We start from the raw sequence: 113,169 nt of genomic DNA, 5'->3' as shown, positions 1-113,169 counted from the left end.
CCCCGCGGCGACCTGCGATTTTAGTTTGATTGCAAATTGCGTGTCGTTTCACTAAAAACGAGGGGCATTTGTTTCGGCCCCGCACGTAGGCGCGGCCGTGCGGCGCTGAATGCGCACAAGCACCAGGCATTGATGGTCGCAAACGCCCTCTCGGCGTCCGTCGACGCACATGCCTGATCGATGGCCTCCTCTCGCGACATCGGCAGCCGCCGCTCCGTGAACAGGGGCTGGCGCTTGCACTGTTACCCGCGGCCTTCTGTTCGGGCCGCCTGTCGCGAGTACGGACTTGAAGATACCGCCCGAGACGGCATTCGCGTTGGATGCCGCCACCCTGTTCGAGCTCGCGCCTGTTTCGCTCTGGCTTGAAGACTGCAAGGGCGTTCACGCGCTCTTCGCCGAATGGTGCCGTAGCGGCGTCACGGATCTCGAGGCCGTCCTTGCGGAGGATGCCGGTCGCGCCCGGGAGGCTGCGGCGCGGATCCGCTTCCTCGGGGTCAACCGGCGGACGCTGGAGCTGTTCGAGGCGCCCGATTTCGACGCCCTTTCCGCCCATCTCGACCGCATCGTCGGCACGGACCGGCTCGTCACCCACGTCGGCGAACTCGCGCGAATGTGGAACGGCGCGGCGGGGTTCTCGGCTTCTGTGGTGAACCACACTCTGGCCGGCCGCCGGCTCGACCTCAGCCTGCGCGGAGTGGTGCTGCCGGGCGCGGAAGCGGACTGGTCGCGGATCCTGATCGCCATCGAGGATGTGAGCGCGCGTGAGCAGGCGCGGCGGGAGGCGGAGTTCAGTGCCGCCTATGCCAACGGCCTGTTCCAGCACTCGCCAGTGTCGCTGTGGGTGGAGGACTTCAGCGCCATCAAGGCCCTGACGGATGACCTGCGGATGCGCGGCATCGAGGATTTCCGCTCGTTCCTGAACGTCCATCCCGAGTTCGTCGAGCGCTGCCTCAGTGAAATCCGGCTGATCGACATCAACCGCCACACGCTTGAGCTGTTCGGTGCACCGAGCCGCGAGGCACTGCTGCACCGCTTCGGCGACATCTTCGGCGAGAACAGCCTCGATTCCTTCCGCGAGCAATTGATCGATCTGTGGGAGGGCAAGCTGTTCCACACCCGCGAGGTGGTGAACTACACCCTCGGCGGCGACAAGCTCTACCTGCACCTCCAGTTCTCGGTGCTGCCGGGTTTCGAGGACGACTGGTCGCAGGTCCAGATCGCGCTCACCAACATCACCGCGCGCAAGAAGGCCGAGGCCTATCTCGAATATCTCGGAAAGCACGATGTGCTGACGCGGCTTCACAACCGCTCTTTCTATGCCGACGAACTCAACCGGCTCCAGCGCAAGGGGCAGTTCCCGATCACGATCCTCGTCATGGACCTCGACGGGCTGAAGGCCGCGAACGATCTCCTCGGCCATGCCGCGGGCGACGCGCTGCTGCGGCGGGCGGGCGAGGTGCTGGCGAATGCCGTCGCGCGGCCCGCCGTGGCGGCACGGATCGGCGGTGACGAGTTCGCCGTGCTGATGCCCGGGGGCGACGAGCACGACGGCGAGGCGCTGATCGAGCACATCGGCAAGCTGACCGAACTGAACAATCAGTTCCATTCCGAGCGGCGGATGAGCCTGTCCATCGGCATGGCGACGAGCCGCGGCGAGCCGCTCGAAGAAACGGTGCGTCGGGCGGACGCGGCGATGTACGAGCAGAAGCGTCGCCGTCAGGGTGAGATCAGCCTCGGCGGCTGACGCGCCGGAGACCGCAGCCCCTCGCGGTGCTTGACGGAACGGCCCCGATCAGTCAGAGCATGTGCCATGGTAACGGCGGCGCAGGCGCGCTTCGGTCATTTTCCGTCGATTATTTGCGGCTAGCGCCTCTGCTGGCTGCGGCTGCCTCCTTTTTCCTTGACGATCCGAAGGAAGCGGATGCCCCGGGCCAGCGAGGCTGAGGGAGCGTTCGTGACGATGTCGGCTGCGGTCGGAACCGGCGAAGACCGGGATCTGAAGCTTTACAACACGCTGTCCCGGGTGAAGGAAGTCTTCCGCCCGATCGATCGCGCGCGCGTGCGGATGTATGTCTGCGGCCCGACGGTCTACGACTACGCCCACATCGGCAATGCCCGGCCGGTCATCGTGTTCGACCTCCTGTTCCGCCTGCTGCGGCAGGTCTACGGCGCCGATCACGTCGTCTATGTCCGCAACGTCACCGACGTCGACGACAAGATCAATGCGCGGGCAGCCGAGCGCGGCATCTCGATCCGCACCCTGACCGACGAGACGCTGGCCCAGTTCCACGCCGATATCGACGCGCTCGGCGTGCTCAGGCCGACCCATGAGCCACGGGCGACGGACTATATCCGCCGCACCGATGGCGCCACCGACATGATCGGGCTGATCGAGGCGCTGATCGCGCGTGGCCACGCCTACGCGGCGGAGGGGCACGTGCTGTTCCACGTGCCGTCGATGCCCGATTACGGCAGCCTGTCGCGCCGTTCGCTCGACGACATGATGGCGGGCGCCCGCGTCGAGGTGGCCCCCTACAAGCGCGATCCGATGGATTTCGTTTTGTGGAAGCCGTCCCGGTCCGGCGAGCCCGGGTGGGAAAGCCCCTGGGGCGTTGGCCGGCCCGGCTGGCACATCGAATGCTCGGCGATGTCGGGCGCGCTGCTCGGCGGGACCTTCGACATCCACGGCGGCGGCATCGATCTCGTTTTCCCGCATCATGAGAACGAGATCGCCCAGTCGCGCTGCGCCCACGGCACGGCGGCGATGGCGAATGTCTGGATGCACAACGGCTTCCTGATGGTGGAAGGCGAGAAGATGTCGAAGTCGCTCGGCAACTTCGTCACCATCCGCGACGTCCTTCAGGACTGGCCGGGCGATGTCGTGCGCCTCAACATGCTGAAGACCCATTATCGCCAGCCGATCGACTGGACGGTGAAGGGCCTTGAGGAGACCGCGCGGGTGCTCGCCAGGTGGCGGGCCGCCGCGGCTGGCGTCGAGGCGCCGGCGGCGTTTGCCGACGGCGTGTTCGAGGCCCTCGCCGACGATCTCAACATGCCGCGGGCGATGGCCGAGGTTCATCGCCTGGAGGGTGGCGAGCTCGCCGGCACGCTCGCGGCCTTCGGCTTCCCGCTCGAAGCCGGCGAACGTGAAGCGCTGTCCGGTATCGATGAGGCGTTCGTTGAGGAGCGCATCGCCGCCCGCCTCGCGGCACGCAAGGCGCGCGATTTCGCAGAGGCCGACCGGATCCGCGACGAACTCGCGGGTCTCGGCATCGCCTTGAAGGATTCCCGGGACGGTACGACCTGGGAAAGGGCTCATTCGGGGATGGAACGGACATGACGGCACAGGAATCCGCAGTTAGCCAATCCGAGGCGCCCCCCGTCGTCCACACCGGCGGCTGCCAGTGCGGCGCGGTGCGCTACGCTCTCCATGCCGAGATGATCAAGCCGTCGATCTGTCATTGCCGCATGTGCCAGAAGGCGTTCGGCAGCTATTTCGCCCCGCTCGGCTCCGTGAAGCGGCAGGATCTGACGTGGACGCGCGGCGAGCCCACCCTGTTCCGCTCCTCCTCGCTGGTGATGCGCGGCTTCTGCGCGGCCTGCGGCACACCGCTCACCTACGACTATCTGGAAAGCGACGAGATCGCGGTGTCTCTCGGCAGCCTCGACGATCCCGCCGCCGCGCCTCCGGTCATCCAGTACGGCACCGAAGGCCGGATGCCGTGGTTCGAGAGCCTCGACGGCCTGCCGGGCCGCATCACCGAGGACGACATGCCGGACGGCGCGATGGAACGGCTCGTCTCGTTCCAGCACCCGGATCACGACACGGCCGCCTGGCCGCCGGAGGAAACCAGCGGCGCGCCGCATGTGAGGGAGTTGCCGTGATGGCGGTTCGCTCCTTGTCCGGCCGGCTGATCGGCGGCCTTGCGGGCGCGATGCTCGCGGGCGCCTCGCTTCTGGCGATGCCGGGGCCGGCGGCCATGGCCGCCGACGATATCGATTGCGACAATGCCGCCACCCAGATGGAAATGGACGTCTGCGCGAGCAATGCCTTCAAGGCGGCCGATCGCACCCTCAACGCCACCTATCGCAAGCTGATGGCGGAACTCGATGCGGACGGCCAGGGCTATCTGCGCGACGCGCAGCGCGCCTGGGTCAGCTTCCGCGACAAGGAATGCGTGTCGCGCACCGGCGGCGGGCCCGACCGCGAGGGCTCGGTCTGGCCGATGATCTATACCGACTGCCAGACGGAACTGACCAACGAGCGTATCAAGGCGCTCGAGGCACAAGTCGCCTGTCCCGGCGGCGACCTGTCGTGTTCGCAGCAATAACCAGCACCAGGGCCCATCCGATGACCAGGGAACGCCTGTATCTGTTCGACACCACGCTGCGCGACGGCGCCCAGACCAACGGCATCGACTTCTCGTTCGAGGACAAGATCGCGGTGGTTGCGCTGCTGGAACGCCTTGGCGTCGATTACATCGAGGGCGGATACCCGGGCGCCAACCCGCTCGACACCGCCTTCTTCGCGGAGCCGCGCACCCGCAATGCCACTTTCACCGCCTTCGGCATGACCAAGCGCGCCGGCCGGTCGGTTTCGAACGATCCGGGCCTGAGAGACGTGCTCGCCTCGGCGGCGAGCGCGGCGTGCTTCGTCGCCAAGTCGTGGGATTATCACGTCCGCGTCGCCCTCGGCGTATCCGAGGCGGAAAATCTCGATTCGATCCGCGAGACCGTCGAGGCCGCCCTTGCCGCGGGCAAGGAGCCGATGATCGACTGCGAGCACTTCTTCGACGGCTACAAGGCGAACCCGGTCTACGCGCTGAGCTGCGCCGTCACGGCCTACGAGGCCGGCGCGCGTTGGGTCGTGCTGTGCGACACCAACGGCGGCACGCTGCCGGAAGAGGTCGAGCGTATCGTCGGCGAGGTGGTGAAGCATGTGCCGGGCAGCCGGCTCGGCATCCACGCCCATGACGACACCGGGCAGGCGGTTGCCAACTCGCTGGCTGCGGTGCGCGGCGGCGTGCGGCAGATCCAGGGCACGCTGAACGGCATCGGCGAGCGCTGCGGCAATGCCAACCTGATCTCGCTGATCCCGACCCTGAAGCTGAAGCGCGACTACAGCGAGCGGCTCCAGATTTCCGTCGGCTCGGCCGCGCTGGCGGAGATCACCCAGATCAGCCGCGCCTTCGACGAGATCCTGAACCGCTCGCCGGACCGCCATGCGCCCTATGTCGGCGAGGCGGCGTTCGCCACGAAGGCCGGCATCCACGCCTCGGCCATCATGAAGGAACCGGCGACCTACGAGCACATTCCGCCGGAATGGGTCGGCAACCGTCGCCGCGTTCTCGTCTCCGACCAGGCCGGCAAGTCGAACCTGATTGCCGAACTCGACCGCGTTGGCATCACCCTCGCCAAGGACGATCCGCGGCTCGACGCCCTCCTGCGGGAGGTGAAGGCGCGCGAGGCCGAGGGCTATTCCTACGAGGGCGCCGATGCCTCGTTCGCGCTGCTCGCCCATCACATGCTCGGCACGCTGCCCCGCTTCTTCGACGTGCGCAGTTTCCGGGTGATGGTCGAGCGTCGCTTCAATGCGGCGGGCGAACTCGTCACCGTGTCCGAGGCGGTGGTGAAGCTCGACGTGGACGGCGAGGAGCGCATGTCGGTCGCGGAAGGCAATGGTCCTGTCAATGCGCTCGACATCGCGCTGCGCAAGGACCTCGGCCGCTATCAGTCCGCGATCGCCGATCTCGAACTGGTGGACTACAAGGTGCGTATCCTCAACGGTGGCACCGGCGCGACGACGCGCGTTCTGATCGAAAGCCGCGATGCCGCCGGCGCCCGCTGGTACACGATCGGGGTGTCGCCCAACATCGTCGACGCCTCGTTCCGGGCGCTGGTGGATTCCATGACCTACAAGCTGATGCGCGCGGGCGCTGTCCCCGCGGGCGAGGGCGCCGCTCCCGCCGGCTTCCGGCTCGCCGCTGCCGTCTGATCGCGCGCTCATCGCTGCGAACCCAGAGCCGACCGGCGGGCCTGCCGGTCGGCTTTTTTGTGCCTGCTGCCGACAGTCCCGGTTCACGCGGGCACGCGAGCGTCCCCCGCGCGGACAAGCGTCGCCTTTTTCAACACGGTTAAGGAACCCTTTCCCGGAAGGTACGTTTTATTTGCAAGACCGGGCGGAAGTCAAAGTTGTTGATAAGCTGACTGACTGCCGGTTAGACCCTTCTTTATGAGGAGACGAGGAATGAATCGTGCTCTGATTGCTGGTGTTGCCGCCGCCGCCGCTGCAAGTCTTCCGCTTTTGTCTTCGCCCGTTCTGGCGAACGACGTTCATGTTCCGCCGTCGCATGTCGCGAAGATTGTTCTTCCGTTCGACACGACGGTGATGCCCCTGCCGAAACCTTCGCAGCGCGTCGCGATGCTCGACAGCAGCGATACCGGCACCGTTCGCTCCGCGTCCGGCAGCGTGGCCACGAGCCAGTAATCGCTGCCAGCCGCACAACCGCCGCGTGGCTCGCTGAGCCGTCACCGCGCGGCATTCCCTCAAGTGAAACCAGGAAGGAAGATCCAAATGGGTTCGACGATGGACAAGGTGAAGGGCGAGGCCAACAAGGCCGTGGGTAAGACCAAGCAGGCCCTGGGCGAGGCGACCGGCAGCGACAAGATGCGCGCCGAGGGTGAGGTCCAGGAGGCCAAGGGGCACGTCCAGAAGGGCGTCGGCGAGGCGAAGGACGCGGTGAAGAAGGGCGTCGACAAGGTCTGAGCGGGCTCGCACAGGTCGGGGTTCGCCCGACCATGTCTGAGGTCGGCTGAGACGCTGATCTGACGAAAAAAGACCGGCCGGGTGCGATGCGCCCGGCCGGTCTTTGTATGTGCGCAAGGGCTTTGGATCCGCAAGGGAGCTGGATCCGCAACGGTATTGTGCACGAACGGTATTGTGCACGCCGGCGGGTGCCCCGGCCGCTGTCGCCGCGCTCACCCGCGCGGGCTACATCTGCTTGATGACGCTCGCGTCGCCGCCCTCGGGCGAGGTGCCGGATGCGACGAGCCGCTCCAACACCGCCGCGGCGGTCGGCTCGACATGAAAATCGATCTCGTTCTGGGGGCGGATGAACGCCTGCTTCCGCATGTGGTCGATCAGGTCGACGAGCGGCGACCAGAACCCGGCGATATCCACCAGGATGATCGGCTTGTCGTGCTGGCCGAGCTGCGACCAGGTCATCATCTCGACGACCTCCTCCAGCGTTCCGACACCGCCCGGCAGCGCGACGAACGCGTCGGAATGCTCGAACATCAGCCGCTTGCGCTCGTGCATGTCGGCGGTGACGATCAGTTCGTCGACCTCGGTCAGCATCACCTCGCGATCCTTCAGGAAGCGGGGAATGATGCCAGTGACGCGGCCGCCATTCTCCATCGTCGCGCGGGCGATGGTTCCCATGAGGCCGACCGAGCCGCCGCCATAGACCAGCCGAATACTCGCCTTCGCGAACGCGCGGCCGAGTTCCTCGGCGGCCTCGGCGTAGGCGGGTGAAACGCCCATGCTCGAGCCGCAATAGACGCACACGGACCGGACGGCACGCCGTTCATCGGCGGAGGGCTTCGGGGAAGACAACGTGGATGCGGGCATCTCGACTGCTTGTGACCTGAAACGGAATGAGCTGACCTGAAAACGGGATGAGCCTGGACCGGCGGTTCTGGAGGGGGCCGCCCGTCCGCGGCCGGCAGGGCCGTCGAGCGGGAAATCTCCACCCGGCCGCCTCCGGCGCCTTGTCCTGATGTCGCATCGGCAGGGCAGGGGGTCAAGTCCGCGCTGCACCGCACACGCGCATGGTCGCGGCGCCGCATGCCGGCTTGCCGCGCGCGGGGATGCCATATAACGATGATGGTTGAGGATTTCCGCACGGTCCGCGCGCAACCCAACGTCTGCTGGGCACACCCGCTTCTAGAACCGACGATACCCTCACGCAGGCGCGAACATAAGGGGCGGCCGTTCACGGGCGAAGCGCTTCGAACGGACCGGGGATAAGTGGTGATGACTCAAACGACACGCAAGGGCGTAATCGTCTTTCTGGTGCTCTTGGCTGCGGTCGGCGGGTACGGGGCCTATCGCCACTTCACGGCAGCGCCCGAAAGCACGACCACCGTTTCTCCGTCCACGCCCCCGGCCGCACCGGCCGCGCCCGCCTCGCAGCCGGTGGCCTCGGCACCGGCCTCCGGCACGCCGGCCGCATCGAGCGGGGCCGCGCCGGCCTCCGCCCCCGCGTCGTCCGCGCCCGCCCCGGCGGAACAGACGACGACGGTCGCCCAGACGACGCCGTCCCAGACGCCCGCCCAGCCGGCGGCGCAGGGAGACAATGGCAAGCCCAGCTTCGACGTCGTCCGGGTCGAGCCGTCGGGCGATGCGACCATCGCCGGGCGCGCGAGCCCCCATGCGGCGATCGCGATCTATGCCAACGGCGCCGTCGTCGGCCGTGCCACGGCGAACGAGAACGGCGAGTGGGCCATCGTGCTCGACCGTCCGCTGGCGCCCGGCGAATATGAGCTGACGGTCACGAGCGTCGCCGACGGCGGCAAGAGCGAGGTCGAGGCGGCCGAGCGCGTCGCGGTTTCGGTGCCGCGCAACAAGACCGAGCAGCCGCTCGTCGCCATCGTTTCGCCCGACCAGCCGACCCGCGTGGTGCAGCAGCCTGCAAGCGCCGCGGCGCCGAGCGTGGTCATCACCACCATCCAGCTGACGGACGGCACATTGTCGATCTCCGGCGCTGCCGCTCCCGGCGCGCTGCTCAAGGTCTATATCGACGATGCCGCGGTGGGTGACGCCACGGCAGGCGCCGAAGGCGGCTTCAGCCTGTCGCTTCCCGCCAATGTCGCGGCCGGAACCCATCAGGTCCGCGTCGACCAGATCGAGAAATCGACCGGCAAGGTGCTTGCCCGCGCCGAGGTGCCGTTCGACAACGAGGTCTCGCCATCCGGCCAGACCGCCGTCGTGGCCGAAACGCCGGCCGCGGAAGAGGCCAAGCCCATGACCGTCGAGGTCCGCCGGGGCGACAATCTGTGGCGGATCGCCGAGCGCGTGTTCGGCAAGGGCGCGCGCTATACCGCGATCTATCGCGCCAACGAGTCCCAGATCCGCGATCCGGATCTGATCTATCCGGGCCAGGTTCTCACGATTCCGCGGTGACCGCTGCGGGCGTGCGGTCGGCACCGCGTTTCGGCTCCGGACGCGATCCGGAGCCGGGTGATCGCGCGGATGATCAGGGGGCGAGCACCGGCTCGGGCGAGGCGCGCGGGAAGTCTTCGCCCGCGGCCGCCGCCGCTTGCTCCGCCTCCGCGGCCTCGCGCTGGCGCTCCCACATCTCGGCATAGAGCCCGCCAAGCGCGATCAGTTCGCCATGGCTACCGCGCTCTACGATGCGTCCGGCTTCCAGCACCAGGATCTGGTCGGCATCCACGATGGTGGACAGCCGGTGCGCGATGACGAGCGTGGTGCGATCGCGCGCCACGCGGTCGATGGCCGACTGAATGTCCTGTTCAGTCCGCGTGTCGAGCGCCGAGGTCGCCTCGTCGAGGATCAGCACCGGCGGCGACTTGAGGATGGTGCGGGCGATGGCGACGCGCTGCTTCTCGCCGCCGGAGAGCTTCAGCCCGCGTTCGCCGACCTCGGTGGCGTAGCCCTGCGGCAGGCTTGCGACGAAGTCCGCGATCTGCGCGCTCGCCGCCGCCTCCGCCACCTCCGCGTCGCCGGCCGACGGGCGGCCGTAGCGGATATTGTAGGCGATGGTGTCGTTGAACAGCACCGTGTCCTGCGGGACGATACCGATCGCCGCGCGCAGCGACGCCTGGGTGACGTCGCGCACGTCCTGCCCATCGATCAGGATCCGGCCGCCGGTGACGTCGTAGAACCGGAAGATCAGCCGCGAGATCGTGGACTTTCCCGCACCGGACGGGCCGACCAGCGCCACCGTGTGCCCCGCGGGCACGGTGAAGGACAGGTTCTTGAGGATCGGCCGGTCGGGATCGTAGTGGAACGAGACGTCGTCGAAGGTCACGGCGCCGGAACTCACCGCCAGCGGCCGCGCGTCGGCGCGATCGGTCACTTCCGGGGCGACGTCGAGCAGGTCGAACATCGCCTCGATGTCGGCAAGGCCCTGGCGGATCTCGCGGTAGATGAAGCCGATGAAGTTCAGCGGCACCGAAAGCTGCATCAAGAGCGAGTTGATCAGCACGAAGTCGCCGACCGATTGCTCGCCGCGCACCACCGCATAGGCCGACAGCACCATGCAAACCACGGTGCCGACGGTGAAGATCACCGTCTGGCCCTGGTTGAGCCAGGCGAGCGACGTCCACGTCTGGATGGCAGCCTTCTCATAGACGGCGACCGAGCGGTCGAAGCGCTCGGACTCCATCCTCTCGTTGTTGAAATATTTGACGGTTTCGTAGTTCAGCAGCGAGTCGATGGCCTTGGCGTTGGCCTCGGTATCCGAGCTGTTCATCACCCGGACGATGCCGATGCGCCAGTTCGACATCTTCACCGTGAACCAGACATAGAGGCACACGGTGATGGCGATCACGACCACATAGACGAAGCCGAACTGGTACCAGATCACCGCCGCCGTCAGCGCGAATTCCAGCGCGGTCGGCAGCGAGTTGAGGATCGTGTAGCGCACGATCGACTCGATGCCGTTGGTGCCGCGCTCGATCACCCGCGACAGCCCGCCGGTGCGCCGCTGCAGGTGAAAGCGCAGCGACAGCTCGTGCAGGTGAATGAACGTGCGGTTGGCGAGGGTGCGCACCGCGTGCTGGCCGACGCGGGCGAACAGTGCGTCGCGCAACTGGTTGAAGCCGGTCGCCATGATGCGGCCGACGCCGTAGGCGATCACGAGCAGGATCGGCACCGTCGCCAGCGCCACCATCTTGCGATGGTCGCTGTCGCCGACGAGCGCGTCGGTCACCCACTTGTAGGTATAGGGCACCAGCACGGTGAGGATTTTGGCGACCACCAGCGCAAGCACCGCGATCACCACGCGCAGCTTCAGGTCCGGCCGGTCCGGCGGCCACATATAGGGCCAGAGATCGGTCAGCGCCGAGAGTTCCGAGCGGTCGCGGCCCGGCTTCCTGCCATCCGGTGCTGGGTTCATGTCGTTATTGTCCGTCTTCCGCCGCGAGGAGCGTCCGCTCCTGGCACGCACCCGCTGCGCCCGCCGGCGGCATCAGTCCCGACAACGCGGAAATCGCCGTGGCGTAGGCCGCGCGGTCGATTGCGTAGCACGCACGCGGCCCCTCGATGTTGCCGATGACGAGACCGGCTTCCTTGAGGACCCTGAGATGTTCCGAAACCGTCGACTGAGCCAGAGGCAGCCGGCGCACGATGTCGCCGCAGCAGCAGCCTTCCTGTTCCAGGAGCGCCCGCACGATGGCGAGGCGGGCGGGATGGCCCAGGGCTTTCAGCACGCGCGCCAGCGCGGTATCCGAGGCAGGATAGATCACGGTGCGGCATCCTCCATCGTCGAATGGCGATATAGGAGTGCGGCGCGCCATGCAAGAGCGGCGTCGCGTGGAAAATTTGCGCTTCGCGCTTCGCGAGTGTCGAGGCCCGGTGCACGGCCGTCTCGCGAACGCTTCATCGGCGGGCGCGTCTTAACCCTTCACAGCGACGGGCGGACGTGGGAAAGGAAAGCCCGGGCGGGCATTTCCCGGCAGGCGCGGACGCAAAGGCGGCCTTCCCCGCAATGCCGCGCAGCGAAAGAGGATATCGAGATGGCACACGGCATCGGCGAGTCGATCCGCCGGGCGATGGTTCCGATCCATCGCGAGGGCTATCCCTATATCGTGGGCTTCGTCATCGTTACGGTCGTGCTCGGCTTCCTGTCGGCGCCGCTCGGCGTGCTGGCGCTGTTCCCGACGGTCTGGTGCGTGCTGTTCTTCCGCGATCCCGAGCGCGTCGCGCCGATCGATCCCACGCTGGCGCTGGCGCCGGCCGACGGCCGCGTCTCCATCGTCGACAACGCCATCCCGCCGGCCGAGCTCGATCTCGGCATCGAGCCGATGGTGCGGGTGTCGATCTTCATGAGCGTGTTCGACGTGCACATCAACCGCACGCCGCTCGCGGGCCGCGTCGCACGCACCGTCTACCGGCCCGGGCGGTTCCTCAATGCGGAGGATCCGCAGGCGAGCCTCGAGAACGAACGCAACGGCATCGTGCTCTCGACCGAAAATGGCGAGGTCGCCGTGGTGCAGATCGCCGGTCTCGTCGCCCGCCGCATCGTCCCGTTCGTGCGCGAGGGCGTCAGCGTCTCGCAGGGCGAGCGCATCGGCATCATCCGGTTCGGCTCGCGGGTCGACGTCTACCTGCCGGCGGGCGCGCGCCCTCTCGTCGCCGAGGGGCAGCGGGCGGTCGGCGGCGAGACGCCCATTGCCGATCTCGCGGGGCTGCGCCCGGCGATCGGTGTCGCGCGAACCCTGTGATGACCGGTCAGCGTCCCCATCGTCGTCGCGCGGATGGAACCATCCGCGCGGTCAGCGTTTCAGCACCAGGCAGTCGTATTTGGAGTGTTGAGGCATGATCGACCTGTTTCCCCCGTTCGACCCGGGCCGGCGAGGGATCAGGCGTCGCCACCAGCTGCGCATCCGGCGGCTGCCGATGCGGCTGATCCTGCCGAACCTCGTCACGTTGTTCGCGCTTTGCTCCGGGCTCACCGCCGTGCGCATGGCGCTGGAGAACCGCTACGACCTCGCCATTCTCGCGGTGGTGTTCGCCGCCGTGCTCGACGGGCTCGACGGGCGCGTGGCGCGGATGCTGAAATCCACCTCCCGCTTCGGCGCCGAACTCGATTCCCTGACCGATTTCGTCAATTTCGGCGTCGCGCCCGGCGTACTGCTCTATTGCTGGACACTGCGCGACCTGCATTCCATCGGCTGGATCGTGGTGCTGGTGTTTTCCATCGCCGCCGCACTCCGTCTCGCGCGCTTCAATGTCGCGCTCGACGATGTCGGCCGTCCGGCCTGGCAGGCGAATTTCTTCACCGGCGTGCCGTCGCCGGCGGGCGCGATCTGCGCGCTCTTGCCGATCAATCTCGGACTGCTCGGCGTCATCGAGCCCGGTCGCGAGACGGCGATCGTCGTGGCCTTCTATACGGTTGCGATGGGACTGCTGATGGTGAGCCAGTTGCCGACCTTCTCCGGCAAGAAGCTCGGCAAGCGGGTGCGGCGCGACCTGGTGCTGCCGCTGTTCGTCTGTGTGGTTCTCGTGGGTGCGCTGTTCGTCAGCTATCCGTTCGAGATGTTCACGCTGGGATCGGTGATCTATCTCGCCTTCCTGCCCGCTGGGGCGATCTGGTGGCGCCGCCTCGCCGCCGCCGACGAGGCGTCCCACAAGCCGGCCTCGCCCGAGGAGCAGCCGGCCGCGCCTCCGCCCGCCGCCTGAGGCGGCTTGCCCGCGCCCGCCCGACGGGACCGGTGCCGCGAACCATATCGCCCGCCGCGCGTTGCTTCGGTGTCCTCCCGCGACCGGAGGGCGTGAACGGCGAGGGATGTTCATGGCCGACAGCAACGACAGGCCCCAGGGCAACGAGACGGAAATAGCCGACAGCGACGAGCGTCGGCGCATGATCAACGACGCCGTGTGGGAGAACGAGGCCCAGGCGGCGATCTATTCCATGCAGGGCCCGTTCCGCGTCGAGGAGAACCGCATCGTCGATGCCGCGGGCGTGACGATCGCGACCGCGGTCGATGGCGAGCACGCGACCGTGCTGGCCGCCAGCCACGACATGTTCATGACGCTGAAGTCCATCCGCGACTGGTTCGACAACCGCCACGAGAAGGGCCCCGACCCCGAGACGATGCGGACCAAGCTTCACCACGTCATCGAGACCGTGGAGAAGGCCGCCATCGTCGCGCAGCCGAACCCGCTCGCCTCGCCGCGCGACACCGTCGAAGTCCATCCGGCGCTGGTGACCGAAGGTCACGCCCGGCTCGTCGGCGGCGACGTCACCGAGGAGCAGCCCGGAACCGCCCCGGGGACACCCCGGCCGGATTGAACGCCGCGCATACGCGCCGTGGCGTCGTCGAAGGCATCAAACGTCGAAGGCATGAAAAAGGCCGGCCGGAGAACATCTCCGACCGGCCTTTTTGCTGGCCGCTATGACTGTGCTGGCCGCTCTTATTCCGCCGCGTCGCGGCGATTGACAGAGGCCGGCTGTGGCGCCGGTAGAGGCGCGTGCCCTGCGCTTGCCGCGCCGTCGTCGTCCTCCTTCGGGCCGATGAAGCGTCCGAACATCCACGAGAACAGCCGCGAGACGTCGTCCATCACCGTGTAGAACGACGGCACGAACACGAGCGACAGCAGCGTGCCGATCATCAGGCCGCCGATCACCGCGATCGCCATCGGCGCGCGGAACTCGCCGCCGTCGCCCACGCCCCAGGCGCTCGGCAGCATGCCGGCGATCATGGCGATGGTGGTCATGATGATCGGGCGGGCACGCTTGCGCCCGGCATCGACGATGGCCTCCACGCGCGGCGTGCCGCGCGCGACCGCCTCGATGGCGAAGTCCACCAGCATGATGGCGTTCTTGGTGACGACGCCCATCAGCATCAGGATGCCGATCACCACGGGCATCGAGATCGGGTTCTGCGTGATCAGCAGCGCGCCGATCACGCCGCCGACGGCGAGCGGCAGCGACAACAGGATCGTGATCGGCTGGAACACGCTGCCGAACAGCAGGATGAGCACGCCGAGCACCATCATCAGGCCGGCGCCCATGGCCTGGGCGAAGCCCGTGAACACCTCGCCCATGATCTCGGCGTCGTCGCTGTCCTGCAGGCGCACGCCCTGCGGCAGACCGATTTTCGCGGCGATTTCCTTCACGCGGTCGATGGCCTGGCCGAGCGCGATGCCCTTCGGCAGGTCCGCGCCGATCTGGACGCGCCGCTCTCGGTCGTAGCGGTCGATCGAGGAGGGGCCCTGGCCGAAGCTGACATCGGCGACCGAGGCGAGCGGCAATGGCTCGCCGGCGGCCGATTTCACCGCCATCGCCTGCACCAGCGCGAGGTTCTTGCGCGCATCGGTGTCTAGCTGCACCCGGATCGGGATCAGCCGGTCGCCGGCATTGAACTTGGCGAGGTTCGCGTCCGTGTCGCCGATGGTGGCGACGCGGATCGCGGCGGAGATGTCCTCGGTCGAGACGCCGAACCGTGCCGCCTCGTCGAGACGCGGGCGGATCAGGATTTCCGGCCGTTCCACGCCCGCGGCGGCGGCGACGTTGGTCAGCATCGGGTCGCGGCGCAGCGCCGCCTCGAGCTTGCCCGTGGCCTCGTCGAGCGCCTTCGGATCCTGCGACAGCAGCGACACCGACATTTCCCGCACGCCGCGATCGTTGACGTACCAGGCGCGGATATCGGGAATGTCGGCGAGCCTGCGCGAGATCTCGCCCTCGATGGCCTTCTGCGAGAGGTCGCGGGTCGCCTTGGGGAACAGCTTGACGTAGACCGAGGCCTTGCGGATTTCGAGCTGGCCCGTTGGCGAGGTGCCGCCGAGCACGAACACCTGGTCGACGCCGCCGATGCCCTTGATCGCGTTGACGATGTCGTCGGTCTTCGCCTGGGTTTCCTCCAGCGTGGCGCCGGGCGGAAGCTCGACCGCGATGACGGAGCGGGAGGCGTCCTCGGTCGGGATGAAGCCGGTCGGCAGCAGGCTCGTCGCCCACAGCGAGGCGGCGAACAGCCCGATGCCGGCAAGGAGCGTGACGAAGCGCCAGCGGATCGTCCACGCGAGCATCCGGGTATAGGCGCGCATCAGCCGCCCGTCCTTGTGCTCCACGTGGGCGTGGCTGCGCATCAGGTAGGCGGCCATCATCGGCGTGATGAGACGCGCGACCAGAAGCGAGACCAGCACCGCGACCGCGACCGTCAGGCCGAACTGCTTGAAGTACTGCCCGGCGATGCCGCCCATGAAGCTCACCGGCGCGAACACCGCGACGATGGTCATGGTGATCGCGATCACCGCGAGGCCGATCTCGTCGGCGGCCTCCATGGCGGCGCGATAGGGCGACTTGCCCATGCGCATGTGGCGCACGATGTTCTCGATCTCGACGATGGCGTCATCGACGAGAATGCCCGTCACCAGCGTGATCGCGAGCAGGCTGACGAGATTGAGCGAAAAGCCCATCAGGCTGATCAGCCAGAAGGCCGGTATGATCGAGAGCGGCAGCGCGACGGCGGCGATCAGCGTGGCGCGCCAGTCTCGAAGGAAGATGAACACCACGATGATCGCGAGCACAGCGCCCTCGATCAGGGTCTGCATCGCCGAATGGTAGTTGCCGAAGGTGTAGGCGACGGAATCGTCGATCAGCGTATAGCTGACATCGGGATGTTCGGCCGAAAGCTCCGACAGCGCGGCTTCGACCACGTTGGCGACGTCGACATCGCTCGCGCCCTTGGACCGGTAGACGCTGAACGAGACCACCGGCGTCGTGCCGCCGAGGCGGGCGAAAGAGCGAGGTTCCTGGAAGGCGTCGGAAACGGTGCCGAGCTCGGACAGCCGCACGCTGCGTCCGTCCGGCAGGTTGATCATCGTCTTGCCGAGATCCTCCACCGTGCGCGCGCCAGCGAGGGTGCGGACCGACTGCTCCTGTCCGCCGACTTCGGCGCGGCCGCCGGCAAGGTCCACGTTGGTGGCGCGCAGCCGCGCGGAGATCTCGCCCGCGGTCACGCCGAGCGCCATCAGCCGGTCGGGATCGATCGAGACCCGCACCTCCCGCTCCACGCCGCCGACACGCTCGACGCGCCCGACGCCGGGCAGGCCCTGGAGCTTGCGCTTGACGACGTCGTCCACGAACCACGACAGCTGCTCCAGCGTCATGCCGGGCGCAGTGGCCGCGAAGGTCTGGATCGCCTGTCCCTCGACGTCGATGGTCTGCACCAGCGGCTCGTCGATGTCGCGCGGCAGTTCCATGCGGATCTTGGTGACGGCGTCCTTGGTGTCGTTGAGCGCGCGGATCGGGTCGATTTCCAGGCGGAACTCGATGGTCGTCTGCGACTGGCCGTCCGTCACCGTGGAGGTCACGTGCTTGACGCCGTTCAGGCCGGCCACAGCGTCCTCGACCTTGCGGGTGACCTGGGTTTCAAGCTCGGACGGGGCGGCACCGGCCTGGGTGATCGTGATCGCGACCACCGGAACGTCGATGTTCGGGAACCGCGTCACCGGCAGCGTCTGGAAGGAGAAGATGCCGAGCAGCATCAGCACCGCGAACAGAACGATCGACGGGACCGGCTTGCGGATCGACCAGGCGGAGACGTTGATGGCCATGGTTGGGGTCCGTCGCTCAGTTGCTCGGGGCGGGCATCGGCGTCACGTGGTCGCCGTTGCGCAGGAACGTGCCGGAGATGGAGACGAGCTGTTCGCCAGGCTGGAGGCCGGAATCGATTTCCGCCTTCCCGTCCGAGACGAGCCCGATGTCCACCGGGCGGGTTTCGACGACGCCGTCCTTCACCACCTGCACCTTGGGGCCCGACGGCGTGTAGAGCACCGCCGACAGCGGCACGATCACGCCGTCGCGCCGGTCCGTCTCGATGTCGGCACGGGCGAAGGCCCCGACCTTCAGGGCCGGATCGTCGGGAATGTCGATGCGCACCTGGCCGAGCCGGCTGCGGTCGTTCACCTCCGGCGAGATCAGCCGCACGTGGCCTTCCAGCGGCTTCTCGAAGCCGGCGACCAGCACACTCGCCCGGTCGCCGACCTTGAGCTTGGTGATCACGGTTTCCGCGACATCCGCCGCAAGCTCGATGTCGCTGTTTTCCATGATGAGGAACAGCGGGCCTGCGGAGGCCGAGACGACGCGGCCGACGGTGATGTCGCGGCGGCTGACGGTGCCGTCGGCGGTCGCCTTGATCTCGGTGCGGGCGAGGCGGATGCGGGCGTCGAGCAACTGGGCTTCGGCGAGCGCCTTGTCGGCCCGGGCCGCGCCAAGGGCCTCCTCCGCCGCGCCGAGGCGGGCGGCGGCGACGTCGACGTCGGATTTCCGCTGGTCGAAGGCCTCCTTCGAAGCGACGCCGGACTTCGCGAGCTGGCTGGTCCGGTCGAACACGCGCTTGGCCTGGTCGAGCGTCGCCTTCGCCTCGGTCACCTGGCTTTCCGCCTGAGCGATCGCGGCGGCGGCACGGGCGACCTGGGCCGTGGTCTGGGCGATGGATGCCTTGGTGGTGTCCTGGGAAAGCCGGGCGAGCACCTGGCCGGTGCGCACCCTGTCTCCGGCCTCGACCAGCACCTCGGTGACGGCGAGCCCGTCGACCTCGGCCGTGACCTGCACCTCCTCGCGCGCGCGCAGGCTGCCGGTCACCACCACATGTTCCACCAGGGTGCCCGCGACGGCCGGCACGACCGTGATGGAAGGCGGCTTCGGCTCGACAGAAGCGGCGGAAGGATGATCGGCCGCGGTGCCTTCGGCCGCGCCGGCCTGCGCGGTCATCGTCGCGGCGGAGGCGATGAAGCCGGCCGCGAACAGCGCCACGGCCGTCGCGGCACCCCTGGGGCGCCGGGCAGACTTCGCGGGAAGGATTGCTGTGGCGTCGGCCTTCATCGTGACTGAACCTCGGAGAGAACGGGAGAAACCGGTGGGGCGGCCTCGATGGCGCCGGGAGCGGAAGCGGCTGCCATCACGTCGACGTCATGGCAGTCCGCCGGAAGTGCGGAGCGTCCAGTGCCGGACGCGGCGACGAGCGCTTGCCTGTGGGTGCGCAGATAATCGAGCGCTGCCGTCTTGCAGGCGATGCCGTAGTTGACGGCCCATTGCGCGGGCGGGCTCTTGCCCTTGAGCGCCAGCGACGACAGATGGGCGATTTCCTCATCGAGCTGCGCGCAGCGCCGGTCGAGCGCGGCGGCGACGACATCGGGCGGCAGCGCCTCGGCGCAGATCGCGACCAGCAGGAATTCGGAGCGGTAGGTGTCCGGCGCCATCGGCGCGGAGAGCGCGGCCAGCAGTTCGGCCCGCCCGCTTTCGGTGATGGAATAGACCTTGCGCGGCGGCTTTCCCGGCTGCGGCTCGATCCGGGCCGTCACCAGACCCTCCGTCTCCATGCGCGCCAGCGCCGGATAGATCGCCCCGAAGCTCGCGTCGATGAAATGGCTCAAGCTGCCCTCGGCGGACAGCTTGCGGATTTCATAGCCGGTGGCGTCCTTGAAATGCAGGATCGCGAGGCAGACGGTGCGAACGTTCATGCGGCGCGCAATCTCCTGAAGGGACGATGGCCGAAGCCCCAGCCCGTTAGTCGCCATATATCGGTCAAGCATATGCCCGTCGGATATAAAGCCCATTGCTGCAATGCGCAATGGCCGGTTGTACGATTCGATGCGCGCGATGGATCGCCGGACGCGACGCGCTTCAGGCCGCCGGCTTGCCGGACAGCCGGGCGAGGACAAGGACGGGCAGGAGCCCGAACAGCACGATGGCGAGCGCGGCGACGGCGCCGTCCTCGTAGCTTCCGCGTGCGGCCTCGCCGTAGAGATGCGTCGCCAGGGTCTCGAAATTGAGCGGGCGCAGCAGCAGCGTCGCCGGCAGCTCCTTCATGCAGTCGACGAACACGAGCAGGGCGGCGGCGCCGGTCGCCGGCCGCAGCAGCGGCAGGTGAATGCGGGCGAGCGTGCCGCCGGCCGTCCGTCCGAGCGTGCGGGCGGCATGGTCGAACGAGGCGGGAATCTTGGCGTAGCCGGCATCGATGCCGCCGGTCGAGACCGCGAGGAAGCGGGCGACGCAGGCATAGACCACCGCGGCGGCCGAGCCCGACACGATCAGGCCGGGATCGACGCCGCCGACGAGCGACGCCCCGGCGCCGATCAGGTGGTCGAGGCCCGCGAGCGATATCATCAGCCCGATGGCGAGCACGGTGCCCGGCACCGCGTAGCCGAGGCTCGCGGCTCGGATCATGAAGTCGGTCGCCAGGTTGCGCCGGGCGGCGAGCCGCGAAAGGCGCGCGGCGTGGGCGACGACGAGGCCGAGCACGACGGTCAGCACGGTCGCCGCCGCTGCGACGCCGAAGGTCGTGAGCGTTTCGCGCATCAGGTCCGGACCGAAGCCCGCGAAGCGCAGCCGCTTGATCGCTTCGGAAAGGAGATAGGCCGCCGGCGCGGCGAAGCCGATCGCGACGGGAAGGGCGCACGCCGCGAATGCCGCCGCGCCCTTCAGGCCGCGCAGACGGACCGGGGCGATGGCGCGCGCACGCTGGCCGGGGCCGGCGTGGCGCTGCCGCCGCCGAGCCCAGCGCTCGATACCGACGAGCAGCACGACCACGGCCAGCGCGGCGAGCGCGATCTGCGCGGCGCCCGGCAGGTTCGAGCGGTTGACCCAGGTGGCATAGATCGAGACCGTCAGCGTCTGCACCCCGAGGAATTCCGAGGCGCCGATGTCGTTCATCGTCTCCATCAGCGCGAGGCTGGTGCCGACCGCGACGGCCGGGCGCGCCTGCGGCAGGGCGATCCGGAAGAACGCGGCCACCGGGCCGCAGCCGAGCGTCCGTGCGGCCTCGATCAGGCTCGCCGCCTGCATGGCGAACATCGCCCGCGCGGTGAGATAGACATAGGGGTAGAGCACGAAGCCGATGACGAAGATGCAGCCGCCGAGCGAGCGGAGCTCCGGCAGGCGGAAGCCGCGCATGGTCTCCCGGCCGAACACCGCCTTCAGCGCCGCCTGTACCGGCCCGATCGGATGCAGGATGTCGAGATAGGCGAACGCGACGATATAGGTCGGCACGGCCAGCGGCAGCAGCAGCGCCCAAGACAGCACGCGCCGGCCGCGGAAGTCGTAGGCGGTGACCAGCCAGGCCGTGCCGGTGCCGATCACCACCGAGATCGCGCCGACGCCGGCGAGAAGCAGCACCGTGTCTGTCAGCGCCTGCGGCAGTACATAGGCGACGAGATGCGGCCAGAGATCGCCCGAGCCTTCGAGGGCGGTGAGCACCAGCGACAGGATCGGCGCGAGAACGGCGAGCGCCACGAGCGCGGCGCCGGCGAACCAGAACGCCCCCGGCCGCGCACGGCGAACCGGCTTCCTGTCCGCGGGGGCGGGCGGGGCGGCGGCGGTCATCGGCATCGCGGCGTCGGAGGGCGGCACGGTGTCTGGCGTTCCGTCTGTTGCGAAAACGAAGGCAGGTGCCGGCGGCAACGTCTGCCGCCGGCACCTCTGTCATCTGCGTACGTCCATCGGCCCGCTGGGGCCGGCCGTCGCGCTCAGAGCGCTTTCCGATCGGATGGGCTCATCCGATCGACAAGAAATCGCTCCGGATTCAAAAGCTTGAGCATATCCTCGTCGTTCAGATCGGCTCAATCTGAACGGGATATGCTCTCAGCTGTCGAAGCCGACTTCGTCGACGAGCTCGCTCGCGCGCTTGCGGTACTTGGAGATCTCGGCGAGCTGGGCGGGGTCGATCTTGAGGTCCCCGAAGCTCGCCACGATCGCGTCCGGCTTCACACCCGGCCGCACCGGATATTCGAAGTTGGCGTTGGCATAGATCGACTGGGCTTCCGGCGAAACCAGGTATTCCAGGAGCTTCACGGCGTTGTCGCGGTTCGGCGCGTGCTTTGCGACCGCCGCGCCGGAGATGTTCACCTGGGTTCCGCCGCCCTCGAAGGTCGGCAGCACCACGTTGATGGCCTCGCCCCACTTCTCCTGGTCCGGGCCGCCGGCGCCGCTGCGCATCAGGCCGACATAGTAGGAGTTGGCGAGGCCGAGATCGCAGATGTCGCCGAGGATGTCGCGGGCGACGTCACGGTCGCCGCCGGCGGCCTTGCGGGCGAGATTCGCCTTCACGCCCTCGAGCCAGGTGCGGGTCTTCTCCTCGCCGTCCTTGGCGATCATCGTGGCGATCAGCGCGGTGTTGTAGGGGTGCTTGCCGGAGCGGATGCAGACCTTGCCCTTCCATTTCGTGTCGGCCAGCTCCTCGTAGTGGAAGCTCGTCAGATCGCCGAGCCGCTCCTTCGAGGCGTAGAGCACGCGGGCGCGCAGCGACAGCGCGAACCAGTTGCCGTTCGGATCGCGCAGGTTCGCCGGAATCGCCTCGTCCAGCGCCGCCGAGGTCACCGGCTGCGTCACGCCCTTGTCGAGCAGGTCGGTGAGGTTGCCGAAATCGACGGTCATCAGCACGTCGGCGGGCGACTTGTCGCCCTCGGTGGCGACGCGCTCGGGCAGGCCTTCCTTCACGAACACCGTGTTGACGGCGATGCCGGTCGACTTGGTGAAGGCCTCCAGCAGCGGCTTGATCAGGCCCGGTTCGCGGGTCGTGTAGAGATTGACCTCGGACGACTGTGCGCTGGCTTGCTCCGGCGCAAGGCCCATCGCGGAGGTCGCGATCAGGCCGCCGGCCACGGCGAGCGCCGTGCCGCGGACGAGCCGGTGGAGCAGGTGTGCGGTCTTCATGAAGGTCTCCATCGTCGCTGATGCCAGGGGCGGCGGCGGAACCACGCGGCACGAGTGCGCCCGCACAGTTCCGATGCGACTGCTAGAGACATGTTTGTCGATAATCAACAAATCACTTAAATGTATTGAACAGTTCTATTTTTAATCTGGAATTATTATAATTTAAATTTTTGAAATCGTTCGATGCGGGAAATCACACCTTCAAGGTGTTTTTCTGTTCCCGCCCTTATCGAATTGTTCGAGATAGGACAGCAGATTGGCGAAATCCTGCTCCTTCTTGATTCCGGGGAAGATCATTTTGGTGGTCGGGATCATCTTCTTCGGCCCCTGCAGCCATTCCTGCAGGTGCGCCTGGTCCCACGTGAAGTCCGCCTCCGAGAGGCCGGTGGAAAAGGCATAGCCCTCCAGTTTGCCGGCGGGCCGGCCGACGACGCCGTTCAGCTCCGGACCCACCGCGTTCGCGGCGCCCTCACCGATCTGGTGGCACGCCTTGCAGCGATTGTAGACCTTTTCCCCCGCTGCCGGATCGCCGGCGAGGGGCGCCGCCGTCTCCACCGCCGGGGCGGCGGGTGGGGCCTCCTGTGCCGATGCCGGCAAGGCCGTCGACAGCGCCATTGCCGCCGGCAGGGCCATTGCCGCCGCCATCATCACGCCCATGATCACGCCACGCATGTCGAACCTCTCGGCGCCCGCCGCGCCGTCTGCCGTTTCGGGGAGATCGCCGCGACGCCAGGCGGTGACCCGCCGACGCCCGCCCGATGCCACATCCGGTTTGCCGGGAACGCCGTCTCCGGGCCGGGAGGGGCCGGGCTGACAGCGAAGCTGGAACCTCTCTTATCACCGCCGGTTCCGCCGGAAAACGCGACACCGTGGGCGTCGCCGCCGTTCGCGGCCCCGGTCGTGCGGGCTCAGCAGCCGTTGCGATGCAGCGCAAAACTTGCCCGGCCCGGCCGTTTCGTCTACCACCTCGCCGCAGAATACGGACGGTGCCGACACCCGGCGCCGATCGAGGCCGACCCGGCTTCCCGCTTCACGGACCATCGCCATGGCGAACACCAAGCCGGCAGCCAACGCTGCGGATTCAACCGGCGGCAACGCCCGACAGAACGCCCGGGAAAAGGCGCCGGCCCGGCCGAAGCCGCGCCTGCCGCGTGGGCTCGTCGATCGCGGCCCCGCCGAACTCGCCGCCACCGATGCCCTGATCTCGGCGATCCGCGCGTCCTACGAACTCTATGGCTTCGAGCCGGTGGAAACGCCGCTGATCGAATATGCCGACTGCCTCGGCAAGTTCCTGCCCGATCAGGACCGGCCGAACGAGGGCGTGTTCGCCTTTAAGGACGACGACGAGGACTGGCTGGCGCTGCGCTACGACCTGACGGCGCCGCTCGCCCGCTATGTCGCGGAGAACTACGACCGTCTCGCCAAGCCCTATCGCTCCTATCGGGTCGGCTGGGTGTTCCGCAACGAGAAGCCCGGGCCGGGCCGCTTCCGCCAGTTCATGCAGTTCGATGCCGACACCGTCGGCACCGCGTCCGTCGCCGCGGATGCCGAGATGTGCATGATGGCGGCCGATACGCTTGAGAAGCTCGGCATTCCCCGCGGCGACTATGTGGTCAAGGTCAACAACCGCAAGGTTCTCGACGGCGTGATGGAAGCCGCCGGTCTCGCAGGCGAGGCGGATGCCGGCCGCCGCCTGACCGTGCTGCGTGCCATCGACAAGCTCGACAAGATCGGACCGGAGGGCGTGCGCGACCTCCTCGGCGAGGGCCGCCTCGACCCCAGTGGCGATTTCACCAAGGGCGCCGGGCTCGGCCCGGAGGCGACCGAGCGGCTGCTCGGCTTCGTCGCCGCCGGTACCGACGATGCCGGCACGACGTGCGCCAACCTCGCCGCCCTCGTCGAAGGCAGCGCGCGCGGGGCGGAAGGCGTGGCGGAACTCGCCGAGATCGCCCGTCACCTCGCCGCCGCCGGCTACGGGCCGGAACGGGTGCGGATCGACCCCTCCGTGGTGCGCGGCCTGGAATATTATACCGGCCCCGTGTTCGAGGCCGAACTGACCTTCACCGTGACGGGCGACGACGGCAAGCCGGTGCGCTTCGGCTCCGTCGGCGGCGGCGGGCGCTATGACGGCCTCGTCGGCCGCTTCCGTGCCGAGAACGTGCCGGCGACCGGGTTCTCGGTCGGCGTCTCGCGCCTCTCCGCCGCGCTCGCGGCGCGCCGCCCGGCGGCGGCGCAGACCGGAACCGGTCCCGTGGTGGTGCTGGTGCTCGACCGCGATGCCGAGGCGTTCGCGGGCTACCAGCGCATGGTGCAGGACCTGCGCACCGCCGGCATCCGCGCCGAACTCTATCTCGGCACCGCCGGCCTCAAGGCGCAGATGAAATATGCCGACCGGCGCGATGCGCCATGCGTCGTCATCCAGGGTTCCAACGAGCGCGAGGCCGGCACCGTCGAGATCAAGGATCTCGTCGAGGGTGCGCGGCTTGCCGCCGGCATCGCCGACCACGACTCCTGGCGCGAGGCGCGCCCCGCCCAGTTCACCGTGCCCGCGGTCGGCCTCGTCTCGGCCGTCGCCGACCTTCTCGCCCGTCAGGCGGCCGACCGGGCCGCCGTCGCCGGCGCCAGCGCCTGAGGATCGCGATGACCCCGTTCGAACCGGCGCTCGCACCGGCCCCTGCCGTCGCCGACCGGCTGGAGGCGCTGAAGGCGCTGCTGACCTCCGCCGGCAGCCGGCTCGTCGAGCCGGCCGTGCTGCAGCCGGCCGAGATGTTTCTCGACCTCGCCGGCGAGGATCTGCGCCGCCGCATGTTCCTGACCACCGGGCTCGCCGGCGAGGAATTATGCCTGCGGCCCGACTTCACCATTCCCGTCTGCCGGATGCACCTCGACGGCGGCGCGCCCGAGCGCCGCGCCGGCTATGCCTATCTCGGGCCCATCTTCCGCCAGCGCGCCAGCGGCCCGGCGGAGAGCCTGCAGGCCGGCGTCGAGCGCCTCGGCGAGACCGACCGCGAGGCGGCGGATGCCGACGTCCTGGCGCTCGCGCTCGAAGCCACGCGGCTGCTCGGCATCGCCGAGCCGGAGGTGCGCATCGGCGACGAGGCCCTGTTCGCGGCGGTGGTGGAAGCCCTGCCGCTGCCGGTGGCATGGCGGCGCCGGCTGACGGCCGCGTTCGGCGACACACCCCGGGTACTCGCCGCGCTCGACCGGCTCGACGGCGGCGGCAGCGACGAGGCGCCGGTGGCCGGCGCGCTCGCGGAGGCCGACCCGGATACCGCGCGCGCGCTCGTCGAGAACATGCTGTCGGTCGCGGGCCTCACGCCCGTCGGCGGGCGGTCGCCGGCCGAGATCGCCGATCGCCTGATCGAGCAGGCGACGCTGGCGGCCGGTGCCCGGCTCGCGCCGGAAGCGGCGGCGGTGCTGCGGCGCTATCTTGCCATCACGGCGTCCGCCGATGCGGTGCCGGAGCGCCTCGGCGCCTTCGCGGCCGAGGTCGGCATCAACCTCGCCCCCGCCATCGAGAGCTTCGCGCGCCGCAGCGCGCTTGCCGCCGAGCGCGGCGTCGATCCCGCCCGGCTGGTGTTCGCGGCGGAGTTCGGCCGCCGGCTCGATTACTACACCGGCTTCATGTTCGAGATTCACGACGGCCGGTCCGTCAACCGCCCGCGTCTCAACAGTCAGGCCGTCGGTGGCGGACGCTACGACCGTCTGTTGCGCCTGATGGGCGCGCCGGACCCGGTGCCGGCGGTCGGCTTCTCCATCTGGCTCGACCGCATCGCCACGCCGTCCGCGGCAGAGGGAACCGTCCGATGAACGCGCTCGAGGCCGATGCGCCGCTGATCATCGCCATCCCCTCCAAGGGGCGGCTGCAGGAAAACACCCAGGCCTTCTTCGCCCGGGCGGGCCTGCCGTTCGTGCAGGCGGGCGGGGCGCGCGGCTATCGCGCCCGCATCGCCGGCATCGCCGATGCCGAGATCGCCTTCCTCTCCGCCTCCGAAATCGCCAGCGAGATCGCCGGCGGCACCGTCCACCTCGGCATCACCGGGCTCGATCTCGTCCACGAGACCATCCCCGATCCCTCCGCGCGCGAGCGGCTGGTCCACGCCGTGCTGCCGCTCGGCTTCGGCCATGCCGATGTCGTGGTCGCGGTGCCGAAGGCGTGGATCGACGTGCGCTCCATGGCCGATCTCGCCGACGTCGCCACCGATTTCCGCGCCCGTCACGGCCGCTGGATGCGCGTCGCCACCAAGTACATCCACCTCGCGCGCAGCCACTTCGCCGCCCACGACATCGCCGATTATCGCATCGTCGAAAGCCTCGGCGCGACCGAGGGCGCGCCTGCCGCCGGCTCGGCCGAACTCGTGATCGACATCACCACCACCGGCTCGACGCTGTCGGCGAACGCGCTGAAGGTGATCGACGACGGCGTGATCCTGAAGTCCGAGGCGCACCTGATCGCGAGCCGCCGCGCGCTCTGGACCGCTCCGCAGCGTGCCGCCGCCGCCGCCATTCTCGACCGCATCGCCGCGGAAGCCCGCGCCCGTGCAGTTCGCGAGATCCGCACGCGCATCGCCGATGCGCCGCGCGTGGCCGCCGAGGCGGCGCGGGCCTTCGGCTGCACCACGCCCCAAACCCCGGCGTCCCAGACCTTGGCGTCCCCGACCTCGGTGTCTCATCCTTCGACCGAGGCCTCTGGCGACGAACTGGTGCTGCACTGTCCGTCCGGCCGCATCTACGACTGCGCCTCGTGGCTCAAGGCCCGCGGCGCCGCAACCGTCGCGGTGTTCGCGCCCGTCGGCGTGTTCGAGCCGGAAAACCCGCTCGTCGACAAACTGATGGCCGCCCTCGGCTGAGAGGTTGCCGGGGGAGCGGACCCGTGCGGGTCGCTTTTTCGACCAACCTGCCTGCCGACGGCAGTCGTCCGCCTGTGGCATCGCTCTCTTCCCGAGGGCGGTACGCGAGCGTTCGAACCTCCGGGGTGTCGCTGGCGTCCCCCATTCGTGCCCCGGACATCGCGGCCGCTGTCCGAGCATCGGGAGTTTGCGATTAATTTCTTTCGTTTTATTTCGTATACATTAGCCTTATTTGGATCGATAGTCGTATTTCCGCGCGCTTATTGCAGAGCCATGGTCTGTATTGAAGGCGGAATGGACGTATGATCGAAGAAATGAGACCTTATTGTGTTGCGGAATACGAGCAGGGGGCGCAGTTGGCGCGTCTCGCCAACCACAGGCTCGTCCAATACTGGGCGCCTAAATTGCAATCGGCGTCTCGGGTATTAACGGGTCTGACGGCTCGCAAACGCGCCCTGCAAGGCGAGCGAGATGCCCTCGCGGGCATGAAGGAAAATCTGGAGAATCGCGGAAAGAGACTCGGGCTGAACAAGGACGATATTCATAAAGATCTTTACGGACACTTCATCGATAAGGCCGACCGTGAGATTGCTGCACTGAAGCCGCAAATAAAAGAGGCGGGCGAACATCAGGCGACCACCTTGCAGGGCCGTCAAGAAAAGTACGATTTCGAACGCGGGATCTGCTTCGGCCTTTGCTGCAAGTGGATCGAGACTCACACCCACGATCCCAAATGGCAGAACGACGTTCGCAATGCGCGGGCGAAGCAACGAATACGAAATCTGCACGTCCATGGTCTGAGGGGCGAGGACGACGTCGTCGGCGCGGATCAGGTCTATTCAAGCATTCTCGGCTTCTTCCAGGCTCTCAACACGCAGCGGTCCTACTATATCGCGGAGGTCGATGAGAGTCGTGATAAGGCGGGTCATTTCCATCAGAAGAGTCATCCGGAGATCTTCAACCTCGGCCTCCGGAAGCACGGCTTCGCCATTGACGAAACGGAGATCGCGCGGAAGACCGATCCGAAAACACGGGATCTGCTCTTCACGACGAACAGTTCCTCCAAAACCCTCGTCGGCGAGCTGACGCAGCGGCCGGGGTACCGGTTGATCATCCTGCGCTACCCCGATCCGACGTCAACGTCGCAGCGGGAGATGTTCCATGCCACCTGCTGCTATCACACCGACGGTTACATGTTCGGAATCGGGTCGCACCACTGCTTCTTCGATCCCAATCTCGGCGAGTTCTGGATTCCGTGGGGCGACGTGTCGAAGTTCTATCGTCTCGTCTATCAGGACTATGCCAGTCGATACCGCAACATCTCCGGCTACGTGACGTTCCCGGTGGCGCGGGTTTCCGCGCCGCAGGCTTAAAGCGGCTTCAAGCCGGCCTGACAAACGCCCGCCGCGCGGCTTCCGCTTCGGCACGGCAGGAACAGCCCTCGATGTGATCGTTCACCATGCCGACCGCCTGCATGAACGCGTGCATGGTGGTCGGGCCGACGAAGGTCCAGCCGCGGGCCTTCAGGGCCTTCGACAATGCCGTCGACTGGGCGGTGAAGGTGATCGGCATCAGCGAGGCCTTGTCGAAGCGGGCGGGCCGGTCTTCCGCCTTCGGTTCGAACCGCCACAGGAAGGCGGCGAGCGAGCCCGCTTCCTCGATCAGCGCCAGCGCGCGGCGGGCGTTGTTGATGGTGGAGAGGATCTTGGCGCGATGGCGCACGATGCCGGCATCCGCCAGCAGCCGCTCGACGTCCGCGTCGCCGAAGGCCGCCACCGCGGCCGGCTCGAAATTGGCGAAGCCGGCGCGGAACGACTCCCGTTTGCGCAGGATCGTCAGCCACGACAGCCCGGCCTGGAAGCCCTCCAGGCACAGCTTCTCGAACAGGTAGCGGTCATCCGCCGTCGGCCGGCCCCATTCCCGGTCGTGATAGGCTTCGTAGAGCGGATCGCCCTCGCACCAGAAGCAGCGCACGGCGCCCGTTCCGTCCTGGTAGAGGCCGGGCGCGAGCGTCTGTGCCGTGGCGGCGGAAAGGGGCGCGTCGGTCGTTGCCTCGGCCATCGGGTGTCCTCGTCTGTGCTCGGTCTCTCGCCCGCCATGGGCGGGCGGCGTCAAGGTCGCACGATTCCCTGACGAGATCAAACCAAGAACATTCGCTGTGCCCGGATGGGGGCGAGGCGTCGCCATCGCCTCCGCTTCAGCCGTGCCTGCGCTTGAGCCGCCCGTGCAGCATCAGCACCGCGATGCCGCCGGCCAGTCCCCAGAACGCGGGGCCGATGCCGGCGATGGAAAGGCCGGACGCGGTGAACAGGAAGGTCACCAGCGCCGCCGGCCGGTCGGCCTCGTCCTTGAGGCCGGCGAGCATCGCCGAGCCGAACGAGCCGATCAGCGCCAGCCCCGCCACCACCTGGATCAGCAGCGGCGGCGAGCCGCCGAACCCCGTCGCGGCCACGAACGCCAGCAGGCCGAGGCCGAAATAGCAGACGCCCGCGATCGCGGCAGCGATGTAGCGGCGCGCAGGGTCGGCGGCGGCATCCGGCCCCGCGGAGATCGCGGCGGTGATGGCGGCGAGGTTGATCGTCATGCCGCCGAACGGCGCGATCAGGATGGAGGCGAGCCCCGTCCCGCGGAACAGCGGGCCGGCTTCCGGCCGGTAGCCGAAGGCGGAAAGCACGGCGAGCCCGGGGATGTTCTGCGAGGCCATGGTGACGAGGAACAGCGGGATGGCGATGCCGATCAGGGCCTCGGGCGTGAACACCGGCATCACCAGCGCGGGGCGGGGCAGGGCGAGCGCCGCCGGATCGAAGCCCGCGCCGCCGTGGCCCGTCAACGAGCCGGCGAACAGCAGCACGAGTGCCGCCACCAGCGCCGCCGGCACCGCATAGAGCCGGGCGAACCGGCCGACCACGATGAACACGCCGATCACGGCGAGCGCCAGCCCCGGCTCGATCGCGACCGCGGCGAACGGCGCGAGGCAGAGCTTCAGCAGCACGCCCGCCAGCATCGCGTTCGCGATCGAGGGCGGGATGGCGGCGGCGAGCCGGCCGAGCGGCTTCCACATGCCGGCGATCACGATGATCGCGCCCGTGGCGATGAAGGCGCCGACGGCAGCCGGAAACCCGCCCGCGACCATGCCGGTGCTGGCGAACAGCGCCGCGCCGGGGGTGGACCACGCCACGCTGACCGGCATCTTCAGGCGCAGCGAGAACACGAGGCCGAGCACCGCCATCGCGAAGCACATCATCATCAGCCCGGATGCCGCTTCGGCCGGCGTCGCGCCGACCGCCGCGAGCCCCTGGATCACCACGGCGAAGGTCGAGCCGAAGCCGACCAGCGCCGTGAGGATGCCCGCGGTCGCCGGCTGCAGCAGGCTGAACGATGGCGCCGGTTCCGGCCCGGCGGGGCTCGCGGGTTGGGCCTGCGGGTTCTGGGCCATCGGCGGGACCTTTGTCGGGCGGACCGTGGCCGGCCCCGTGTACGGGCGCCGGACGATCGAGGGAGAGATATCCGAGATGGATAGGATGGATTCTCTATCCAATCAACGATTTTTGGATATAAACTCGTCCCATCCTGGTGCGGAGGCCGGAACAGCAATGGTGTCGAACGCAGAGCGGCTTTCCGTCCTGATCGCCGAGGGCCGGCCGGAATTCCGCACCGCCACCGCCTTCGTGGAGGCGACGTTGCGCCGGGCGATCCTCTCCGGCGTGCTGGAGGGCGGCACCGCGCTTCGCCAGGATGAGCTTGCCGAGCGCTTCGGCGTCAGCCGGATGCCGGTGCGCGATGCGCTGAAGCTTCTGGAGGCGCAGGCGCTCGTCACGGTCCTGCCGAATCGCGGCGCCGTGGTCACCGAACTGAACGCGGCCGACGCGGCCGATATCATGGGCCTGCGCCGGGTGCTCGAACCGGCCGCGCTAGAGCTTTCGATTCCGCACCTCACCGCCGCCGATCTCGCGCGCGCCGCCGAGGCGATCGCCGACATGGATGCCGAGACCGATCCCGGCCGCATGGGCGAGCTCAACCGCCGATTCCACATGAGCCTCTATGCCCGGGCGGGCCGGCCGCGGCTGCTCGCCCTGATCGAGGCGCGCTTCGCCGAAAGCGACCCTGTGCTGCGGTTCCACCTCGCCGCGCTCGGCGGCGCGGAAATGGGGCAGGATGCCCATCGCGCCATCCTTGCCGCTGCTGCGCGCGGGGAGGTAGAGGCCGCGTGCACGCTGCTTTCCGCCCACATCGGCGATGCCGCGGTGCGGCTCGTGACCTTCCTTGATGAACGCGGTCCGCGGCCCAGCGGCGACGAGGCGCACCCGGCCTGAGCGCCAGCCGTGCCGGGTCAGGCGGAGATGGCGCGCGGTGAGGCGACGATGATCTTCTCGCCGCCGCTGCGCTTCGCCTCATAGAGCGCGACGTCGGCCGCCGAGACCAGCGTCTCGAAGGTGTCGGTGTCGAGCGATGACGTGGCGATGCCGGCGGAGGCGGTGCAGCGCGTGCGGCAGCCGGGAACGTCGGCGGCAAGCCGCGTGAAGTGCGTCACCAGCCGGTGCGCGGCGGCGAAGGCCTGGTCGGCGTCGGTATCCGGCAGCACGCAGACGAACTCCTCGCCGCCGATCCGCCCACTCTCGTCGCCGGCCCGCAGGGTCTGCCGGATGGCGTCCGCGAACGCGGCGAGCACCGCGTCTCCCGTCGGATGCCCGAACCGGTCGTTGATGGTCTTGAAGTGGTCGAGGTCGAGCGCGACCACCGAAACCGGCCGGCGGTGCCGTGAAGCGTGGCTGAGCAGGGCATGGCCGCGTTCGAAAATCGCCCGCCGATTGTTCAGACCGGTCAACGGATCCGTCAGGGCGATGGCCCGCAGCTGCAATTCGAGCCGTTCCCGTGTCAGCATCACCACCAGCAGGCCGATGATCTGGGAGAACACGATGCCCTCGATGGCGACGGGCGAGAACCAGTCGCTGAACAGCGGCAGACCGTGGGGAATGGGCAGCGCGAACGCGAAGGGAATGCGCAGGATGACCGCGATGCCATGGAGGCCGAGGATGACCGCGACCGGATAACGGCTGCTCAAGCCGTCGGCGCGGGCGAATTCCCGAGCGGAAATCAGCGCGTAGGCTGCGGTGATGACCGTCGCGAGCGAAACCCGGACCGGCACCGCGACATAGGCCTGTGGAAGTTCGGAGGCGATCAGCCACACCGTGGGGCCGATGAGGGCGAGCCATGGCTTCGCCGGCAGCCGGTTGAACACCCGGCCCGCGATCCAGATCAGGCCGATGCTCCACATCGTCACTGCGACGGCGAAACTCGTGGTGATCCACTCCGGAAGGATGTCGCGCGCCGTCATCAGCAGGATCGCGACAGACCCGCTGAAATAGGCCGCGCACGACCACATGAGCACGCGCTCGGCCCTGTTCTGCCACCAGCACCACAGCAGCAGCAGCGTTCCGACCGTCGTGCTCGCGACGAGCACGGAAAACAGCGTTCGAGGATCGGCAGCCATCTCGCCTCAGGGGAAAAGCGACATGCCGGATGCTAGAGCATCCGCCCCCGCCGCGCGATGTGGATTTTCGTGCAATTCACGGCGACCAAGCCCCGCGAGGGCGCCGAAATAAAAACGGGCCGGCTCTAGGGCCGGCCCGAATGTCGCGCCAAAAGGTCCAGGGGGGGACCATGCATCTATCAGAGCCACGGCATCGGGGGGCTGGGGGGCTGACTATTTCCGTTGCCCGACCCGACAGAGCTTCGGCTGCGACAAGGACCATCATATGCCCCATGATGGCTCGTGAACGGCGGGAATGAGGCATCTTCGTGATAATCGTTCGCGTGCTGTCTATTTTATGTGCAGCCGCTTTTCTCCCCGTTGCTTTCAACAGGGTTCACGGCCGCGATCGCGCGACACATCCGCCGGGCGCTGCGGTGCCCTGCTGATCGGGCGATTCCCTCCGGTCTGAAAGCGCTCTAGGGTCTGGCTTCAGAACCGCCGCAGGAGTGCCGCCCGTGTCCGATTGCCTGATCCCGTCCGACGCCGCATCCGCGACGATCCCCATCTACGGCGTGCGGCCGGCCGAGGCCGAGACGACGGCCGCGCGGCTCTGCGCGGGCGGGGAGGTCTACGCGGCCGGGTGCCTGCGCGCCCAGCGATTTGAGGGCGCAGCGGGAAGCCTCGCCGTGCTGCCGGGTGACAACGGCGCGCCGTCGGCGGTGCTGTTCGGGCTTGGGGCCGGGCCGGCCGATCCGCTGGCCGCCGGCGCCCTCGCCACCGGCCTGCCGCCGGGAGACTATGCCCTGGCGGAGGGCTTCGACGATCCCGCGGCCGCGGTGATCGCGTTCGCGCTCGGCGCCTATCGCTTCACCCGCTACAAGGCCGGCAAGCCGCGCGATGTCCGCCTCGCCGTTCCGGCCGGCGTCGATGGTGACGACGTCCTGCGCATCGTCGCCGGCGTCTATCTCGCCCGCGACCTCATCAACACCCCGCCCAACGACATGGGGCCGGAAGAACTGGCCTCCGCGGCGCTCGATCTCGCGGCCCGTCACGATGCCGCGATCGAGATCGTCGTCGGCGACGACCTGCTGGCGCAGGGCTTTCCGCTCGTTCACGCGGTCGGTGCCGGCAGCCCGCGGGCGCCACGGCTGATCGACATGCGCTGGGGCGCCCCGTCGCATCCGCGCGTCACCCTCGTCGGCAAGGGTGTGTGCTTCGACACCGGCGGCCTCGACATCAAGCCGTCGAGCGGCATGCTCCTGATGAAGAAGGACATGGGCGGGGCCGCCAATGTGCTCGGCCTCGCCCACATGATCATGGACGCGAAGCTGCCGGTGAATCTCCGCGTCATCGTGCCGGCGGTGGAGAACGCCGTCTCCGGCACGAGCTTCCGCCCGAGCGACGTCTATCCGAGCCGCAAGGGCCTCACCGTCGAGATCGGCAACACCGACGCGGAGGGCCGGCTGGTTCTGGCCGATGCGCTGGCGCTCGCCTGCGAGGAAAAGCCGGACCTTCTGATCGACCTCGCCACGCTCACCGGTGCGGCACGTGTCGCCGTCGGGCCGGACCTGCCGCCGTTCTACACCGACGACGAGGCGCTGGCGGCCGATCTCGGCCGGCTGTCGATGGAGGTCGGCGATCCGGTGTGGCGCCTGCCGCTGTGGCGACCCTATGCGCGCTGGCTCGATTCGAAGGTCGCCGACATCAACAACAACTCCGCCGCGCCGTTCGCCGGCTCGGTCACGGCCGCGCTGTTCCTCGCCCGCTTCGTCGAGGGCGCGGGCGCGTGGGTCCATTTCGACATCTACGGCTGGGCGCCCCAGTCGCGGCCGGGCCGGGTCGAAGGCGGCGAGGCACAGTCGATCCGCGCGCTCTATGCGCTCCTGAAGGAACGCCTCGCGGCCGGCACCCTCACGGGCGCGCTCGGCGGCAGCCGGCAGGGGGCGCGGTGATGCGCGACATCGAACCGAGGCTGACGCCGGCGCGGAGCGACCTCGCCGCGGAACGGCTGCGCGGCCGGGTCGAGGCCGCGCGCTTCGTGCCGGGCGAGGTCCGCCGCGTCGCCGCGCCGCTCGCGCCGCTGCGCCGCTCTCCGCGATCCGATGCACCGCTCGACACCGAGGCGCTGGCGGGCGACGTCGTCACCGTCTACGAGGAAACCATCGAAGGCTGGGCCTGGGGCGAACTCGACCGCGACGGCTATGTCGGCTATCTGCCCGCCGACATGCTCGGGCCGGCCGATCCCGCGCCGACCCACCATGTCACGGCCCTGAAGACGTTCGTCTATCCGGCGGCGGAGATGAAGCTGCCGCCGCTCGCCGCCCTGCCGCTCGGGGCCGGCGTCACCGTCGTCGGCGAGACGGAGAAGCGCGGCCTGACCTACGCGCTGCTCGCCAGCGGCCACGCAGTGGTCGCCCGCCACCTCGCCCCCCTGGACGCGGCGCAGTCCGATTTCGTCGCCGTCGCCGAGCGTCTGATTGGGGTGCCCTATCTCTGGGGCGGCACGTCGAGCTTCGGCATCGACTGCTCCGGCCTCGTGCAGCTTGCCCTTCGCCTCACCGGGCGGACGGTGCTGCGGGACACGGACCTGCAGGAAAAGACCGTCGGCGCACCCGTCTCGATCGAGGACGGCCGCCTGCGCGGCGACCTCCTGTTCTGGCCGGGGCACGTCGCGATCATGCTCGACGGGACCCGGATGATCCACGCCAGCGGTTTCCACATGGAGGTCGTGGTGGAGGATGTCGCTGCCGCCGCCGCGCGCATTGCGGCGGGCGGCGTGCAGCTTTCGTCGGTCCGGCGGCTGTAAGGCCTGCGCGTGTAAAGGTTCGGGCGCCGCTCAGAGCGGCACCCACACGCCTCCCTTGGCGCTGGAGGCGACGGCTGCCTCGATGAAGGCGACGCCGCGCACGCCGTCCTCGACCGTCGGATAGAGCACCTCGGCATCGGGGGCCGAACCGGTACGCGCCGCGCGGATCGCCCGGGCGGCCTCGCCGTAGAGATTGGCGAAGCCCTCCAGATAGCCTTCCGGGTGGCCGGAGGGGATGCGCGTCAGCCGCGCCGCGGCCGCGTTGGCATGGGCCGTGCCGCGGGTGATGAGCCGCGTCGCCTCGCCGAGCGGCGACCAGTGCAGATCGTTCGGCTGCTCCTGCGACCAGGAAAGCCCGCCCTTCTCGCCGTAGAGCCTGAGCACCAGCCGGTTCTCGTTGCCGATGGCGACCTGGCTCGCCCACAGCATCCCCGTGGCGCCGCCCTCGAAGCGCAGCAGCACGTTGGCATTGTCATCGAGCCGGCGCCCCTCGACGAAGATCGAGAGATCGGCGCACAGGCTCGTCGCGTTGAGCCCGCTCACGAACGAGGCGAGGTTGAAGGCGTGGGTGCCGATATCGCCGACCGAGCCGCCCGCGCCCGACCGCTTCGGATCGGTGCGCCAGTCGGCCTGCTTGTGGCCGGTGCCCTCGAGCGGGGTGGCGAGCCAGCCCTGGGCATATTCCACCTGCACCACCCGCAGCCGGCCGAGCTCGCCCGCCGCCACCATTGCCCGCGCATGGCGGATCATCGGATAGGCGGTGTAGTTGTGGGTGAGGATGAACAGCCGCCCGGTGCGCTTCACCGTCTCGGCGAGGCTGCGCGCTTCCTCCAGCGTCGTCGTCATCGGCTTGTCGCAGATGACGTGGAAGCCCGCCTCCAGCGCCGCCTTCGCCGGGGCGTAGTGGACGTGGTTCGGGGTGACGATGGCGATCGCCTCCACCTTGTCCGGCCGGGCGCTCTCGCGCTCGATCAGCTCCTGCCAGCTCGCATAGCTGCGGTCCGGCGCGATGCCGAGTGCGCGGGCGGAGGCGACGGCGCGTTCCGGCTCCGACGACAGCGCGCCGGCGACGAGGGCGAACTCGTCGTCGAGCCGGGCGGCGAGGCGGTGCACCGCGCCGATGAAGGCACCCTGGCCGCCGCCGACCATGGCATAGGAAATGCGGTCCGGCCCCGGTGAACCGTCGTCGCGTCCGGTGATGGACATGGGGTCGTCTCCTCCGTTCTGTCTTGTTCTTGTCGGGCGGGTCAGCCGATGCCGAGCATCCGCCGGTTGGCGGCCTCGTCGGTGTCGGCGCCGGCGAAGTCGTCGAACGCCTTTTCCGTTACGCGGATGATGTGATCGGCGATGAAGGCCGCGCCCTCGCGCGCCCCGTCCTCCGGGTGCTTCAGGCAGCATTCCCATTCGAGCACCGCCCAGCCCGGGAAGTCGTACTTGGCGAGCTTGGAGAAGATCGCGGCGAAATCGACCTGTCCGTCGCCGAGCGAGCGGAACCGGCCGGCGCGGTCGATCCACGGCTGGTAGCCGGAATAGACCCCCTGGCGGCCGGTCGGGTTGAACTCCGCATCCTTGACGTGAAACATCTTGATGCGCTCGTGATAGATATCGATGTAGTCGAGATAATCGAGCGCCTGCAGCACGAAGTGCGAGGGATCGTAGAGAATGTTGCAGCGTCGGTGATTGCCGACGCGCTCCAGGAACATCTCGAAGGTGGTGCCGTCGAACAGGTCCTCGCCGGGGTGGATCTCGTAGCAGACGTCCACGCCCACATCGTCGAACGCATCGAGGATCGGCCGCCAGCGCCGCGCCAGTTCGTCGAAGGCCGTCTCGATCAGGCCGGGCGGCCGCTGCGGGAACGGATAGAGATAGGGCCACGCCAGCCCGCCGGAGAAGGTGGCGTGGGCATCGAGCCCGAGATTGGCGGAGGCGCGGGCGGCGAGCTTGAGCTGCTCCACGGCCCATTCCTGCCGGGCGGCGGGGTTGCCGTGCACGGCGGCGGGCGCGAAGCCGTCGCACAGGCTGTCATAGGCGGGATGCACGGCGACGAGGTGGCCCTGCAGATGGGTCGAAAGCTCAGTGATGCTGAGATCGTGGGTCTCCACGATGCCGGCGATCTCGTCGCAATAGGTCTTCGATTCCGCCGCGCGCTTCAGGTCGATCAGGCGGCTGTCCCAGGTCGGGATCTGTACGCCGCGATAGCCGAGCCCGGCCGCCCATTCGGCGATGGAGGCGAGCGAGTTGAACGGCGGCTGGTCGCCGGCGAACTGGGCGAGGAAGATCGCCGGGCCTTTCAGGGTCTTCATCGGGCTGTTTCCTCCGCGGGCGGCGGTTCGTCCGCCATGTTCGGCCGATTGGCTCGGCCCTTTGTCCATCCCGGCCGGAACCGGGGCGATGTCCGCGCGCCCGGGCGATGCCGGCCGCGATCAGAGGCATCGGCACGCCTGAGTGCGACCGTCACCTTCGTCTGAGGAACGAACATCAAAAATCGCGGGGATCCAATCGGGAATTGACGCTGCACCGCAGCAATTCGTCGATGCAGCCGCGTTCCCGGCGGCGCTTTCCTTGGTTTCGGACGGTGTTGCGGCCCGTGCTGACGCGCCCCGCCCGGCGCGCCCGTGCGGCATGGGCCCGAAGGGCGCCCCTCACATTTGCCGGAAGGCCGCCCTCACGCCTCGTCCGGCGACCAGCGCGTCACGACGGATTCGGGGGCCGGGCGCGGCCGGTCCGGCGCGATCAGGCTGGGGCGGCCGATGTGGAACATGCCGGCGGCGCGTTCATCCCGGCCGATGCCGAGCAGGGCGGCGGCGTCGGGATCGCGGACCGGCCATTTCAGCAGCCACTGGCTGGCGAAGCCCATGGCCGCCGCCGCCATCGTCAGCGCCATGCCTGCCGCGCCGGCCGAAAGCTGCTGGTTCCATTCCGGCACCTTGGCGGCGGAATCGGCGCGGCTGACGACGACCACCACGGTCGGCGCCCGCATCAGGTAGAGCGTCCACATGTCCGCCTTTGCGGGGTCGAGCCCGGGATTCTGCTCGGCATAGAGCCGGTCCAGCCGCTCCCCGGCCGCGCGCCGGGCATCGCCCTCAATGACGATGAATCGCCACGGCACCAGCCGTCCGTGGTCCGGCACCCGCGCGGCGATGGCGAGCATCCGCGCCAGGTCCTCCGCCGAAGGCCCGGGCGCGGCCAGCGACCGCAGCGGCGGCGAGCGCCGCGCCTCCAGAAACGCCAGCACCGCCTCATCCGGCCCCATCTCAAGCGGTTCCGGCGGCGGCGACGAGGCGGGGGGAGGGGCGTGGTGGGGCATGGAGGCGGTTACCGTGTCCGTGCTGAAGTCTGGTCCCGCAGATCAGGTCCGGCCGGGTCGTTGTCAAGGCGGGGCCTCTGTCGGGGAGACGCTGAAGCCCACCCCACCTGCCGGGGGGTTATCAGGTCTTGCCGGCGTGCCCACACACCGCCGGGGGATGGACGCGGCCGCGCCGGTCGATTACGGAGAACCGATGCCGTTCGAATGCGCCCCTGACCTCCCGTCCCGCGCCGCCGGCGCCAACGCCTTCTGAAGCCTCATGCGGATCATCCTCTGCGGCCCCGGCTACAAGAACAAGTTCGCGGGCTTCTATTATTCGTACGACAAGAAGTTCCTCAACGGGCTGATCCGGGAGGGGCACAATGTCGTGCACTTCCGCGACCGCGACGAATCGCGCATCGCCCACACCGCCATGCCGCCGATCGGGCGGGCGCGCTCCAACCTGTCGCTTCTGGAAATCTGCGAGCATTTCCGGCCCGAACTGGTCGCGCTGTTCCATGCCGATGTCGTCACCGACGCCACGCTCGATGCCATCCGCAAGCTCTCGCCCGGCTGCCGCATCGTCAATGTCGATTGCGACGCGCTGATCGACGGCCACGTCATGAAGCGCATGACGGCGCGCGGCCCCCGGGTCGATGCCTCGTTCGTCACCACCGGCGGCGAGCCGCTGGCGCGGCTCAGGGCCGCGGGCGTCAAGGCCGCCTACATCCCGAACCCGACCGATGCCTCGATGGAGGATATCGATGCCTTTGCCGTCGAGGAGAAGTCGACCGACCTGATGTATGTGTCGAGCTATGGCCCCGGGGCGTCGCAGTGGGCCTTCCTGGAGGAGGTGACGCGGCGCGCGCCCAAGGTGCGCATCGTCGGCCACGGCGCCTCCAAGCGCCGCCTGCTGGGACGGGCCTATTTCGAGGCGCTCGCCGCGGCGAAATGCGCGCTCAACTGGTCGAAATATAACGACGTGCCGTTCTATTCCTCCGACCGCATCGCGCAATTGTTCGGCTCGGGGCTCTGCGTCTGCCTGCCGCGCTCCATCGGCTACCAGCGCTTCCTCGGCGAGGACGACGCGGTGTTCTTCTCCACCGCCGCCGATCTCGCCCAGCGGCTGACGGCGATCATCGGCGACGGCTCGTGGCGCGATATCGGCCACTCCGGTCGCGACCGCTACCGCAAGCTGTTCAACGAGCGCCGCCTCGCGCGCTATCTCGTCGCCGCGAGCTTCGGCGAGGACGTGCGCGGCTACGAATGGTCGGATATCTGACGCCGCGCCGCGTCTGCGTCGGAGGCGGCCATTGGAAGAAATCGCTCCGGATTCAAAAGCTTGAACATGCCCTTGTCGTTCAGATCGGTTCAATCTGAACGGGATATGCTCTAGGCTCCCCGTCGACACCAACGCACCGGAGACCCGTTCCATGGCCGATATCGCCACGCCCGCCGTCCATTCCCTGCGGCTTCAGTCGTCGCTGAAGATCGGTGATGGCACGCCGACCGGGGCCGACAATCTCTACACCGATCCCGCGGGCGAGCTCAGCGTCGGCTACTGGGTGTCGGACGTCACCTCGATGCCCGTCAACTACACCGAGGACGAGGTCTGCGTGATCCTCGAAGGCCGTGTCCGTCTCACCGCCGCCGACGGCGCCAGCGAGACCTACGGCCCGGGCGACCACTTCTTCATCCCGTCTGGCTTCAGCGGCACGTGGGAGACGCTGGAGCCGATCCGCAAGCTCTACGTCATCCGCGAGAAGCTCACCGTCTGACGGCCGGAGCCGAAGCCGTGGCCGCGCGCGATCCGATCCCCGTCACCGACGCCATCGTCCTCGATCCGGCCGAGATCGAGGAAACGTTCATCCGCGCCTCCGGTCCGGGCGGGCAGAACGTCAACAAGGTGTCGACGGCGGTGCAGTTGCGGTTCGATGCCCGCCGCTCGCGCTCGCTGCCGGATGCGGTGTCGATCCGGCTGCAGAAGCTCGCCGGCAAGCGGCTCACGGCGGAAGGCGTGATCGTCATCACCGCCGACCGCCACCGCACCCAGGAACGTAACCGGCAGGATGCCGTGGACCGCCTCGTCGAAATGATCCGCGAGGCGGCGGTGCCGCCGGTCAAGCGGCGGGCGACGCGGCCGACGCTCGCCTCGAAGGTGCGCCGGCTCGACGCCAAGGTGCAGCGCGGCCGCACCAAGACCCTGCGCGGCCGCGTGGACGACTGAGGCCGCGTGGAAGACTGAACGTCTCCGCATCACTCGGCGCGCGTTCTTCCGGGCCCACCCAGCCGGGCTTCGTCGCTGCGAGGGAAGGGGGCGTCAGTCTTTTCCGGTCGCGGCTCCCGCGTTGGCCTCGGCTGCCTCGGGCCGGTCGGCCGCCCGGCCGCCGGTGCGCGTCTCGTCCGCCTGCGCCACGATCCACTTGCGGAACAGCCGCACGGCCGGCCGCTCGGTGTGTGGATCGGGCGAGACCAGATAATAGACGTGGCCGTTGGAGACCGCTTCCGGCACCAGCACCTGCAGCCGTCCGGCCGCGATGTCGTCTTCCGCCATCGCCAGGTCGGTGACGGCGACGCCGCGCCCGGCTTCGGCCGCCCGAAGCGCGAAATCGAGCGTGTCGAAGGTCTCGCCATGCTCGCAATCGAACGGCCCGCCGGACCAGTTGCGCGACCAGAGCCGCCAGTCGTGGTGGTTCGCGCAATGCAGCAGCGGGAAGCGCTCGAAATCGGCCCCGCTCGCCGGCGGCTTGCGGCCGGCGATGAAAGCCGGCGCGCACACCGGCGCCAGCCGCTCCTCGAACAGTTCCGTCAGGTTTTCCGCCGGCCACGCGCCCGGGCGCAGCCGCACGCCGAGGTCGAAGCCGCCGTCGCCGGGGTCGGTGCAGGCCCACAGCATGGAAACTTCGGCGGTCACCTTGGGGTGGGCGGCCTCGAACTGCCGCAGCCGCGGCCACAGCCAGCGCACGCCGAAGGTCGGCGGCACGCGGATCTTCAGCGTCCACGGGTCGCGCTGCAGGCGGTCGACGCCCTCGGCGATGCGGTTGAAGGCATCATGCAGGGTTGCGGCGAGGCGTTCGCCCTCGGCCGAAAGCACCACGCCGCGATGCACCCGGCGGAACAGCGAGACGCCGAGTTCCTGCTCCAGCAGACGGATCTGCCGGCTGACGGCACTTTGGGTCACGTTCAGCTCCTCCGCAGCGCGTGTCACCCCGCCGAGCCGGGCGGCGGTCTCGAACGTCCTGAGGGCGGTGAGGGAGGGCAGCCGCATCGGTCCTCGCACGGAGTTTCACATGAGTTTAACGCACGGTCACGGAACAAAGTAATCGATTGAGTAGTCGCCTCAAGGGGCGGATAAAGCCAGCCTGGAAACGAACGAACAGGAGGCTTCCATGACCAGCAAGAATGCCAGTCTGCATGGGGCCGCCCTCCTGCGCAACGGTCGCGAAAGCGGCCTCGCAGCGGCGATCCGTGCCTACGGCGCCACGCGACGCGCCCGCTTGGACGAGGCGCAGCACCGGCGCGACCTGCACCGGCTGCTGGAGACGAGCGAGCACCTCGTGCGCGATATCGGGCTCGACCCGGGCGATGTCCGCCGTTCCCTGGAGCGCTTTCCGATCTGATGGCAACATCAGATCGACAAGAAATCGCCCCAGATTCAAAAGCTTGAGCATATCCTTGTCGTTCAGATCGATCCGATCTGAACGGGTTATGCTCTCGACACCCTCGACGGCGGCGCCTGATCCGGGCCGCTCCCGCGGGACCGATCCGGTCCCGACGACGGAACGCGCTCCGGATCCTCGCTGCCCGTCCGGGCCCGCCGGGCCGGGTTCGCCCCCTGATCCGCCCGGCGGCGCCTGAGGCCGCGTTCTGCTGCCTCAGCGCCGCGAGAACCGCCGCAGGCCTTCGCGCAGCCACGTCGACGACATCAGCCCCAGCAGCACGGCAAGGCCGAGGAAGCCGGCGAACAGCGGCACCTTGACGAGACCGTCCAGCACCGAGGCGTCGGTGGTCTTGAGCGCGATCCAGTCGTCGCCGCCATAACGCGGCGCATTGCGCAGCATCGTCACGCGCGGCATCTCCACCTTGCCGTCGCCGGTCTCGATGCGGCGCACCGTGCCGCCGGTCGCATCGGCGATCGGTTTCAGCACGTCGGTGGTCGAGCGCACGTCGGCGAGTTCGCGCGGGTTCGGCGGGCCGACATGGGCCAGCGCCTTGCGCTCGCCGTCGGTGGCGAGATAGAGCCCGACGCCCGAGGCCGGCACGTCCGCCCGCCACAGGCCCGGCTCGATCTCCTTCATCGCCACGGCGGTGGTCTTGCCGGCCGGATCCGTCAGCGTGATGGTGCCGATCTTGTCGCCGAGCGTCTGGCGCTCCACCACCAGCCCGTCGCCGCGGGCCGAAAGCCGCAGCGCCTCTTCCTCCAGCTCCGGCTCCTTCATCAGCCAGTGCGCCAGCCGGCGTAGCAACTGCACGTGCGGCCCGCCGCCTTCGTAGCCGCGCGCCCACAGCCAGGCGTGGTCGGAGAGCAGCGCCGCGGTGCGTCCCTCGCCCTCGCGGCCGAGGATCAGCAGCGGCCGGCCTTCGGCGCCGTTCATGATGGTCTGGCCGGAACTCGGGTTGGCGTCGATCATCCGGAACCACTGGCTCCACGCCGGTGGGTTCGAGGCCGATCCCGGCAGGTCGCGCGTCACCGGATGGTGCTTTCCGGTCTCGGTGATGCCCGGCCGGAACGGCTCCTCGATCACGCGGCCGGTCGGCTCGGCCGGCAGCACGCTGCCGAGCGGGGTCTCGAACAGGGTGGCGCCGGTGAAGGTCTCCGGGTCCTGCGGCGGCCCTTCGGAGACGAGCACCGCGCCGCCCTTGCGCACGTACTCGGCGATGTTGTCGAAATAGACCAGCGGCAGGATGCCCCGCTGGTGGTAGCGGTCGAAGATGATGAGGTCGAACTCATTGATCTTCGTGGAGAACAGTTCCCGCGTCGGGAAGGCGATCAGCGACAGTTCGTTGATGGGGGTGCCGTCCTGCTTCTCTGGCGGCCGCAGGATGGTGAAGTGGACGAGGTCCACCGAGGCGTCGGACTTCAGCAGGTTGCGCCATGTCCGCTCGCCGGCATGGGGCTCGCCGGAAACCAGCAGCACGCGCAGGTTCTCGCGCACGCCGTCGACGATGGCGACCGCGGTGTTGTTGGCCTCGGTCAGCTCGCCCGCCAGCGGTTCCACCTCGAACTCGAAGATGTTCTGCCCGCCGTGGGCGATATCGATGCCGATATCGACGCTGCGGCCGACCGGCACCGTCTGGGTGCCCACGGTCTCGCCGTCGCGGCGCACCGTCAGCCGCGCATCCGCCTGCTGCGATCCGGCGGTGTCCTCCACCTTGAGGCGCACGGTCTGGCGGGTGCCGACGAGGCCGAAGCGCGGCGCGCGTTCCAGCACCAGCCGGCGGTCGATCTCGTCGGCCTTGCCGGTGACGAGCGCATGGACGGGCGCGTTGAAGCCGAGCGCGGCCGGCGCCGGCACGTCGTGCACCTGCCCGTCGGTGATCAGCACTGCGCCGGCGACCCGGTCCGGCGGCACGTCGGAAAGGCCGTTGGCGAGGGCGTCGAACAGCCGCGTGCCGTCGGCCGCCGCCCCGGCGCGGGCGGGCGGCACGTCGATCTCGCGCACCTCGACGTTGCGCTGGCCGGCGATCGCCTGCTCGATGGCCTTGCGGGCGGCCTCCGTCGCCGCCGCGCGGGTGCCGAGCTCCTGGCTCTGGCTGCGGTCGACCACGATGGCGGCGACGCTCGACAGCGGCGTGCGCTTCTCGTCCACCAGCGACGGGTTGGCGAGGGCAGCGGCGAGCGCGAGCCCGGCGACGAGGCGCACCACCGCGCCGCGCATCCGCCGCACCAGTGCGATGCCGGCAAGCGCCACCACGACGGCGGCGAAGCCGGCGATCAGCCAGAGGGGCACCAGCGGGGCAAAGGCGAACGACCAGTTCATCGGCTATCGGTTCGTTTCCGTTCGAGGGTGGGCGTGGGACTGGACCGCTCGCCAGATCACTGGCCGAGCCGCTCCAGCAGCGCCGGCACATGCACCTGGTCGGCCTTGTAGTTGCCGGTCAGCGCGTACATCACGATGTTGATGCCGGAGCGGATGGCGTGCTCGCGCTGTCCGGAATCCGCCGGCACCGTCGGATAGAGCCAGTCGCCCGTGTCCGATACCGCCCAGGCGCCGGCGAAGTCGTTGGCAGTGATGATGATCGGCGATACGCCGTCGCCGGAGCGCACCGGCCTCGTCGCCGTGCCGCCTTCGCCGTCGCCCTCCGCCGGCTCGCTGGCTTCCACCCACAGCGGGCTACCGTCCCACCGTCCGGGGAAGTCCTGCAGCAGATAGAACGCCTTGGTCAGCACGTGATCGGGCGGCACCGGCTCCAGCGGCGGAATGTCGAGGCCGTCGAGAATCTCGCGCAGCTTCGCCGTCGCCGGTCCGACCGAGCCGCCGGTGTTGGAAAGCTGGTCGCGCGTGTCGAACAGGATGGTGCCGCCATTGCGCATGTAGGCGTCGATCCGGGCCATCGCCTTCTCGGAGGGCTTCGGCTGGTCGGGGTCGATCGGCCAGTAGATCACCGGAAAGAACGCAAGCTCGTCGCGTTCGATGTCGATCGGCATCGGCGCACCGGCCTCCAGCGCGGTGCGCTCGCCGAGAAAGCGGGTGAGCCCCTCGAGACCGAGGCGGCTTTCCTCGTCGATGGTGGCGTTGCCGGTGGTGACGTAGCCGATCCGCGTCGCCGTCGTCGCCTCCTCTGCGAACCGCACGGCGGCGGGATCGCTGGCCGGCGCGGGGGCGCTCGCGGACGCGGTGGGCTCGGCCGCCCGGGCCGGGCCGGAGGGCGCGACCAGCAGCGGCGCGGCGAGAAGCGCCGCCGCGATCAGCGACGCCGCGGCCGCCGGGCGCCGCCATCCGAGGCCACGGCCGAGCAGGAGCACGACGAGGCTGTCGGCGAGGAACAGGATCATGACGGCCCCCAGCAGCCACGGTTTCAGGTCCACCGGCCCTTCGGTCGCAAGGTCGGCGCGGTGGGCACGGCCGCCCAGCGCGCCGGGATCGAACGGCGTCAGCGTCACCGCGCCGCTGAACAGGTTCAGAACGCGATAGGCCTGCTCGGCGCCGTAGAGCCCGGGCGGATGGGTCGGGCCGATCGGGGCCTTGTCGAGATCCGTCCCGGGGGCGATCGGCTGCACGTCCGGTCCCGGCGGCACCAGCCGTCCGAGGCCGTCGAGCACGCTCACCGGCGGCAGCGGCTGGCCGCTCGCCACTTCGCCGCTGCCCGAACCGGCGGCCGAGAACGCCACGATCCGGCGCAGCATCTCCACGAACGTGCCCGACAGCGGCAGGTTCGACCACGCGGTGTCGGCGGTGACGTGGAACAGCACGATCCAGCCTTCGCCGCGCTTGCGCGCCGTCACCAGCGGCGTGCCGTCCGCAAGGCTCGCCCAGGTGTGCTCGCCGAGGTCGGCGTCCGGCTCGGCCAGCACCTGCCGGGTCACGGTCACGTCGTCCGGCACCTGAAGGCCGGCGAACGGGCTCGCCGGCGAGAACGCGGCGAGCGGCTGCGGGTTCTCCCATGACAGCGTGCCGCCGAGCACCCGCCCGCCCTGGCGCAGCCGCACCGGCACGAGGTCGTCGTCGTTGCCGGCGGCAAGCCGCGGGCCGGCGAACCGCACCAGCACGCCGCCCTTGTCCACCCACGCCGACAGCGCGTCGTGCGCCGGGCCGGGCAGGCGGCCGATATCGGCGAGCGCGATCACGGAAACGCCGTCCCCGATCAGCCGCTCGACGGAGGCATCGACCTCGGTCTCGCGCGGCTCGCGCAGGTCGGCATAGGGGGCGAGCGCCTGCGAAAGATAATGCAGTGGCGACAGCAGCGGCTGGGCGAGGTCGGCATTGCCGCCGGAGATCAGCCCGACGGTGCGCCGCCGCCAGCGGTCGTCCACCAGATGCACCGCGCCGGCGCTTCTCTCGCCGGCGATCTCGAAGCGGGCGATGTCGTTGCGAAGCTCCGTCGGCAGGTCGAAGCGGGCGACGGCCCCGGCGGCGGTGCCTTCGAACGATGCCTGCACGGTGCCGATCTCGAAGCCCTTCTCGTCGACCGCGCGCACGGCGAACGGCCCGGGCAAGCCGTTTCCGGCGGCGGGCGGCAGCCGTGCGAGGCGAACGGAGAGCGCATCGGCGGTGTTGTCGAGCCCGGCGATGGCAAGGGGGTCCTTGCGGTGGTCCTCAAGGATCGTCACCGGCCCGGAACCGAGCGCCTCCAGCGCGGCGGTGAAGCCGTCGTCTTTGGCCGCCAGCCGGTCGCTGATAAACACGGTCAAGCCCGGCGGCGTCTCCGTGAAGGCGGCGGGAAGCGCCGCGGCGATCGCGGCACGGTCGGTCTGCCACGGGCGCGGCGCCAGCGCGGCCAGCCGCTCGCGCGCGGCGGCGGCCGTTGTCGGCGCGAAGTCCTGCCGTGTGCCTTCGGCGGTCGCGACCAGCGACACGGCGCGGCCGTCGCGCTCGGCGCCGTCGATCGCTTCCTCCGCCGCCTTCTCGCGCGCCTCCCAGTCCGGTCCCGCGGCCCAGCCGTTGTCGACCAGAAGCAAGAGCGGGCCGCTGCCGGCGCCGAGGCCGGGCGTCGGCCGCCACATCGGGCCGGCGAGCGCCACGATCAGCGCGGCGGCGAGCGCCAGCCGCAGCAGCACCAGCCACCACGGGCTATGGGCCGGGGTCTCCTCGCGGCGCGCCAGATCGGCGAGCAGCCGGGTCGGCGGGAACGCCACCCGCCGCGGCCGCGGCGGCGTCAGCCGCAGCAGCCACCAGATCACCGGCAGCAGGGCGAGCGCGCCGAGAACGGCGGGGGCGGCGAAGCCGAGCGGCAGGAACCCCATCAGAACTGTCTCCCGCCGGCCATGCCGCCGCTGCCCGACAGCGCCGCGTGAACGGCAAGCAGCGCCTCGGAGGCGGGGCGGTCCGTGTGGTGGACGATGAACGACCAGCCGGCGCGGATCGCGGCGGCGCGCACCGTCTCGCGGTGGGCGGCCAGGCGGTCGCGATAGGCCGCGCGCCAGTCCTCGGCCCGTCCGGCCACCAGCCGGGCGCCGGTCTCCGGGTCCTCGAACTCGGTGCGCCCGTCGAACGGGAAGGTTTCCTCGGCCGGGTCCAGCACCTGAACGAGATGGCCGCGCACGCCGCGGCCGGCGAGCCCCTCGATCCAGCCGACGAGGTCGTCAACCGGGTCGATCAGGTCGCCGATCGCCACCACGTCGCTGAAGCCGCGGACTTCGCCGATGGCCGGCAGCCCGGACGCGACCGGCTCGTCGCCGCGATGCATCAGCGCGGTGGCGATGCGCTCGGCGGCATTGCGGCTCGCGACCGGAGGGGCGAGCCCGAGCGCGCCGACGCGTTCGCCGCCGCGCGCGGCGAGTTCGGCGAGCGCGATCATCAGCACCACCGCCCGGTCCCGCTTCACGACGTTGGAGAGCGGCGAGCGGAACGCCATCGAGACGGACATGTCGGCCCAGAGCCAAATGGTGTGCGCGGCTTCCCACTCGCGCTCGCGCACATAGAGGTGATCGTCGCGGGCGGAGCGGCGCCAGTCGATCCGGTGCGCCGGTTCGCCGGAGATGAACGGCCGGAACTGCCAGAAGGTCTCGCCGGCGCCGGGCCGGCGGCGGCCGTGCCAGCCGGCGACGACGCTGGCGGCAACCCTCTGCGCCTCCACCAGAAGCTCGGGCAGGGCGGCGGAGAGGGCCTTGGCCTCGACGGTGCGGGCGTCCGGGCCGGGAGCGCCCGCGAGGGTCCGCACCGCCTTCGCCCGGTCCGCTCCGCCTGTCCCGCCTGATGCCGCCGTGGATGCCGTGATGCTCAAAGGCCCGTTTCCGTCCGCGTGTTCGTTTCGAAGTCCTGGGGGCGTCAGCGCAGCGGCGCCACCAGCCGGTCGACCACGCCGCGCACCGTCGCGCCTTCCGCGCGGGCGGCGAAGGTCAGCGCCATGCGGTGCTGCAGCACCGGCACCGCCAGCGCCACCACGTCGTCGACGGAGGGCGCGAGCCGCCCGTCGAGCAGCGCACGGGCGCGCACCGCCAGCATCAGCGCCTGACTGGCGCGCGGGCCCGGGCCCCAGGCGATGGCGGCGGCGGCCGGCGAGGTGCTTTCGCCCGGCCGGGCCGAGCGCACCAGATCGAGGATCGCCTCCACCACAGAGGTGCCGACCGGCAGTCGTCGGACGAGGCGCTGGAAGCCGGTCAGTTCGTCGGTCGACAGCACCGCGCGGGGCTCGGCCTCGTCGTTGCCGGTGGTCTCGATCAGGATGCGCCGCTCGGCGTCGCGGTCGGGATAGTGCACGTCGATCTGCAGCAGGAAGCGGTCGAGCTGGGCTTCGGGCAGGGGATAGGTGCCCTCCTGCTCCAGCGGGTTCTGGGTGGCGAGCACGTGGAACGGCCGCGGCAGGTCGTGGCGCTGGCCGGCCACGGTGACGTGGCTCTCCTGCATCGCCTGCAACAGCGCCGACTGGGTGCGCGGGCTCGCGCGGTTGATTTCGTCGGCCATCAGCAGCTGGGCGAACACCGGCCCGCGCAGGAAGCGGAACGAGCGGCTGCCGTCGGCTGCCTGTTCCAGCACCTCGGTGCCGAGAATGTCGCTCGGCATCAGGTCCGGCGTGAACTGGATGCGGCGGGCATCGAGCCCGAGCACGGTGCCGAGAGTGGTGACGAGCTTGGTCTTGGCGAGACCGGGCACGCCGACCAGCAGGCCGTGGCCGCCGGAAATCAGCGTGACGAGCGTGCGCTCCACCACCTGCTCCTGGCCGAAGATCACCCGGCCGATCTCCGCCTTCGCGGCGGCAAGGCGCGCGACGGCGGCCTCCGCCTCGGCAACGACCTGCGCCGGATCGGCCTCGCGGGTGTCGGTGATCGCGCTCATGAAGCCTTCCTTTCGTAGCCGGTCCTGCCCGGATCGCCCTGCGGCGGACGTCGCCCGTATCGCTGCGGCCGGTCCCTGCGAACCCATATGATGCCCAAACGCGCGGCAATCCACCATTTCCGCGTGACCCGCGCCGCCCGGTGCGTCGAAAGCGGGCATTTCCCCGCCACCTGTCCTCAGCCCCGCACGCTCAGCTCCGCATGGTCATGCCCCGCCGCTCTCGCCCCTCAAGCGGGCGCGACCGACGCGGGCTGGAGGCCGGATCCCGTGCGCTCGCGCTGCAGGCGGCACCGAGAGCCTTCGTCCACGCGCCGAGTGTCTCGAGCGCCGGTCTCTCGCCCACTCGGCGTAAACTTGCATACGACCGGCCAAGGCGGGCGGAATCGTGGCGCCATCATCGCGCCGGCCGGCAATCTTCCGATTGATCTCTTCACAACCGCGCCATCGCCGAAACGGCGGCGGCTGTGTCCGTTCGTTGCCGCAGGCGCCCGCGCGCACTACCTAGAGCCTATCCCGTTCAGATCGAAGCGATCTGAACGGCAAGGATATGCTCAGACTTTTGAATCGGGAGCGATTTCTGGTCGATCTGATGATTCCATCAGATCGGAAAGCACTCTCGTCGGGATAAATTCCGCTGGAAAACAAGCAAGCATCGAGCCAGCCCGCCGGGGCCACGACGGAGGAACGGGAATGATACGGTCGGAGGGGGATGCCGCCGACACCGCGATTTCGCCCGCCTCGGCGGCGGATGGCGAGGCCGCAGGGCTCGCCGCGCTGTTGGCGCGCGCCGGTGCCGGCGCCGGGCCTCGACCGGTGGAGCGCTGGAACCCGCCCGATTGCGGCGCCATCGACATGCGCATCGCCCGCGACGGCACGTGGTTCCACGAAGGCCGGCCGATCCGCCGGCAGGCGCTCGCCGCATTGTTCGCCTCGATCCTGCGGCGCGACGAGGACGGCACCTTCTGGCTGGTGACGCCCGTCGAGAAGGTGCGCATCGTCGTCGAGGATGCGCCGCTCGCGGCGGTCGAGGTCCACGCCGAAGGCGAGGGACCCGCCGCGCGGCTGACGTTCCGCACCGGCTTCGGCGACGTGATCGAGGCCGGAGAACACCATCCGCTCCGTTTCGCCGTCGAAGCGGAGACAGGCGGGTTCAAGCCCTATATCCTCGTGCGGGGCGGGCTGGAGGCGCTGGCGACGCGCGCGGTGGCGATGGAACTCGCCGGCCGGCTCGAACCGGGGCCCGGCGGTGCCGGCCTCGGGCTCTGGGGCGGCGGAACGTTCTTCCCCCTGCCGGATGGGCTATAACGGATGGCCACCGGCGGCCCGGCGGCGCCTCCGCCGGCAGTGACAACGAATCGATCTGTGAATCGATCTGTGGAGTTCGCGCCATCATGCTGAACAAGGTCGCGGACGGTGCGATGGCTTCCAACGGCGGGGTTCACCCGGCCGCAGCCGGCGCGCCCGATGCCGCACCGCTGCCGGCGTTCTCGGCCGCGGCGCTCGCCGCCCGTGCGCCCGATCGTCTGATCGGGCTCGGCGAACCCGTGCTGGAGCGGCCGGCCGATTTCGGCGACCACGTCTTCAATCCCGCGATCTTCGGCGACGGCCGTCCGAAGCTGCGCGACGCGGCGGTGCTGGTGCCGGTGGTCGATCGCGGCGACGAGGCGACGGTCATCTTCACGCTGCGCACGCCGCACCTGAAGAGCCATGCCGGCCAGATTTCGCTGCCCGGCGGCAAGATCGATCCGGACGATGTCGGCCCGGTCGCGGCGGCGCTCCGCGAGGCGCGGGAGGAGATCGGCCTCTCCGCCGACGAGATCCGTCCCATCGGCTTCGGCGATCCCTATATCGCGGGCACCGGCTACCGCATCGTGCCCGTCGTCGGCATCGTCCGGCCCGAACACCGCATCGTGCCCAACGCCGCCGAGGTCGCCGACGTGTTCGAGGTGCCGCTGTCGTTCTTGATGCGCGAGGCGAGCTTCTCGGAAGGCCAGCGCGTGCTCAGGGGGCTGACGGTGCGCTATTACAGCCTCAGCTACGGCGAGCGGACGATCTGGGGCATCACCGCCGGCATCCTGCGGGCGCTCTACAACAGGCTCTACGGCTGATGGCCCGGCTCGTCCTCATCCAGGCCGCCCTGTTCCTGGCGCCGTTCGCGCTCTACGCGCTCTATCTCGTGTGGAGCCGGCGGTCGATGCCCGCGCCCGACAACTGGCATCCGCTCGCCGCGCTCGCGCTGGCGGGGCTGATCCTGATGGCGGGCGGCTTTGTCGCGCTCGGCTTCCTCGACCAGTCGGCCACGGTGGGCACCTACCACCCGGCGGAACTGCGCGACGGCGTGCTGATGCCCGGACACATCGAATGAACCCGGCTGGCGTGAACCCGGCTGGAATGAGCCCGGTTGCGCCGGGCGGCCCGCCGTCGCTCGGCGACGCGCCGTGGCTTGCCGATCCGGCGACCCAGCGCCTGCTCGCCACCCTCGGGGCCGATGGCGAGGAAGCCCGCATCGTCGGCGGCGCGGTCAGGAATGCGCTCATCGGCGAGCCGGTGGAGGACATCGATATCGCTACCACCGCCCTGCCGGAGGAGGTGATGCGCCGGGCCCGTGCCGCCGGCTTCAAAGCGGTACCGACCGGCGTCGAGCACGGCACCGTGACGGTCGTCGCGGGCGGCCGGCCGTTCGAGGTCACCACCCTGCGCCGCGACGTGGCGACCGACGGCCGGCGCGCTGAAGTGGCCTTCGGCCGCGACTGGGACGTCGATGCCCGGCGGCGCGACTTCACCATGAACGCGCTCTATGTCGATGCCGGCGGCACGCTGTTCGATCCCGTCGGCGGCTACGGCGACTGCCTCGCGCGCCGGGTGCGGTTCATCGGCGATCCCGACCGACGGATCGCCGAGGATTATCTGCGCATCCTGCGCTTCTTCCGCTTCTGCGCCCGCTACGGCCGGGGCGAACCCGACGGCGACGGTCTCGCCGCCGCGGTCCGCGGCCGCGCCGGCCTCCGCCGTCTCTCGGCCGAGCGCATCGCCGCGGAGATGACGAAGCTCGTCACCGCCTGCTCGGCCGCGACGGTGATGCCGGCTTTGTCGGAAACCGGTCTGCTTGGCCGGGTGCTCGGCGGCATCGGCCTGCCGGCGCGGTTCGCGCGCGTCTCCGCCCTCGTGCCCGCCCGCTCGGCGGCGCGGCGCCTGCCGCCCGCGCTGGGTTTCGTCGCCCTGGGCGTCCTCGTGGCAGAGGATGTCGACCGCCTCGCCGACCGCCTGAAGCTCGCCAATGCGCTCCGCGGCGCCATGGCCGCGCTCGTCGGTGCGCAGGTCGCCCTCGGCGCCCGCAAAGCGGGCCTCGGGCCGGTCGACTCCGCCGCAGTACGCCGCCTCGTCCACGGCTTCGGCGCGGATGCGGCGGAAGGCGCCCTCCTGCTCGCCGCTGCCGATTGCGGTTGCGACGCCGATGCCGGACACCTCGCGGCGCTGCTGGCGGTCGCACGTGGCTGGCAGGCGCCGTCCTTTCCGGTTTCCGGCGCCGATCTCGCCGCGCTCGGCATCCCGCCCGGCCGCGGCATGGGCGAGCGGCTTGCCGCGCTGAAATCCGCCTGGATCGCCTCCGACTTCACCCTCGACAAGGCGGCCCTCATCGCGCGGGTCGAGAACCCGCCCGGGTGAGATCGAAGCGATCTGAAGAACCGGAAAGCGCGCGTGCTGTCACAACCCGCTTCCGGCCGGATGCAGCGCGACGGCCTTGACGAGCGCGTGGACAGGCCGGCCGGGTTCGAGGCCGAGCGCGACCACGGAGCGCCGGGTGACGCGGGCCATGATGGTCGCCTCGCCGCAGCGCACGGCGACGTCGAACGCCCCGCCATCCGGATCGAGTCGCGAGATCACGCCGGGCAGAACGTTGAGGGCGCTGATGCCCCGGGGCGGTTCCACGGCCAGCATCACGTCGCGGGCGGGAATGTGCAGCCTGACCGGCGCGCCGATGGGCAGCGGCAGAAACGGCACCATCACGCGGCCCGCCGGGGTGGCGATCTCGCAGAGGCTTTCGGCTTCGTCGTGGGCGGCCACGGTTCCGGCGAGCACGGTTCCGGGATCGGACGGGCTCGTCGCCGCCGCGGCGCCGAGGCGGCTCAGCACCGCGTCGGTCGGCCCCGCCGCCGTCACCTTGCCGTCGGCGAGCGCCACCACGACCGAGGCGAGCCGCACCACCTCGCCGACTGCGTGGCTGACATAGAGGATCGGCACGCGGCCTTCGTCCCTTAGCCGCTCCACATAGGGCATGATCTCCTGCCGCCGCGCCTCGTCGAGCGAGGCGAACGGCTCGTCCATCAGCAGGATGCGCGGGTCCGACATCAGCGCCCGGCCGATGGCGACGCGGCTCTTCTCGCCGCCGGAGAGCGCCTCCGGCCGTCGCCCGAGCAGATGGCCGATGCCGAGCAGGTCGACCACGTCGTCGAGCCGTGTCCGCCGCGCCGCCCGCGGCGAGAACATCCGCCCGTAGGTCAGATTGCGGCGGACGTCGAGATGCGGGAACAGCCGCGCATCCTGGAACACCATGCCGATCCTGCGGCGATGGGGCGGCACGAACACGCGGGCATTCGTGTCGACCAGCACCTCGCCGTCGATGGCGATGCGGCCTTCGTCCGGCCGGATCAGTCCGGCGACAGCCTTGACGAGCGTGGTCTTGCCCGAGCCCGACCGCCCGAACAGCGCCACGAGCCGCGCGTCGGTCGAGACCGCGGCATCCAGCGTGAACGTCCCCTGGCGATGGCGCACGGCAAGTTCGATGCTCATCGCGGTGGCTTCCTCCGCGGCGGGCGATCGTCTGCGCAAGCGCCGGGTTCAGAACCGGATCGAGAGGGTTCCCTGGAAGGCATTGTCCTGCGTGTTGGAAGCGAGTTGGCCGGAATAGGAGATGCCGAAGCGGAAATTGTCGGTGATGACGGCGTCAAACCCAGCGCCGACGAGCAGGCTGTTGTCGGCGATGGGTGCGCCGGAGACGGCGAACGCCGCGCCCGTGCCGGCAAAGGCCGCGCCGATGGTGGGCGTCGTGTCGTTGTAGGCGTGCTGCCAGCCGACCATGCCGTGGAGATCGAGATACGCGCCGTTGGCGGCAACCGGCAGCCTGGTCGAGGCGCGCAGGCCGAGTTGGGAGGCGGTATCGTCGAACGTGCCCGAGCGGACCGAAAGCGCGGCTGGGCCGCCAGTCTCGGTGAAGGAATCCGTCGAGACCTTGCTGTAGGACAGGCCGGCAAACGGCTCCACGCGGGCATCGCCAATCGGCGTGCGGCCGAAATCGACGCCATAGCCGAGTTCGGCGAACGCCTGGGCGGTATTGCCCTGGTAGTCGGCGGACAGGCTGTCGGCGAAGCCGCTGAAGGCAACGGCACGGTTGGCGGAAAGGTCGTGCCAGGAATAGGCCGCGCCAGCGCGGAGCGCGAGCGATCCAGGCCCGAGCTTCGCCAGCGTTCCGCCGCCGTAGACCGCGAGATCGTAGTTGTCGCTGTCGCCGGAGGAGGAGCGTGCATTGACCTTGAAAGTGCTCTGGCTGTAGCCGGCGGAGATGCCGATCCTCCACGCCGCATCGGGCGCGTAGTCGAAACCGGCAAGGAAGCCGCCGATCGAGCGGGTGTCGCTGGCGATGCTGGCGGTGCCGCTGGTCTGGCCCCAACCGGCATAGCCCTCGCCCCAGACGGTGAACGGCACTCCCTTGATCGGTGCCGCCGCCCTGGCGGCATCGACGCCACTTGCGCCCGGTGCGTCGAACGCCTGCCGCAGCCGCCCGAGCACGCCGTTGCGCACGAAAGCGCTCTGGTCCATCAGCACGCTCTCCGCGCTGGCATAGACCTCGCCGGAGAGGGCGTCGAGCGCGGCCGGGACCGTCGTGAGGTTGAGGCTCGCCACGGGGCCGAGCATCGCGGAGGCCTCGGTCAGGCCGTCGAGACGGCTCGCCGTTGCGGCCTGGTTCGGCGTGATTGCGGCGGCGGTGAACGGCACGTCGCTGCGGACCACGTCGACCTGGAGCGCCGTGCCGGTGCTGCGGGCGATCACGGCGAGGAACGGATAGGTGGCGGTCAGGCTGCCGAAGGCCGGCGCGGAGACGGTGGCGAAATCACCGGTCACACCGCCGGCCGCGGTGATCGGGGCGAAGCTCGTGAAGCCCGGCGTGTAGCCGGCATAGGGCGTGATGACCAGCGTGCCGCCTTCGATCGCCGCCGCTCCGCCCGCGACAATCTGGTCGCTGGCGCCGTTCGCGCCGAGTTCGACGAAATAGGTCGCGTTTGGCTTGATATCGACGGCGCCGTTGACCGTGATCGTGCCGATCGAGTGGCCCGGCGACACCACCCCCGACCCGAAGACCGTGAGCGAGCCATAGGTGCCGTTGCCGACCAGCGTGCCGTTGCTCTGGACGCTGCCGGAAATGGTGCCATCGTTCGACAGCATTCCGGTGTTGACGAGGTTGCCGCCGACGGTGGCGCCAGCCGCATTCTCGAAGCTGCCGGTGTTCGAGACGCCGCCGCCGATGACGCCGGTGTTCGTCAGCGTGCCGGTGTTGACGACGTTGCCCGTGACGGAGGCGTTGTTCTGGAAGGTGCCGCCATTGACGACACTGCCGCCGACGGTCGCGCCAGCCGTATTCTCGAAGCTGCCGGTGTTGGAGACATTGCCGCCGATGACGCCGGTGTTCGTCAGCGTGCCGGTGTTGACGATGTTGCCTTTGACGGAGGCGTTGTTCCGGAAGGTGCCGCCGTTTGCCACGTTGCCGACCAGGGTCGCCGCATTGGTGACCGAGCCGCTCCCCGTCGTGGTGATCGGCGCCAGCACGGTGCCCTGCAAGAGGGCGGAACCGCCTGTCACGGACAGGCCGTTCGGCAGGTCCGCACCGCCGGCAAGCGTGAATGCGCCGCCGGCGAGGGTGAGGCCGGCCAGTCCCTCGACGATGCCGTCGAAGGTCGCCGTGCTGCTCGCCGTCATGGTGGTGTCGCCATAAACGTAGATCGGCAGGTTGGTATAGAACGGCGTGTCGAAGCTGATCTTGTCCTGGGTGACGAGGGTCGGGTTCAGGTAGCCGCCAGAGGCGTTGCCGTTGGCTTCGAGCCCCAGATAACCTCCGGCCGCATCGAACAGATAGTTGAAGCCGGCCATCGAGTGGACGCCGACATTGAACAGGTCGCCGCTGCCGGAGTCCGTCATGCCGGCCGCATACCAGGGCGTGAAGCCGCAATCGCTCTGGCACAGATAATCGTAGCCCTTGAGCGCGTATCCGGTGCCCTTGAAGGAGTAGCCGACGACACCGACGCCGCCGAGCATGTCGACGGTGACGACGTAGGTCGAGTCGTTCTTGAACTTGGCATCCAGCCCGCCCGCCGTATGCGAGATGCCGGTGTCCATCAGGATCATCGTGCCAACCGAGGTGCTCTTTTTGGTCGCCTCATCGGTGATGGTCACGACCCCCGGCGGTGTCTGCCACTGGGTTCCTTCCTGGCCGGCGATGTTTTCCTGCTTCAGCTTCAGATAGGCGTAGTCGCCGCTGGTGTTGGCCGCGGTTAGGCCGGCCTGGATGCCGGTCGGCGTGAGGATGTAGCCGGCACGCACGGTGCCCTCGTCCATCCCGGCGATGTGCAGCAGCGCGTTGTTTTCGAGCGATGGGAGATAGTCGGGACCCCAGCCGTTATCCGGCCGGCCGAAGCCGACGCCCATCATGAAATAGCAGTCCTTCCCCGTCTGCGCGTTGGTGCAGTCGATAGAACCGTTCGCGGTCTGAGCGACGAAGATCGGCAGCGTCGCCGTCGCGACATTGCCGGCGGCATCGAAACTGCCGGGGAAGGCGATGGTGGCGACCGTCCAGGTTCCCACGGCGGTGTTGCCGGAAGTGGAATAGGCAATGGTCTGCTGGGAGGTGGACTGGGTGAACCCCGGCAGCAGATATTGCGGGATGACGACGCCTTGCGATCCGGTGTCGACCTGAAGCGTGACGGGAGCCGAGTTGTTGATCGAGGCGGAGACGAACATGCCCGTCAATCCGTTGGCATAGTTAAGGGAGCCCATAACGGGGCCCGAGACGAACGGGATCGTGTAGGACTCGGTATAGCCGTCGTAGAGATTCCAGCCCGCCAGAGCCGCGGGCGCCGGGCCGGCAGCCAGCGCGAATCCGGCCAGCGTGCCGGACAGAAGGCAAGCGCGACCCCGCCTGCGCTTGCCGGCTTCGATCTTCTCGCGACGCATACGCATTTCCCCCGACGAGACACGTCACCCCAATTTCTCGGCAGCTTAGCTGTCACTGCGGGCCGGGCAAAGCGCACCACGCCATTGCGTTGCCCAATTCCGGTGGAGCCGGAGGCGGATGGTCTGTTCCTGACCGACTTCGCGCGGGATACCGTACCGATCCGCCCTCTACCCGAGACCGAGCCGTCGCCGCGCGCGACGGGCGAGGAGTTCGGACAGCATCAGCGCCGCGAACGAAACGGCGACCGAGATCAGCGTCAGCCGCAGCGCTGCCGCGTCTCCGCCCGGCACCTGGGTGAAGGAATAGATCGCGGTCGGCAGCGTCTGGGTTTCGCCGGGGATGTTGCCGACGAAGGTGACGGTCGCGCCGAACTCGCCCATGGAGCGGGCGAAGGCCAGCACCATGCCGGTGAGGATGCCGGGTGCCATCAGCGGCAGCGTCACGGTGGCGAACACCGCCGCCGGGGCGGCACCGAGGGTCGAGGCGGCTTCCTCAAGCCGCGCATCGACCGCTTCCAGCGAAAGCCGGATGGCGCGCACCATCAGCGGGAAGCCCATCACCGCGCAGGCGAGCGCGGCCCCGGTCCAGCGAAACGAGAACACCAGCCCGAAATGCTCCGCGAGGAAGGCGCCGACGGGTCCGCGCCGGCCGAACGTCACGAGCAGCAGATAGCCGGTGACGACCGGCGGCAGGATCAGCGGCATGTGGATCAGGCCGTCCACCAGCATCCGGCCGGGAAACCGCACGCGCGCGACGAGCCACGCCGCCGCGATGCCGAACGGCAGGCTGGCGGCGGTGGCCCACAGCGAGACCTTGAGGCTGAGATGGAGCGCGCTCCATTCGTCCGGTGTCAAAAAGCCGGCCGCGCCCTCTAGCATGTCCGCCCCCGGAGACCCCGGCTTTCCGGCCCGTCAACGCTCACGCCGTCCCCCCGTCTGCGTCCGATCCCGTCCGTCCGCTCGCCGCCTATTGCGTCGGCTGCTTCAGCACCACGAAGCCCTGTTCCTCGAACCGCCTGGCCGCCTCGGCCGACTGGAGATAGGCGAAGAAGCCTTCCGTCGCCTTGCCCTGTGCGTCCTTCAGGATCGCGGCAGGATAAATGATCGGCGGATGGCTGTCGGCGGGAAAGGTGGCGACGATCTTCACGCCGGGCTCGGCCGCGGCATCGGTCGCATAGACGATGCCGAGCGGCGCTTCGCCGCGGGCGACGAAGGCGAGCGTCGCGCGCACGTTCTCGCCCTGCACCAGCCGGTCCTTCACCCCGTCCCACGCACCGAGCGCCGTCAGCGAGGCCTTGCCGTACTTGCCCGCCGGCACCGCGTTCACGTCCGCCATCGCCAGCCGGCCGTCGCCGAGAAGCGCGGCGATGTCGATGCCCGTCTTCAGGTCCACCGTCCCGGTGAAGGTCTTCGGCGCCACCAGCACGATGGCGTTGCCGAGCAGATCCGCGCGCGTGCCCGCCTTGAGGAGACCCTTCTCCGCGACGGAGTCCATCCACGGCACGTCGGCGGAGATGAAGATGTCGGCCGGCGCGCCTTCGGCGATCTGCTTGGCGAGCGCGGAGGAGGCCGCGAGCGAGGTCTTCACGCTGTTGCCGGTCACTGCCTCGTAGTCCTTGCCGATGGCGTCGAGCGCGTTCTTCAGGCTCGCGGCGGCGAACACGGTCACGGTGTCGCCCGCCGCCTGCGCGGGCTGCGCGCCAAGCGGAGCGAGAAGCGCGGCCGCCACGACCATCGCCGCGCCGAAAGCATGGGCCATGCGCGCCCGGAAGGCGGGGGCAGGACCGGTGAGGGCAGGGAAGGATGGCATCGGCGGGCTCCGGACAGGGGTGTTGATCGCGGGAAAAGCCCGCGCTCGCGGACCGGCGGATGGGCACGCCCCGTCGTGGGGCGCTCGGGCGATATATCCGACAGAATATATCGCCGTCGCAGCCTGTCCACCCGCGATCTCCCGTCCGACCCCCTGAGATCCGCGCCGCGCGGCAGCCTCAAGGCCCGCGATTTGACGGCCGCCGCGGGCTCGTGCAGCTTGGAACCGGTTCAATTCCAGGCGGTGGGCGGCTCCAAGGGGTGGCGATGGCGGACGGTGGCGCGGGCGACGTGAAAACGGCGGGCGAAGCGGCGGAGCGCGACTGCCCGCCCAATGAAATGCCGGTGATTCGCACCATCGCCATGCCGGCCGATACCAACCCGGCCGGCGACATCTTCGGCGGCTGGCTGATGGCGCAGATGGACCTTGCCGCCGGCAATGTCGCGGTGCGCCGGGCGCGCGGGCGCTGCGCCACCATCGCCGTCGACGGCATGAGCTTCCTCAAGCCCGTGTTCGTCGGCGACGAGGTCAGCCTCTATGCGCGCATCGTTTCCTCCGGCCGCACCTCGATGCGCATCGCGGTTGAGGCCTGGCGCCGCCGACGGGAGGAGGAGGACGCGCAGCGCGTCACCGAGGCGACGTTCACCTTCGTCGCCATCGGCGAGGACCGCCGCCCCGTGCCGCTGCCCTGAGCGCAATCGCCAAGTCTAGGCTCCCCGTTCGCCGGCTCGAAGGTCGTCTCGGGCCGTTCCGGACCGAAATGCTGGTGCGAACTTGCCGCGCGCCGCGCCGGTCCCCATCTCTTCGCCATGTGCAGCGGCTACGATCCGGCCTGCGCGGCCTTGAGACGGTTGCGGATCGGCGTGAGCCGTGCGAGGCAGGCGTGATCACGGTGGCGCGGCGGGTTCGGCCGGGCGCCGGCCCCTTCGGAGTGGACGAGACATGACCCAGACCTCGAATCGCCTTTTCGACGAGTTCGCGAAGCTCGCCACCGATGCCGCGGCCGCCGCCCAGGGCGTGCGCCGCGAGGTCGAGACCGCGTTCCGCTCCCAGGCCGAGCGCTTCCTGTCCGACATGGATGTGGTGAGCCGCGAGGACCACGAGGCGGTCAAGGCGATGGCGGCCAAGGCCCGCGCCGAGAACGACGCCTTGAAGCTCGCGATCGCCGATCTCGAAGCCCGAGTCGCCAAGCTCGAGGGCGGTTCTGCCGCCGCCGCGCCGGCCCCCGCGGTCGAGAGCGACGAACCGACCGGCACCGCGATCTGAGCCGTCCCGATCCATCGCCCGTCCGGCGCCGTCGCCTCGTCCGGCCTTAAGGTCGCGGCGGCCGGTTGGAATGTTTCTCGCATTTGCGAGCAATAAGCCGTTATAGTCGGTCTTGACTGAGATTCGCGCTTCATCGTTGGCCATGCTGTCGCGAGGCCCGGTGAGGTGTTCATGAGATCCCTGCGGGCCGACCCCTCGGCTCCGGGGACGATCGGCCGGACCCTGCATCCGGCGGGACCGGCTGGCGGCTTCCTGGCTGCGGCGTGCCCTGCGCCGTGCGCCTCCTCGAACACGAGAGGAACGGTCATGAGCCTCATCGACATCGAAGAATTCGAACGCTCCTCAAACCCGGTCGACCACATCGAACAGGTGGCGCTGGCCAATGACTGGAGCTTCGAGCGCTCCGGGGACGACGAAATCACCGTCTCGGTCAAGGGCAACTGGTGCGACTATCACGTGTCGTTCTCCTGGCTCGACGAATTCGAGGCGCTTCACCTCGCCTGCGCCTTCGACCTTAAGGTTCCCGAGCCCCGCCGCACCGAGGTCTGCCGCCTGCTGGCGCTCGTCAACGAGCGCATGTGGATGGGCCACTTCGATCTCTGGAACCAGGAGGGCGTGGTGATGTACCGCCATTCCCTGCTGCTCGCCGGCGATGCGGTTCCGAACGAGAGCCAGATCGAGGGCATGCTGTCCCACGCGCTCGCCCACTGCGAGCAGCACTATCAGGCGTTCCAGTTCGTGGTCTGGGCCGGCAAGAACGCGAGCGAGGCGCTCGATTCCTCGCTGTTCGAAACCGTCGGCGAGGCCTGATCGCGCCCTTCGCCTTCCACACCCGGCATCCCTTCGCGGCCCTCTCCCACCGGAGGGGGCCGTTTTCGTTTGCTCCCTCTCGCCTCGCCCCGGCGATGCCGGGCGGGGTGCGCGGCCGGCGCGGTTCGTGATATCGCAGGATCGATCCTGCGCGGCGCGATGAAGGCGCCGCCGACCCGAACCTGTCCGCGAGGCCCGCCATGACGTCGTCCCCCCTTAACGCAGCCACGCCGCTCCTGCTTCTCGGGGCCGGCAAGATGGGCGGCGCCCTGCTCGCCGGTTGGCTGGAGCAGGGCCTGCCGGCGGCCGGCATCGTCGCGGTCGATCCGAACCCGTCGTCCGAGATGCGCGAATTCCTGCAGCGGCAGGGCGTGCGCCACGAAACGGAGATCCCGCTCGATTTCGCGCCGGCCGTGGCCGTCGTCGCCGTGAAGCCCCAGTCGATGGGCGCGGCGCTGCCCCGCCTCGTCGCCGCGCTGACACCGGAGACGATCGTCGTCTCGATCGCCGCCGGCACCACCATCGCCACTTTCGAGCAGGCGCTCGGCGCCCGGCCGGTGGTGCGCGCCATGCCGAACACCCCGGCGCAGGTCGGCCGCGGCGTCACCGTGCTCGTCGCCAACGACCGGGCCGACGCGGCGGCGCGCACGCTCGCCACCGCCCTGCTCGAAGCGGTCGGCATCGCCGAATGGGTCGAGGACGAGGCGCTGATCGATGCCGTCACCGCCGTTTCCGGCGGCGGTCCGGCCTATGTGTTCCTGCTGGTGGAAACGCTCGCGGCGGCTGCGGTCGAGGCCGGTCTGCCGCCGGAACTCGCCATGCGCATCGCCCGCGGCACCGTGGCCGGCTCGGGCGAACTCCTGGCGCGGGCCAGCGAGGAAGCGGCGGTGCTGCGCCGTAACGTCACCTCGCCCGGCGGCACCACCGCCGCCGCCCTCGGCGTGCTGATGGGTCCCGACGGCAACGGCGGCCTGTTTCCGCTGATGGAACAGGCCATCGCCGCCGCCACCGCCCGTTCGCGCGAACTCTCCAGGGGGTGAGCGGGAATCCCGGCCGGTTCCGGCCGGAAGCAGGACCGGCCGGCGGCAGGAGCAAGCTGCGGCGCGGTACGGCGTCGTCCCTTCACGGCGGCACGGCTTGCGCCGCTGCGGGGGATGCTTATCTCCCCTTGAGGGTGTGGGCCGGCGTGTGAAACGGAGCGGATCGTCATGGCTACGGACCAGGAAAAGCAGCAGGTCGTCGAGGCGTTGATGGCGCTCGCGGGCGAGAGGCCGTGGGATCGCATCACGCTGCCCGAAATCGCCGCCCGCGCCGGCATCGGACTTGCCGAGCTTCGCGGCCTGTTTTCCGGCCGCATCGCCATCCTCGAAGCCTTCGCCGCCTCCATCGACGCGAAGGTGATCGAAGGTGCGGACCCGCAGATGGCGGGCGAGCCCGGCCGCGACCGCCTGTTCGATGTCGTGATGCGCCGGCTCGACCTGCTGGCCCCCTACAAGGCGGGCATCGCCGGCCTTGCCCGTGCCGCGCGCGGGGATCCGGGGCTCGCCCTCCACCTCGCCCGCATCGGCCTCGTCAGCCAGCACTGGATGCTCGCCGCCGCCGGCATCGAGAACACGTCCACCCTCGGCCGCCTCAAGGCCAAGGGCCTCGGGCTCGCCTATGCCGATGTGCTGAAGGTGTGGCTCGACGAGGACGATCCCGGCCTGCCGCGCACCATGAAGGCGCTCGACCGGTCGCTGGAGCGCGGCGAGAAGGCGATCGACAAGCTGGAGCGGGCCTGCGCGCGCGTCGCGCCGTTCGTGCGGGCCTGCCGGCCCGGCAAACGGCCACAGTCCGAGCCGGACGCCGGGCCGCAGGTGGATGCCGCCTGACGGTCCCGCCGCGCCTGCCCCGCGGCGCGGGGGGCGTAACGGGCCGCTCCGTTCCTCTAACAGATTGAATTGGTTATCATTCTTCCGCGGAAAGTTATTTCGGCCGCTGAGATTGTGCGTTAGAGCATATCCCGTTCAGATCGCACCGATCTGAACGACAAGGATATGCTCAAGGGTTTGAATCTGAGCGATTTCTTGTCGGTGGGATGATTCCATCCGATCGGAAAGCGCTCTAAGAGAGCGTGCTGGGGCCCATTCCGTCGAGCCGCGCTCGATCGCCGACCCGGAAAATCGCACCGGATCGGCCACAAGAGCGCATGTCCGTCATCCAGACGGGCTGGTGAGACGAATAAGCTCCGGCGCCGCACTCCGTTCCCGCCGCTTCGCTGGCGGCTGGCGAGCCTGCGCGGCATCTTCAAGCCTCGCCGGGCTTCGCCCGGGGAGAATCGCCCCGCCGGGCCTCGCCCGGGAGAACCGAGATGTCGCTCGCCCTCGACCGATCCCCGAGCCACCACGGCCGCAGCGTCCGCCTCGACACGCTGGTGCGGGTGCGATGGCTGGCGATCGCCGGCCAGACCGCCACCATCGGCGTCGTCGGGTTCATCATGAACTTCCCGCTGCCGACCGGCTGGTGCCTGGCGCTGGTCGCGCTGTCGGCGTGGGTCAACCTGGCGCTCCGGCTGCGCTTTCCGTCGAGCCAGCGCTTCTCCGAGCGGGCGACCATGGTCCTGCTCGGCTACGACGTGCTCCAGCTCGCGGGGCTGCTTTTTCTCACCGGCGGCCTGCAGAACCCGTTCTCGTTCCTGCTGATTGCCCCGGTGATGATCTCGGCCACCGCCCTGCCGCCGCCGCGCACGCTGATGCTCGGCGCGCTGGTGGTGGTGGTCGCCACCGTGCTCGGCTGGTTGCACATGCCCTTGCCCTGGTACGAAGGCGAGCAGATCGGCATTCCCATCGCCTACACGCTCGGCATCTGGGTCGCGCTGGTCTCCACGCTCAGCTTCATGGGCATCTTCGCCTTCCGCGTGGCGGAGGAGAACCGCCAGCTCGCCGATGCGCTCGCGACGGCGGAACTGGTGCTGGCGCGGGAACAGCATCTCAACGCGCTCGACGGCCTCGCCGCCGCCGCCGCCCACCAGCTCGGCACCCCGCTCGCCACCATCGCCCTCGTCGCCAAGGAACTCGAAAGCGAGATTCAGCCCGGCGACGGCCGCGCGGAGGATATCCGCCTGCTGCGCACCCAGGCCGACCGCTGCCGCGACATCCTGCGCCAGCTCGCCTCCATGGGGGTCGATCCGGAAAGCCCGCTGGAGCGCATGGAACTGCCGCAGCTCCTCGAAGAGGTGAGCGCGCCTCATCGCGATTTCGATGTCGAGATCGTGCTCGCCAGCGCCGGCGATCCCGGGCTGGAGCCGGTGTTCGCCCGCAACCCGGCGATCCTCTACGGCCTCGGCAACATCATCGAGAACGCGGTCGATTTCGCCAGCGAGCGCGTCGAGGTCACCGCCGCCTGGAACGACGAAACGGTCTCCATCACGGTCGCCGACGACGGGCCGGGCTTCGCGGTCGAGATCATCGAGCGTCTCGGCGAGCCCTATGTCACCACGCGCCCCGGGGCACGCGAGGAGGAAACCGACGAGCCGCGGCCGGAGGTGGCCGAGCGTGGCGGTCTCGGTCTCGGTTTCTTCATCGCCAAGACCCTGCTGGAGCGGACCGGCGCCGGGCTGTCGCTCGCCAACCGCAAGCTGCCGGATCGCGGCGCGGTCGTCACCATCGTCTGGCCGAGGGCGGCCGTCGACCACGGCGGCGACCGGTCCGGCCGGAAACCGGCGGAATTGGGCCGCGCAAGATGATCCGGTGTCGCATCGGCTTTGCCATCTGGCGCGAACCCCTTATAACGGGTCCGGCTTCCGGACTACCCGGCTTGCGAGCCTCAACCGCCGGAAAGTTGCGTCCGTGATGGCCTTGTCTTCCTCGTTCGAAACAGTGTCTGTTCCGCTCATGTCCGATACGTCGCCTGTTCCCGGCCCCGATCCCACGCTCCTGATCGTCGATGACGACAAGGCGTTCGTGCAGCGCCTGGCGCGGGCGATGGAGAAGCGCGGCTTCGTGACGGACGTGGCCGAATCGATCGAGGAGGCCATCGCCAAGGTGGAGGCCGCGCCCCCGGCCTTCGCGGTGGTCGACATGCGCCTCGGCGACGGCAACGGCCTCGACGTGATCGAGTACCTGCGCGACCGGCGGCCGGACGTGCGCACCGTGGTGCTCACCGGCTACGGCAACATCGCGACGGCCGTAACCGCGGTGAAGCTCGGCGCCATCGACTATCTCGCCAAGCCCGCCGATGCCGACGAGATCGTCGCCGCGCTCACCCGCGATCCGCAGATCAAGGCGGCACCGCCCGAGAATCCCATGTCCGCCGACCGCGTGCGGTGGGAACACATCCAGCGCGTCTACGAACTGTGCGACCGCAACGTGTCGGAGACCGCCCGGCGGCTCAACATGCACCGCCGCACGCTCCAGCGCATCCTCGCCAAGCGTGCACCGCGCTGATCGCGCGCCCCGCTGAACCGCGCATCACATCGACCCGCGCTCGATCGACACCGTCCGATCGATAGCGTCTTGGGGACGGCCACCAAACCGCCATCGAGATCTGCAAATCCGGCCCGCCGGCCGGGAGAGGCGGACCGGAGCCCGCCCGCGATGGCGGTCTGCCGCCGCCCTTCCGAAAGCGCGAAGACGCCGCCGGGCGAGCGAGACCGTCCGTGCGGCGGAACATCGCTCCGGCGGAAGATCGCTCCGGATTGAATTGCCTGAGCCTGTTCTTTTCGGTCAAACCGGTTCGATTTGATCGGAACATGCTCCAACGGGGGCCGGCCGGCGGCCGGGGTGAACTGAATGCTGCGACGCCTCTATGCGTGGACCATGAGCCTTGCCGGCCATCCCCATGCGTTCCTTGCGCTCGGTCTGGTCTCGTTTTCGGAAAGCGCATTCTTCCCCATTCCGCCCGACGCCCTGCTGGTGCCGATGGTGCTCGCCAACCGCGATGCGGCCTACAAGCTCGCCGGCTGGTGCACCCTCACATCGGTCCTCGGCGGCGTCGTCGGCTACGGCATCGGCATGCTTCTGTACGATTCGGTCGGGACGTGGCTGATCTCGCTCTACGGCTACGGCAACCAGATGGACACCTTCCGCGCCGCCTATGCGGAATGGGGCGCGTGGCTGATCCTGATCAAGGGCCTGACGCCGATCCCCTACAAGCTCGTCACCATCGCCTCGGGCTTCGCGGGCTACAACTTCCTCCTGTTCGTCGTGCTCTCGATCATCACCCGTGGCGCCCGGTTCTATATCGAGGCGTGGCTGCTGCGCCGCTACGGCGAGCCGATCCGTCAGTTCATCGAGCACCGCCTCGAACTGGTCACGACCGTGTTCGCCGTGGTCCTCATCGGCGGCTTCCTCGCCGTGCGCTACCTGATCTGACGACCGGCGCCGCGGCTGCCCTGACGCCGCCTCAATGACGGGGCGTGATTTCGCCGCCCCGCCGCAAGTGCTTCCACCGATCCTTTCCGCCGAGACATTCCATCGAGATTGCTCGATCGAGCCCGGAGCCGACAGGCCATGATTTCTTCGCAACGCCGCCAGACCGCGAGTTCATTCGTGCTTCTCGTCGTCGGCGGTGCGGCCATCGCCGGCGCCTGGAGCTTCCAGCTCATCGGCGGCTACGTGCCCTGCGCGCTCTGCCTGTCCCAGCGCATTCCCTATTATGTCGGGCTGCCGATCGCGGCGGTCGCCTTGCTCGCGTCGCTGATGCGGCTGCCACGCGGCGTGTCGCGGCTCCTCCTGCTCGTCGCCGCGGCCATCTTCGCCTACGGCTTCGTGCTGGCGGTGTATCAGGCGGGCGCGGAGTGGAAGTTCTGGGAGGGACCGACCGATTGCGGCGGCGGAACGGCGGCGGTGACCTCCGCCGGTGCCCTGCTGTCGCAACTGCAGACCACCCGGGTGGTGAGCTGCACGGAAGCCGCGTTCCGCCTTCTCGGACTCTCCTTCGCGGGATGGAACGCGGTGGCCTCGGCCTTCCTGGTGGCGGTCGGACTCTACGGCGCCGGCCGCGGCAACTGAACGCTCGCGGTTTGAGAAGGGCGGGGACGATGGGAGCGCGGGCATGAGCGGCAACGACTGGCACGATCGCGCGGCACCCGCCATCGAGGATATCGAGGCCATCGCCCAGGCGGCGTTCGCCGCTTTGCCCGAGGCGTTCCGCGCGCTGACCGGCGGGCTGGTGTTCCGCGTCGCCGATTTCGCCGACGCCGAGGCGCTCGCCTCCGTCGGACTCGAATCGGAGTTCGATCTCCTCGGCCTCTTCGTCGGAATCGGCCTTCCCCAGGAGGGCGCGGTGCCGTTCACCGGCCGGATGCCGAATCAGATCTGGCTGTTCCGGCGGCCGATCCTCGATTTCTGGGCCGAGGGCGACGATACCCTCGGCGCCGTCGTCACCCACGTTCTCGTGCACGAGATCGGCCATCATTTCGGCCTGTCGGACGAGGACATGGAGCGCATCGAGGACGAGGCGGACTAGATCGCTTTCCGTCGGACGGCGTCATCCGATCGGCAAGGACAGGCTCCACGGCCATCCGCGCGGTCTTCAACAACGCATCGGCGCGCATAGGCGCTCCCGGAACGCGAAACGGGCGCCCGTCCGGTGTGCACGAAACGCCGGCCCGAGCGGGCCGGCCCCGTGGTCTCACTTATGGCATCACTTGCCGAGCAGGGCCTCCGCGGCGGCGCGCTCTTTGGCCTCCACGATCATCTTCTCGGCGACTTCGACGCCGTCCCACCGCACGATCTTCACCCACTTGCCGGGTTCCAGATCCTTGTAGTGCTCGAAGAAGTGCTCGATCTGCTTAACGGTGATTTCCGGCAGGTCGAGATAGGACTCCACGCGGTCGTAGCGCTTGGTGAGCTTGCTGCTCGGCACCGCGATGATCTTCTCGTCCTGGCCCTTCTCGTCGCTCATCACCAGCACGCCGATGGGGCGGCAGTTGATCACGGCGCCCGGCACGATCGGGCGGCTGTTGGCGACGATGACGTCGATCGGATCGCCGTCGTCGGACAGCGTATGGGGCACGAAGCCGTAATTCCCCGGGTAACGCATCGGCGTATAGAGGAAGCGGTCGACGAACAGCGCGCCCGAATCCTTGTCGAGCTCGTACTTGATCGGCTCGCCGCCGATCGGAACTTCGATGATGACGTTGATGTCCTTCGGGGGATTGTTGCCGATCGGCACGGCGTCGATGTTCATCGTCTGGTCCTTGGGTGCGTCTTGAGAGTGGTGTCTCGGGACGGAGGGGCCCGGGTCCCTGCGCCGCTGTGGTGTCCTGCCGGTCCGGAGAGGCGCCGGGCCGGAGGCCGCCCGCGACGCGAGGCCCGCACTCGGGCCTTGCTCTAGCGCATTATCGGGATGGATGGAATTGTCCGGAAGCCGCAGAAGCGATGGTCCGGGCCGCAGCCCTCGTCCGAGCCGGGCGGCGAACGACAGCGGCCGGGCAGCGGCGTCCGCCCGCGGAAACCCTCAGGCGCGGGGCGCGGGCGTCCACCCGTAGGCGACCTTCTGCAGGAGCACGTCGCCGATGCGGTCGACCGAGCGTCCGACCGATCGCCCGCCCCGGCGTTCGTAGAACGCGCAGGCGACGTCGTTGTCCGCCAGCGCCCAGACCACGAGGCTGCGGCGCCCCTGGCTCGTCAGTGCGTCCTTGGCGGCCTCGAACAGCTTGCTGCCGAAACCGAGGCCCTGATATTCCGGCTGGAGATAGAGTTCGTAGATCTCGCCCCGATAGGGCAGGGTGCGCGCCCGGCTCTGGCCGAAAGTGACGTAGCCGGCGGTGTTGCCTTCGTGGCCCAGCACCAGGATGGAAACGCGCTGGCGAATGGCCCTGTCCCACCAGGCCGGGCCGCGCCGTGCGATCATGCGTTCGAGTTCGGCCCCCGGCAGGATGCCGCGATATGCTTGGCGCCACGCCTCGTCGTGCACGTCGGCAATCGCCGCCGCATCGCCTCGGACCGCCCGTCTGATGTCGATCGCGCCCGTTTTCATGTAACAAGATTATGGCGATCGGAGCCTTTCGGTAAAGAGGGTTTTGATGCGCCGCAATGCCGGATTTGTCACGGCTGCGGCACTGTTGCTGCGATGCAGCATGACCGGGCCGCGGCCGGCGGCGTCACCCGCCGTCCGTGTGCTTCACGGCTTCCGCCCGGTGCGATCACGGCGCCTGGGTATGGGGCGGCGGCTCATCGAGGCCTGATTCGTCTGGCAGCTCGACTTCCGGCGACCGTCCTTCCGGTCGGCCGGACACCATCATCGCGTCCCGCGGCAGCGCGAGGTGAATCGGCTTCGGCGAACCGTCCGGCGCGGTCGCGACCTGGATGATCGAGGTCGCCGATTGCGGCGTCTCGATGTTTTCCGCCTCGAGCCCGATCTTGAGCCGGCGGTTGAACTCGCGGCTGACCGTCCACTGCCGTCCGGCGCGGGTCTTGAAGCGAGCCTGGATGACGTAGCCCCTGTCGGTGAAGGAATCGAGGCCGAAGATCTCGAAGCTGCCGACGATAAAGGGCGAGAATTTCGGGTCGGCGGCGAGTTCGTTGCCGATCCGGGCGATGGTTTCGATCACCCGGTCGACGTTCTCCTTGTACGCGATCTGGATATTGAACATCGAGAACGTGAAGCCGCGCGTCATGTTCTTGATGCGGTCGACGCTGGAGAACGGGATGATGTGCAGCGTGCCGGATCCGTCCCGCAGACGCAGGGTGCGCACCGACATCGCTTCCACCACGCCGGAATTGCCGCCGAGATCAACGACGTCGCCCACCTGGATATGATCCTCGGTCAGGATGAAGAGACCGGTGATGACGTCTTTCACCAGCGTCTGGGCGCCGAAGCCGATGGCGAGGCCGATGACGCCGGCACCGGCGAGCAGCGGTGCGATGTCGATGCCGAGTTCCGACAGCACGATCAGCGTCACCAGCACGAACAGCGTGATGAGCAGCATGTTGCGGACGAACTGCAGCAGCGTCCGTGCCCTTGAACTCAGCGCCCGCTCGTCGCCATCCGCGACGTTGAGGCGCGATTCGATCAGGTTGTTGACGAATTCCCAGATCACGAGGGCGCCGATCAGGACCGTCGCGATCGAGGCGATCGCCTGGGAGAGCACCCGGCCGCCCGTCGACATCAGGAATCGGATGACGCCGAACTGCCAGCTTTCGAGGACGATCAGCAGCCCGGCCACGACGAACACCACGCTTGCGAGGCGGGCGATCAGGTGGCGAAGCCGACGGCCGCGCTCGGTGCCGAAGAATGTTCCGTCCGCGCCCGGGCGCCGCGCCCAGCGGTTGGCGAGCGCGCTGAGGAACGGCACCAGCACCACGACGATGGCGGTGACGAGCGCGCCCTGGAGCAGATATTCGAATCCGCCCGCGATCTGGAGTGCCATCACCCCGCTCAGCAGCACGATGTAGATGATGGCGACGACGTACCAGGCCTCGGCGAGGGCGCGGGTGAGGGGCGTGTACCAGCGGCCCGGCGTGATGTGGCGGTGCAGGAACGCGCCGAAATGCGACCGCCAGTGCAGCACGAAGGTGATGGCCGCCACCATGATGACGACACCGAGCACGAACAGCAGCGCCCAGCGGGTTTGCGGCGGCAGGCCGAACAGATAGAGCGAATTGAGGACGAAATAGCCCCACACCGAAAGCTGCACGATGCGCAGCACCGACAGGAAAAGGCTGCGCGCGGTCGCGTCGTCGAGCGGTACCATCCGGAGCGCCGGGCGCCGCGGCGACAGCACGGCCCGGAGCAGGATCGCCACCAGCCCGGTCACCACCGAAGCGTTGATCAGCGTCAGCGTCAGCGCCCGCACGGCGCGGTCCGGCCGCAGCACCTCCGCGGTGGCGCTGCCGGCGATGGCGAAGGCTGCGATCGGCAGCAGGTCGAGCGCCATGCGGGCGAGCCGGAGCGCGATCCGGGCGCCGATCTGCGAGCGTGTGGCGTGGTCCTCGATCGCCTCGCGCAGCCGGGCGAGGAGACGCGCCACGAGATAGGACGCGAGGATCGCAGCCGCGAGGGCGGCGGCGGCGATGAAGGCGCCGTGCATCAGGTCGGCGCGGCTCTCGGGATCGGAAAGCGACGTCCCCGCCCAGTGCCAGAGGCTGGGAAGCGCGCGCACCGCGAACTCGAGCCGGCCGTAGATCGCGCCGACATTGTCGGAGATCTGGTCGGCATATTGCAGCACGGCGCTGCTGACCATGTCGGTTGTGGTCGGCGCCGCAGCGGCGCCATTGCTCGGAAGCGCGGCGCGCAGGGTTTCGAGCTGCTTCAGGAGCGCCGCGCGGGACGTGTCGTCCTTGAGCGCCTTGATGACCGCGTCGAGGTCGGCGGAAAGGGGGGCGCCTTCATGACCGCCGGGCGAGGCCTGTGCGGCGGCCGGCGTGCCTGACGGCGCCGGCGCTGCCGCCGGTGCCGGTGCCGGTGCCGGCGCGGCCGCCGCCGGCTGTGTCGACGAAGCAGCCGGAGCCGAGGCCGCCGGAGCCGATGCCGCCGGTGCGGGCGCGGCAGGGGTCGCCGGCGCTTGGGCCAGTACGATGCCGGGTATCAGCACGAGCGCGGCGAGGAAGACGGCGACGATCGCGGACGGGCGGACGGAGCGGGGGGATCGGGTCATGCTGGAAAGGCTGTCCTTGGCATGCTGCGGCGGCATGATTCGGGGCACGCGGGTCTGACGGGCGGCAACGAGGGCCTAACGCGAAAGCGGCCGTTCGGATCGCCTCCCGGCCCGAAAAATCAATCCCGGCGCCGGCCCGTTCGCGGTGGGCGCCGGACGAAGCATCGTCACGCGGCGGGGCGGCGGCGCTGGGTGATCGCGATCCCGCAGAGGATGAGCACGTAGCCGACGCCGTGATACCACGCCGGTCGCTCCCCCAGGAACAGCACCGCGAGGGCGGATCCGAACACGGGAATGAGGTGGAAGAACGGCCCCGCGCGATTCGGGCCGATGAGTTCCACGCCGCGGTTGAAGGCGAAATAGGCGGCGATCGAGGCGAACAGCACCACATAGGCCAGCGAGGCGAACGTGAGCGCGTCGGCATGGAGGTGCAGCCCGGAGGCGAGTTCCCACGCGAAGAACGGCCACAGCATCGCCTGGCCGAGGCCCATGGTGACCGCGATGAACGACATCGGGTGAATCTGCGGACGCTGCTTCAGGAGCGCCGAATAGAGCGCGTAGGCGAACACCGCGACCACGATCAGCACATCGCCCGGATTGAGCCGGAGGTGGGCGAGCACGGCCGGATCGCCGCGGCCGATGATGAAGGCGACGCCCACCAGCGACAGCGTCACGCCGCCGATCTGGGCGGGTGTCATGCGGTCGCGATAGAGCACGAACGACCAGAACCCGATCAGCAGCGGCGCCGTGGAGACCACGAGCACGCCGCTGATGGCGGTGGCATATTGCAGGCCGACATAGGACAGCGTGTTGTAGGCGGCGATGCCCGCGCCCGACATGACGCTGATCAGCCCGATATGGCGGCGGATCTCGCCGATATCGCGCACGAGGTGCCGCCAGCAGAATGGCAGCACGATCAGGAAGGCCGCCGTCCAGCGCACCTGCGCGAGCGCGACCGGCGGAACGTGGCCGGCGACGTACCGCCCGAGCACCATGTTGCCGCCCCAGAACAGGGTGGCAAGCGCGAGCAGCAGATAGGCGTTGTTCGCCAGGAAATTCAGCGGCGAGCGGCCGCCCGGGGCGGAATGCGCGGGCGGGTTCGAAGCGGGCGGCTTTGCAGCGGCGGGAGGCATCGGCAGGCACTCCGGGCGAATTCGCGTCGCCCGTCCTCTGCGGCGGGCTTTTTGATCTCGGACATGGCCGGCCTCGGGGCCGTGCTGTCCACTCCCTCCGTCGTGCTGTAGCAGACCCGGAGGATGCCGTCGCGCCTCCGGATGGGGCGCCGGCACGAATGGCGGCGAACGGGCTGCACCGCTGCCGCCGGCCCCGGCAGCGGGTGGCGGGCGGGCGACACCGCCGATCGGATGATTTCATCGCGGCGCAAAGCGCTCTATAGAAAGGCGCCTCCGACGCAGCCGGACAACGGCGGCGGGGGCCGGCAGGGCGGAAACCAGGGAAAGGCTCCAGGAATGGCAAACGTGGTCGTGGTCGGCTCCCAGTGGGGTGACGAGGGCAAGGGCAAGATCGTCGACTGGCTTTCCGAGCGTGCCGATGTCGTCGTGCGCTTCCAGGGCGGCCACAATGCCGGGCACACCCTCGTCATCGATGGCGTGAGCTACAAGCTGAGCCTGCTACCGTCCGGCGTGGTGCGCCCGGGCAAGCTCGCCGTCATCGGAAACGGCGTGGTGCTCGATCCCCATGCGCTCGCGGGCGAGATCGAGCGGCTCGCCGTCCAGGGCGTGGTCGTGACCCCCGACACCCTGCGCATCGCGGAAAACTGCGCGCTGATCCTGTCGCTGCACCGTGAACTCGACGCGTTGCGCGAGGCCTCCACCTCCGGCACCCGCATCGGCACGACCAAGCGCGGCATCGGCCCGGCCTACGAGGACAAGGTCGGCCGCCGCGCGATCCGCCTGATGGACCTCGCCGACCTCGAGGGCCTGAAGGGCAAGATCGAACGCCTGCTGGTGCATCACAACGCCCTGCGGCGCGGCCTCGGCGAACCGGAAATCTCGCCCGCCGCGATCTATGACGAACTCGCCTCCATCGCCGACAAGGTGCTGCCCTACATGGACACCGTCTGGCGCGTGCTCGACACCGCCCGCCGGGAAGGCCGCCGCATCCTGTTCGAGGGCGCCCAGGGCGCGCTGCTCGACATCGACCACGGCACCTATCCGTTCGTCACCTCGTCCAACACCGTGGCGGGCGCCGCGGCGAGCGGCTCGGGCGTCGGCCCCTCGGCGCTGCACTATGTGCTCGGAATCACCAAGGCCTACACCACCCGCGTCGGCGAGGGTCCGTTTCCGACCGAGCAGTTCGACGAGATCGGCGATTTCCTCGGCACCCGCGGTCACGAGTTCGGCACCGTCACCGGCCGCAAGCGCCGCTGCGGCTGGTTCGACGCCGTTCTGGTTCGCCAGACGATCCGCACCGCCGGCATCACCGGCATCGCGCTGACCAAGCTCGACGTGCTCGACGGTCTCGACGAGATCAAGATTTGCGTGGGTTATCGCCTTGATGGGCGCGAGATCGACTACCTGCCGGCCTCCCAGGCGGCGCAGGCGCGTGTCGAGCCGATCTACGAAACCGTGGAAGGCTGGCGCGAGACCACGGCGGGCGCCCGGTCGTGGGCGGAACTGCCCGCGCAGGCGATCAAATATGTCCGCCACGTCGAGGAACTGATCGGCGCGCCGGTGGCGCTCCTGTCGACGAGCCCGGAGCGGGACGACACGATTCTTGTCGAAGACCCGTTTCAAGACTAAACCCAAGAGCGGAAAGGCGTCGTAGCTCCGGCAGTCGCCTCGCCGCCTGTCTTGTGCTTGCGGCAGCAGCGGGTAAAAGCAGGTCGTCGGGGCAGGGGCGGCGGAGCGACGCCGGTCCCTTGCCGAAGTCCCGGCAAAGCGGACGATCCGCCGGCCTCCGGCGGCGGGAACGGCGCGGACGATGGTTCCGCGCGCAATTGCCGTTGTCGGCGGTTGCGCGCGCCGCCAGAGTCCGGCCATGATCCGGCCTGCTTTTTCGGGATGGTCCTCACGTGACGCGCGCGCCCGCTTGGAGGCGACGCGCCTGATAAATCGGGCACGCAATGGCGGATTATTACTCGGTGCTGCAACGAGCCGTGGCGATGTTGCCGGAGAACACCGGCCAGGCCCGCCGGGCGATCTATGAAAAGGCCAGGACCGCGCTCGTCAGGCAGCTCGAAAGCGTCAATCCGCCTCTGCCCGCCTCCGAGATCACCAAGCAGCGCCTCGCGCTTGAGGAGGCGGTTCGCCGAATCGAGCAGGAGACGGCCCGCTCCGCGCTGAACGCACCGCCGGCCGCCCGCCCGGCCGCCGCGCGCCCCGCCGCGCCGAAGCCCGCCACGCCACCCCCCGCGGCCCCCAAGGCGCCGCCGGCCGCCATCGAAGCCGAGCCGCCCCCGCCGCCGGTGCGCCAGCCGCCGCGCGATGTCGAGCCGTTCGTCGAGCCCCATGTCGACGACGAGGGCGAGGTCCCGGCGCCGGACGCCGCGCCGGGCTACGCGGATGCGGCTCCGCCGCAGCCTTCCTACGCGCCGAAGTCCCGGCCGCCCGAGCCGGCCTATTCCGCCGCGCCGCCTGCCGCCGAGCGCAGCCCCTATGCCCGCGCCCAGACCCCGCCGGGCCGCATCTCCGCGCCATCCGTCGACGACGGCCGCGAGGACGACGACTGGATCGATTCCGACCACCTGCCGGTGGATGAGACGCCGGCTGCCGCCAAGCCGGCGAAGAGCCGGCGCGGCCTGATTCTCGCGATCGTCGCCATTCTCGTCGTCGTGCTGGCAGGCGGCGCCTATGTGCTGCGCGACCATCTCGGCTTCGGCAAGACCGGTACTGAGACCGCCTCGGCCCCGGCCACCGAGACCGCGCCGGCCGGAACGTCGACCCCGGCGACGACGGAAACGCAGACCCCGAAGATCGAGGATCGCCTGCCGACCGAGCAGCCGGCTGCGACCCCGCCGGCGGCCTCCGCCGATTCGACACCGGCGGCTCCGGCAGATTCCGGCACGCCCGCCGCGTCCGAGACCCCGGCGCCATCAGCCGATTCGAATCAGGCGGCGGCACCCGACGCCACGCCGGCTCCGACGGAGACCCCCGCCGCGCCCGAAACGGCGGCGACCGACAACGCCCCGGCCGCGTCCGAGCCGGTTGCCGAAGCGCCGGGCCCGGCCACGGCCACGCTGTTCGAGGAGGGCGTCGCGCCTGACAGCCCCGGCGGCCAGTTCCCGGGTCAGGTGACCTGGGCGATGACCAACGAATCGATCGGCGGCGGCGCGCCCGAGCCCATCGTCCGTGCGGCGATCGACGTCGCCGACCGGTCGATGAAGGTCACTCTGGTGTTCCGCAAGAACCGCGACGCGGCGCTGCCGGCCAGCCACCTGATCGAGGTCTCGTTCGAACTCGGGCCGAAGTTCACCGGCGGCGGCATCGCCAACGTGCCCGGCATCATCATGAAGGCGACCGCGACCGACCGGGGCGATCCGCTCGCCGGTGCGTCGGCCCGGGTCTCCAACGGCCTGTTCTGGATTGCGCTGTCCGCCTCGGCCGCCGATGCCGAGCGCAACATGACGCTGCTGCGCACCCGTGAGTGGATCGACATTCCCATGCAGTACGCCAACGGCAAGCGTGCGATCCTGACGGTCCGCAAGGGCACGACCGGCGACAAGGCCATCGACGACGCCCTCGCCGCCTGGGCGAAATAAGCCCCGGTCGGCAGGCGACGTCGCTTCGCCGGCTGTCGTCCGTCGCCCTGGAGCGAACGCATCGCAAGAAAAAGGCGGGGTCTCGTGCCCCGCCTTTTTCGTGTCTGCCCCGGCTCGTCCCTTCGCGGGCGGATCAGCCGTCGCCGTTGAACAGGCCCATCTGGTCGGCGGGCAGGCTGGTCGGGGGCGCGAGGCCGAGGTGGCGGAAGGCGGCCGGCGTCAGCACGCGGCCCCGCGGCGTGCGCTGGGTCAGGCCCTGCTGGATGAGATAGGGCTCGACGATTTCCTCGATGGCGTCGCGCGGCTCCGACAGCGCGGCGGCGATGGTCTCGATCCCGACCGGCCCGCCGCCGAAATTCTCCGCGATCACCTTGAGATAGCGCCGGTCGAGGGTGTCGAGCCCGGCGGCGTCGACTTCGAGGCGCAACAGGGCATCGTCAGCGATGGCGCGGTCGATCGCTTCCTTGCCGGCGACGATGGCGAAGTCGCGCACCCGGCGCAGCAGCCGCCCCGCGATGCGCGGCGTGCCGCGGGAGCGCCGGGCGATCTCCGCAGCGCCGTCCGCCGTCATGCCGATGCCGAACAGCCGGGCGCCGCGGGTGACGATCGCCTCCAGTTCCTCCGCCGAGTAGAACTCGAGGCGGATCGGGATGCCGAAACGGTCGCGCAGCGGGTTGGTGAGAAGGCCGAGCCGGGTGGTCGCCCCGACCAGCGTGAAGCGGGCGAGGTCGATGCGCACCGAACGCGCCGCCGGGCCTTCGCCGATGATCAGGTCGAGCACGAAGTCCTCCATCGCGGGATAGAGGATTTCCTCGACCGCCGGGGAGAGCCGGTGGATCTCGTCGATGAACAGCACGTCGCGGTCTTCGAGATTGGTGAGCAGCGCCGCGAGGTCTCCGGCCTTGGCGATCACCGGGCCGGCGGTCGCCTTGAACGACACGCCGAGCTCGCGCGACACGATCTGCGCCATCGTCGTCTTGCCGAGGCCGGGCGGGCCGACCAGCAGCACGTGGTCGAGCGCCTCCCGGCGCGTGCGCGCCGCTTCGATGAAAACGGAGAGATTCTCGCGCGCCCGCGCCTGGCCGACGAAGTCGGCGAGCCGCTGGGGACGCAGCGCGACGTCGGCATCGTCCGGGCGCTCCTCGGCCGTCACCATCCGCTCGCCGTCTCCCTTGTCGAGGCGACCGCGCATCGGCGCCTCGCCGATTCGCCCCTTGCCGCCCGCAGGCCGTCCGCTCACGTCGCGCGCTCCCTCACCGTGCCAGTTCCTTCAGGCTGAGCCGGATCAGGCTCGCCGTGGGTGCGTCCTCGCCGGCCTCGGCACGGGCGCTGGCGACGGCGGCGCGCGCCTGCGGTTCGCCGTAGCCGAGATTGACGAGGGCCGAAATCGCATCCGCCGCGGCAGGATCGCGCGAAGGGGCCACCGCCGTGCCGCCGCCGATGATCGCACCCGGCGCGTCGAGCGGCGGGGCGACAGCCTTGAGTTCCGTCACCAGCCGCTCCGCGAGGCGCTTGCCGACGCCCGGCACCCGCGTGAGCGTATCCTTGTCCTGCAGCGCGATGGCGGCGGCGAGGTCATTGGCGCTCATCACGCCCAGCACCGCAAGCGCCACCTTGGCGCCGACGCCCTGCACGGTGCAGAGCTGGCGGAACCAGCCGCGTTCCGCCACGCTCGAAAAGCCGAACAGGCGAATCATGTCCTCCCGCACCAGCATCTCGATCACGAGGCTCGTCCGTTCGCCGGTCTTCGGCAGGTGGCCGAGCACGCGGGCGGGGCAGAACACCTCGTAGCCGACGCCGCCGACATCGAGGATGACGTGGTCGGCCGCGACGCTGTCGACGAGGCCGGTGAGCTTTCCGATCATGCGGGCCTGCCGATGGCGAGGGGTGGGTCGATAGCGGTGCCGGGACGCCGCGCGGCGCCCCCAAGGCGCGGGGAACGGGCTTCTGGCGCCGGCGTGCGGTCGGCCGGGGCGGTCATTTCGCCGCCGCCAGGGCGGCCGCCAGCCGCGGCGGCAGCGCGGCCTTCGCCTGCCGGCCGCGCTTCGGCTTCGCCATTTCCGCCAGAGCGCCGAGGCGCGAGGCGCGGTGGTGGGCGTGGCACAGGGCGATGGCGAGCGCGTCGGCGGCATCGTCGGTGTCGAAGGTCGCGCGCGGCAGCAGCACCTTCACCATCATGCGGATCTGCTGCTTCTCGCCGTGGCCGGCGCCGATCACGGCCTTCTTCACCGCGTTCGGGGCATATTCGCCGACGGACAACCCCGCGCGCGCCGGCACCAGCAGGGCGATGCCGCGGGCCTGCCCCAGCTTCAGCGTGCCGGTGGCGTCGCGGTTGACGAAGGTCTGCTCCACGGCCGCCTCGTGCGGCGCGATGCGGTCGAACACCGCCGTCAGCCCCTCGAACAGGTCGACCAGCCGGCGCGGCAGGTCGTCGTCGCCGTCGGAGGTGATGGTGCCGGAGGCGACGAAATGCACCGCGCTGCCGACGACCTCGATCGCCCCCCAGCCGGTGCGGCGGAGGCCGGGATCGATCCCAAGGATGCGAATCGGCTGCGGCGTCATGACGTTCCAGATAGCGCGATCGGGGGAGGGGGCCAAATGGCGGCGGGCGGGTTCACCGGATCAGCTCCACAACGGCGACACGAAGATCGCGCAGGCCGACAGAAAGCCGACCGCCCATGCGACCGACCGCGCCGCGCCGAGATTGGCGAGATAGCACGCCCCATAGGCCGCGCGCGCCACCACGAACACCAGCGCCGCCGCGTCGACGAAGCCCTGGGGCGCGCCGCGGAACTCGGCGAGCAGCACGGCCGGAATGAAGAACACCAGCGCCTCGAACCCGTTGAGGTGGGCGGAATAGGCCCGCCGCCGCAGTCCCTTCTGCGCCGCGTGGCAGGCGCGCGGGTCACGGTTGTCGAACGACGGGTCGAGCTTCGCCGGCAGCATGACGATGTAGGTCAGGAACACCGCGGCGGCGATGGTCCAGTCGGCGATGGTCATCGGCGCGATCTCCTGTGAAGGCCCTCGTCCCGCCTGCGGCGGAGGCGGCGTTATCCCGGTCGTTCCGGCGGAGGGCGGCGGAGCCCCCTTGCCGGCTGTCGCATCATGCTACACAAATGTTTCTGATTTGTTCCAGCGCTATTCTTAACTCCCCCGCCTTTCGGCGCCTGCGCCGTCCGGCGGCCGTTCCATAGAAAACAAGAAAGGACGAAGTCCATGATGGATCATGTCGGCATCACCGTCTCCGATTTCGGGCGCTCGATCGCGTTCTATCGCGCGGCGCTCGAACCGCTCGGCATCGCCGTGCAGATGGAGGTGACGCCCGAGATGACCGGCGGCACCGACCGCCACGCGGGCTTCGGCACCGAGGGCAAGCCGTTCTTCTGGATCGGCACGGGCGGGCGCGCGGGCGGCGCGGCCGGAATCCACATCGCCTTCGCCGCGGCGAATCGGGCCGAGGTCGATGCCTTCTACGCGGCGGCGATGGCTGCCGGCGGCAGCGACAACGGCGCCCCCGGCCTTCGGCCGCACTACCACGCCCACTATTACGGCGCGTTCGTGCTCGATCCCGACGGATGCAACATCGAGGCGGTCTGCCACACCCCGCCGGCCTGAGCGGGGTTGGCGCGGCCCACGGCCGACATGGTTGCCGGCGGATGTCATATGTTCGTCTCCTTACGGGACTATCCGACCGGTGCCGCGGCGGCCGGGTTTCTTCCCGGCCGCGGCCCCCTCGTCCCGGCGCTGAGTTGCGGGTCGTGGCGGCTGCCGGCGCCAACCGCCGCCGGCTGTCCGGGGCGGCCATCCCGAGGAGAAATGCCGTGAGTCGCGTGTCGGTGCTGTTTGTCTGCGCCCGCAATGCCGGGCTGAGCATCATGGCCGAGGCCTACCTCAATCATCTCGGCCTGCCGGGTTTCCGTGCCTTCTCCGCCGGCGTGGAGCCGGCCGATACTGTCCATCCGCGCGCGCTGGAGACGCTGGCCGGCGCCGGCCTCTCCACCGAGCGGCTGGAACCGAAGCCGCTGGAACTGTTCGCGTTCGACCTCGCGCCGGAGCCCGACGTGGTGGTGGCGCTCGGCCCGAAGGTGCTCGGCGTCGCCGAGCCGGCGTGGCGCAGTCCGCCCCGGCGGCTGGCGTGGCTGATTGAGGATCCGCTCGGCAAGGGCGGGCGGCGGGCCTTCGCCGAGGCCTATGATGCGGTGCGCCGGCGCGTCGATCACGCGCTCGCCGGCGCGCGGTTCGCTCCGGCCGGCGGCCTGATGGTGCCGGCCTGAGCGATCCCGCTGCGGGGCCTCAGGCGGCCAGCACCTTCTCCGGACTCTTGCAGAGGTCCGCGATGATGCAGCGCTCGCAGAGCGGTCTGCGGGCGACGCAGGTATAGCGGCCGTGCAGGATCAGCCAGTGGTGGGCGTGCTGGCGAAAGCGCGGCGGCACGATGCGCTCCAGCGCTTCCTCCACGGCGTCCGGCGTCTTGCCCGGCGCCAGCAGGATGCGGTTGGCGACGCGAAAGATGTGGGTATCGACCGCGATGGTCGGCTCGCCGAAGGCGACGTTGAGCACCACGTTCGCCGTCTTGCGCCCGACGCCCGGCAGCTCTTCGAGCGCGGCGCGGTTCGCAGGCACCTCGCCGCCATGGCGCTCCACCAGAATGCGCGACAGCGCCACCACGTTCTTCGCCTTGTTGCGGAATAGGCCGATGGTCTTGATCGCGTCGCGCACCCTGTCCTCGCCGAGGGCGAGCATCGCGGCGGGGGTGTCGGCCATGGCGAACAGGCCGCGTGTCGCCTTGTTCACGCCGGCATCCGTCGCCTGGGCGGAGAGAACGACCGCCACCAGCAGCGTGAACGGGTTGGAATAGACGAGCTCGCTGCGCGGATCGGGGTCCGCCGCCTCGAAGCGGGAAAAGATCGCCTCGATCTCGGCCGGGGAATAGGCGGTCACGCCGCCGAGGCTCGCGGCGGTCTCGGCAGCGCGCGTGTTCGCCTTGGCCTTGGTGGGCCTGCGGACGGCGACGGCCGGGGCCGCCGCCGCCGGCTTCAGCGCGGCTTTCGCCACCTTCGGCGAAGCCGCTCCGCTTGCCTTTCGCGCGCCCGGCGATACCGTCTTTGCGGTTTTCATGGCTGATCTATAATGCTCCGCACTTTCCGATCGAAACCATAGGCCGGACCGGACGTTGCCTGCCATGGCCGAACGCTTCGACGACACCACTTTCTTCCGCGCCGTGTTGACGCCCCACCGCTCCCTGGGGCGGCGGGGATTTCTCGTGCTGATGTCGGTGCTGGTGGCGATCTCGTTCTCGGCCGGTCTCCTGTTCTGGTCGATCGGCGCGTGGCCGGTGTTCGGCTTCTTCGGGCTCGATGTGCTCCTGGTGTGGTTCGCCTTCCGCGCCAACTACATCGCGGCCCGCGCGCGGGAGGAGATCGAGGTCTCGCCCGTGGAAATCCGCATCCGCCGCATCTCCGCCAAGGGCGCGGTGGCGACCGAGAGCCTCAACCCCGCCTGGGCGCGCCTCACGGTCGAGCGCGTGGAGGACGAGGGTGTGGTGCGGATCGCGCTCGCCTCTCACGGTCGCTCGGTCGAGATCGGCCGGTTTCTCGGCCCGGTCGAGCGGGAAAGCTTCGCCGTGGCATTCGGCGCCGCGCTGGCGACGGCGCGCAGCGGCGGGCCCGCCTGAGGCCGCCGTCCGAAATCGGATTGGCGGCGCGGCGGCTCCACGCGAGGATGGCGAACCGAATCCCGGCGCGGTGCGCCGGATCCCTCTGCCCGGATTGTTGTCATGAGCCTTGCCGAAGCGACCCTCGCCGACCTGGCACCCGAACGGGAGGAGACCGATCCCGGTCCCTCCGCCGACTACGATCTGGTGCGCCGCGCGCTCGCCTTCGTGTCCGAGCGCTGGCGCGACCACCCGGAAGTCGCCGATATCGCCAACGCGGCGGGGATCTCGCCCGTGCGGCTGGAGCGCGCCTTCCGCCGCTTCGCCGGCATCACGCCGAAGCAGTTTCTCCATGCCGTGACGCTCGATCACGCCCGGCGCCTGCTCAGGGTGGAAGGCGCCAGCGTGTTCGACACCACCTACGAACTCGGGCTTTCCGGCCCGGCGCGGCTGCACGACCTGTTCGTCACCCACGAGGCGATGACGCCGGGCGCCTATCGCGCCGGCGGCGAGGGGCTCGAAATCCGCTATGGCTGGCACGACAGCCCGTTCGGCCGCGCGCTGGTGATGGTGACGGATCGCGGGCTCGCCGGTCTGGCGTTCGCCGACGCCGGTGAGGATGCCGCCGCGTTCGAGGATATGCGCGGCCGCTGGCCCCGCGCCCGCTATGTCGAGGATGCCGCGGCCACCGCGCCGCTCGCGGCGCGCGCCTTCGATCCCGCGGAATGGAAGGCCGACCGGCCGCTGCGCGTGGTGCTGATCGGGTCCGATTTCGAGGTGCAGGTCTGGGAAACGCTGCTGTCGATCCCGTTCGCGGGCGCGACCACCTACACCGACATCGCCGGGCGCATCGGCCGGCCCACTGCCGCCCGGGCGGTCGGCTCGGCGGTCGGGCGCAATCCGGTGTCGTTCGTGGTTCCCTGCCACCGGGTGCTCGGCAAGAGCGGCGGCCTGTGCGGCTATCACTGGGGCCTGCCGCGCAAGCGCGCCATCCTCGGCTGGGAAGCCGGGCTCGCCGGCACGGTGTGACGCGGCGGAAGGGCACGAGGACGCGGTGTCCGCGTCCGCTCACGGCTCCAGTTCGGCGTCCCAGTACAGGAAGTCGAGCCAGCTTTCGTGCAGATAGTTCGGCGGGAACAGGCGGCCGTTATTGTGCAGGTCCTGCACGTTCGGGCGGAAGGGCATCTGGCGCGGCCACATGTTCACTTCCTTGCAGCTCTTGCTGCCCTTCATCAGGTTGCAGGGCGAGCAGGCCGCCAGCACGTTCTCCCACGTCGTCTGCCCGCCCTTGGAGCGCGGGATCAGGTGGTCGAAGGTCAGGTCGTCGCGCGAGCCGCAATATTGGCATTCGAAGCGATCGCGCAGGAACACGTTGAAGCGCGTGAAAGCCGGGTTGCGGGCCGGCTTGATGTAGGTCTTCAGGGAAACGACGCTCGGCAGCTTCATGTCGAAGGTGGGGCTTCGCACCTTCACGTCGTATTCCGAGACGATGTTCACGCGATCGAGAAACACCGCCTTGATCGCGTCCTGCCAGGACCAGAGCGACAAGGGGTAATAGCTCAGAGGCCGGTAATCGGCATTGAGCACTAGCGTGGGATGCGCATCGGGCGAGACGGCGATAGTCACGGCCTGCTCCTCATACCGGAATCACGATGACCCCCTGGACGAGCGCAGTCAGATTGTAGAGCCAAGATGTCGGCCGTGTGAAGTCCCGCGCAAATGGCCGGTCGGTGCGGGACGAGAGGCCCCGCAGGATGTGCCTGAGGCTCCGGTTCGGGCCGGCGTGCTACCGGCCGCGCGCGAAGGCGTGGGCCAGCGAGGCGAGGCCGATCGCGGCGCCCTCCGCATCGACCCCGTGACCGAGGCCGGGCCGCATGTGGCTGTCGACCCGCGCGCCGGCCAGGGAAAGCGCCTCGGCGGCGATCTGCGAGTAGGGGGCGGGCACCACCTCGTCGTCCTCGCCGTGGATCAGCACCACCTGCGGCGGCGGGCGCACCATCTCCATGTCGAGGCGCTCGGTGGCGGGCAGCAGGCCGGAATAGCCGATGATCACCGCCGGCGCGGCGGGTCGTCGCAGGCCGGTGTGCAGCGCCATCATCGCGCCCTGGCTGAAGCCGACGAGGGCGAGGTCGCCGGGTCCGAGCCCGAGCGATTCGAGCTCCGCGGCCAGAAACGATTCGAGCAGCGGGCGGGCGGCGTCCGCCCCGCGCGAGAACTCCGAGGGATCGCGGAAGGACAGCGGAAACCACTCCCGTCCGAACGGCGCGCCGCCGCAGGGGAACGGTGCGTGGGGCGAGAGAAAGGCGACGTCCGGCAGCGAATCCGCGAAGGCCTCGGCGAGCGGAACGAGGTCGTCGCCATAGGCGCCATAACCGTGCAGCAGCACGACGAGCTTCCGGGCGGCACCGCCGGAGGCGGGCGCGAGGCGGGGGCCGTCGAGAAGGGGCATTGCGATCACCGTGGCTGACGGGAGTGCCCGTCGGGTTCGTTGCGGGGCGTCGTCCGGCGGGCGTGCCCGCATGGCGGCGCCATGGCCGTCCGGGCCGCGCGCCGAGGATATTCTCAGGGCGGCAGCGCCATCCGGCCGGCGCGGAGCGTGCGATAATAGGCCCAGAACAGCCGCGCCGCCACCGACCGCCACGGCTGCCACCGCAGGGCCTCCGCCTCGACGGTCGCCATCGCCCGGCGTGGCGGCAGGCCACCGCCGATGCCGAGCCCGGCGGCGACGGCGGTGCGCAGCGCGACGTCGCCCACAGGGAAAACGTCCGGGTGGCCGGCGCAGAACATCAGGAAAGCGTCCCGCGTCCAGGGCCCGATGCCGGGAAGCGCGGTGAGCACGGCGATCATGGCCGCGGTCTGCGGCGCCGCGATCCCGGTGGTGCCGAGAGCCGTGAGGTCGAGCCGGCCGGCGACGACGGCTTCGGCCGCCGCCTGCAACGTACGCACCTTGGCGCGCGACAGCCCCGCCGCGATCCGGCCGGCTTCGTCGAGCGCCAGAAAGCCCGCCGCCTCGCCGCCACCCGCCGTATCAAGCCGTTGCCAGATCGCGGCGGCGCTCGCCGTCGAGACCTGCTGGGCGACCACGATCCGGGCGAGGCCGCAGAACCCGGCTGCATCGCGGCGCAGCGGCAGCGGCCCGGCCGCCGCCGCGATCGGCACCAGACGCGGGTCGAGGCGGAGGAGGGCCGCAAGGCCTTCGGCGACGTCGGCATCGGTTTCGATGCGGCGGAAAGGGGAGGTGGGCTCGGCCGCAAGATCGGTCATGGAGGGCTCATCGCAGGCCCTGAGCGTGGTGGCGGGCCGGGTCGGGGCGGTTGCGGCAACGCGGCGCCGGGGCAGGGCGGCAAGAGGATGCGAGGTCAGGCCGCCCAGGGGCGGCAAGCGGATGTTGCCAGCAGGGCAACGGCAATGGTTCTTCAGTCGCAATCACACTCTCAACCGGGATTCGACCGTGGCGCCACCCGTTTTCCGCTTTGCCCCGAGCCCGAACGGCAGGCTGCATCTCGGTCATGCGCTGTCGGCGCTCCTGAATTTCGACATGGCGCAGGCGGCGGGCGGGCGGTTCCTGCTGCGCATCGAGGATATCGATCTGTCGCGCTGCCGGCCGGAATACGAGGCGTCGATCCTGGAGGACCTCGCCGGGCTCGGCATCCGATGGGAAGAGCCCGTGCGCCGGCAGTCGGAACACTTCGACGCCTATGCCGCCGCGCTCGCGGTGCTCGACCGGGCCGGGCTGCTCATGCGTTCCTACGCCTCGCGGCGCGAGATCGCCGAAGCCGCGCGGGCGGCGGATGCGGCCGGTGCGGGATGGCCGCGCGATCCCGACGGCGCGCCGCTGTTTCCGGGCGACGCCCGTCTTCCGGCCGCCGACGAGATCGCGCGCCGGCGGGACGGCGGCGAGCCGGCCGCGATCCGCCTCGATATGGGCCGGGCGCTTTCCGTCGCCGGGCCGCTGACATGGCGGGAGACCGGCGCCGGGCCGTCCGGCGAGACCGGCACGATCGCCGCCGATCCCGCCGCGTGGGGCGATGTCGTGCTGGCGCGCAAGGAAACCCCGACGAGCTACCACCTTTCCGTCGTCGTCGACGATGCGCTGCAGGGCGTCACCCACGTCGTGCGCGGGCGGGACCTGTTTCATTCGACCGCGGTCCATCGGCTGCTGCAGAGGCTGCTCGGTCTGCCGGAACCCGTCTACCACCACCACGCGCTGGTGCTGGACGAGACCGGCGAGAAGCTCTCGAAGTCGCGCGGCGGCACCGTGCTCGCCGATCTTCGCGCGGGCGGCGCGACGCCGCAGGACATCCGCGCGATGGTCGGCCTCGGGCCGCCTCGCGCGACCTGACCGCGGGGACAGCTCCGGCCGGGTTCAGGGAATGCCGATGATGCCGAGCCAGATGCCGATGGTGATCGCGGCGGCGGCGGAGGTGACGGTGATCGCGTTCGAGGCGAGCCCGAGGCCGACGCCGGCGCGGTTGGCGATGAGGTAGGCGTTGACGCCTGTCGCCGAGGCGGCCGAAACGGTGGCGACCGCCGACCAGATCGGCGGCATCGTCATCACGTAGCGGCTCATCACGAACACGATCGCAGGCATGACGACGAGCTTCAGCACCACGATCACGCCGCTGGCGGCGATGTGCTCGCGCAGGCCGTAGCGCTTCAGGCTCATGCCGAGCGCGAACAGGGCGCACGGCACGGCGGTATCCGACAGGCGCACCACGATCTCCTCCACCGGCCCTTCGATGGAGATGCCGAGCGCGCGCACCACCGCGCCCGCGAAGATGCCGATGACGATCGGGTTCTTGACGATGTTGACGACGATCCGCTTCGTCAGGTGCGCCACGTTGAAATGCCGGCGGCCCGACTGCGCCATCTCGATACGCTCGAACAGCACGGTGGCCGCGACCGTCATGATCGGCAGGTGCACCGAGATCAGCAAGAGCAGCGGCACGTCGCCGGCCTTGCCGTAGACCGAGAACACGATCGGGATGCCGAGCATCGCCGTGTTGGAGAAGGCGGAGGACACTCCCGCCACGATGCCGATGCGCGCCTCGCCGCCGAACAGCCGCCGGTAGCAGAAATCGCCGAGACCCCAGGTGATCACGACCCCGGTGAAATAGGCGATCCAGAACGGCCAGGGTGAGATATCGGGAAAGTGGGCCTTGGCGAGCGCGTGGAACAGCAGTGCCGGCAGCGCGATGGTGGCGGCGAAGGTGCCGAGCGCATCCGATACGGCCACCGGCATCAGCTTGAGCGTCGCGGCGAGCCAGCCGAGGCCGAGCAGCCCGAACACCGGCACCAGCAGCATGAAGATCTCGGTGAACGACATGGCAGGCCCCGGATAGGCGAAACCAGACAAGCAGGAGCGACGTAGCAGGACCAACGAAGCAGGGCATTAAGATGCACGATCCGCGCCGCCCGGTCGCGGCACGGCCGCGATCCCTCAGGCGTCTCGGGGACCGATGGCGTGGAGCAGCGGACCGTGCTGCTTGAGCCAGAGACGACCCTGCCGCGCTTCCGGGTGAAGCCGCGCGACGAGCCGCCAGAAGGCGGGCGAATGGTTCATCTCCACGAGATGGGCCACTTCGTGCGCGACGAGATAGTCGAGAACGAACGGCGGCGCCAGCACGACCCGCCATGAGAACGAGAGGATGCCGTCGCTGGTGCACGAGCCCCACCGGCTGGTGGTGTCGCGGATGCGCACGGCCTTCGCCGCGACGCCGAGGGCAGCGGTGTCGCGCCGGACGGCGTGATTGATGGCGGCTTCGGCCTCGCGCCGCAGGAAGGTCGACACCCGGCGCGGCAGCGCCAGCGGATCCCCGCTGACGACGAGGCGCGCAACGCCGTCCTCCCCGATCTCCGCGCGGACGCCGCCGCGCATCCGGCCGTCATGGTGGATCAGGTGCGGCGTGCCGCGGAACGGAACGGTCTCGCCGGCGCGGAACGGCACCGGCTGCGGCCGCCGCGCCATGCGTTCGGCGAGCCAGGCGCGGTGTTCGTGCAGGAAGGCACGCACCGCCGCCTCGTTCACCCTGGGCGGCACGGTGACGACAGGCGAATCCGTGCCGATCGGCAGCCGCAGCGTCAGGCGGCGCGCACGCGCGTTGACCCGCAGCCGCACCGGTACGATGCGGCGGTCGATCTCGACCGCGAGCGTCTCGGGCAGCGGCCGGGCGGTCCGGCGGCGGACCTCCGAGATGGTTTGGAACAGACCCATGAGGCGTGAACGGCCAACCCTGACGGCAGAACCTGGCGGATGAAACGGGGAGCCCGCGAGCCGGCCGGGCGGGCCGAATCGCGCCGCTCCAGTCTGCCGCGTTCCCGGCGCGATGTCTGCCGTCAGTCCGCCGGCGCACTCGGCCCGCGCGTTGATGCGACTGATTGTTAATTACAGGAAATGTACCCGCTTTGGGGAACAGCCGTCTATTCAACACGGCGCAGAGGAGTATCTTCATCTCATCGACGCGGCGATGTCGAACGAAGAAACGACGAAACTAAAATCGCTTCTTCTGAAAACATCACAAACGCCGATGCCGACCAAGTCTTGATGCCACGAGCCATTCTTTCTCGGCGATGTAAAAATCAACGGGACACCTCCGGAAAATCCCTTTGGAAATCCGGATGCGGCCTTGTCTGAACCCGAACTTGAGTGAGGCAATCATGTCGATCTTCGAAATCAACACCGGTGCGAACTTCCTCGATGACGAGGCGCTGGTCGCCGTCTCCGGCGGCTACTGGTTCGGGCCCTGCCCGAACCCGACCGACCCCGTCATCGGTCCGTGCCCGAACCCGACGGTGAATTTCCCGATCGGTCCGTGCCCGAACCCGGATGCGAACCAGTTCGTGCCCCCGACCCAGTCGACGCACTGAGCCGAACCATCAACCCGAACCGCAAACTGCAACTGCGAACTGCGAACCTGGAGACGGATCATGTCGACCTTCAACACCAACGAAAATACCCTGCTGCTCGATGACGACGCGCTGGCCCACGTCGATGGCGGCTTCAACCTCGTGCCCTTCGAGCCCGGCCCGGTGGAGCCGTTCAACCCGACCAACGCTGTAAAGGCCATCGTGGGCCTCCCGCTCGGACCCGGCATCGCGCTGCCGCCGGGCTTTTCCAACCTGCCGCTCGGGCCCGGCATCGCCCTGCCGCCGACCTCCGGCAACACCGGCTCCTGATGCAGGCTCTCTGCCGCATCGCTGCCCTGAGAAAGGCTCCGCCTCGCGAGAGGCGGGGCCTTTTTCGTTGCGATGCCGCTTTCGCGGGTGGCGATTATTGGCTGTATCCCCCGCTCGGTCTTCCGCACTGCGGCAGGATTTGCGAGGCTGAACCCCGTAACCGGCAACGGGGAACGTTCATGGGACTTTTGCAAGCTTCTCCCCTCGGCGGGGCCATGTCCGCCCTGCGGGCGCGCGTCCTCGCCGCGTCCGCGCTGCTCGTCCTTGCCGCGGCGCCGGCCGGTGCCCAGACGGCCGCACCCGCGCCCGAGGCGGGCAACACGCAGGAGGCGTCGATGTCAGGTAACGGCAAGCTGGCGATGCGCGACCGGCGCTACTGCGAGATCCTGCCGCTTTCGTTCTCGCTGACGGGCCCCACGGCCAGCGTCTACAACACGGTCGGCCACGACGACTGCCCGGAGGACCTCTGGGAGAAGCTGACCGAGGCCGCTGTCCGCGACCGGTTCGACGTCTACATGGTCGTCATGAACGGCCCGCGCTACTTCATCATGGATACCATCCTCGGCTCCGGCGCCACCATGAACGGCGACGTGGTTGAGATCGGCGGCATCACCTTCGAGAAGCGGGCTGAAGTCGCGCTTTCCTGGATGGATATCATCAGGCAGGCGCCCTACACCGAGACCACGGTGGACCGCGATACGGTCTATCGCTTCGATGCCGGCAAGCCGGTGTTCGAACTCACCGCCCCGGACGGCGCGGTCTATGTCATGCAGTCCTATGCCCGCATCGTCGACAAGACGCTGTCCTTCGCCGATCTTCCCAATCTCGGCGCGCGTCTCAAGCTGCCGAAGGGCTGGACCTACGCCGAGCGCGTGCCCCAGACCGATCTGCTGCTCTCCGCCGGCGGCAAGGCCACCGTGATCCAGGACGACTTCAAGAACACCTACCAGAAGGTCGCCCCGGCGACCCCTTGAGGCCGCGCTTCGGCCGCCCGGGCGCGCCGCCATCGGTCGGCGTCGTCCCGGCCGCGGCCGCCGCCCCCGTGCGCGGCCGCCCCCTGTCTGTCTGAGGTCCGAAACGTCCTGCGTGCGGAAGGTGCCCGCCCCGGCGACGGCCCGTCCGGCCGATCGGCCGTCCGCTCCGCCGTCTTTCCGGCGCTGCGGGTGCCCCGCAACGGGCCGGCCATCGGAGCCCCGGTTGCCCAACGACCCAAGCCGCTGAATCGCCGGGCGGCTGAATCGCACGCCCGCTGAATATCCTGTCCCTGAACGCCTCCCGTCCCCGACCCTTTGTCCCGCGATCGGCCCTGGCAGGCGTGATCGTCCCACGGCCGCCGCGTGGCCCGCAGTGAGAGCCGACACGTCCGGCCATGACGGACGGTCGGGCCACGCGGCATTCGACCTGCCGTGATCCTGCAATCGCGACTGATTGTTAATTCCAAGACATGTACCCACTATGGGGTATGCCCCCCTATACCTCGGATGGGGAAGGAGTATCTTCATCTCATCGACGCGGCGATGTCGACAGGAAGATACGAACACAGGAAATCACCTCGTTCTTCCCTTCGACATCTTGAACGCCGATGCCGGACAAGTTTTGACGATCAGAGTCATTATTTCTCGGCGGTAAATCAACCCCACCGCAGACTTCCGAAGGCGAAATATAAAGCCGATCCGGAAGCCGAGGCGCTTTGAGATGAACTTGAAGGAGGCAAAAATGTCGATCCATGCAATGACCAACACGGCCGAAATCCTCGATGACGAGGCCCTGGCCGCCGTTGCCGGCGGAAGCTGGTGGGATGTGCTCGGGGCCGCATTGGGCGTCGCGGTCGGTGTCGGTGCCGCGGTGCTGACGGGCGGCGCTGCCGCCCCGCTGGTCGCCGCCCTCGTCCTCGATGCCGGCGGCACGGCCGCCGCGGCAGCGACCGCAACCACCGTCGGAACGGCCGTCGCCGCGACGGTGACCGGCGCCGCCGGCGGCTACGAGGGCGCGAGCATCGCGAACTCGATGAGCTGATCGCGAGCCGAAGCGGCTCCGTAACGGATCAATCGCAAATTCCCATCATCGGACTGAGATCAAAGGGAGAAGACCCATGTCCACCCAGTTCAACACCCGTGAATTCAACACCCACGACGTCAACATGATGGTGATGGCCGGCCAGCCCGGCGTCCTGACCCTCGCCGACAGCGAAATCGACGGCCTGAACGGCGGTCTGAGCCTCGGCACCTGGATCGGCCTCGGCCTCGGCGCCGTGGCGGGCGTCGCGCTCACCGTCGTCTCCGGCGGCACGCTCGCGCCCTTCGTGCTGGAAGGCGAGATGGCGGCGGCCACCACGGCCGGCCTGGTCACCACCGGCGCCGCGGTGACGGCGGGAGGCGCCGCGGTCGGCGGCATCGTCGGCAGCGCCGTCAACACGGCGATCAACGGCCAGACGATCACCAGCTGATGGCGCTGCCCGGCACGCCCGCGGAACCCCGCAGACGTCGAGACGAAAAAAGAGCGGGACGCACTCCGGAAAGAGGCGCCCCGCTCGCTTCATGTCGATGGGTATTGTCGATGGCCCGTCGCGTCGGACCGCTTTCGCTCATGTGCCGGAAGGCGGCGCGTCCGGGCGGAAGTTGCCGCGGTTGGCCATGAACCGGTCGAACTCTTCCTGGTCCTTGGCGCGGCGCAGTTCGCGCAGGAACGCATCGAACTCGGCGCGCATCTCGTCGAGCTTGCGGCGCTCTTCCTCGAGGCGCTTCAGTTCACGCGTCCGGTAATCGTCGAAGGCGACGTTGCCGGTGCGGCCGAAATCGGCCGAGAAGCCGCCGCCCTGCCGCGATCCACCAAAGGCGCCGTCGAACCGGCTGCGCATGTCGCCGGCGAGCTGGCGGAAATGGTCGCCCCACAGAATGTAGGCGCCCAGCGCAAGGCCGACCGGCCAATAGACCACGAAGGCGATCAGCGTGGCGAGGTACAGAGCCGGATGATGGCGTCCCGGCCGGAAGGCGGAGCATGTGTTCATCGTCGAACCCGATCCCGTTGGAACAACAGACCTCAAGGAACTGGTGACGGCGCGGCCCGGTTTCAAGTTCCCGCCGCGGTTGGAAACGGACGCGGGCCGCCCGCGCCATCATCGGCGGCGGGCACCTGTTCCCGTGCGCGCCGTCAATGCCGCGCGATCAGCGCCGCGGCCTGGTCGATCCAGCCGTCGCGCACGACCCGGCCCGGAAAGCCGATGTGTTCCTCGATGCGCGCGATCGCCGCGGCATCGAGACCGGCGATGTCGGCGAAACGGCCGTAGCCGAGATCGCGCAGCGCCTTGGCGATGCTCGGGCCGACGCCCTTGATCCGGGTGAGATCGTCGCCGGCCGCGCCGAGGCTGCCGGGCTTGCGGCCAAGCGTGGATTTCGGCGCGAGCGTCGCCGGCATGTCGGCGGCGGTGCGGGCGCGGGGCGCGCGCTTCGGCTTCGCCGCGGCTTTCGGGGTGTCGTCCGCCACGGGCGCCGGTGTTGCCCCGGCCTCAGCTTCGGTCTCGGTTTTCGCTTCGGTCTCGGTCGTCGCTTCCGCTTCGACCTTCGCTTCCACCTTGGGCTCGGCCTTCGCCTTTCCGGCGGCGCGTGTGGCTTTCCGCGCTGTGGCCGGCGCCGGCGCGGCGGTGGCCGCTTCGGCCGGCTCGGGCTCGACGGCGGCATGGATCGCGGGCGCGGCCGGCGCGCTCTCGACCACCGCGTCGGCCGGAACGGCGGCAGTGGCGGCGGTGGCGGCCTCCACCTCGGCCGTCTCCACCTCGGCGGCCTGCGGCCCGGCTTCCGGCGCCGCGGCTTCGGTCTCAGGCTTCGCGGCGGGCACTTCGCGGCGCGGGCGACGGTCGAACGTCCAGATGAAGTCCGAAATGCGCGGCGCGATCTCCGCCCGGAACCGCGAGCCGTTGAACACGCCGTAGTGGCCGACGCCCGCCTGGGTGTAGTGGATGCGGCGGTCCTCCGGAATGCCCGTGCACAGATCGTGGGCCGCCCGTGTCTGGCCGGGGCCGGAGATGTCGTCGAACTCGCCCTCGATGGTCAGCATCGCGGTGCGCTTGACCTTCGCCGGATCGACCCGCCGCTCGCGGTGGGTCATGGTGCCCTTCGGCAGGTCGTGGTTGATGAACACGGTCTGCACGGTCTGGAGATAGAACTCGGCGGTGAGGTCCATCACCGCCAGATATTCGTCGTAGAACTCGGTGTGCTTGCGGGCGGAATCGCCGTCGCCCTTGATCAGGTGCCGGTAGAACGCGCTCTGGGCGTCGACATGGCGGTCGAGATTCATGCTCATGAACCCCGAGAGCTGCAGGAAGCCCGGATAGACCTGACGCATGAAGCCGGGATGCGGGAACGGCACCGAAAGGATGACGTTGCGGCGGAACCAGTCGATGCCGCGCTCCTTGGCGAGGCGGTTGACCTCGGTCTCGCCCACGCGGGTGTCGATCGGCCCGCCCATCAGCGTCATGGTGGCCGGCGCGGCGGGGTCCTTGTCTTCCTCCATCAGCGCGGTCGCGGCGAGCACGGGAACCGCCGGCTGGCACACCGCCATGACGTGGGTGTTCGGCCCGAGGAAGCGCAGCATCGCGATGACGTAGTCGATATAGCCGTCGAGGTCGAAGCGGCCCTCGGCGAGCGGCACCATCCGCGCATCGGTCCAGTCGGTGATGTAGACGTCCTGCCGGGGCAGCATCGCCTCCACGGTGCCGCGCAGAAGCGTGGCATAATGGCCGGACATCGGCGCCACGATCAGAAGCTTGGGGTCTTTCCGGCTTTCCTCCGCCGTGCCCCGGCGGAAGTGCAGGAGCTTGCAGAACGGCCGCTCCCACACGATCTCCTCGGTCACCGGCGTGCGCACGCCGCGCACTTCGGTGGAGGAAATTCCGAAGACCGGCTTTCCGTAGACGCGGGTCGAGCGCTCGAACACCTCCAGCGCCGCGACCATGCTGCGCCCGAGTGCGGTGTGCGAGAGCGGGTTGATCGGATTGCGGAAATAGAGCTTCGCCACGTCCGCGGCGGCCCGCAGGGGGCTCAGTGCCGCGTGGTTCAATTCGAACAGCTGATAGTTCACCGCTTCCCGTCCCAGTTCGCTGGCCGGCCGGTCGCGGAGCCGCGACGTCGTGCCGTTCGTCGTCCCTCAACGCCAAACCCGGCCTTCCGCCGGATCCCGAAACGCCCCGGCCCACATCGGTCCGGGACATCTGAACCCTGGAGCAGCCTCACCCGGGCGCAGATCGTGTCCGCGCGGGTGATTCCACCCCTCAGGACGGAGGCCTCGGCCTCATGTTGCTCCGATTGTCCGCCGCCGTCACGTCCTGCCTGAATAGGAGGCAAACGCTGCCACTTTGCTTCGCTCTCCCGGGCGGGAGAAGAAACGTCGCGACCGGCCTTCCCATTGTGCGCTGCACAATCATAGGGCTTTTTCCCGCATTTCCGCAAGAAGCCGGACGCGAACAATGTGGCGGCGCCAGAATTAAGAGCGGTCGGGCGGGAGATTTCGGGGTGCGGTTGCGTTGACTGGCGCCTCCGACCTGATATTGCAGGGGGCGTTTCCGGCAACCCGCCCGGTGCCTATGCTTTGAGCCGTTGGTGTTCAAACGGTCGCCGCGGGGTTGGGAAGGCCGGACGGGGTGGTCTCCGTCTTCGACCGCTCGAACGCTGCCATCCGGGACCCTCGCGTTCGCGGAGTGCAGCCTTGGGCGGCCCCGTCAGGCGGTCTGGTCTCGAAGGCGCATGATCGACAGCGAAAAGCACTCCCTCATGGCCGCCGCCGCCCGCGTTCTGGCGATCGATGCGGTGGAGGCGGCCGGCTGCGGCCATCCCGGGCTGCCGATGGGGGCGGCCGATGTCGCATCGGTGCTGTTCTCTCATGTGCTGGCGTTCGACCCGACGGCGCCGCGCTGGCCAGATCGCGACCGCTTCGTCCTGTCCGCCGGCCACGGCTCTGCGCTGCTCTACGGGCTGCTGCACCTCGTCGGCTACGAGGATTTTCCGCTCGACACGCTGAAGACCTTCCGCCAGCTCGGTTCCCCGGCGGCGGGCCATCCCGAATTCGGCCACGGCGCCGGCATCGAGGCCACCACCGGCCCGCTCGGTCAGGGCGTCGCGATGGCGGTCGGCATGGCGCTCGCCGAGCGCATGATGAACGCCCGTTTCGGCAACGATCTCGTCGACCACCGCACCTACGTGCTCGCCTCGGACGGCGACCTGATGGAGGGCGTCGCCCAGGAGGCGATCGCGCTCGCCGGCCATCTCCGGCTGTCGCGGCTCACGCTGCTGTGGGACGACAATGGCGTCTCCATCGACGGGCCGGCCTCGCTCGCGGTCTCCGGCGACATGCTCGCCCGCTTCGAAAGCGCCGGCTGGAGCGCGTGCCGCATCGACGGCCACGATCCGGAGGCGATCTTCGCCGCGCTGGAGCGGGCGCGGACGAGCGACCGGCCGAGCCTGATCGCCTGCCGCACCACCATCGGGTTCGGCGCGCCGACCAAGTCCGGCTCGGCCGCGGCGCACGGCGCCCCGCTCGGGCCGAAGGAGGCGCTGGGCGCCCGCCACGCCTATGGCTGGGCGAGCGAGACGCCGTTCGACATTCCCGCCGAGATCCGCGACCTCTGGCGCATCGCCGGCCTGCGCTCGGTGCATGCCCGCAAGGAGTGGGAGAAGCGCTACCGCGCGCTCTCCGCCGAGGAGCGCGGCGAGTTCGACCGGCGGATGCGGGGGCAGCTTCCGCCTGGCTTCGACGAGGCGCTCGGGGGGTTCCGCAAGCGGCTCGCCGCCGACCGGACGGCGATCGCCACCCGCAAGGCCTCCGAGGCGGTGCTCGAGGTGATCAACGCCTTCGTGCCGGAAACCGTGGGCGGCTCGGCGGACCTCACCGGCTCCAACAACACCCTGACGCGCAACATGACGGCGATCTCGCCGGGGCACTTCGGCGGGCGCTACGTCCATTGGGGCGTGCGCGAACACGCCATGGCCGCGGCGATGAACGGCATGGTGCTCCACGGCGGCGTCATTCCCTATTCGGGAACGTTTCTGGCGTTCTCCGACTATTGCAAGCCGGCGCTGCGGCTCGCCGCGCTGATGCGCCTGCGCGTCGTCCACGTCATGACCCACGATTCCATCGGCCTCGGCGAGGACGGGCCGACCCATCAGCCGGTCGAGCAGCTCGCCGGCCTCAGGGCGATCCCGAACATGCTGGTGCTGCGCCCGGCCGATGCGGTGGAAACCGCGGAGTGCTGGCAGATCGCGCTGGAGAACCGCACGGGGCCGAGCGTGCTCGCCCTGTCGCGGCAGGCGCTGCCGGCCTTGCGCACGGTGCACGAACCGGCCAACCTGTCGGCCCGCGGCGCCTACGAGCTGCGGCCGGCCGCGGGCGAGGCGCTGGTGTCGCTGTTCGCCACCGGCTCGGAGGTCGCGGTCGCGGTCGCGGCGAAGGAGCTGCTCGATGCGGAGGGCATTCCCGCCCGCGTCGTCTCGGTGCCCTCGTTCGAGCTGTTCGAACGCCAGTCGGCGGAGCGGCGGCGCGAGGTGGTCGGCGACGCGCCGGTGAAGGTCGGGATCGAGGCGGCGGTCCGCCTCGGCTGGGATCGGCTGATCGGCGACGACGGCCTGTTCGTCGGCATGACCGGCTTCGGTGCGAGCGCGCCGGCCGGGGTGCTCTACCGTCATTTCGGCATCACGGCCGCCGCCGTGGCCGATGCGGCGAGGAAACGCCTCGACGAACGGGTCGGTTGAGGCCAAAGGATGCGCGCGCGGCCTCGCGCGGCGATTTTTGGGGGCGCCCGCGTCCGGCGGGCGGACGAGCTTCAGGGCGACGGTCCGCGCCGCGGATCGCCGGAGACCGGATGGAACCGCCGCGGGATGCGTCCCGATGGCGAAGCGAGACCAAAGGACGGAGAGACGCCATGGCTGTAAAAGTTGCGATCAACGGTTTCGGGCGCATCGGGCGCAACGTGCTGCGCGCGATCGTCGAGTCGGGCCGGACCGACATCGAGGTGGTCGCCATCAACGACCTCGGCCCGGTCGAGACGAACGCCCACCTGCTGCGCTTCGATTCCGTGCACGGCCGCTTCCCCCACACGGTGACGGTTTCCGGCGACACCATCGATGCCGGCCGCGGCCCCATCAAGGTGACGGCCGTGCGCAACCCGGCCGAACTGCCGCACCGTGAGCTCGGCGTCGACATCGCGCTCGAGTGCACCGGCATCTTCACCGCCCGCGACAAGGCGGCGGCGCACCTTGAAGCCGGCGCCAAGCGCGTGATCGTCTCCGCCCCTGCCGACGGCGCCGACCTGACCGTCGTCTACGGCGTGAACCACGACAAGCTGACGAAGGACCACCTCGTCATCTCCAACGCCTCGTGCACCACCAACTGCCTGGCGCCGGTCGCCAAGGTGCTGAACGACGCCGTCGGCATCGAGCACGGCTTCATGACGACGATCCACTCCTACACCAACGACCAGCCGACGCTGGACCAGATGCACAAGGACCTCTACCGCGCCCGCGCGGCGGCCCTGTCGATGATCCCCACCTCCACCGGCGCCGCGAAGGCCGTCGGCCTGGTGCTGCCGGAACTCAACGGCAAGCTCGACGGCGTCTCGATCCGCGTGCCGACCCCGAACGTGTCAGTGGTGGACTTCAAGTTCGTCGCCAAGCGCGCGACCACGAAGGACGAGATCAACGCGGCGATCAAGGCGGCGGCCGAAGGCCCGCTGAAGGGCGTGCTCGGCTACACCACCGCCCCGAACGTCTCGATCGACTTCAACCACGACCCGCACTCGTCCACCTTCGCCATCGACCAGACCAAGGTGCTCGACGGCACGCTCGTCCGCGTCCTGTCCTGGTACGACAACGAGTGGGGCTTCTCGAACCGCATGAGCGACACCGCCGTCGCCCTCGCGAAGCTGATCTGACGACCGCGCGGGCGCCCGGCCAAAACCGGGCGCCCGCCGGCTTTTCTGCACGCAGCCGACAGCCCCGTCACACCCGGAAGAACCCGATGGCCAAGTTCCGCACCCTCGACGACATCGACGCGAACGCGAAGCGCGTGCTGGTGCGCGTCGACCTCAACGTGCCGTTCAAGGACGGCGCCGTGTCCGACGACACCCGCATCCGCGCGGTGGTGCCGACCATCGCGGAGCTTTCGGACAAGGGCGCCAAGGTGATCCTGCTCGCCCATTTCGGCCGCCCGAAGGGCAAGCGCGACGCCTCGCAGTCGCTGGAGGCCGTGGTGCCGGCGCTGGCGAAGGATCTCGGCCGCCCGGTGGCGTTTGCCGGCGACTGCATCGGCGAGACCGCGAAGGCCGCGGTCGACAACATGGTGCCGGGCGACGTGCTCCTCCTGGAGAACACCCGCTTCTACGCCGGCGAGGAAGGCAACGACCCCGATTTCGTCAAGGCGCTGGCGGCGAACGGCGACCTCTACGTCAACGATGCGTTCTCCGCCGCCCACCGCGCCCACGCCTCCACCGAAGGCCTCGCTCACGTGCTGCCGGCCTTCGCCGGCCGCTCGATGCAGGCCGAACTCGACGCGCTCGACAAGGCGCTCGGCTCGCCCACCCGCCCGGTCGCGGCCATCGTCGGCGGCGCCAAGGTCTCCTCCAAGATCGACCTCCTGGAGAACCTCGTCGCCAAGGTCGACATCCTGGTGATCGGCGGCGGCATGGCGAACACCTTCCTCGCGGCCCGCGGCATCGATGTCGGCAAGTCGCTGTGCGAGCACGACCTCGCCGACACCGCGCGGCGGATCGTCAAGGCGGCGGATGCGGCCGGCTGCCGGATCGTGCTGCCCGACGACGCGGTGGTGGCCGAGGCCTTCGCCGCCAACGCCCCGAACAGCGTCGTGGCGCTCGACGCTGTGCCGGCAAACGGCATGATCCTCGATGTCGGGCCAAAGTCGGTGGCGGCGGTCTCCGCCGCGCTCGAACAGGCGAAGACGCTGGTCTGGAACGGCCCTCTGGGCGCGTTCGAACTGACGCCGTTCGATCGCGGCACCGTCGCGGTGGCGAAGAAGGCGGCGGAACTGACCAAAGCCGGCAGCCTTGTTTCGATCGCCGGCGGCGGCGACACCGTCGCGGCGCTCCATCATGCGGGTGTCGCAGGTTCGTTCTCCTATATCTCGACCGCCGGCGGCGCGTTCCTGGAGTGGATGGAAGGCAAGCCGCTGCCGGGCGTCGAAGCGCTGAAGGCGTGACGACGCCGCCCGCCGCCGCCTTCTCGCGGCGCGGCGGGCAGGGTGCGATCCGCAGCGCTTTCCGGTCGCGGGGGTTCATGCGACCGCAACGCGCCGCGCATCGCTGATGCGGGAACGGTTTTCGATGCGGGGGTGGCCGGCGGGCCGCCTTCGCGGGTTGAAGATGACGCTGGATGGGATTGGAACGATGACTGAACGCCTCGCGGACATTGCGGCCGCCATGGTCGCGGACGGCAAGGGCCTGCTTGCCGCGGACGAAAGCTCCGACACGATCAAGAAGCGGTTCGACACGATCGGCCTGGAATCGACCGCCGATTCGCGTCGCGACTATCGCGAGATGCTGTTCACCGCCGACGAGGCGATGACCAAGTACATCTCAGGCGTGATCCTGTATGACGAGACCATCCATCAGGCGGCTCGCGACGGCACGCCGCTCGTCGACCTGATCCGCAAGGCCGGCTCCATTCCCGGCATCAAGGTCGACAAGGGCGCCAAGCCGCTGCCCGGCTTCCCCGGCGAGAAGGTGACCGAAGGCCTCGACGGCCTGCGCGAGCGCCTCAAGACCTATTACGGCCTCGGCGCCCGCTTCTCGAAGTGGCGAGCGGTGGTCGACATCGCCGACGGCCTGCCGACCTACGGCGCGCTGCGGGCCAACGTCCAGGCGCTCGCCCGCTACGCCGCGCTCTGCCAGGAAGCCGGCATCGTTCCGATCGTCGAGCCGGAAGTGCTGATGGACGGCCCGAACTCGTCCCACGACATCGACACCTGCTATGCCGTGACCGAGCAGACGCTGAAGCTCCTGTTCGAGGAACTGTTCATCGCCCGCGTCGACCTCGAAGGCACCATCCTGAAGCCGAACATGGTCGTTCCCGGCCAGAAGTCGCCGGTGCAGGCGAGCCCGGAGCAGGTCGCGGAACTCACCGTGAAGCTGTTCAAGGCCACCGTGCCCGTCGCCGTTCCCGGTATCGCCTTCCTCTCCGGCGGCCAGTCTGACGAACTCGCCACCCAGCACCTGTCGCTGATCAACGAGCTCGGACCGCATCCCTGGAAGATCACGTTCTCCTATGGCCGCGCGCTGCAGGCGGCGGCGCTGAAGGCGTGGGACGGCAAGGACGCCAACGTGCCGGCGGCCCACAAGGCCTTCAATCACCGCGCCCGCATGAACTGGCTCGCCGGCAACGGCAAGTGGACCCCGGCCGAGGAGCGCCAGGCGGCGTGAGCAAGTCCTCCCAGAAGAAGAAAGGGCGCGCCGCGGGCGCGCCCAAATCCACCGCAGACGGCCGGCCGCGTGAGCCGGAGCGCGTGCGGTCCCGCCTGTTCCTGGTGACGGATCCGGCCGCGGAGCCGGAAGCGGCGGCTGCGGCCCTTGCCGAGGCCCTCGCGGGCGGCGACGTGGCGGCGGTGCTGATCTCCGCCACCGGCAGCGACGAGGCCGCCTACCAGCGCCTTGCCGAGCGGCTGGCGCCGCTCGCCCAGGGCGCGGGCGCCGCCGCGATCGTGGTGGAAGACACCCGCGCCGCCGGCCGTGCGAAGGCCGACGGCGTGCACATGCAGTTTTCCGGACGGCGCGACGGCGGCGAGGAAGAGCACGAGGATTTGGCGGCCCGCGATATTCGTGCCGCAATCGAGCGCTTTCATCCCGACCAGATCGTCGGCGTCGGCAACATCCGCGACCGCCACGACGCCATGTCGGCGGCGGAGGATGGCTGCGACTACGTGTTCTTCGGGCTGCTCGACCTCGCCCCCGGCGAGGAGGTGCATCCGAAGACCCTCGCCTTTGCCGAATGGTGGGCGGAGGTGTTCGAGATTCCATGCGTTGCCCTGGCGGGCACCAGCCTGGCATCGGTCGCCGACGTGGCTGAAACAGGGGCGGACTTCATCGCGGTGCGCGAGGCGGTCTGGTCCCACCCGGAGGGACCGCGCGCCGCGGTCGCCGAGGCCAACAGGTTGATCGATGCGGTCTTCGCCAGTGCCGATGGAACGTCCCCTGCCTGAAATCGAGGCCGATCGCGTGGGTTGCCGTGCCGCAAGGGCCGGCGGCGTGCGCGCCCCGGCGCGGCTCGCGACCCTCGCGGTCGCGCTGTCGCTGGTCGGCGTGCCGGCCCATGCGGCCGACGATCCCCTCGGCGATGCCATCCGCCGCCTCGAACAGGACATGCCGCAGGAACCGGCGCCCGCCGGCGACGGCGCGGCCCAAACGCCTTCGAAGGCAGATGCGCCGACGAAGGCAGAGGCGCCGGCAAAGGCAGATGCGAGCCCCGCGCCGGCCGCGCCCGAGGCGGCGAAGACCGGTTCGTCCGAAACCGTGACGCCTCCGCCCGCGAGCGCGCCGGCTGAAGCCGCCACACCCGCCGACATGCCGGAGGCTCGCCCCGCCGAGCCGGCGCCAAGCGGTTCCGCGCCCGCCACGACCCCGTCCTCTTCCCCGACACCCGCTCAGGGCGCCACGGCCGAAACGCCGGCGCAGACCGTTGCGCCCGCCACCGCCGTGCCCGCGACTGAGGCGCCGGCACAAGCCGCCGCGCCTGCAACGCCCGCGCCATCCGGCTCCGCCGCCACCGCGCCCGCCACGGCTGAAAGCGCCGCCCCGGCGGCGCCGGTCACGGCGGCACCCGCGCCCGAAACCCCCGCCGCGGCCGGGAATACGCCCGCCATGCCGGCGACGGCGGCCCCCACGACGACGGACACGACCGCTCCCGCGACCGAAGCGGCCCCGGCCGGCGGCGCGGACGCTGCGGCAACCGGCACGACCGCGCCGTCGCCCGCATCGCCGGATGCCGCCGAGCCCGCGCGCCCTGCCGCATTGCCGGATGCGGCTTCGGCCGCGCCTGAGCCGCTTGCTCCGCAGCCGTCATCGCCGGCCGGCGATGAGGCCGGGGCGGCACCGCCTTCCACGACGACGGCCGAGCCGCCGGCCACCGCCGACGAGCCGCCAGCCTCGAAGGGCGCCGCCCCGTCTTCCGTGCCGGCAGAGGGCAGCGGCCCGCCGGAGACCCCGGCTTCCTCGTCTCCCCCTTCTTCGACGTCCGGCGCGTCCCCCGTGGCGCCTTCGGCCGATGGTGCTCCGGCGCCGCAGGCCGCGCCGGAACTGCTTCCCACGGTGATGCCGCCCGCGCCGTCCATTCCTTCGCCGTCGATGCCCACCGAGTCGCCATCGGAGCAGACGTCCCCCGAGACGGCGGTGCAGCCTTCGGGGACCGAACCGGCACCCGCCGCCGGCGCGCCTCAGGCACGCGAGGGCGCGGGGTCCGCCGCCGCTCCTCCGTCCGCCCCGGCGCCCGCCGTTGGGCGCGAGACATCGGCACCGGCATCGCCCGATACAGCGTCGCCGGACGCCGCACCGCCCGTCGGCGCAGCCGCAGGCTCGCCCAATGTTACGCCGGAAGATGGGATGAAAACCCTCCAGGGCGAGCGCAAGCCGTTGCCGGATGCTCCGCCGGAAGCCGGTGTCGAGCCGTCGAAGGCCGCGCGCGTCGTGGCGCCGCCGCAGGACGTGCCCGCGTTCGACAGCTTCCAGCAGGACCGCAATGCCAAGGGGCTTTCCGCCCCGATCCGCACGCTCAATGCGAAGGCCGGAACGCCGCTGCCGCTGCCCGGGGCACCCCCCGCACCGGGCGACACGCCGGCGGCCGCCGGGCAGGCGGTGACGGCGGGGCAGGGCGCGACGGCGGATGTCGCGCCGGGCAGCCCGGGCGATCCTCTGTCACCGTCGGAACAGATGGGCGCGTGGCCCACGGATCCGAAATCGAAGGAGGCGGCCGAGAGACGCGCCGCCTTGCGCGAAGCGCTCGCCGCGGCGGCGGCGCGCCGGTCCACACCGTCTGCTCCGGGCGGGCCCTTGCCGTCACCCGATGCTGCCGCGCCCGGGGCGTCCGCCGCGCCGGCCGGGCCGGGCGCGGTTCCGCTCGCCCCGGCCGAGCCGTCGTCGATCCCGCCCGCGCAGGAAGCGTCGCTGCCCCCGGCAGCCGCATCGGATGCCTCTCCTGTTGCGCCCGCGGCGCCACCGGCGATGCCGCTGGCACGCCCCGAGTCGCCCCAGGCGAGCGGCAAGGCCGCGCACGAGGAAGCGCGCGCGACCGCCCGGCCGAGCGGGCCGCCGGATATCGCCTACGAGGCGTTCAGCGCCGGCTACTATCTTCAGGCGTTCGGCATTGCCACCCACACGGCGGCGGCCGGCGACAAGGCGGCGCAGGTGCTGCTCGGCCTGATGTACGAGAACGGCTACGGCGTCGAGCGCAATCCCGAGAAGGCGCGCGGCTGGTATCAGGTCGCCTCCGAAGCCGGCTCGCGCGAGGCGGATTATCTGCTGGCGCTGATGCTGCTCGCCGGCGAGGGTGGGCCGAAGGACGAGGCCGGGGCGGCGCGGCTGTTCGAGCGCGCGGCGAAGAACGGCCATCTGGAGGCCGCCTACAATCTCGGCGTGCTCTATCTCGAAGGCAAGGCGCGACCGCGCGACACCGCGAAGGCGGCGGAGCTGTTCCAGTCGGCGGCGGATGACAACAACGCCGATGCGCAATATGCCATCGCCGTGATGTACGCCACCGGCAACGGCAAGCCGGAGAATCAGGGCCTCGCCTCGTTCTGGTATGGCCGCGCCGCGCGCAACGGCCACGTCGATGCCCAGATCGAATATGCCATCCGCCTGTTCAACGGCGTGGGTCTCGACCCCGACCCGAAGGCGGCGGCGGACTGGTTCCGCCGGGCGGCGAACGCCGGCAATCCGGTGGCGATGGTGCGTCTCGCCCGGCTCTACGCCATCGGCCAGGGCGTGCCGCAGAATTCGATCGAGGCCGTGAAGTGGGCGACCATCGCCCACTCCGAAGGGCTCGACGATGCCTGGATGACGGCCTTCATCAAGGACATGCTGCCGGCCGACGTCGACAAGGGCATTGCCGCCGCCGGCCCATGGCGCTGGGATTGAGGCGCGGAGACTGATGCGCCGGGATCGATGGACGCCGGAGGCTGATCCGGCGTCCGGGACCGTGGCTCAGCCGGCGAAGCGGTCGGTGGTGCGGATCAGCACGTCGAGGATGCCCGGCTCGTCGTAGGCGTGGCCGGCATCGTCGATGAGGTGATAGTCCGCTTCCGGCCAGGCGCGGTGCAGGTCGTGCGCGGTCTTCGTCGGGCAGGCCATGTCGTAGCGCCCCTGCACGATCACGCCCGGAATGCCCTTGAGCTTGTGGGCGTCGCGCAGGAGCTGGCCCTCGTCCATGAAGCCGGCATGGACGAAATAATGGTTCTCGATCCGCGCGAAGGCGAGGGCGAACTCGTCCTCCTCGAACTGGCCGGTGGTGCTCGGCTTCGGCAGCAGCGTGATGGTCGAGCCCTCCCAAAGGCTCCACGCCTTGGCCGCGGCGAGGCGCACGGCCGGATCGTCGCCGACGAGGCGGCGGCGGTAGGCGGCCATCATGTCGCCGCGCTCGGCCTCGGGGATCGGGGCGAGGAAGCCTTCCCAGAGATCCGGGAAGATCCAGGACGCGCCCTCCTGATAATACCATTCGAGCTCGGCGCGCCTGAGCGTGAAGATGCCCCGCAGCACCAGCTCCGTCACCCGCTCGGGGTGCGTCTCGGCATAGGCGAGGGCGAGGCACGAGCCCCACGAGCCGCCGAACACCTGCCAGCGCTCGACGCCGATCATCTCCCGCAGCCGCTCGATGTCGGCGACGAGGTCCCACGTCGTGTTGGCGTCGAGGTTCGCGTGGGGCTTCGAGCGCCCGCAGCCGCGCTGGTCGAACAGCAGGATCCGGTAGCGCGCGGGATCGAACAGCCGGCGGTGATGCGGCGAGCAGCCGGCGCCCGGCCCGCCGTGGAGGAACACCACGGGCTTGCCGGCGGGATTGCCGCAGAGTTCCCAATAGAGGCTGTGGCCGTCGCCGACATCGAGCATGCCCGTGTCGTAGGGCTCGATTTCGGGATAGAGCGTGCGCAGGGCGGGAGTGGCCGTCATGTCATTCTCCGGATGGCGCCGGTGCCTCTGGAGCGGCATCGGCCCCGTCCGTCTTAAGCCCGTTCGTTATCCGCCGCCATCGGTTCGGCACGAACGCGCCCCGCCCGATAGTTGCGTCACGCATCCTCGTAGACCACCTCCGTCATCATCCCCGTCACCATGTGGTAGAGGTTGTGGCAGTGGATCAGCCACCGGCCGGGATTGTCGGCGTCGAAGGCGACGCGCACCGAGCCGCCGGGCATCACCAGCACCGTGTCGCGCACCGCCCCGGCGACAGCCCGGCCATCGATCTCCACCACCTGGAAATGGTGGCCGTGCAGGTGCATCGGGTGCGACATCGGCGACGGGTTGGTGAAGCCGATCACGATGCGCTTGCCGCCGCGCACGGGCAGCATCTTGCGGTTCGACCACACGCGTCCGTCCATCGTCCAGCGGAACGGCATCATCGAACCGCCGAGTTCCACGTCGTGGCGGATGTCCGCCGCCGCGTCGCCGAGCGGGTAGAGCGCCCGCAGCCGGCCTTCGAGCGAGAGATCGACCGCCGGCACGGGCTTCTCGGCCTCGCCCGGCACCTTCGGCACGGCGGCGCCCGGCGTCGCCAGCACGATGCCGGTGCGCGCGGTCGCGCCTTCGAGCTGCGCGAGGATCGGGAAGGCGCCGTCCTTGACGGTGACGACGATGTCGAGGCGCTGGGCCATGGCGAGCGGGAACCGGCTTGCCTCGAGCGGAACGACCTCGTTGCCGTCGACGGCGATCAGCGTGCCGGTGAGGGCGCCGAGGTCGAGCCAGAAATTGCTGGCGGTGGCGCCGTTGATCACCCGCAGGCGGACCTTGCCGTTGCGCTCCACCCTGACGATTTCGGGGTCGGACAGGGTGCGGTCGTTGGCGAGGAAGGCGTCATATCGGATGTCGTTGAGGTCGGCGGCGCCGTGGTCCATGCCCGGCATGGCATGGCCGGCCGCTCCCGAGCCGCCCATCCCCTCCATCCCGGCCATGCCGGCGTGATCCATGCTCCCTTGATCCATCGAGCCATGGTTCATGGAGCCGCTATTCATGGAGCCGTGATCCATGCCCGGCATGTCCATGCCTTGCATGCCACCGCTCTGCATGTCATGGCCCTGCATGCCCCCGCCCGCCGCCATCCCGGTCAGCCCGGCGAGGATCTCCTCCGGGTCGCGGAAGCTGAAATCGTGCAGCATCACCACGACCTCCTGGGCGTCCATCGCCGCGTCGTCCGGCGTGCGCACGATCAGCGGCGCCGCCAGCAGCCGCTGCTCCTGCAGGCCCTGGTGCGAGTGCATCCAGTGCGTGCCGGGCCGTGGCGCGAAGTCGTAGGTCGCGCTTTCGCCGTCGAGGATCGGCGAGACGTAACCGGTCGAGGCCACGCCGTCCTGTTCCGGCGGCGGCGTCTGGCCGTGCCAGTGCACGATGGTCGCCGTGCCCAGGCGGTTGCGGAGAATGGCGGAGAAGCGCTCGCCGGGTTCGAGCACCACGCCCTGCCGGCCGCCGGGGCCGGCGACGCCGAACACGGTCGCCGCCTTGCCGTCGACGTCGATCACCCGGCTTTCGGCGACGAGTTCGAACGTGCCGGCCGGCGCAGCCAGCGCCGTGCGGGCGAAGGCCGGCAGCAGGCCGGCGGCGGCGAAGGCGCCCGCGCCGGCGAGGAAACCGCGGCGGGTGGGGTGGAACGGCATGACGAACGCTCCCTGTTGAAGGCGCACCGGTCGCAGCGCCCTGAGTTCGACGGACGGGCGGATCAGGAAAGCCGCGCCGCGCGCAGGCGCAGCGCGTTGCCGATGACGCTGACGGACGACAGCGCCATCGCCGCCGCCGCCACCACGGGCGACAGCATCAGCCCGAACACCGGATAGAGCAGCCCCGCCGCGATCGGCACGCCGGCGGCGTTGTAGATGAAGGCGAAGAACAGGTTCTGGCGGATGTTGGCCATGGCGGCCTTCGACAGCCGCCGCGCCCGCACGATGCCGCCGAGATCGCCCTTCACCAGCGTCACGCCGGCGCTTTCCATGGCGACGTCGGTGCCGGTGCCCATGGCGATGCCGACATCGGCGGCGGCGAGCGCGGGCGCGTCGTTGGTGCCGTCGCCGGCCATCGCCACCACGCGGCCTTCCGCCTTGAGGCGGGCGACCACGGCGCTCTTGCGCTCCGGCAGCACCTCGGCCTCCACCTCGGTCAGGCCCAGCCCGCGCGCCACCGCCTCGGCGGTGGTGCGGTTGTCGCCGGTCAGCATCACGATCCGCAGCCCGTCGGCCGCCAGCGCCTTCAGCGCGGCCGGCGTCGTCGCCTTCACCGGGTCGGCGATGGCGATGGCGCCTGCGGCCGCGCCGCCGACGGCAACGAACACGGCAGTCGCGCCGTTGCGGCGCTCGGCCTCGGCCGCCGCGCCGAACGCCCCGGCATCGATGCCGAGTTCGGCGAGGAAGCCGGCATTGCCGATGGCCACCTTGCGGCCCTCCACCATGCCGGTGGCGCCCTTGCCGGGCGGGCTGTCGAACGCCTCCGGGGTCGCCAGCGCCAGCCCGCGCGCCTCGGCATCGCGCACGATCGCCGCGGCAAGCGGATGCTCGCTGGCGCGTTCGAGGCTCGCGGCGAGGCGGATCAGTTCGGCCTCTCCGATCGGCCCGGCATGAACAGCCGTCACGCTCGGCCGGCCCTCGGTCAGCGTTCCGGTCTTGTCGACCACGAGGGTGTCGACGCGCTCCAGCCGCTCCAGCGCCTCGGCATCGCGGATCAGCACGCCCGCCTCGGCACCGCGGCCGATGCCGACCATGATCGACATCGGCGTTGCGAGGCCGAGCGCGCACGGGCAGGCGATGATGACGACGGAAACGGCCGCCAGCATCGCGAACGCGAACCGCGGCTCCGGCCCGAACATCATCCACACCGCGAAGGCGAGCGCCGCGACGGCGAGCACCGCCGGCACGAACCAGCCGGCCACCCGGTCGGCGAGCGCCTGGATCGGCGCGCGGCTGCGCTGGGCCTCGGCCACCATCTGCACGATGCGCGACAGCATGGTGTCGCGGCCGACCGCCTCCGCCACCATGACGAAGCTGCCGGTGGCATTGAGCGAGCCGCCCACCACCTTCGCGCCCGGCTCCTTGCCGACCGGCAGGGATTCGCCGGTCACCATGGATTCGTCCACCGTGCCGCGGCCTTCGGACACGCTGCCGTCGACGGGCACCTTCTCGCCCGGTCGCACGCGCAGCCGGTCGCCGACGCCGACGAGATCGAGCGAGACCTCCTCGTCGGAACCGTCCGCCCGCACGCGGCGCGCGGTCTTCGGCGCCAGATCCATCAGCGCCCGGATCGCGCCGGACGTGCGGTCGCGCGCCTTCAGTTCCAGCACCTGGCCCACCAGCACCAGCACGGTGATCACGGCGGCGGCCTCGAAATAGACCGGAACGGCGCCGTCATGGCCGCGCACGGCGGCGGGAAACAGCCCCGGAATGAACGTTGCGGCGACGCTGTAGACCCACGCGACCCCGGTGCCGATGGCGATCAGCGTGAACATGTTGAGGTTGCGGGTGACGAGCGAGCGGGCGCCGCGCTCGAAGAACGGCCAGCCGGCCCACAGCACCACCGGCGTCGCCAGCACGAGCTGCACCCAGTTCGATGTCTGCTGCGCGATCAGGCCGTGCAGGTCGATGAGGTGGCCGCCCATCTCCAGGGCGAACACCGGCACCGTCAGCGCGAGGCCGATCCACAGCCGCCGCGTCATGTCGGCGAGTTCCGGGTTCGGCCCGCTGTCCGCCGTGACGACGGCAGGCTCCAGCGCCATGCCGCAGATCGGGCAGGAGCCCGGGCCGATCTGGCGGATCTCCGGGTGCATCGGGCAGGTGAAGATCGTGCCTTCCGGCACCGGTTCCGCGGCCGGCGCCGGGCCGAGATAGCGCGCCGGATCGGCGGCGAACTTGGTGCGGCAGCCGGCGGAACAGAAATGGTAGAGCGTGCCGCCGTGCTCGAAGCGATGTTTCGAGGTCGCCGGATCGACGTCCATGCCGCACACCGGGTCCTTTACCGTGGCTCCGGACGAGGGCGCGGCGTGATGGTGATGGCCATGCGGATGATCGCCATGGCAGCACGCCGCCTCCGGCGCCGGCTTCTGCGCCGGCGCACCATGATCGTGGTCTCCGTGGCAGCAGGCCTTCGGCTCCGTCGCGGCCTTGCGCGCCGTCGGCAGGGTCAGGGCCGGCGGGCCGGAACAGCATGCCTCGCCGTGCGGCTCGCCGGCGGCAGGTGCCGCGTGCCGGTCAGGGTGTCCGCTCGGGGTGCCGGTTCGCGATGCCGGATGCTCGCCTGCCGGAGAACGTCCGTTCTCGGTCTCTGCGGTCATGTCGGTGCTCCTTGCGGTATTCCCCCGGGGGGTATCTGATCCGCTTGACCAATATACCCTCATGGGGTATCTGGCAAGCATGAGAACCGAAGCGAAATCCTCCGTGCTGAAGCGCCTCAAGCGCATCGAAGGCCAGGTGCGCGGCATCGCGCGCATGGTCGAGGATGACCGCTACTGCATCGACATCCTCACCCAGATCGCCGCGGTTCGCGCCGCCATGCGCCGCGTCGAGGACGAGGTGCTGCGCGATCACGTCGGCCATTGCGTCGAGCACGCGATCCGCAGCGGCGATGCCGAGGAGCAGCGCGCCAAGATCGCGGAGCTGATGGAGGTGTTCGCCCGCGCTGAACGCTGAACGCCGCACGGGGCGGAATGATCCGCCCCAAGCCTGTCCGACCGAATCCTGCCGGCTCCGCGCCCGCGAAAGCGCGGGACGGGGCACGCCCTATTGCTGGGCGGCGAGGAAGTGGCGGAAGCGCTTCAGGCTGACGAGATAGAACAGGAGCCCGATGGCGCCGACCGCGAGGAAGCGGGGCCACACCACGTCGAGCCCGGCGCCGCGATAGAGGATCGCCTGCGACAGCGCGACGAACTGCGTCGAGGGCGATACCTGCATCCCGACCTGCAGCCAGTGCGGCATGCTTTCCAGCGGCGTGAAGCCGCCCGACAGCATGTTCATCGGCAGCACGACGAGGAAGAACAACAGGCCGAATTGCGGCATCGTCCCGGCGATGGTGCCGAGGAAGATGCCGAGCGCCGCCGTGAAGAACAGGTAGAGCGCCACGCCGGTCAGGAACAGCAGCACCGATCCGGCGATCTCCATGCCGAGCAGGCCCTGCAGCACGCCCAGGATCGAGACCGCCGTCAGCCCGAGCACGACGAGCCCGTTGGCGAACACCTTGCCGAGCATGATCTCGGTCGGGCCGACCGGCAGCACGAGCAGATGCTCCAGCGTGCCGTGCTCGCGCTCGCGGATCAGCGCCGCCCCGGATAGCAGCACCGACAGCATGGTGATGTTGTTGATGAGGCCCATGGCGCCGGTGAACCACGACGATTCCAGCGACTGGTTGAAGAAGATGCGGATCGAAAGCGCGACCTGCGGCACGGCCTCGCCGTCGCTGCGGGTGACGAACCGCGTCACCTCGTCGTTGACGATTTCCTGGATATAGCCGGACCCGAGACCCGCCTGCATCACCGCCGTCGCATCGATCAGAAGCTGGATCGACGGTGAACGGCCGGCGAGAACGTCGGACTGGAAGTCCGGCGGGATGTCGAGCACGAAGATGTAGCGCGCATCGTCCATGGTGCGGTCGATGTCGTCGGCGGAAATGGCGACGGGCGTCTGGAAGCGCGGTGGCAGCAGCGCGTCGACGATCGTCTCCGAAAGCGTCGAGCGGTCGTTGTCCACCACCGCGATCGGCGCCTGGTGCAGGTCGTGCGACATGCCGTTCGCCTGGATGTAGATCGCGAACGTGAAGGCATAGATCACGAAGGCGAGCATCGAATAGTCGCGCCGCAGGCTCTGGAACTCCTTGCCCATCAGCAGGCCGATATTGGCGAGGCGCCGCCGCTTGTGCCGCGGGGCGGGAGCGGGCGAAGGAGAGGATGAGGAGGGCGCGGGGGAAGAGGCGTTCGGCATCGCTTACCGTCCCTGTTTGCGCAGGAGCACGAAGGCGATGGCAAGCAGCGCCGGCCAGAACGCGGTCAGTGCCAGCGCGAACGGCATCAGCGCCGCGAAGTCCAGTCCCTTGGTGAAGGCGCCGACGCTGGCGCGCAGGAAATAGGTCGTCGGGAACAGGGTGCCGATGATGCGGGCCGAGCCCTCCAGCGTCGCGACGGGCTGCATCAGGCCGGAGAACTGGGTCGCCGGCACCATGGTGCCGATGGCTGTGCCGAACAGCGCCGCCACCTGGGTGCGCGTCAGCGCGGACGACACCAGTCCGATGGCCGTCGTGGCGAGCACGTAGAGCACGGCGCACACGGCGAGGCCGAGGAAGCTGCCCTTGAGCGGCACGCCGAACACGGTCATCGCCATCACCGTGAGCATGAGGAAGTTCAGGAACGCGACCGCCGCATAGGGCAACTGCTTGCCGAGCAGGAATTCGAGCTTGGTCACCGGCGTCACGTAGAGGTTGGTGATCGAGCCGAGTTCCTTCTCCGTGACGACGGCGAGTGCCGTCAGGATCGCCGGAATGAAGATCAGCAGAAGCGCGATGGTGGCCGGCACCATGGCTTCCACGCTGCGGAACGACTGGTTGTAGCGATAGCGCATCTCCACCGTCGCCGCCTGGGTGACGGTGTTGCCGGCGGTCTCGGCGGCGTCCATGAGGAAGCGCTGATAGACCGCCTGCACGTAGGACTTGATGGTTTCGGCGCGGAACGGCATCGCGCCGTCGATGGCGGCCGAGATTTCGGTGCTGCGGCCGCCGCGCAGGTCGGCGCCGAACGAGGGCGGGATCTCGATCGCGAACGCGATGTCGTTGTCGACCAGGCGCCGCTCCAGTTCCGCCGGGCTCGTCAGCGCGGGCTGGGCGATGAAATAGGTCGAGTGGGCGAATTCGTCGATCAGCGCCCGGCTTTCCGGCGTGTCGTCGCGGTCGAGCACGGCGAAGCGCAGGTTGTCGACGTCGAGGGTGATGCCGAAGCCGAAGATCAGCATCAGGATCACGGTGCCGCCGA

101 protein-coding genes (1 of these 101 cut by a window edge) are annotated in these 113,169 nt (G+C 69.6%); 55 read left to right on the top strand and 46 right to left on the bottom strand.

Going from position 1 to position 113,169, the window contains the following annotated elements; translation table 11 throughout:
- Positions 1-286 precede the first annotated feature (286 nt).
- The 7 genes from BUF17_RS05240 (at position 287) to BUF17_RS05210 (ending at position 6,766) form a co-directional block, all read left to right on the top strand.
- Positions 287-1,744 carry a sensor domain-containing diguanylate cyclase gene (locus tag BUF17_RS05240; RefSeq protein ID WP_073626335.1) on the top strand — a complete coding sequence of 486 codons (1,458 nt, stop codon included), beginning with the start codon at positions 287-289 and terminating at the stop codon, positions 1,742-1,744.
- 216 nt (positions 1,745-1,960) lie between these two features.
- On the top strand, positions 1,961-3,340 hold the full coding sequence (gene cysS / locus BUF17_RS05235; RefSeq protein ID WP_073627138.1) for a cysteine--tRNA ligase: 1,380 nt from the start codon (positions 1,961-1,963) through the stop codon (positions 3,338-3,340).
- Positions 3,337-3,885, top strand: coding sequence for a GFA family protein (locus BUF17_RS05230; protein ID WP_073626333.1), 549 nt, complete (start codon positions 3,337-3,339; stop codon positions 3,883-3,885). The genes cysS and BUF17_RS05230 overlap by 4 nt, the downstream gene beginning before the upstream one ends.
- Positions 3,885-4,331: a lysozyme inhibitor LprI family protein gene (locus tag BUF17_RS05225; RefSeq protein WP_084564072.1), complete on the top strand. Its 447-nt coding sequence runs from the start codon at positions 3,885-3,887 to the stop codon at positions 4,329-4,331. The genes BUF17_RS05230 and BUF17_RS05225 overlap by 1 nt, the downstream gene beginning before the upstream one ends.
- A 20-nt stretch (positions 4,332-4,351) precedes the next feature.
- Positions 4,352-5,995 carry a citramalate synthase gene (gene cimA, locus BUF17_RS05220; RefSeq protein WP_073626330.1) on the top strand — a complete coding sequence of 548 codons (1,644 nt, stop codon included), beginning with the start codon at positions 4,352-4,354 and terminating at the stop codon, positions 5,993-5,995.
- Between the two features lie 252 nt (positions 5,996-6,247).
- Positions 6,248-6,487 (top strand): hypothetical protein, encoded by a 240-nt coding sequence (locus tag BUF17_RS05215; protein WP_073626328.1) that lies wholly within the window; start codon positions 6,248-6,250, stop codon positions 6,485-6,487.
- Positions 6,488-6,574: 87 nt separating this feature from the next.
- The gene (locus tag BUF17_RS05210) at positions 6,575-6,766 is read left to right on the top strand and encodes a CsbD family protein (RefSeq protein ID WP_073626327.1); all 192 of its coding nucleotides are present in this window, start codon (positions 6,575-6,577) and stop codon (positions 6,764-6,766) included.
- A 225-nt stretch (positions 6,767-6,991) separates the two neighbouring features.
- Here the strand turns inward: BUF17_RS05210 and BUF17_RS05205 are convergent, their stop codons facing one another.
- A complete protein-coding gene (locus tag BUF17_RS05205) occupies positions 6,992-7,630 on the bottom strand; it encodes an LOG family protein (protein WP_073626325.1) in 639 nt (212 codons plus the stop codon).
- Positions 7,631-8,035: 405 nt separating this feature from the next.
- On the opposite strand from BUF17_RS05205, the gene BUF17_RS05200 reads away from it, so the two are divergent.
- Complete coding sequence (locus BUF17_RS05200; RefSeq protein WP_073626323.1) at positions 8,036-9,184, top strand: LysM peptidoglycan-binding domain-containing protein; 1,149 nt, start codon at positions 8,036-8,038, stop codon at positions 9,182-9,184.
- A 73-nt stretch (positions 9,185-9,257) separates the two neighbouring features.
- Here BUF17_RS05200 and BUF17_RS05195 read toward each other — a convergent pair whose 3' ends face one another.
- Complete coding sequence (locus BUF17_RS05195) at positions 9,258-11,141, bottom strand: ABCB family ABC transporter ATP-binding protein/permease (protein ID WP_073626321.1); 1,884 nt, start codon at positions 11,139-11,141, stop codon at positions 9,258-9,260.
- A 4-nt stretch (positions 11,142-11,145) separates the two neighbouring features.
- Positions 11,146-11,490 carry an ArsR/SmtB family transcription factor gene (locus tag BUF17_RS05190; protein WP_073626319.1) on the bottom strand — a complete coding sequence of 115 codons (345 nt, stop codon included), beginning with the start codon at positions 11,488-11,490 and terminating at the stop codon, positions 11,146-11,148.
- Between the two features lie 270 nt (positions 11,491-11,760).
- On the opposite strand from BUF17_RS05190, the gene BUF17_RS05185 reads away from it, so the two are divergent.
- From BUF17_RS05185 to BUF17_RS05175, 3 genes are all read left to right on the top strand, one after another.
- Complete coding sequence (locus BUF17_RS05185) at positions 11,761-12,468, top strand: phosphatidylserine decarboxylase (RefSeq protein WP_073626317.1); 708 nt, start codon at positions 11,761-11,763, stop codon at positions 12,466-12,468.
- 94 nt (positions 12,469-12,562) lie between these two features.
- A complete protein-coding gene (gene pssA, locus BUF17_RS05180; RefSeq protein WP_073626315.1) occupies positions 12,563-13,426 on the top strand; it encodes a CDP-diacylglycerol--serine O-phosphatidyltransferase in 864 nt (287 codons plus the stop codon).
- Positions 13,427-13,538: 112 nt separating this feature from the next.
- Positions 13,539-14,039 (top strand): hypothetical protein, encoded by a 501-nt coding sequence (locus BUF17_RS05175; protein WP_139282427.1) that lies wholly within the window; start codon positions 13,539-13,541, stop codon positions 14,037-14,039.
- A 122-nt stretch (positions 14,040-14,161) separates the two neighbouring features.
- Here the strand turns inward: BUF17_RS05175 and BUF17_RS05170 are convergent, their stop codons facing one another.
- The 6 genes from BUF17_RS05170 to BUF17_RS05145 form a co-directional block, all read right to left on the bottom strand.
- Entirely contained in the window at positions 14,162-17,305 is a 3,144-nt protein-coding gene (locus BUF17_RS05170; RefSeq protein ID WP_073626312.1) for an efflux RND transporter permease subunit, read from the bottom strand.
- 16 nt (positions 17,306-17,321) lie between these two features.
- Complete coding sequence (locus tag BUF17_RS05165) at positions 17,322-18,575, bottom strand: efflux RND transporter periplasmic adaptor subunit (protein ID WP_084564067.1); 1,254 nt, start codon at positions 18,573-18,575, stop codon at positions 17,322-17,324.
- Positions 18,572-19,213 carry a PadR family transcriptional regulator gene (locus BUF17_RS05160; protein ID WP_073626310.1) on the bottom strand — a complete coding sequence of 214 codons (642 nt, stop codon included), beginning with the start codon at positions 19,211-19,213 and terminating at the stop codon, positions 18,572-18,574. Before BUF17_RS05160 ends, BUF17_RS05165 begins: the two co-directional genes overlap by 4 nt.
- A 163-nt stretch (positions 19,214-19,376) precedes the next feature.
- Positions 19,377-21,080, bottom strand: coding sequence for an ABC transporter permease (locus BUF17_RS05155; protein ID WP_210215404.1), 1,704 nt, complete (start codon positions 21,078-21,080; stop codon positions 19,377-19,379).
- A 252-nt stretch (positions 21,081-21,332) separates the two neighbouring features.
- Entirely contained in the window at positions 21,333-22,403 is a 1,071-nt protein-coding gene (locus tag BUF17_RS05150) for a Fe(3+) ABC transporter substrate-binding protein (protein ID WP_073626308.1), read from the bottom strand.
- Positions 22,404-22,604: 201 nt separating this feature from the next.
- On the bottom strand, positions 22,605-23,075 hold the full coding sequence (locus BUF17_RS05145) for a c-type cytochrome (RefSeq protein ID WP_244530768.1): 471 nt from the start codon (positions 23,073-23,075) through the stop codon (positions 22,605-22,607).
- Positions 23,076-23,448: 373 nt separating this feature from the next.
- Between BUF17_RS05145 and hisS the strand changes: the two genes are divergently transcribed.
- The 4 genes from hisS (at position 23,449) to BUF17_RS05120 (ending at position 28,626) form a co-directional block, all read left to right on the top strand.
- On the top strand, positions 23,449-25,035 hold the full coding sequence (gene hisS / locus BUF17_RS05140) for a histidine--tRNA ligase (RefSeq protein ID WP_073626306.1): 1,587 nt from the start codon (positions 23,449-23,451) through the stop codon (positions 25,033-25,035).
- A gap of 8 nt (positions 25,036-25,043) precedes the next feature.
- A complete protein-coding gene (locus BUF17_RS05135) occupies positions 25,044-26,213 on the top strand; it encodes an ATP phosphoribosyltransferase regulatory subunit (protein WP_073626304.1) in 1,170 nt (389 codons plus the stop codon).
- On the top strand, positions 26,210-27,253 hold the full coding sequence (gene hisG, locus BUF17_RS05130) for an ATP phosphoribosyltransferase (protein ID WP_073626302.1): 1,044 nt from the start codon (positions 26,210-26,212) through the stop codon (positions 27,251-27,253). Before BUF17_RS05135 ends, hisG begins: the two co-directional genes overlap by 4 nt.
- A 302-nt stretch (positions 27,254-27,555) precedes the next feature.
- The gene (locus tag BUF17_RS05120; RefSeq protein ID WP_139282425.1) at positions 27,556-28,626 is read left to right on the top strand and encodes a YopT-type cysteine protease domain-containing protein; all 1,071 of its coding nucleotides are present in this window, start codon (positions 27,556-27,558) and stop codon (positions 28,624-28,626) included.
- 7 nt (positions 28,627-28,633) lie between these two features.
- Here the strand turns inward: BUF17_RS05120 and BUF17_RS05115 are convergent, their stop codons facing one another.
- A complete protein-coding gene (locus BUF17_RS05115; protein ID WP_084564061.1) occupies positions 28,634-29,314 on the bottom strand; it encodes a DNA-3-methyladenine glycosylase I in 681 nt (226 codons plus the stop codon).
- Positions 29,315-29,450: 136 nt separating this feature from the next.
- Entirely contained in the window at positions 29,451-30,689 is a 1,239-nt protein-coding gene (locus tag BUF17_RS05110; RefSeq protein WP_073626297.1) for a benzoate/H(+) symporter BenE family transporter, read from the bottom strand.
- Between the two features lie 157 nt (positions 30,690-30,846).
- Between BUF17_RS05110 and BUF17_RS05105 the strand changes: the two genes are divergently transcribed.
- Positions 30,847-31,566 carry a GntR family transcriptional regulator gene (locus BUF17_RS05105; protein ID WP_073626295.1) on the top strand — a complete coding sequence of 240 codons (720 nt, stop codon included), beginning with the start codon at positions 30,847-30,849 and terminating at the stop codon, positions 31,564-31,566.
- Between the two features lie 17 nt (positions 31,567-31,583).
- Here the strand turns inward: BUF17_RS05105 and BUF17_RS23365 are convergent, their stop codons facing one another.
- Positions 31,584-32,744: a GGDEF domain-containing protein gene (locus BUF17_RS23365; RefSeq protein WP_073626293.1), complete on the bottom strand. Its 1,161-nt coding sequence runs from the start codon at positions 32,742-32,744 to the stop codon at positions 31,584-31,586.
- Between the two features lie 512 nt (positions 32,745-33,256).
- On the opposite strand from BUF17_RS23365, the gene BUF17_RS05095 reads away from it, so the two are divergent.
- Positions 33,257-34,678, top strand: coding sequence for a leucyl aminopeptidase family protein (locus tag BUF17_RS05095; protein WP_428977629.1), 1,422 nt, complete (start codon positions 33,257-33,259; stop codon positions 34,676-34,678).
- Positions 34,678-35,532, top strand: coding sequence for a C40 family peptidase (locus tag BUF17_RS05090; RefSeq protein WP_073626290.1), 855 nt, complete (start codon positions 34,678-34,680; stop codon positions 35,530-35,532). Before BUF17_RS05095 ends, BUF17_RS05090 begins: the two co-directional genes overlap by 1 nt.
- Positions 35,533-35,562: 30 nt before the next feature.
- Here the strand turns inward: BUF17_RS05090 and BUF17_RS05085 are convergent, their stop codons facing one another.
- The 3 genes from BUF17_RS05085 to BUF17_RS05075 all read right to left on the bottom strand — a co-directional run bounded on the left by BUF17_RS05085 (position 35,563) and on the right by BUF17_RS05075 (position 38,785).
- Entirely contained in the window at positions 35,563-36,738 is a 1,176-nt protein-coding gene (locus BUF17_RS05085) for a Gfo/Idh/MocA family protein (RefSeq protein ID WP_073626287.1), read from the bottom strand.
- A 41-nt stretch (positions 36,739-36,779) separates the two neighbouring features.
- Positions 36,780-37,835, bottom strand: coding sequence for a sugar phosphate isomerase/epimerase family protein (locus tag BUF17_RS05080; RefSeq protein ID WP_073626285.1), 1,056 nt, complete (start codon positions 37,833-37,835; stop codon positions 36,780-36,782).
- Between the two features lie 362 nt (positions 37,836-38,197).
- A complete protein-coding gene (locus tag BUF17_RS05075) occupies positions 38,198-38,785 on the bottom strand; it encodes a nitroreductase family protein (RefSeq protein ID WP_073626283.1) in 588 nt (195 codons plus the stop codon).
- Between the two features lie 313 nt (positions 38,786-39,098).
- Between BUF17_RS05075 and BUF17_RS05070 the strand changes: the two genes are divergently transcribed.
- The 3 genes from BUF17_RS05070 (at position 39,099) to arfB (ending at position 41,045) form a co-directional block, all read left to right on the top strand.
- Positions 39,099-40,100 (top strand): glycosyltransferase, encoded by a 1,002-nt coding sequence (locus BUF17_RS05070; RefSeq protein WP_073626280.1) that lies wholly within the window; start codon positions 39,099-39,101, stop codon positions 40,098-40,100.
- Positions 40,101-40,251: 151 nt separating this feature from the next.
- Positions 40,252-40,596 (top strand): cupin domain-containing protein, encoded by a 345-nt coding sequence (locus tag BUF17_RS05065; protein ID WP_073626278.1) that lies wholly within the window; start codon positions 40,252-40,254, stop codon positions 40,594-40,596.
- A gap of 17 nt (positions 40,597-40,613) precedes the next feature.
- Positions 40,614-41,045: an alternative ribosome rescue aminoacyl-tRNA hydrolase ArfB gene (gene arfB / locus BUF17_RS05060; RefSeq protein WP_244530767.1), complete on the top strand. Its 432-nt coding sequence runs from the start codon at positions 40,614-40,616 to the stop codon at positions 41,043-41,045.
- Positions 41,046-41,138: 93 nt separating this feature from the next.
- Here the strand turns inward: arfB and BUF17_RS05055 are convergent, their stop codons facing one another.
- The gene (locus BUF17_RS05055; RefSeq protein WP_073626276.1) at positions 41,139-42,086 is read right to left on the bottom strand and encodes a LysR substrate-binding domain-containing protein; all 948 of its coding nucleotides are present in this window, start codon (positions 42,084-42,086) and stop codon (positions 41,139-41,141) included.
- A gap of 121 nt (positions 42,087-42,207) precedes the next feature.
- Between BUF17_RS05055 and BUF17_RS05050 the strand changes: the two genes are divergently transcribed.
- Positions 42,208-42,438, top strand: a complete 231-nt coding sequence (locus tag BUF17_RS05050) for a hypothetical protein (protein ID WP_073626274.1) — start codon at positions 42,208-42,210, stop codon at positions 42,436-42,438.
- A 255-nt stretch (positions 42,439-42,693) separates the two neighbouring features.
- Here BUF17_RS05050 and BUF17_RS05045 read toward each other — a convergent pair whose 3' ends face one another.
- The 4 genes from BUF17_RS05045 to BUF17_RS05030 all read right to left on the bottom strand — a co-directional run bounded on the left by BUF17_RS05045 (position 42,694) and on the right by BUF17_RS05030 (position 49,755).
- Entirely contained in the window at positions 42,694-44,799 is a 2,106-nt protein-coding gene (locus BUF17_RS05045) for a hypothetical protein (protein ID WP_073626272.1), read from the bottom strand.
- Positions 44,800-44,855: 56 nt separating this feature from the next.
- Entirely contained in the window at positions 44,856-47,723 is a 2,868-nt protein-coding gene (locus BUF17_RS05040) for a DUF4159 domain-containing protein (RefSeq protein WP_073626270.1), read from the bottom strand.
- Positions 47,723-48,640 carry a DUF58 domain-containing protein gene (locus tag BUF17_RS05035; protein WP_073627122.1) on the bottom strand — a complete coding sequence of 306 codons (918 nt, stop codon included), beginning with the start codon at positions 48,638-48,640 and terminating at the stop codon, positions 47,723-47,725. Before BUF17_RS05035 ends, BUF17_RS05040 begins: the two co-directional genes overlap by 1 nt.
- 107 nt (positions 48,641-48,747) lie before the next feature.
- Positions 48,748-49,755 (bottom strand): AAA family ATPase, encoded by a 1,008-nt coding sequence (locus BUF17_RS05030; RefSeq protein ID WP_073626268.1) that lies wholly within the window; start codon positions 49,753-49,755, stop codon positions 48,748-48,750.
- A 690-nt stretch (positions 49,756-50,445) separates the two neighbouring features.
- On the opposite strand from BUF17_RS05030, the gene BUF17_RS05025 reads away from it, so the two are divergent.
- The 4 genes from BUF17_RS05025 to BUF17_RS05010 all read left to right on the top strand — a co-directional run bounded on the left by BUF17_RS05025 (position 50,446) and on the right by BUF17_RS05010 (position 53,421).
- Positions 50,446-51,060, top strand: coding sequence for a DUF1285 domain-containing protein (locus tag BUF17_RS05025; RefSeq protein ID WP_084564055.1), 615 nt, complete (start codon positions 50,446-50,448; stop codon positions 51,058-51,060).
- Positions 51,061-51,173: 113 nt separating this feature from the next.
- Positions 51,174-51,863, top strand: a complete 690-nt coding sequence (locus tag BUF17_RS05020) for a CoA pyrophosphatase (RefSeq protein ID WP_084564222.1) — start codon at positions 51,174-51,176, stop codon at positions 51,861-51,863.
- Positions 51,863-52,120, top strand: a complete 258-nt coding sequence (locus BUF17_RS05015; RefSeq protein WP_073626266.1) for a DUF6111 family protein — start codon at positions 51,863-51,865, stop codon at positions 52,118-52,120. The genes BUF17_RS05020 and BUF17_RS05015 overlap by 1 nt, the downstream gene beginning before the upstream one ends.
- On the top strand, positions 52,117-53,421 hold the full coding sequence (locus BUF17_RS05010) for a CCA tRNA nucleotidyltransferase (protein WP_244530765.1): 1,305 nt from the start codon (positions 52,117-52,119) through the stop codon (positions 53,419-53,421). Before BUF17_RS05015 ends, BUF17_RS05010 begins: the two co-directional genes overlap by 4 nt.
- 39 nt (positions 53,422-53,460) lie before the next feature.
- Here the strand turns inward: BUF17_RS05010 and modC are convergent, their stop codons facing one another.
- The 4 genes from modC to modA form a co-directional block, all read right to left on the bottom strand.
- Positions 53,461-54,546 (bottom strand): molybdenum ABC transporter ATP-binding protein, encoded by a 1,086-nt coding sequence (gene modC / locus BUF17_RS05005; RefSeq protein ID WP_073626262.1) that lies wholly within the window; start codon positions 54,544-54,546, stop codon positions 53,461-53,463.
- Positions 54,547-54,594: 48 nt separating this feature from the next.
- Positions 54,595-57,978: an autotransporter outer membrane beta-barrel domain-containing protein gene (locus tag BUF17_RS05000; RefSeq protein ID WP_073626260.1), complete on the bottom strand. Its 3,384-nt coding sequence runs from the start codon at positions 57,976-57,978 to the stop codon at positions 54,595-54,597.
- 168 nt (positions 57,979-58,146) lie between these two features.
- Complete coding sequence (gene modB / locus BUF17_RS04995; protein ID WP_073626258.1) at positions 58,147-58,857, bottom strand: molybdate ABC transporter permease subunit; 711 nt, start codon at positions 58,855-58,857, stop codon at positions 58,147-58,149.
- 88 nt (positions 58,858-58,945) lie between these two features.
- Positions 58,946-59,737, bottom strand: a complete 792-nt coding sequence (gene modA, locus BUF17_RS04990; RefSeq protein ID WP_084564220.1) for a molybdate ABC transporter substrate-binding protein — start codon at positions 59,735-59,737, stop codon at positions 58,946-58,948.
- A 389-nt stretch (positions 59,738-60,126) separates the two neighbouring features.
- Here modA and BUF17_RS04985 point away from each other — a divergent pair, with 389 nt between their 5' ends.
- The 10 genes from BUF17_RS04985 (at position 60,127) to BUF17_RS04940 (ending at position 68,311) form a co-directional block, all read left to right on the top strand.
- Positions 60,127-60,480: an acyl-CoA thioesterase gene (locus BUF17_RS04985; RefSeq protein ID WP_073627114.1), complete on the top strand. Its 354-nt coding sequence runs from the start codon at positions 60,127-60,129 to the stop codon at positions 60,478-60,480.
- A 250-nt stretch (positions 60,481-60,730) separates the two neighbouring features.
- A complete protein-coding gene (locus BUF17_RS04980; protein WP_073626257.1) occupies positions 60,731-61,054 on the top strand; it encodes an accessory factor UbiK family protein in 324 nt (107 codons plus the stop codon).
- Between the two features lie 306 nt (positions 61,055-61,360).
- Positions 61,361-61,864, top strand: coding sequence for a type III secretion system chaperone family protein (locus tag BUF17_RS04975; RefSeq protein WP_073626255.1), 504 nt, complete (start codon positions 61,361-61,363; stop codon positions 61,862-61,864).
- A gap of 200 nt (positions 61,865-62,064) precedes the next feature.
- Positions 62,065-62,904: a pyrroline-5-carboxylate reductase gene (gene proC, locus BUF17_RS04970; protein ID WP_073626253.1), complete on the top strand. Its 840-nt coding sequence runs from the start codon at positions 62,065-62,067 to the stop codon at positions 62,902-62,904.
- A gap of 168 nt (positions 62,905-63,072) precedes the next feature.
- Positions 63,073-63,735, top strand: coding sequence for a hypothetical protein (locus BUF17_RS04965; protein ID WP_073626251.1), 663 nt, complete (start codon positions 63,073-63,075; stop codon positions 63,733-63,735).
- A gap of 479 nt (positions 63,736-64,214) precedes the next feature.
- Positions 64,215-65,588 carry an ActS/PrrB/RegB family redox-sensitive histidine kinase gene (locus BUF17_RS04960; RefSeq protein ID WP_073626250.1) on the top strand — a complete coding sequence of 458 codons (1,374 nt, stop codon included), beginning with the start codon at positions 64,215-64,217 and terminating at the stop codon, positions 65,586-65,588.
- Positions 65,589-65,736: 148 nt separating this feature from the next.
- Positions 65,737-66,288, top strand: a complete 552-nt coding sequence (locus tag BUF17_RS04955) for an ActR/PrrA/RegA family redox response regulator transcription factor (RefSeq protein ID WP_073627111.1) — start codon at positions 65,737-65,739, stop codon at positions 66,286-66,288.
- Between the two features lie 345 nt (positions 66,289-66,633).
- Positions 66,634-67,215 carry a YqaA family protein gene (locus BUF17_RS04950; RefSeq protein WP_073626248.1) on the top strand — a complete coding sequence of 194 codons (582 nt, stop codon included), beginning with the start codon at positions 66,634-66,636 and terminating at the stop codon, positions 67,213-67,215.
- A 138-nt stretch (positions 67,216-67,353) separates the two neighbouring features.
- The gene (locus BUF17_RS04945; protein ID WP_073626246.1) at positions 67,354-67,854 is read left to right on the top strand and encodes a disulfide bond formation protein B; all 501 of its coding nucleotides are present in this window, start codon (positions 67,354-67,356) and stop codon (positions 67,852-67,854) included.
- Between the two features lie 43 nt (positions 67,855-67,897).
- The gene (locus BUF17_RS04940) at positions 67,898-68,311 is read left to right on the top strand and encodes a metallopeptidase family protein (protein WP_073626244.1); all 414 of its coding nucleotides are present in this window, start codon (positions 67,898-67,900) and stop codon (positions 68,309-68,311) included.
- 177 nt (positions 68,312-68,488) lie between these two features.
- Here the strand turns inward: BUF17_RS04940 and ppa are convergent, their stop codons facing one another.
- The 4 genes from ppa to BUF17_RS04920 form a co-directional block, all read right to left on the bottom strand.
- Positions 68,489-69,034 carry an inorganic diphosphatase gene (gene ppa, locus BUF17_RS04935; protein WP_073626243.1) on the bottom strand — a complete coding sequence of 182 codons (546 nt, stop codon included), beginning with the start codon at positions 69,032-69,034 and terminating at the stop codon, positions 68,489-68,491.
- A 270-nt stretch (positions 69,035-69,304) separates the two neighbouring features.
- Positions 69,305-69,826 carry a GNAT family N-acetyltransferase gene (locus BUF17_RS04930; RefSeq protein WP_073626240.1) on the bottom strand — a complete coding sequence of 174 codons (522 nt, stop codon included), beginning with the start codon at positions 69,824-69,826 and terminating at the stop codon, positions 69,305-69,307.
- Positions 69,827-69,992: 166 nt separating this feature from the next.
- Positions 69,993-72,446, bottom strand: coding sequence for a mechanosensitive ion channel domain-containing protein (locus BUF17_RS04925; protein ID WP_175563613.1), 2,454 nt, complete (start codon positions 72,444-72,446; stop codon positions 69,993-69,995).
- Between the two features lie 167 nt (positions 72,447-72,613).
- The gene (locus BUF17_RS04920) at positions 72,614-73,579 is read right to left on the bottom strand and encodes a DMT family transporter (protein WP_084564050.1); all 966 of its coding nucleotides are present in this window, start codon (positions 73,577-73,579) and stop codon (positions 72,614-72,616) included.
- Positions 73,580-73,915: 336 nt separating this feature from the next.
- Here BUF17_RS04920 and BUF17_RS04915 point away from each other — a divergent pair, with 336 nt between their 5' ends.
- On the top strand, positions 73,916-75,208 hold the full coding sequence (locus tag BUF17_RS04915; RefSeq protein WP_073626236.1) for an adenylosuccinate synthase: 1,293 nt from the start codon (positions 73,916-73,918) through the stop codon (positions 75,206-75,208).
- Between the two features lie 323 nt (positions 75,209-75,531).
- Complete coding sequence (locus BUF17_RS04910) at positions 75,532-77,166, top strand: hypothetical protein (protein WP_073626234.1); 1,635 nt, start codon at positions 75,532-75,534, stop codon at positions 77,164-77,166.
- 133 nt (positions 77,167-77,299) lie between these two features.
- Here BUF17_RS04910 and ruvB read toward each other — a convergent pair whose 3' ends face one another.
- From ruvB to BUF17_RS04890, 4 genes are all read right to left on the bottom strand, one after another.
- Positions 77,300-78,358 carry a Holliday junction branch migration DNA helicase RuvB gene (ruvB, locus tag BUF17_RS04905; protein WP_073626232.1) on the bottom strand — a complete coding sequence of 353 codons (1,059 nt, stop codon included), beginning with the start codon at positions 78,356-78,358 and terminating at the stop codon, positions 77,300-77,302.
- 61 nt (positions 78,359-78,419) lie between these two features.
- Entirely contained in the window at positions 78,420-79,031 is a 612-nt protein-coding gene (gene ruvA, locus BUF17_RS04900; RefSeq protein WP_073626230.1) for a Holliday junction branch migration protein RuvA, read from the bottom strand.
- A gap of 112 nt (positions 79,032-79,143) precedes the next feature.
- Positions 79,144-79,728 (bottom strand): crossover junction endodeoxyribonuclease RuvC, encoded by a 585-nt coding sequence (gene ruvC, locus BUF17_RS04895; protein ID WP_084564047.1) that lies wholly within the window; start codon positions 79,726-79,728, stop codon positions 79,144-79,146.
- A gap of 60 nt (positions 79,729-79,788) precedes the next feature.
- Positions 79,789-80,166 (bottom strand): MAPEG family protein, encoded by a 378-nt coding sequence (locus tag BUF17_RS04890; RefSeq protein WP_073626228.1) that lies wholly within the window; start codon positions 80,164-80,166, stop codon positions 79,789-79,791.
- 216 nt (positions 80,167-80,382) lie between these two features.
- Between BUF17_RS04890 and BUF17_RS04885 the strand changes: the two genes are divergently transcribed.
- Both BUF17_RS04885 and BUF17_RS22840 read left to right on the top strand, forming a co-directional pair.
- Positions 80,383-80,781 carry a VOC family protein gene (locus BUF17_RS04885; RefSeq protein WP_073626226.1) on the top strand — a complete coding sequence of 133 codons (399 nt, stop codon included), beginning with the start codon at positions 80,383-80,385 and terminating at the stop codon, positions 80,779-80,781.
- A 206-nt stretch (positions 80,782-80,987) separates the two neighbouring features.
- A complete protein-coding gene (locus BUF17_RS22840) occupies positions 80,988-81,440 on the top strand; it encodes an arsenate-mycothiol transferase ArsC (RefSeq protein WP_073626224.1) in 453 nt (150 codons plus the stop codon).
- A 19-nt stretch (positions 81,441-81,459) separates the two neighbouring features.
- Here the strand turns inward: BUF17_RS22840 and nth are convergent, their stop codons facing one another.
- Positions 81,460-82,284 (bottom strand): endonuclease III, encoded by an 825-nt coding sequence (nth, locus tag BUF17_RS04875; RefSeq protein WP_244530764.1) that lies wholly within the window; start codon positions 82,282-82,284, stop codon positions 81,460-81,462.
- Between the two features lie 64 nt (positions 82,285-82,348).
- Between nth and BUF17_RS04870 the strand changes: the two genes are divergently transcribed.
- Both BUF17_RS04870 and BUF17_RS04865 read left to right on the top strand, forming a co-directional pair.
- Positions 82,349-82,840 (top strand): DUF2244 domain-containing protein, encoded by a 492-nt coding sequence (locus BUF17_RS04870; protein WP_073626222.1) that lies wholly within the window; start codon positions 82,349-82,351, stop codon positions 82,838-82,840.
- 102 nt (positions 82,841-82,942) lie between these two features.
- On the top strand, positions 82,943-83,848 hold the full coding sequence (locus BUF17_RS04865; protein WP_073626220.1) for a methylated-DNA--[protein]-cysteine S-methyltransferase: 906 nt from the start codon (positions 82,943-82,945) through the stop codon (positions 83,846-83,848).
- A gap of 39 nt (positions 83,849-83,887) precedes the next feature.
- Here BUF17_RS04865 and BUF17_RS04860 read toward each other — a convergent pair whose 3' ends face one another.
- The 3 genes from BUF17_RS04860 to BUF17_RS04850 all read right to left on the bottom strand — a co-directional run bounded on the left by BUF17_RS04860 (position 83,888) and on the right by BUF17_RS04850 (position 86,083).
- Positions 83,888-84,445 carry an HNH endonuclease gene (locus BUF17_RS04860; RefSeq protein WP_073626218.1) on the bottom strand — a complete coding sequence of 186 codons (558 nt, stop codon included), beginning with the start codon at positions 84,443-84,445 and terminating at the stop codon, positions 83,888-83,890.
- 160 nt (positions 84,446-84,605) lie between these two features.
- The gene (locus tag BUF17_RS04855) at positions 84,606-85,268 is read right to left on the bottom strand and encodes an alpha/beta hydrolase (RefSeq protein ID WP_073626216.1); all 663 of its coding nucleotides are present in this window, start codon (positions 85,266-85,268) and stop codon (positions 84,606-84,608) included.
- A 113-nt stretch (positions 85,269-85,381) separates the two neighbouring features.
- Complete coding sequence (locus tag BUF17_RS04850) at positions 85,382-86,083, bottom strand: DNA-3-methyladenine glycosylase family protein (RefSeq protein WP_073626214.1); 702 nt, start codon at positions 86,081-86,083, stop codon at positions 85,382-85,384.
- Positions 86,084-86,270: 187 nt separating this feature from the next.
- On the opposite strand from BUF17_RS04850, the gene gluQRS reads away from it, so the two are divergent.
- Positions 86,271-87,161 carry a tRNA glutamyl-Q(34) synthetase GluQRS gene (gene gluQRS, locus BUF17_RS04845; RefSeq protein ID WP_073626211.1) on the top strand — a complete coding sequence of 297 codons (891 nt, stop codon included), beginning with the start codon at positions 86,271-86,273 and terminating at the stop codon, positions 87,159-87,161.
- Positions 87,162-87,185: 24 nt separating this feature from the next.
- On the opposite strand, the gene BUF17_RS04840 is transcribed toward gluQRS, so the two are convergent.
- Positions 87,186-88,145, bottom strand: coding sequence for an AEC family transporter (locus BUF17_RS04840; RefSeq protein ID WP_084564038.1), 960 nt, complete (start codon positions 88,143-88,145; stop codon positions 87,186-87,188).
- 114 nt (positions 88,146-88,259) lie between these two features.
- Positions 88,260-89,033 (bottom strand): M48 family metallopeptidase, encoded by a 774-nt coding sequence (locus tag BUF17_RS04835; RefSeq protein ID WP_073626209.1) that lies wholly within the window; start codon positions 89,031-89,033, stop codon positions 88,260-88,262.
- Positions 89,034-89,476: 443 nt separating this feature from the next.
- Here BUF17_RS04835 and BUF17_RS04830 point away from each other — a divergent pair, with 443 nt between their 5' ends.
- The 5 genes from BUF17_RS04830 to BUF17_RS04810 all read left to right on the top strand — a co-directional run bounded on the left by BUF17_RS04830 (position 89,477) and on the right by BUF17_RS04810 (position 92,441).
- Entirely contained in the window at positions 89,477-89,686 is a 210-nt protein-coding gene (locus BUF17_RS04830) for a hypothetical protein (RefSeq protein WP_073626208.1), read from the top strand.
- A 60-nt stretch (positions 89,687-89,746) separates the two neighbouring features.
- Complete coding sequence (locus BUF17_RS04825) at positions 89,747-89,995, top strand: hypothetical protein (protein ID WP_073626206.1); 249 nt, start codon at positions 89,747-89,749, stop codon at positions 89,993-89,995.
- Positions 89,996-90,210: 215 nt separating this feature from the next.
- Complete coding sequence (locus BUF17_RS04820; protein WP_073626203.1) at positions 90,211-90,969, top strand: hypothetical protein; 759 nt, start codon at positions 90,211-90,213, stop codon at positions 90,967-90,969.
- A gap of 742 nt (positions 90,970-91,711) precedes the next feature.
- The gene (locus BUF17_RS04815) at positions 91,712-92,011 is read left to right on the top strand and encodes a hypothetical protein (RefSeq protein ID WP_073626201.1); all 300 of its coding nucleotides are present in this window, start codon (positions 91,712-91,714) and stop codon (positions 92,009-92,011) included.
- Positions 92,012-92,087: 76 nt separating this feature from the next.
- On the top strand, positions 92,088-92,441 hold the full coding sequence (locus BUF17_RS04810; protein ID WP_073626199.1) for a hypothetical protein: 354 nt from the start codon (positions 92,088-92,090) through the stop codon (positions 92,439-92,441).
- 138 nt (positions 92,442-92,579) lie between these two features.
- On the opposite strand, the gene BUF17_RS04805 is transcribed toward BUF17_RS04810, so the two are convergent.
- Positions 92,580-93,002: a DUF2852 domain-containing protein gene (locus tag BUF17_RS04805; RefSeq protein WP_073626197.1), complete on the bottom strand. Its 423-nt coding sequence runs from the start codon at positions 93,000-93,002 to the stop codon at positions 92,580-92,582.
- A 143-nt stretch (positions 93,003-93,145) separates the two neighbouring features.
- Positions 93,146-95,071, bottom strand: a complete 1,926-nt coding sequence (phaZ, locus tag BUF17_RS04800) for a polyhydroxyalkanoate depolymerase (protein ID WP_073626195.1) — start codon at positions 95,069-95,071, stop codon at positions 93,146-93,148.
- Positions 95,072-95,733: 662 nt separating this feature from the next.
- On the opposite strand from phaZ, the gene tkt reads away from it, so the two are divergent.
- From tkt to BUF17_RS04775, 5 genes are all read left to right on the top strand, one after another.
- A complete protein-coding gene (gene tkt / locus BUF17_RS04795) occupies positions 95,734-97,734 on the top strand; it encodes a transketolase (protein ID WP_073626191.1) in 2,001 nt (666 codons plus the stop codon).
- Between the two features lie 170 nt (positions 97,735-97,904).
- Positions 97,905-98,912 carry a type I glyceraldehyde-3-phosphate dehydrogenase gene (gene gap / locus BUF17_RS04790; protein ID WP_073626189.1) on the top strand — a complete coding sequence of 336 codons (1,008 nt, stop codon included), beginning with the start codon at positions 97,905-97,907 and terminating at the stop codon, positions 98,910-98,912.
- A gap of 86 nt (positions 98,913-98,998) precedes the next feature.
- The gene (locus BUF17_RS04785) at positions 98,999-100,192 is read left to right on the top strand and encodes a phosphoglycerate kinase (protein ID WP_073626187.1); all 1,194 of its coding nucleotides are present in this window, start codon (positions 98,999-99,001) and stop codon (positions 100,190-100,192) included.
- A gap of 187 nt (positions 100,193-100,379) precedes the next feature.
- A complete protein-coding gene (locus tag BUF17_RS04780) occupies positions 100,380-101,411 on the top strand; it encodes a class I fructose-bisphosphate aldolase (protein WP_073626185.1) in 1,032 nt (343 codons plus the stop codon).
- Positions 101,408-102,187, top strand: a complete 780-nt coding sequence (locus tag BUF17_RS04775; RefSeq protein ID WP_244530763.1) for a thiamine phosphate synthase — start codon at positions 101,408-101,410, stop codon at positions 102,185-102,187. Before BUF17_RS04780 ends, BUF17_RS04775 begins: the two co-directional genes overlap by 4 nt.
- A 441-nt stretch (positions 102,188-102,628) precedes the next feature.
- Here the strand turns inward: BUF17_RS04775 and BUF17_RS04770 are convergent, their stop codons facing one another.
- On the bottom strand, positions 102,629-103,336 hold the full coding sequence (locus tag BUF17_RS04770) for a hypothetical protein (protein ID WP_073626182.1): 708 nt from the start codon (positions 103,334-103,336) through the stop codon (positions 102,629-102,631).
- A gap of 247 nt (positions 103,337-103,583) precedes the next feature.
- On the opposite strand from BUF17_RS04770, the gene BUF17_RS04765 reads away from it, so the two are divergent.
- Entirely contained in the window at positions 103,584-105,113 is a 1,530-nt protein-coding gene (locus BUF17_RS04765; protein ID WP_073626180.1) for a tetratricopeptide repeat protein, read from the top strand.
- Positions 105,114-105,179: 66 nt separating this feature from the next.
- On the opposite strand, the gene pip is transcribed toward BUF17_RS04765, so the two are convergent.
- The 3 genes from pip to BUF17_RS04750 all read right to left on the bottom strand — a co-directional run bounded on the left by pip (position 105,180) and on the right by BUF17_RS04750 (position 110,490).
- Positions 105,180-106,139: a prolyl aminopeptidase gene (pip, locus tag BUF17_RS04760; protein ID WP_073627101.1), complete on the bottom strand. Its 960-nt coding sequence runs from the start codon at positions 106,137-106,139 to the stop codon at positions 105,180-105,182.
- A gap of 116 nt (positions 106,140-106,255) precedes the next feature.
- Positions 106,256-107,833: a multicopper oxidase family protein gene (locus BUF17_RS04755; protein ID WP_073626177.1), complete on the bottom strand. Its 1,578-nt coding sequence runs from the start codon at positions 107,831-107,833 to the stop codon at positions 106,256-106,258.
- A gap of 62 nt (positions 107,834-107,895) precedes the next feature.
- A complete protein-coding gene (locus BUF17_RS04750) occupies positions 107,896-110,490 on the bottom strand; it encodes a heavy metal translocating P-type ATPase (protein ID WP_084564035.1) in 2,595 nt (864 codons plus the stop codon).
- Between the two features lie 79 nt (positions 110,491-110,569).
- Between BUF17_RS04750 and BUF17_RS04745 the strand changes: the two genes are divergently transcribed.
- Positions 110,570-110,845 (top strand): metal-sensitive transcriptional regulator, encoded by a 276-nt coding sequence (locus BUF17_RS04745; RefSeq protein ID WP_073627097.1) that lies wholly within the window; start codon positions 110,570-110,572, stop codon positions 110,843-110,845.
- A gap of 90 nt (positions 110,846-110,935) precedes the next feature.
- Here BUF17_RS04745 and BUF17_RS04740 read toward each other — a convergent pair whose 3' ends face one another.
- Together BUF17_RS04740 and rbbA are read right to left on the bottom strand one after the other, a co-directional pair.
- Entirely contained in the window at positions 110,936-112,129 is a 1,194-nt protein-coding gene (locus tag BUF17_RS04740; RefSeq protein WP_084564033.1) for an ABC transporter permease, read from the bottom strand.
- Positions 112,130-112,132: 3 nt separating this feature from the next.
- Positions 112,133-113,169: the final stretch of a ribosome-associated ATPase/putative transporter RbbA gene (rbbA, locus tag BUF17_RS04735; RefSeq protein WP_084564030.1), read on the bottom strand. Its footprint extends 1,732 nt past the window's final position; 1,037 of the gene's 2,769 nt are visible here — the last part of the coding sequence; its start codon lies beyond the right edge, outside the window — the gene reads right to left on this strand; its stop codon occupies positions 112,133-112,135.

It is taken from the genome of Pseudoxanthobacter soli DSM 19599 (genome assembly GCF_900148505.1).
Taxonomy (GTDB): Bacteria; Pseudomonadota; Alphaproteobacteria; order Rhizobiales; family Segnochrobactraceae; genus Pseudoxanthobacter; species Pseudoxanthobacter soli.
Note: the sequence above shows the minus strand (reverse complement) of the source record. Positions and strands in the feature narration are given on the sequence as shown.

Excerpts from the sequence above, each read along its gene's own strand:
- cysS (WP_073627138.1), top strand. The coding sequence starts at position 1,961 with ATGTCGGCTGCGGTCGGAACCGGCGAAGACCGGGATCTGAAGCTTTAC.
- BUF17_RS05230 (WP_073626333.1), top strand. The coding sequence starts at position 3,337 with ATGACGGCACAGGAATCCGCAGTTAGCCAATCCGAGGCGCCCCCCGTC.
- BUF17_RS05225 (WP_084564072.1), top strand. The coding sequence starts at position 3,885 with ATGGCGGTTCGCTCCTTGTCCGGCCGGCTGATCGGCGGCCTTGCGGGC.
- cimA (WP_073626330.1), top strand. The coding sequence starts at position 4,352 with ATGACCAGGGAACGCCTGTATCTGTTCGACACCACGCTGCGCGACGGC.
- BUF17_RS05215 (WP_073626328.1), top strand. The coding sequence starts at position 6,248 with ATGAATCGTGCTCTGATTGCTGGTGTTGCCGCCGCCGCCGCTGCAAGT.
- BUF17_RS05210 (WP_073626327.1), top strand. The coding sequence starts at position 6,575 with ATGGGTTCGACGATGGACAAGGTGAAGGGCGAGGCCAACAAGGCCGTG.
- BUF17_RS05205 (WP_073626325.1), bottom strand. The coding sequence starts at position 7,630 with ATGCCCGCATCCACGTTGTCTTCCCCGAAGCCCTCCGCCGATGAACGG.
- BUF17_RS05200 (WP_073626323.1), top strand. The coding sequence starts at position 8,036 with ATGACTCAAACGACACGCAAGGGCGTAATCGTCTTTCTGGTGCTCTTG.
- BUF17_RS05195 (WP_073626321.1), bottom strand. The coding sequence starts at position 11,141 with ATGAACCCAGCACCGGATGGCAGGAAGCCGGGCCGCGACCGCTCGGAA.
- BUF17_RS05185 (WP_073626317.1), top strand. The coding sequence starts at position 11,761 with ATGGCACACGGCATCGGCGAGTCGATCCGCCGGGCGATGGTTCCGATC.
- pssA (WP_073626315.1), top strand. The coding sequence starts at position 12,563 with ATGATCGACCTGTTTCCCCCGTTCGACCCGGGCCGGCGAGGGATCAGG.
- BUF17_RS05175 (WP_139282427.1), top strand. The coding sequence starts at position 13,539 with ATGGCCGACAGCAACGACAGGCCCCAGGGCAACGAGACGGAAATAGCC.
- BUF17_RS05170 (WP_073626312.1), bottom strand. The coding sequence starts at position 17,305 with ATGGCCATCAACGTCTCCGCCTGGTCGATCCGCAAGCCGGTCCCGTCG.
- BUF17_RS05165 (WP_084564067.1), bottom strand. The coding sequence starts at position 18,575 with ATGAAGGCCGACGCCACAGCAATCCTTCCCGCGAAGTCTGCCCGGCGC.
- BUF17_RS05160 (WP_073626310.1), bottom strand. The coding sequence starts at position 19,213 with ATGAACGTTCGCACCGTCTGCCTCGCGATCCTGCATTTCAAGGACGCC.
- BUF17_RS05155 (WP_210215404.1), bottom strand. The coding sequence starts at position 21,080 with ATGCCGATGACCGCCGCCGCCCCGCCCGCCCCCGCGGACAGGAAGCCG.
- BUF17_RS05150 (WP_073626308.1), bottom strand. The coding sequence starts at position 22,403 with ATGAAGACCGCACACCTGCTCCACCGGCTCGTCCGCGGCACGGCGCTC.
- BUF17_RS05145 (WP_244530768.1), bottom strand. The coding sequence starts at position 23,075 with ATGCGTGGCGTGATCATGGGCGTGATGATGGCGGCGGCAATGGCCCTG.
- hisS (WP_073626306.1), top strand. The coding sequence starts at position 23,449 with ATGGCGAACACCAAGCCGGCAGCCAACGCTGCGGATTCAACCGGCGGC.
- BUF17_RS05135 (WP_073626304.1), top strand. The coding sequence starts at position 25,044 with ATGACCCCGTTCGAACCGGCGCTCGCACCGGCCCCTGCCGTCGCCGAC.
- hisG (WP_073626302.1), top strand. The coding sequence starts at position 26,210 with ATGAACGCGCTCGAGGCCGATGCGCCGCTGATCATCGCCATCCCCTCC.
- BUF17_RS05120 (WP_139282425.1), top strand. The coding sequence starts at position 27,556 with ATGATCGAAGAAATGAGACCTTATTGTGTTGCGGAATACGAGCAGGGG.
- BUF17_RS05115 (WP_084564061.1), bottom strand. The coding sequence starts at position 29,314 with ATGGCCGAGGCAACGACCGACGCGCCCCTTTCCGCCGCCACGGCACAG.
- BUF17_RS05110 (WP_073626297.1), bottom strand. The coding sequence starts at position 30,689 with ATGGCCCAGAACCCGCAGGCCCAACCCGCGAGCCCCGCCGGGCCGGAA.
- BUF17_RS05105 (WP_073626295.1), top strand. The coding sequence starts at position 30,847 with ATGGTGTCGAACGCAGAGCGGCTTTCCGTCCTGATCGCCGAGGGCCGG.
- BUF17_RS23365 (WP_073626293.1), bottom strand. The coding sequence starts at position 32,744 with ATGGCTGCCGATCCTCGAACGCTGTTTTCCGTGCTCGTCGCGAGCACG.
- BUF17_RS05090 (WP_073626290.1), top strand. The coding sequence starts at position 34,678 with ATGCGCGACATCGAACCGAGGCTGACGCCGGCGCGGAGCGACCTCGCC.
- BUF17_RS05085 (WP_073626287.1), bottom strand. The coding sequence starts at position 36,738 with ATGTCCATCACCGGACGCGACGACGGTTCACCGGGGCCGGACCGCATT.
- BUF17_RS05080 (WP_073626285.1), bottom strand. The coding sequence starts at position 37,835 with ATGAAGACCCTGAAAGGCCCGGCGATCTTCCTCGCCCAGTTCGCCGGC.
- BUF17_RS05075 (WP_073626283.1), bottom strand. The coding sequence starts at position 38,785 with ATGGGGCCGGATGAGGCGGTGCTGGCGTTTCTGGAGGCGCGGCGCTCG.
- BUF17_RS05070 (WP_073626280.1), top strand. The coding sequence starts at position 39,099 with ATGCGGATCATCCTCTGCGGCCCCGGCTACAAGAACAAGTTCGCGGGC.
- BUF17_RS05065 (WP_073626278.1), top strand. The coding sequence starts at position 40,252 with ATGGCCGATATCGCCACGCCCGCCGTCCATTCCCTGCGGCTTCAGTCG.
- BUF17_RS05055 (WP_073626276.1), bottom strand. The coding sequence starts at position 42,086 with ATGCGGCTGCCCTCCCTCACCGCCCTCAGGACGTTCGAGACCGCCGCC.
- BUF17_RS05050 (WP_073626274.1), top strand. The coding sequence starts at position 42,208 with ATGACCAGCAAGAATGCCAGTCTGCATGGGGCCGCCCTCCTGCGCAAC.
- BUF17_RS05045 (WP_073626272.1), bottom strand. The coding sequence starts at position 44,799 with ATGAACTGGTCGTTCGCCTTTGCCCCGCTGGTGCCCCTCTGGCTGATC.
- BUF17_RS05040 (WP_073626270.1), bottom strand. The coding sequence starts at position 47,723 with ATGGGGTTCCTGCCGCTCGGCTTCGCCGCCCCCGCCGTTCTCGGCGCG.
- BUF17_RS05030 (WP_073626268.1), bottom strand. The coding sequence starts at position 49,755 with ATGAGCGCGATCACCGACACCCGCGAGGCCGATCCGGCGCAGGTCGTT.
- BUF17_RS05025 (WP_084564055.1), top strand. The coding sequence starts at position 50,446 with ATGATACGGTCGGAGGGGGATGCCGCCGACACCGCGATTTCGCCCGCC.
- BUF17_RS05020 (WP_084564222.1), top strand. The coding sequence starts at position 51,174 with ATGGCTTCCAACGGCGGGGTTCACCCGGCCGCAGCCGGCGCGCCCGAT.
- BUF17_RS05015 (WP_073626266.1), top strand. The coding sequence starts at position 51,863 with ATGGCCCGGCTCGTCCTCATCCAGGCCGCCCTGTTCCTGGCGCCGTTC.
- BUF17_RS05010 (WP_244530765.1), top strand. The coding sequence starts at position 52,117 with ATGAACCCGGCTGGCGTGAACCCGGCTGGAATGAGCCCGGTTGCGCCG.
- modC (WP_073626262.1), bottom strand. The coding sequence starts at position 54,546 with ATGAGCATCGAACTTGCCGTGCGCCATCGCCAGGGGACGTTCACGCTG.
- BUF17_RS05000 (WP_073626260.1), bottom strand. The coding sequence starts at position 57,978 with ATGCGTCGCGAGAAGATCGAAGCCGGCAAGCGCAGGCGGGGTCGCGCT.
- modB (WP_073626258.1), bottom strand. The coding sequence starts at position 58,857 with ATGCTAGAGGGCGCGGCCGGCTTTTTGACACCGGACGAATGGAGCGCG.
- modA (WP_084564220.1), bottom strand. The coding sequence starts at position 59,737 with ATGGCCCATGCTTTCGGCGCGGCGATGGTCGTGGCGGCCGCGCTTCTC.
- BUF17_RS04985 (WP_073627114.1), top strand. The coding sequence starts at position 60,127 with ATGCCGGTGATTCGCACCATCGCCATGCCGGCCGATACCAACCCGGCC.
- BUF17_RS04980 (WP_073626257.1), top strand. The coding sequence starts at position 60,731 with ATGACCCAGACCTCGAATCGCCTTTTCGACGAGTTCGCGAAGCTCGCC.
- BUF17_RS04975 (WP_073626255.1), top strand. The coding sequence starts at position 61,361 with ATGAGCCTCATCGACATCGAAGAATTCGAACGCTCCTCAAACCCGGTC.
- proC (WP_073626253.1), top strand. The coding sequence starts at position 62,065 with ATGACGTCGTCCCCCCTTAACGCAGCCACGCCGCTCCTGCTTCTCGGG.
- BUF17_RS04965 (WP_073626251.1), top strand. The coding sequence starts at position 63,073 with ATGGCTACGGACCAGGAAAAGCAGCAGGTCGTCGAGGCGTTGATGGCG.
- BUF17_RS04960 (WP_073626250.1), top strand. The coding sequence starts at position 64,215 with ATGTCGCTCGCCCTCGACCGATCCCCGAGCCACCACGGCCGCAGCGTC.
- BUF17_RS04955 (WP_073627111.1), top strand. The coding sequence starts at position 65,737 with ATGTCCGATACGTCGCCTGTTCCCGGCCCCGATCCCACGCTCCTGATC.
- BUF17_RS04950 (WP_073626248.1), top strand. The coding sequence starts at position 66,634 with ATGCTGCGACGCCTCTATGCGTGGACCATGAGCCTTGCCGGCCATCCC.
- BUF17_RS04945 (WP_073626246.1), top strand. The coding sequence starts at position 67,354 with ATGATTTCTTCGCAACGCCGCCAGACCGCGAGTTCATTCGTGCTTCTC.
- BUF17_RS04940 (WP_073626244.1), top strand. The coding sequence starts at position 67,898 with ATGAGCGGCAACGACTGGCACGATCGCGCGGCACCCGCCATCGAGGAT.
- ppa (WP_073626243.1), bottom strand. The coding sequence starts at position 69,034 with ATGAACATCGACGCCGTGCCGATCGGCAACAATCCCCCGAAGGACATC.
- BUF17_RS04930 (WP_073626240.1), bottom strand. The coding sequence starts at position 69,826 with ATGAAAACGGGCGCGATCGACATCAGACGGGCGGTCCGAGGCGATGCG.
- BUF17_RS04925 (WP_175563613.1), bottom strand. The coding sequence starts at position 72,446 with ATGACCCGATCCCCCCGCTCCGTCCGCCCGTCCGCGATCGTCGCCGTC.
- BUF17_RS04920 (WP_084564050.1), bottom strand. The coding sequence starts at position 73,579 with ATGCCTCCCGCCGCTGCAAAGCCGCCCGCTTCGAACCCGCCCGCGCAT.
- BUF17_RS04915 (WP_073626236.1), top strand. The coding sequence starts at position 73,916 with ATGGCAAACGTGGTCGTGGTCGGCTCCCAGTGGGGTGACGAGGGCAAG.
- BUF17_RS04910 (WP_073626234.1), top strand. The coding sequence starts at position 75,532 with ATGGCGGATTATTACTCGGTGCTGCAACGAGCCGTGGCGATGTTGCCG.
- ruvB (WP_073626232.1), bottom strand. The coding sequence starts at position 78,358 with ATGCGCGGTCGCCTCGACAAGGGAGACGGCGAGCGGATGGTGACGGCC.
- ruvA (WP_073626230.1), bottom strand. The coding sequence starts at position 79,031 with ATGATCGGAAAGCTCACCGGCCTCGTCGACAGCGTCGCGGCCGACCAC.
- ruvC (WP_084564047.1), bottom strand. The coding sequence starts at position 79,728 with ATGACGCCGCAGCCGATTCGCATCCTTGGGATCGATCCCGGCCTCCGC.
- BUF17_RS04890 (WP_073626228.1), bottom strand. The coding sequence starts at position 80,166 with ATGACCATCGCCGACTGGACCATCGCCGCCGCGGTGTTCCTGACCTAC.
- BUF17_RS04885 (WP_073626226.1), top strand. The coding sequence starts at position 80,383 with ATGATGGATCATGTCGGCATCACCGTCTCCGATTTCGGGCGCTCGATC.
- nth (WP_244530764.1), bottom strand. The coding sequence starts at position 82,284 with ATGAAAACCGCAAAGACGGTATCGCCGGGCGCGCGAAAGGCAAGCGGA.
- BUF17_RS04870 (WP_073626222.1), top strand. The coding sequence starts at position 82,349 with ATGGCCGAACGCTTCGACGACACCACTTTCTTCCGCGCCGTGTTGACG.
- BUF17_RS04865 (WP_073626220.1), top strand. The coding sequence starts at position 82,943 with ATGAGCCTTGCCGAAGCGACCCTCGCCGACCTGGCACCCGAACGGGAG.
- BUF17_RS04855 (WP_073626216.1), bottom strand. The coding sequence starts at position 85,268 with ATGCCCCTTCTCGACGGCCCCCGCCTCGCGCCCGCCTCCGGCGGTGCC.
- BUF17_RS04850 (WP_073626214.1), bottom strand. The coding sequence starts at position 86,083 with ATGACCGATCTTGCGGCCGAGCCCACCTCCCCTTTCCGCCGCATCGAA.
- BUF17_RS04840 (WP_084564038.1), bottom strand. The coding sequence starts at position 88,145 with ATGTCGTTCACCGAGATCTTCATGCTGCTGGTGCCGGTGTTCGGGCTG.
- BUF17_RS04835 (WP_073626209.1), bottom strand. The coding sequence starts at position 89,033 with ATGGGTCTGTTCCAAACCATCTCGGAGGTCCGCCGCCGGACCGCCCGG.
- BUF17_RS04830 (WP_073626208.1), top strand. The coding sequence starts at position 89,477 with ATGTCGATCTTCGAAATCAACACCGGTGCGAACTTCCTCGATGACGAG.
- BUF17_RS04825 (WP_073626206.1), top strand. The coding sequence starts at position 89,747 with ATGTCGACCTTCAACACCAACGAAAATACCCTGCTGCTCGATGACGAC.
- BUF17_RS04820 (WP_073626203.1), top strand. The coding sequence starts at position 90,211 with ATGTCCGCCCTGCGGGCGCGCGTCCTCGCCGCGTCCGCGCTGCTCGTC.
- BUF17_RS04815 (WP_073626201.1), top strand. The coding sequence starts at position 91,712 with ATGTCGATCCATGCAATGACCAACACGGCCGAAATCCTCGATGACGAG.
- BUF17_RS04810 (WP_073626199.1), top strand. The coding sequence starts at position 92,088 with ATGTCCACCCAGTTCAACACCCGTGAATTCAACACCCACGACGTCAAC.
- BUF17_RS04805 (WP_073626197.1), bottom strand. The coding sequence starts at position 93,002 with ATGAACACATGCTCCGCCTTCCGGCCGGGACGCCATCATCCGGCTCTG.
- tkt (WP_073626191.1), top strand. The coding sequence starts at position 95,734 with ATGATCGACAGCGAAAAGCACTCCCTCATGGCCGCCGCCGCCCGCGTT.
- gap (WP_073626189.1), top strand. The coding sequence starts at position 97,905 with ATGGCTGTAAAAGTTGCGATCAACGGTTTCGGGCGCATCGGGCGCAAC.
- BUF17_RS04785 (WP_073626187.1), top strand. The coding sequence starts at position 98,999 with ATGGCCAAGTTCCGCACCCTCGACGACATCGACGCGAACGCGAAGCGC.
- BUF17_RS04780 (WP_073626185.1), top strand. The coding sequence starts at position 100,380 with ATGACTGAACGCCTCGCGGACATTGCGGCCGCCATGGTCGCGGACGGC.
- BUF17_RS04765 (WP_073626180.1), top strand. The coding sequence starts at position 103,584 with ATGAAAACCCTCCAGGGCGAGCGCAAGCCGTTGCCGGATGCTCCGCCG.
- pip (WP_073627101.1), bottom strand. The coding sequence starts at position 106,139 with ATGACGGCCACTCCCGCCCTGCGCACGCTCTATCCCGAAATCGAGCCC.
- BUF17_RS04755 (WP_073626177.1), bottom strand. The coding sequence starts at position 107,833 with ATGCCGTTCCACCCCACCCGCCGCGGTTTCCTCGCCGGCGCGGGCGCC.
- BUF17_RS04750 (WP_084564035.1), bottom strand. The coding sequence starts at position 110,490 with ATGACCGCAGAGACCGAGAACGGACGTTCTCCGGCAGGCGAGCATCCG.
- BUF17_RS04745 (WP_073627097.1), top strand. The coding sequence starts at position 110,570 with ATGAGAACCGAAGCGAAATCCTCCGTGCTGAAGCGCCTCAAGCGCATC.
- BUF17_RS04740 (WP_084564033.1), bottom strand. The coding sequence starts at position 112,129 with ATGCCGAACGCCTCTTCCCCCGCGCCCTCCTCATCCTCTCCTTCGCCC.